At 33.3% G+C, this 115343-nt stretch carries 88 protein-coding genes, 3 tRNA genes and 1 other RNA gene (1 of these 92 running past the window's edge); 41 read left to right on the top strand and 51 right to left on the bottom strand.

Annotated elements, in window-relative coordinates; translation table 11 throughout:
- The first annotated feature begins 100 nt into the window (after positions 1–100).
- From ACNQGG_RS11805 to ACNQGG_RS11820, 4 genes are all read left to right on the top strand, one after another.
- Positions 101–7777: a gliding motility-associated C-terminal domain-containing protein gene (locus tag ACNQGG_RS11805; protein ID WP_417964206.1), complete on the top strand. Its 7677-nt coding sequence runs from the start codon at positions 101–103 to the stop codon at positions 7775–7777.
- Between the two features lie 160 nt (positions 7778–7937).
- Positions 7938–8846 carry a PorP/SprF family type IX secretion system membrane protein gene (locus ACNQGG_RS11810; protein WP_417964208.1) on the top strand — a complete coding sequence of 303 codons (909 nt, stop codon included), beginning with the start codon at positions 7938–7940 and terminating at the stop codon, positions 8844–8846.
- Positions 8847–8856: 10 nt separating this feature from the next.
- The gene (locus ACNQGG_RS11815; protein ID WP_417964210.1) at positions 8857–9261 is read left to right on the top strand and encodes a tetratricopeptide repeat protein; all 405 of its coding nucleotides are present in this window, start codon (positions 8857–8859) and stop codon (positions 9259–9261) included.
- A 36-nt stretch (positions 9262–9297) separates the two neighbouring features.
- The gene (locus tag ACNQGG_RS11820) at positions 9298–11238 is read left to right on the top strand and encodes an OmpA family protein (protein WP_417964212.1); all 1941 of its coding nucleotides are present in this window, start codon (positions 9298–9300) and stop codon (positions 11236–11238) included.
- Positions 11239–11332: 94 nt separating this feature from the next.
- Here ACNQGG_RS11820 and ACNQGG_RS11825 read toward each other — a convergent pair whose 3' ends face one another.
- The 8 genes from ACNQGG_RS11825 to ACNQGG_RS11860 form a co-directional block, all read right to left on the bottom strand.
- Positions 11333–11839, bottom strand: a complete 507-nt coding sequence (locus ACNQGG_RS11825; protein ID WP_417964214.1) for a CAP domain-containing protein — start codon at positions 11837–11839, stop codon at positions 11333–11335.
- A 622-nt stretch (positions 11840–12461) separates the two neighbouring features.
- Positions 12462–12965, bottom strand: coding sequence for a CAP domain-containing protein (locus ACNQGG_RS11830; protein ID WP_417964216.1), 504 nt, complete (start codon positions 12963–12965; stop codon positions 12462–12464).
- Between the two features lie 165 nt (positions 12966–13130).
- Entirely contained in the window at positions 13131–13775 is a 645-nt protein-coding gene (gene pdxH, locus ACNQGG_RS11835) for a pyridoxamine 5'-phosphate oxidase (protein ID WP_417964218.1), read from the bottom strand.
- A 96-nt stretch (positions 13776–13871) separates the two neighbouring features.
- On the bottom strand, positions 13872–14777 hold the full coding sequence (locus ACNQGG_RS11840) for a ribonuclease Z (protein WP_417964220.1): 906 nt from the start codon (positions 14775–14777) through the stop codon (positions 13872–13874).
- A 73-nt stretch (positions 14778–14850) separates the two neighbouring features.
- Positions 14851–15183: a ribonuclease Z gene (locus ACNQGG_RS11845; protein ID WP_417964222.1), complete on the bottom strand. Its 333-nt coding sequence runs from the start codon at positions 15181–15183 to the stop codon at positions 14851–14853.
- A gap of 74 nt (positions 15184–15257) precedes the next feature.
- Entirely contained in the window at positions 15258–16184 is a 927-nt protein-coding gene (locus ACNQGG_RS11850; protein WP_417964224.1) for an aspartate carbamoyltransferase catalytic subunit, read from the bottom strand.
- Positions 16185–16239: 55 nt separating this feature from the next.
- Positions 16240–16779, bottom strand: coding sequence for a bifunctional pyr operon transcriptional regulator/uracil phosphoribosyltransferase PyrR (pyrR, locus tag ACNQGG_RS11855; RefSeq protein WP_416837593.1), 540 nt, complete (start codon positions 16777–16779; stop codon positions 16240–16242).
- Positions 16780–16864: 85 nt separating this feature from the next.
- Complete coding sequence (locus tag ACNQGG_RS11860; protein ID WP_417964226.1) at positions 16865–18049, bottom strand: DUF418 domain-containing protein; 1185 nt, start codon at positions 18047–18049, stop codon at positions 16865–16867.
- Between the two features lie 211 nt (positions 18050–18260).
- Between ACNQGG_RS11860 and ACNQGG_RS11865 the strand changes: the two genes are divergently transcribed.
- Together ACNQGG_RS11865 and ACNQGG_RS11870 are read left to right on the top strand one after the other, a co-directional pair.
- The gene (locus tag ACNQGG_RS11865; RefSeq protein WP_417964228.1) at positions 18261–18434 is read left to right on the top strand and encodes a hypothetical protein; all 174 of its coding nucleotides are present in this window, start codon (positions 18261–18263) and stop codon (positions 18432–18434) included.
- A gap of 403 nt (positions 18435–18837) precedes the next feature.
- A complete protein-coding gene (locus ACNQGG_RS11870) occupies positions 18838–19761 on the top strand; it encodes a hypothetical protein (RefSeq protein ID WP_417964229.1) in 924 nt (307 codons plus the stop codon).
- Positions 19762–19848: 87 nt separating this feature from the next.
- Here the strand turns inward: ACNQGG_RS11870 and ACNQGG_RS11875 are convergent, their stop codons facing one another.
- The 5 genes from ACNQGG_RS11875 to ACNQGG_RS11895 all read right to left on the bottom strand — a co-directional run bounded on the left by ACNQGG_RS11875 (position 19849) and on the right by ACNQGG_RS11895 (position 30408).
- Positions 19849–21465, bottom strand: a complete 1617-nt coding sequence (locus tag ACNQGG_RS11875) for an ABC-F family ATP-binding cassette domain-containing protein (RefSeq protein WP_417964231.1) — start codon at positions 21463–21465, stop codon at positions 19849–19851.
- Between the two features lie 220 nt (positions 21466–21685).
- Positions 21686–23713 carry a beta-N-acetylhexosaminidase gene (locus ACNQGG_RS11880; protein WP_417964233.1) on the bottom strand — a complete coding sequence of 676 codons (2028 nt, stop codon included), beginning with the start codon at positions 23711–23713 and terminating at the stop codon, positions 21686–21688.
- 29 nt (positions 23714–23742) lie between these two features.
- Entirely contained in the window at positions 23743–25680 is a 1938-nt protein-coding gene (gene nagB, locus ACNQGG_RS11885; protein WP_417964235.1) for a glucosamine-6-phosphate deaminase, read from the bottom strand.
- 107 nt (positions 25681–25787) lie between these two features.
- Positions 25788–27368 carry a RagB/SusD family nutrient uptake outer membrane protein gene (locus ACNQGG_RS11890; protein WP_417964237.1) on the bottom strand — a complete coding sequence of 527 codons (1581 nt, stop codon included), beginning with the start codon at positions 27366–27368 and terminating at the stop codon, positions 25788–25790.
- A 10-nt stretch (positions 27369–27378) separates the two neighbouring features.
- Positions 27379–30408: a SusC/RagA family TonB-linked outer membrane protein gene (locus ACNQGG_RS11895; RefSeq protein ID WP_417964239.1), complete on the bottom strand. Its 3030-nt coding sequence runs from the start codon at positions 30406–30408 to the stop codon at positions 27379–27381.
- 414 nt (positions 30409–30822) lie between these two features.
- On the opposite strand from ACNQGG_RS11895, the gene ACNQGG_RS11900 reads away from it, so the two are divergent.
- From ACNQGG_RS11900 to ACNQGG_RS11910, 3 genes are all read left to right on the top strand, one after another.
- Positions 30823–31737, top strand: coding sequence for a sensor histidine kinase (locus ACNQGG_RS11900; RefSeq protein ID WP_417964241.1), 915 nt, complete (start codon positions 30823–30825; stop codon positions 31735–31737).
- Positions 31727–32428 (top strand): LytR/AlgR family response regulator transcription factor, encoded by a 702-nt coding sequence (locus tag ACNQGG_RS11905; protein WP_417964243.1) that lies wholly within the window; start codon positions 31727–31729, stop codon positions 32426–32428. Before ACNQGG_RS11900 ends, ACNQGG_RS11905 begins: the two co-directional genes overlap by 11 nt.
- A gap of 195 nt (positions 32429–32623) precedes the next feature.
- On the top strand, positions 32624–34093 hold the full coding sequence (locus tag ACNQGG_RS11910; RefSeq protein WP_417964245.1) for an MFS transporter: 1470 nt from the start codon (positions 32624–32626) through the stop codon (positions 34091–34093).
- Between the two features lie 113 nt (positions 34094–34206).
- On the opposite strand, the gene fsa is transcribed toward ACNQGG_RS11910, so the two are convergent.
- The 3 genes from fsa to ffs all read right to left on the bottom strand — a co-directional run bounded on the left by fsa (position 34207) and on the right by ffs (position 36072).
- Positions 34207–34863, bottom strand: coding sequence for a fructose-6-phosphate aldolase (fsa, locus tag ACNQGG_RS11915; RefSeq protein ID WP_416847582.1), 657 nt, complete (start codon positions 34861–34863; stop codon positions 34207–34209).
- 181 nt (positions 34864–35044) lie between these two features.
- Positions 35045–35848, bottom strand: coding sequence for an SDR family oxidoreductase (locus ACNQGG_RS11920; RefSeq protein ID WP_417964247.1), 804 nt, complete (start codon positions 35846–35848; stop codon positions 35045–35047).
- Positions 35849–35974: 126 nt separating this feature from the next.
- Positions 35975–36072: signal recognition particle sRNA small type (gene ffs / locus ACNQGG_RS11925), an RNA gene on the bottom strand.
- Positions 36073–36160: 88 nt separating this feature from the next.
- Between ffs and ACNQGG_RS11930 the strand changes: the two genes are divergently transcribed.
- Positions 36161–37210 carry a glutaminyl-peptide cyclotransferase gene (locus ACNQGG_RS11930; protein ID WP_417964249.1) on the top strand — a complete coding sequence of 350 codons (1050 nt, stop codon included), beginning with the start codon at positions 36161–36163 and terminating at the stop codon, positions 37208–37210.
- An 8-nt stretch (positions 37211–37218) separates the two neighbouring features.
- Positions 37219–38457, top strand: coding sequence for an imidazolonepropionase (gene hutI / locus ACNQGG_RS11935; protein ID WP_417964251.1), 1239 nt, complete (start codon positions 37219–37221; stop codon positions 38455–38457).
- A 49-nt stretch (positions 38458–38506) separates the two neighbouring features.
- On the opposite strand, the gene ACNQGG_RS11940 is transcribed toward hutI, so the two are convergent.
- Entirely contained in the window at positions 38507–39391 is an 885-nt protein-coding gene (locus ACNQGG_RS11940) for a hypothetical protein (RefSeq protein ID WP_417964253.1), read from the bottom strand.
- A 105-nt stretch (positions 39392–39496) separates the two neighbouring features.
- Here ACNQGG_RS11940 and ACNQGG_RS11945 point away from each other — a divergent pair, with 105 nt between their 5' ends.
- The 4 genes from ACNQGG_RS11945 to ACNQGG_RS11960 all read left to right on the top strand — a co-directional run bounded on the left by ACNQGG_RS11945 (position 39497) and on the right by ACNQGG_RS11960 (position 42902).
- Complete coding sequence (locus ACNQGG_RS11945; protein WP_417964255.1) at positions 39497–40525, top strand: formimidoylglutamase; 1029 nt, start codon at positions 39497–39499, stop codon at positions 40523–40525.
- A 122-nt stretch (positions 40526–40647) separates the two neighbouring features.
- Entirely contained in the window at positions 40648–41901 is a 1254-nt protein-coding gene (locus ACNQGG_RS11950; protein WP_417964257.1) for a DEAD/DEAH box helicase, read from the top strand.
- Positions 41902–42077: 176 nt separating this feature from the next.
- Positions 42078–42554: an Hsp20/alpha crystallin family protein gene (locus ACNQGG_RS11955; protein WP_417964259.1), complete on the top strand. Its 477-nt coding sequence runs from the start codon at positions 42078–42080 to the stop codon at positions 42552–42554.
- A gap of 156 nt (positions 42555–42710) precedes the next feature.
- Positions 42711–42902 (top strand): hypothetical protein, encoded by a 192-nt coding sequence (locus ACNQGG_RS11960; protein WP_417964261.1) that lies wholly within the window; start codon positions 42711–42713, stop codon positions 42900–42902.
- Positions 42903–42996: 94 nt separating this feature from the next.
- Here the strand turns inward: ACNQGG_RS11960 and ACNQGG_RS11965 are convergent, their stop codons facing one another.
- The 3 genes from ACNQGG_RS11965 to aroC all read right to left on the bottom strand — a co-directional run bounded on the left by ACNQGG_RS11965 (position 42997) and on the right by aroC (position 47841).
- Positions 42997–45219, bottom strand: coding sequence for a response regulator (locus ACNQGG_RS11965; RefSeq protein ID WP_417964263.1), 2223 nt, complete (start codon positions 45217–45219; stop codon positions 42997–42999).
- 208 nt (positions 45220–45427) lie between these two features.
- Positions 45428–46708, bottom strand: a complete 1281-nt coding sequence (locus ACNQGG_RS11970; RefSeq protein WP_417964265.1) for a dicarboxylate/amino acid:cation symporter — start codon at positions 46706–46708, stop codon at positions 45428–45430.
- A gap of 68 nt (positions 46709–46776) precedes the next feature.
- Complete coding sequence (aroC, locus tag ACNQGG_RS11975) at positions 46777–47841, bottom strand: chorismate synthase (RefSeq protein WP_417964267.1); 1065 nt, start codon at positions 47839–47841, stop codon at positions 46777–46779.
- Between the two features lie 323 nt (positions 47842–48164).
- Here aroC and ACNQGG_RS11980 point away from each other — a divergent pair, with 323 nt between their 5' ends.
- Positions 48165–48668, top strand: a complete 504-nt coding sequence (locus ACNQGG_RS11980) for a hypothetical protein (RefSeq protein ID WP_417964269.1) — start codon at positions 48165–48167, stop codon at positions 48666–48668.
- 53 nt (positions 48669–48721) lie between these two features.
- Here ACNQGG_RS11980 and ACNQGG_RS11985 read toward each other — a convergent pair whose 3' ends face one another.
- The 11 genes from ACNQGG_RS11985 to ACNQGG_RS12035 form a co-directional block, all read right to left on the bottom strand.
- A complete protein-coding gene (locus ACNQGG_RS11985) occupies positions 48722–49150 on the bottom strand; it encodes a protease complex subunit PrcB family protein (RefSeq protein ID WP_417964271.1) in 429 nt (142 codons plus the stop codon).
- 49 nt (positions 49151–49199) lie between these two features.
- Positions 49200–50333, bottom strand: coding sequence for an N-acetyl-alpha-D-glucosaminyl L-malate synthase BshA (gene bshA, locus ACNQGG_RS11990; protein WP_417964273.1), 1134 nt, complete (start codon positions 50331–50333; stop codon positions 49200–49202).
- Positions 50334–50408: 75 nt separating this feature from the next.
- Positions 50409–52433: a heavy metal translocating P-type ATPase gene (locus tag ACNQGG_RS11995; RefSeq protein WP_417964275.1), complete on the bottom strand. Its 2025-nt coding sequence runs from the start codon at positions 52431–52433 to the stop codon at positions 50409–50411.
- A gap of 28 nt (positions 52434–52461) precedes the next feature.
- Positions 52462–53082 (bottom strand): phosphatase PAP2 family protein, encoded by a 621-nt coding sequence (locus tag ACNQGG_RS12000; RefSeq protein WP_417964277.1) that lies wholly within the window; start codon positions 53080–53082, stop codon positions 52462–52464.
- Positions 53083–53244: 162 nt separating this feature from the next.
- Positions 53245–56235 carry a glycoside hydrolase family 3 N-terminal domain-containing protein gene (locus ACNQGG_RS12005; RefSeq protein WP_417964279.1) on the bottom strand — a complete coding sequence of 997 codons (2991 nt, stop codon included), beginning with the start codon at positions 56233–56235 and terminating at the stop codon, positions 53245–53247.
- Between the two features lie 11 nt (positions 56236–56246).
- Positions 56247–56729, bottom strand: a complete 483-nt coding sequence (locus ACNQGG_RS12010) for an ABC transporter ATPase (RefSeq protein WP_417964281.1) — start codon at positions 56727–56729, stop codon at positions 56247–56249.
- A 56-nt stretch (positions 56730–56785) separates the two neighbouring features.
- Positions 56786–57577 (bottom strand): (Fe-S)-binding protein, encoded by a 792-nt coding sequence (locus tag ACNQGG_RS12015; protein WP_417964283.1) that lies wholly within the window; start codon positions 57575–57577, stop codon positions 56786–56788.
- A gap of 122 nt (positions 57578–57699) precedes the next feature.
- On the bottom strand, positions 57700–59031 hold the full coding sequence (locus ACNQGG_RS12020; protein ID WP_417964285.1) for a 4Fe-4S dicluster domain-containing protein: 1332 nt from the start codon (positions 59029–59031) through the stop codon (positions 57700–57702).
- Positions 59032–59035: 4 nt separating this feature from the next.
- Positions 59036–60001, bottom strand: coding sequence for an MlaD family protein (locus ACNQGG_RS12025; protein WP_417964287.1), 966 nt, complete (start codon positions 59999–60001; stop codon positions 59036–59038).
- A gap of 52 nt (positions 60002–60053) precedes the next feature.
- Entirely contained in the window at positions 60054–61223 is a 1170-nt protein-coding gene (locus ACNQGG_RS12030) for an N-acetylmuramoyl-L-alanine amidase family protein (protein WP_417964289.1), read from the bottom strand.
- Between the two features lie 48 nt (positions 61224–61271).
- Positions 61272–62438 carry an N-acetylmuramoyl-L-alanine amidase family protein gene (locus ACNQGG_RS12035; protein ID WP_417964291.1) on the bottom strand — a complete coding sequence of 389 codons (1167 nt, stop codon included), beginning with the start codon at positions 62436–62438 and terminating at the stop codon, positions 61272–61274.
- An 83-nt stretch (positions 62439–62521) separates the two neighbouring features.
- Between ACNQGG_RS12035 and ACNQGG_RS12040 the strand changes: the two genes are divergently transcribed.
- Positions 62522–65263: a putative LPS assembly protein LptD gene (locus ACNQGG_RS12040; protein ID WP_417964293.1), complete on the top strand. Its 2742-nt coding sequence runs from the start codon at positions 62522–62524 to the stop codon at positions 65261–65263.
- A gap of 123 nt (positions 65264–65386) precedes the next feature.
- Positions 65387–65767 (top strand): RidA family protein, encoded by a 381-nt coding sequence (locus tag ACNQGG_RS12045; protein ID WP_417964295.1) that lies wholly within the window; start codon positions 65387–65389, stop codon positions 65765–65767.
- On the opposite strand, the gene ACNQGG_RS12050 is transcribed toward ACNQGG_RS12045, so the two are convergent.
- The 5 genes from ACNQGG_RS12050 to ACNQGG_RS12070 all read right to left on the bottom strand — a co-directional run bounded on the left by ACNQGG_RS12050 (position 65748) and on the right by ACNQGG_RS12070 (position 73967).
- Complete coding sequence (locus ACNQGG_RS12050; protein ID WP_417964297.1) at positions 65748–66122, bottom strand: methylglyoxal synthase; 375 nt, start codon at positions 66120–66122, stop codon at positions 65748–65750. The genes ACNQGG_RS12045 and ACNQGG_RS12050 overlap by 20 nt on opposite strands.
- A gap of 3 nt (positions 66123–66125) precedes the next feature.
- Positions 66126–66977 (bottom strand): N-acetylglucosamine kinase, encoded by an 852-nt coding sequence (locus ACNQGG_RS12055; RefSeq protein ID WP_417964299.1) that lies wholly within the window; start codon positions 66975–66977, stop codon positions 66126–66128.
- Positions 66978–67116: 139 nt separating this feature from the next.
- Entirely contained in the window at positions 67117–68121 is a 1005-nt protein-coding gene (gap, locus tag ACNQGG_RS12060; RefSeq protein WP_035672828.1) for a type I glyceraldehyde-3-phosphate dehydrogenase, read from the bottom strand.
- Between the two features lie 74 nt (positions 68122–68195).
- A complete protein-coding gene (gene pfkA / locus ACNQGG_RS12065) occupies positions 68196–69182 on the bottom strand; it encodes a 6-phosphofructokinase (protein ID WP_417964301.1) in 987 nt (328 codons plus the stop codon).
- 354 nt (positions 69183–69536) lie between these two features.
- A complete protein-coding gene (locus ACNQGG_RS12070; RefSeq protein ID WP_417964414.1) occupies positions 69537–73967 on the bottom strand; it encodes a translocation/assembly module TamB domain-containing protein in 4431 nt (1476 codons plus the stop codon).
- 209 nt (positions 73968–74176) lie between these two features.
- Here ACNQGG_RS12070 and tsaD point away from each other — a divergent pair, with 209 nt between their 5' ends.
- From tsaD to ACNQGG_RS12110, 8 genes are all read left to right on the top strand, one after another.
- Positions 74177–75199 carry a tRNA (adenosine(37)-N6)-threonylcarbamoyltransferase complex transferase subunit TsaD gene (gene tsaD, locus ACNQGG_RS12075; protein WP_417964303.1) on the top strand — a complete coding sequence of 341 codons (1023 nt, stop codon included), beginning with the start codon at positions 74177–74179 and terminating at the stop codon, positions 75197–75199.
- Positions 75200–75202: 3 nt separating this feature from the next.
- The gene (locus ACNQGG_RS12080; protein WP_417964305.1) at positions 75203–75910 is read left to right on the top strand and encodes a 16S rRNA (uracil(1498)-N(3))-methyltransferase; all 708 of its coding nucleotides are present in this window, start codon (positions 75203–75205) and stop codon (positions 75908–75910) included.
- A gap of 26 nt (positions 75911–75936) precedes the next feature.
- Positions 75937–76575, top strand: coding sequence for a DUF4159 domain-containing protein (locus tag ACNQGG_RS12085; RefSeq protein ID WP_417964307.1), 639 nt, complete (start codon positions 75937–75939; stop codon positions 76573–76575).
- Between the two features lie 251 nt (positions 76576–76826).
- Positions 76827–77771, top strand: a complete 945-nt coding sequence (locus ACNQGG_RS12090) for a zinc metalloprotease (protein ID WP_417964309.1) — start codon at positions 76827–76829, stop codon at positions 77769–77771.
- A 210-nt stretch (positions 77772–77981) separates the two neighbouring features.
- On the top strand, positions 77982–78932 hold the full coding sequence (locus ACNQGG_RS12095) for a zinc metalloprotease (RefSeq protein WP_417964311.1): 951 nt from the start codon (positions 77982–77984) through the stop codon (positions 78930–78932).
- 72 nt (positions 78933–79004) lie between these two features.
- Entirely contained in the window at positions 79005–80096 is a 1092-nt protein-coding gene (locus ACNQGG_RS12100; RefSeq protein ID WP_417964313.1) for an AI-2E family transporter, read from the top strand.
- Between the two features lie 2 nt (positions 80097–80098).
- Positions 80099–81280, top strand: coding sequence for a class I SAM-dependent methyltransferase (locus ACNQGG_RS12105; RefSeq protein ID WP_417964315.1), 1182 nt, complete (start codon positions 80099–80101; stop codon positions 81278–81280).
- 2 nt (positions 81281–81282) lie between these two features.
- Positions 81283–81849, top strand: coding sequence for a hypothetical protein (locus tag ACNQGG_RS12110; RefSeq protein WP_417964317.1), 567 nt, complete (start codon positions 81283–81285; stop codon positions 81847–81849).
- A 1-nt stretch (position 81850) separates the two neighbouring features.
- Here the strand turns inward: ACNQGG_RS12110 and ACNQGG_RS12115 are convergent, their stop codons facing one another.
- Positions 81851–82510, bottom strand: a complete 660-nt coding sequence (locus ACNQGG_RS12115) for a M15 family metallopeptidase (protein ID WP_417964319.1) — start codon at positions 82508–82510, stop codon at positions 81851–81853.
- 276 nt (positions 82511–82786) lie between these two features.
- Complete coding sequence (locus tag ACNQGG_RS12120) at positions 82787–83554, bottom strand: SDR family oxidoreductase (protein WP_417964321.1); 768 nt, start codon at positions 83552–83554, stop codon at positions 82787–82789.
- A 102-nt stretch (positions 83555–83656) separates the two neighbouring features.
- On the opposite strand from ACNQGG_RS12120, the gene ACNQGG_RS12125 reads away from it, so the two are divergent.
- Entirely contained in the window at positions 83657–84064 is a 408-nt protein-coding gene (locus ACNQGG_RS12125; protein WP_417964323.1) for a winged helix-turn-helix transcriptional regulator, read from the top strand.
- A gap of 758 nt (positions 84065–84822) precedes the next feature.
- Positions 84823–85971 (top strand): cysteine desulfurase family protein, encoded by a 1149-nt coding sequence (locus ACNQGG_RS12130; protein WP_417964325.1) that lies wholly within the window; start codon positions 84823–84825, stop codon positions 85969–85971.
- A gap of 90 nt (positions 85972–86061) precedes the next feature.
- Here ACNQGG_RS12130 and ACNQGG_RS12135 read toward each other — a convergent pair whose 3' ends face one another.
- From ACNQGG_RS12135 to ACNQGG_RS12170, 8 genes are all read right to left on the bottom strand, one after another.
- Positions 86062–86655 carry a nucleotidyltransferase family protein gene (locus ACNQGG_RS12135; RefSeq protein ID WP_417964327.1) on the bottom strand — a complete coding sequence of 198 codons (594 nt, stop codon included), beginning with the start codon at positions 86653–86655 and terminating at the stop codon, positions 86062–86064.
- A gap of 76 nt (positions 86656–86731) precedes the next feature.
- Entirely contained in the window at positions 86732–87853 is a 1122-nt protein-coding gene (locus tag ACNQGG_RS12140) for an XdhC family protein (RefSeq protein ID WP_417964329.1), read from the bottom strand.
- A 76-nt stretch (positions 87854–87929) separates the two neighbouring features.
- Positions 87930–90092, bottom strand: coding sequence for a xanthine dehydrogenase family protein molybdopterin-binding subunit (locus ACNQGG_RS12145; protein WP_417964331.1), 2163 nt, complete (start codon positions 90090–90092; stop codon positions 87930–87932).
- A 33-nt stretch (positions 90093–90125) separates the two neighbouring features.
- Entirely contained in the window at positions 90126–90566 is a 441-nt protein-coding gene (locus tag ACNQGG_RS12150) for a c-type cytochrome (RefSeq protein WP_417964333.1), read from the bottom strand.
- 262 nt (positions 90567–90828) lie between these two features.
- Positions 90829–91302 (bottom strand): (2Fe-2S)-binding protein, encoded by a 474-nt coding sequence (locus ACNQGG_RS12155; RefSeq protein WP_417964334.1) that lies wholly within the window; start codon positions 91300–91302, stop codon positions 90829–90831.
- Between the two features lie 488 nt (positions 91303–91790).
- Positions 91791–91864: transfer RNA gene (locus ACNQGG_RS12160), tRNA-Arg, on the bottom strand.
- Between the two features lie 24 nt (positions 91865–91888).
- Positions 91889–91963 (bottom strand) — tRNA-Pro (locus ACNQGG_RS12165).
- 18 nt (positions 91964–91981) lie between these two features.
- Positions 91982–92065 (bottom strand) — tRNA-Ser (locus ACNQGG_RS12170).
- Between the two features lie 229 nt (positions 92066–92294).
- On the opposite strand from ACNQGG_RS12170, the gene ACNQGG_RS12175 reads away from it, so the two are divergent.
- On the top strand, positions 92295–93473 hold the full coding sequence (locus ACNQGG_RS12175) for an acetyl-CoA C-acyltransferase (protein ID WP_417964336.1): 1179 nt from the start codon (positions 92295–92297) through the stop codon (positions 93471–93473).
- Positions 93474–93545: 72 nt separating this feature from the next.
- Entirely contained in the window at positions 93546–94307 is a 762-nt protein-coding gene (locus ACNQGG_RS12180) for a C40 family peptidase (RefSeq protein WP_417964338.1), read from the top strand.
- Positions 94308–94367: 60 nt separating this feature from the next.
- Here ACNQGG_RS12180 and ACNQGG_RS12185 read toward each other — a convergent pair whose 3' ends face one another.
- Both ACNQGG_RS12185 and gyrA read right to left on the bottom strand, forming a co-directional pair.
- Positions 94368–95636, bottom strand: a complete 1269-nt coding sequence (locus tag ACNQGG_RS12185) for a tetratricopeptide repeat protein (RefSeq protein ID WP_417964340.1) — start codon at positions 95634–95636, stop codon at positions 94368–94370.
- A gap of 48 nt (positions 95637–95684) precedes the next feature.
- A complete protein-coding gene (gene gyrA, locus ACNQGG_RS12190) occupies positions 95685–98309 on the bottom strand; it encodes a DNA gyrase subunit A (RefSeq protein WP_417964342.1) in 2625 nt (874 codons plus the stop codon).
- 256 nt (positions 98310–98565) lie between these two features.
- Between gyrA and ACNQGG_RS12195 the strand changes: the two genes are divergently transcribed.
- The 8 genes from ACNQGG_RS12195 (at position 98566) to ACNQGG_RS12230 (ending at position 106436) form a co-directional block, all read left to right on the top strand.
- Positions 98566–101112, top strand: coding sequence for an ATP-dependent Clp protease ATP-binding subunit (locus tag ACNQGG_RS12195; protein WP_417964344.1), 2547 nt, complete (start codon positions 98566–98568; stop codon positions 101110–101112).
- Positions 101113–101248: 136 nt separating this feature from the next.
- A complete protein-coding gene (gene rimK, locus ACNQGG_RS12200) occupies positions 101249–102619 on the top strand; it encodes a 30S ribosomal protein S6--L-glutamate ligase (protein ID WP_417964346.1) in 1371 nt (456 codons plus the stop codon).
- Positions 102620–102702: 83 nt separating this feature from the next.
- Positions 102703–103218 carry a DUF421 domain-containing protein gene (locus ACNQGG_RS12205; protein WP_417964348.1) on the top strand — a complete coding sequence of 172 codons (516 nt, stop codon included), beginning with the start codon at positions 102703–102705 and terminating at the stop codon, positions 103216–103218.
- 54 nt (positions 103219–103272) lie between these two features.
- A complete protein-coding gene (locus ACNQGG_RS12210; RefSeq protein WP_417964416.1) occupies positions 103273–103869 on the top strand; it encodes a Crp/Fnr family transcriptional regulator in 597 nt (198 codons plus the stop codon).
- Between the two features lie 88 nt (positions 103870–103957).
- Positions 103958–104836: a pirin family protein gene (locus ACNQGG_RS12215; protein ID WP_417964350.1), complete on the top strand. Its 879-nt coding sequence runs from the start codon at positions 103958–103960 to the stop codon at positions 104834–104836.
- 33 nt (positions 104837–104869) lie between these two features.
- Positions 104870–105745: a pirin family protein gene (locus ACNQGG_RS12220; RefSeq protein ID WP_417964352.1), complete on the top strand. Its 876-nt coding sequence runs from the start codon at positions 104870–104872 to the stop codon at positions 105743–105745.
- Positions 105746–105756: 11 nt separating this feature from the next.
- Complete coding sequence (locus ACNQGG_RS12225) at positions 105757–106149, top strand: OsmC family protein (RefSeq protein ID WP_417964354.1); 393 nt, start codon at positions 105757–105759, stop codon at positions 106147–106149.
- 5 nt (positions 106150–106154) lie between these two features.
- Positions 106155–106436, top strand: coding sequence for a GNAT family N-acetyltransferase (locus ACNQGG_RS12230; RefSeq protein WP_416858213.1), 282 nt, complete (start codon positions 106155–106157; stop codon positions 106434–106436).
- Between the two features lie 77 nt (positions 106437–106513).
- Here ACNQGG_RS12230 and ACNQGG_RS12235 read toward each other — a convergent pair whose 3' ends face one another.
- From ACNQGG_RS12235 to hutH, 3 genes are read right to left on the bottom strand one after another with little or no spacing between them, the layout of a single operon-like run.
- Entirely contained in the window at positions 106514–107854 is a 1341-nt protein-coding gene (locus tag ACNQGG_RS12235; RefSeq protein WP_417964356.1) for an inorganic phosphate transporter, read from the bottom strand.
- 31 nt (positions 107855–107885) lie between these two features.
- On the bottom strand, positions 107886–108530 hold the full coding sequence (locus ACNQGG_RS12240) for a DUF47 domain-containing protein (RefSeq protein ID WP_416858215.1): 645 nt from the start codon (positions 108528–108530) through the stop codon (positions 107886–107888).
- Positions 108531–108579: 49 nt separating this feature from the next.
- The gene (gene hutH / locus ACNQGG_RS12245; protein ID WP_417964358.1) at positions 108580–110094 is read right to left on the bottom strand and encodes a histidine ammonia-lyase; all 1515 of its coding nucleotides are present in this window, start codon (positions 110092–110094) and stop codon (positions 108580–108582) included.
- A 653-nt stretch (positions 110095–110747) separates the two neighbouring features.
- Between hutH and thrA the strand changes: the two genes are divergently transcribed.
- The 3 genes from thrA to thrC all read left to right on the top strand — a co-directional run.
- Entirely contained in the window at positions 110748–113195 is a 2448-nt protein-coding gene (gene thrA, locus ACNQGG_RS12250; protein WP_417964360.1) for a bifunctional aspartate kinase/homoserine dehydrogenase I, read from the top strand.
- 86 nt (positions 113196–113281) lie between these two features.
- Entirely contained in the window at positions 113282–114205 is a 924-nt protein-coding gene (locus ACNQGG_RS12255; RefSeq protein ID WP_416858218.1) for a homoserine kinase, read from the top strand.
- Between the two features lie 44 nt (positions 114206–114249).
- On the top strand, positions 114250–115343 hold the 5' portion of the coding sequence (gene thrC, locus ACNQGG_RS12260) for a threonine synthase (RefSeq protein ID WP_417964362.1). It continues 196 nt past the right edge of the window; only the first 1094 of its 1290 coding nucleotides appear in the window; the start codon lies at positions 114250–114252; its stop codon lies off the right edge, out of view.

Here is a 115343-nt window from a genome sequence, read left to right on the forward strand (position 1 = left end):
TCATAACTTACAATGCAACAATACTGCGGGAATAGCATCTGCATTAGCAGAAACACCTTCAGCTACTGATAACTGCACAGTAACTCCAACTAAAAATTTAGTGAGTGATGTAACCACGGTCGATGCGAATTGTGCCAATGCTTATGTGAGAGTACGTACTTGGAACTTTAGCGATGGTTGCGGAAACACCAGTGCCAATTTTGTGCAAACAATTACGGTAATCGATAATACGGTTCCGGTAGTAAGCACTTCTACTGGTTCATTAAATCATAACTTACAATGCAACAATACTGCGGGAATAGCATCTGCATTAGCAGAAACACCTTCAGCTACTGATAACTGCACAGTAACTCCAACTAAAAATTTAGTGAGTGATGTAACCACTGCAGATGCGAATTGTACCAATGCCTATGTGAGAGTGCGTACTTGGAACTTTAGCGATGGTTGTGGAAACACCAGTGCCAATTTTGTGCAAACAATTACGGTTATCGATAATACGGTTCCGGTTGTCAGTACTTCAACTGGTTCACTCAATCATATTCTTCAATGCAACAATACCGCGGGAATAGCCTCTGCATTAGCAGAAACACCTTTAGCTACAGACAACTGTACAGTGAGTCCAACTAAAAATCTAGTGAGTGATGTAACCACTGCCGATGCGAATTGTACCAATGCCTATGTGAGAGTGCGTACTTGGAACTTTAGCGATGGTTGCGGAAACACCAGTGCCAATTTTGTGCAAACAATTACGGTTATCGATAATACGGTTCCGGTAGTAAACACTTCAACTGCTTCATTAAATCATACTCTTCAATGCAACAATACCGCGGGAATAGCCTCTGCATTAGCAGAAACACCTTTAGCTACAGACAACTGTACAGTGAGTCCAACTAAAAATCTAGTGAGTGATGTAACTACCGCCGATACAAATTGTACCAATGCCTATGTGAGAGTACGTACTTGGAACTTTAGCGATGGTTGTGGAAACACCAGTGCCAATTTTGTGCAAACAATTACGGTTATCGATAATACGGTTCCGGTTGTCAGTACTTCAACTGGTTCACTCAATCATACTCTTCAATGCAACAATACCGCGGGAATAGCCTCTGCATTAGCGGAAACACCTTTAGCTACAGACAACTGTACAGTGAGTCCAACTAAAAATCTAGTGAGTGATGTAACCACTGCCGATGCGAATTGTGCCAATGCCTATGTAAGAGTGCGTACTTGGAACTTTAGCGATGGTTGTGGAAACACCAGTGCCAATTTTGTGCAAACAATTACAGTTATCGATAATACGGTTCCGGTAGTAAGCACTTCTACTGGTTCATTAAATCATACCTTACAATGCAACAATACTGCAGGAATAGCCTCTGCATTAGTAGAAACACCTTCAGCTACAGACAACTGTACAGTAAGTCCAACTAAAAATCTAGTGAGTGATGTAACTACTGTCGATCCGAATTGTGCCAATGCCTATGTGAGAGTGCGTATCTGGAACTTTAGCGATGGTTGCGGAAATACCAGTGCAAACTTTGTGCAAACAATTACGGTAATCGATAATACGGCTCCAGCAGTAAGCACTTCTACTGGTTCATTAAATCATACTCTTCAATGCAACAATACTGCAGGAATAGCATCTGCATTAGCAGAAACACCTTCAGCTACAGACAACTGCACAGTAACTCCAACTAAAAATTTAGTGAGTGATGTAACCACTGCCGATGCGAATTGTGCCAATGCTTATGTAAGAGTACGTAATTGGAACTTTAGCGATGGTTGTGGAAACACCAGTGCCAATTTTGTGCAAACAATTACGGTAATAGACAGTACTCCACCAACTTTTAATGAATCATTACCATCTAATATGACGGTAGAATGTAATGCAATTCCTCCAGTTAAAACATTGACTGCTAATGATAATTGCGGTATTGCAACAGTAAGTTTTTCAGAAACAGAAACTCCTGGAAATTGTCCTGGCTCTTCTACTATTTTAAGAACTTGGACTGCTACTGATGCATGTTTAAATAAAACTTCATATACACAAACTATAAAAGTTCAGGATACAACACCTCCAACTTTTACTCCACCAGCTAACATAACACTTACTAGTGATGAGAATTGTTTTGCAGATACTACCACAGCTTTAACTGGAACAGTAACAAACATCCAAGACAACTGTGATTCTAATCCAACAGCTACATTTGTAGATCATGATTGTTTTGGAAACTCAGAAGACACATCCATAAATACTGGAAGTGGCAATTATTTCCCATTCACTGTTTCAGGTTTTGATGATATAACTGCCAGTAATATTGAAAAACTTGCTCTTGCGTTTGAAGCAAATCAAGGAAAAGGTAGAGTCGAATTTACTTTAGTTTCACCAAGTGGACAAGGAATTGTTTTAGTTGCTCCATATTGTGCCGGAGGAAATTGCGATACCGCATCACCAAGTAATCCAGAATTATATTTACCTGTATTTTACCCTAATGGTTCTACTTATCCAAAATGGAATAACAATAACCCGATACAAACTGATGTTATTCAAAACTTCACCCCATATGGAGCCCTTTCTTCTACAAATACCATCATAGGTTTAAGTTCATATGTGTCAAGTTTTGAAGAGCTTACCGGTAGCATGAATGGAAATTGGTTTATTTATGCGAGAAAGGATGGAACTGCAATTGGTACTATTTATTTCAAAAGTGTTTGTTTAACTCCAGTCGGTTTATGTAAAAACAATAAAGTTATTGTAAGACATTGGTCTGTTAGTGACGCTTGTAAAAATACTGTTGGATTTGATCAGGTAATTAAAATAATTGATACTACTGCCCCAACTTGGACCACTCAAGCTACTGCCTTAAACACTACTATTGAATGTAGTAATACCGAAGCTTTGGCAGCAGCCCAATTAGTATTCCCAATAGCCAAAGACAATTGTGATTTGGATGTTTCCAATATTACAAAGGTAAGCGGTCAATTTATGCCTTCTCAAGGATGTGCCAATGCTGGAACTTATACCAACACTTGGACGGTAAAAGATGAGTGTGGAAACACTTCCGAAGTATTTACTCAGGTTATCACTATTGAAGATACCACCGCTCCAACTTGGTCTACTCAAACTACTGCTTTAAACAGAACTGTGGAATGCAGCGATGCAGAAGCTTTGGCAACAGCCCAAGGATTAATTCCAACAGCTACCGACAAATGTGATGCTGATGTAACCAATATTACAAAAGTAAGCGGTCAATTTATGCCTTCTCAAGGATGTGCCAATGCTGGAACTTATACCAACACTTGGACGATAAAAGATGATTGTGGAAACACTTCCGAACTATTTACTCAGGTTATCACTATTGAAGATACCACCGCGCCAACTTGGTCTACTCAAGCTATTACTTTAAACAAAATTGTAGAATGTAGCGATGCAGAAGCTTTAGCAACAGCCCAAGGATTAATTCCAACAGCTACCGACAAATGTGATGCTGATGTAACCAATATTACAAAAGTAAGCGGTCAATTTATGGCTTCTGAAGGATGTGTCAATGCGGGAACTTATACCAACACTTGGACGGTAAAAGATAATTGCGGCAACACTTCCGAAGTATTTACTCAGGTTATCACTATTGAAGATACCACCACGCCAACTTGGTCTACTCAACCTACTACTTTAAACACTACTATTGAATGTAGTAATACCGAAGCTTTGGCAGCAGCCCAAGGATTAATTCCAACAGCTACCGACAAATGTGATGCTGATGTAACCAATATTACAAAAGTAAGCGGTCAATTTATGGCTTCTGAAGGATGTGCCAATGCAGGAACTTATACTAACACTTGGACGGTAAAAGATGAGTGTGGAAACACTTCCGAACTATTTACTCAGGTAATCACTATCGAAGATACCACAGCGCCAATTTGGTCTACTCAAGCCTCAGCTTTGAATAAAACTGTGGAATGTAGCGATGCAGAAGCTTTGGCAACAGCCCAAGGTTTAATTCCAACGGCTACCGATAAATGTGACATGGATGTTTCCAATATAACAAAAGTAAGCGGTCAATTTATGGCTTCTGAAGGATGTGCCAATGCTGGAACTTATACCAACACTTGGACGGTAAAAGATAATTGTGGGAACTCTTCCGAAATGTTTACGCAGGTAATCACCATTGAAGATACCACAGCGCCAACTTGGTCTACTCAAGCCTCTGCTTTAAACAAAACTGTAGAATGTAGCGATGCAGAAGCTTTGGCAATAGCTCAAGGTTTAATTCCAACAGCTACCGACAAATGTGATGCTGACGTAACCAATATTACAAAAGTAAGCGGTCAATTTATGGCTTCTGAAGGATGTGCAAATGCAGGAACTTATACTAATACTTGGACGGTAAAAGATGAGTGTGGAAACACTTCCGAAATGTTTACGCAAGTAATCACCATTGAAGATACTACCGCCCCAACTTGGTCTACTCAAGCCTCTGCTTTAAATAGAACTGTGGAATGTAGCGATGCAGAAGCTTTGGCAACAGCCCAAGGTTTAATTCCAACGGCTACCGATAAATGTGACATGGATGTTTCCAATATAACAAAAGTAAGCGGTCAATTTATCGCATCTGAAGGATGTGCCAATGCTGGAACTTATACCAACACTTGGACAGTAAAAGATGGTTGTGGAAACACTTCCGAAGTATTTACACAGGTAATCACTATTGAAGATACCACAGCGCCAACTTGGTCTACGCAAGCCTCTGTTTTAAACAAAACTGTGGAATGTAGCGATGCAGAAGCTTTGGCAATAGCCCAAGGATTAATTCCAACAGCTACCGACAAATGTGATGCTGATGTAGCCAATATAACAAAAGTAAGCGGTCAATTTATGGCTTCTGAAGGGTGTACCAATGCCGGAACTTATACTAATACTTGGACGGTAAAAGATGAGTGTGGAAACACTTCCGAAATGTTTACGCAAGTAATCACCATTGAAGATACTACCGCCCCAACTTGGTCTACTCAAGCCTCTGCTTTAAATAGAACTGTGGAATGTAGCGATGCAGAAGCTTTGGCAACAGTCCAAGGATTAATTCCAACAGCTACCGACAAATGTGATGCTGATGTAGCCAATATAACAAAAGTAAGCGGTCAATTTATAGCTTCTGAAGGATGTGCCAATGCCGGAACTTATACCAACACGTGGACGGTAAAAGATGGTTGTGGAAACACTTCCGAAGTGTTTACGCAAGTAATCACTATTGAAGATACGACTGCGCCTATTATTAATGTTGCTGCTTCAAACATAACTGTTGAATGTGATGGTCAGGGCAATCAAAATTTCATTGCTGATTGGCTAGCAAAAAATGGTGGAGCAAGTGCTTCTGATAATTGTTCTGATGTAACATGGTCTAATAACTTTAATGCACTTGCCAACGATTGTTCAACAGCAGTAACTGTGAAATTTACCGCAAAAGATGCATGTGGAAATATTTCTTCAACTTCAGCTACATTTAGTGTAAAAGATAGTACTGCCCCTGTAGCTCCCTTAGCTCCTGCAACAATAACTGTTGCTTGTGCTTCTGATGTGCCTGCAATGGCTTCACTTACCGCTACTGATAATTGTAATGGTCAAATCACCACTCAAGGGATTGATACTATTGTTCAAGGTGAATGTATCAACTCGTATGTTATTAATAGAACTTGGACTTTCACTGATGCTTGTAGCAACTCATCTTCTACTTCACAAATTATCAATGTAATTGATAATACTGCACCTATGATTAGAACACTTCCTGAAGTATCAACTATCACTTGTCCTGAAACGCCTAATTTCATAACAGCTACGGCTACTGATAATTGTGGTTCGGATGTTAAATTGACTTTTTCGGACGTGACTACAAATGGTGCTTGTGCAGGATCTTATTCTGTAACCAGAACCTGGACTGCTACCGATGCTTGTGGAAATGCTTCAACTGCTTCACAAACAATCAACGTTCAAGATACAACTGCTCCAGTTATAGCTGCGTTACCTGAAGCTTCAACAATCACTTGTCCTGCAATGCCTGTATTTGCTCAAGCAATTGCAACTGACGGATGTGGCTCTAATGTATCTTTAGCTTTTGAAGATAAAACTACAAATGGTCAATGTGCGGGTTCCTATTCTGTAACCAGAACTTGGAAAGCAACTGATGCTTGTGGAAATGCTGCTACTGCTACTCAAACTATTAACGTTCAAGATATAACTGCCCCGATTATCGCTCCATTACCTGAAGCTTCAACTATATCTTGTCCTGCAGCACCTGCCTTCTCTCAAGCCATTGCAACTGATGGATGTGGCTCTACTGTAACTTTAGCTTTTGAAGATAAAACAACAAACGGTCAATGTGCGGGCTCTTATTCAATAACTAGAACTTGGACGGCTACAGACACTTGTGGAAATGCTGCTATGGCTTCACAAACCATAAACGTTCAAGATACAACTGCTCCGGTTATCGCAGCATTACCTGAAGCTTCAACTATATCTTGTCCTGCAGCACCTGTGTTTGCTACGGCAACAGCTATAGATAATTGTGGTTCGATTGTAACTTTAGCTTTTGAAGATAAAACTACAAATGGCACATGCGTAGGGTCTTATTCTGTAACCAGAACCTGGACCGCTACCGATACTTGTGGAAATGCATCAACAGCTACGCAAACCATCAATATTCAAGATACAACTGCTCCGGTTATCGCAGCATTACCTCCAGCTTCAACTATCTCTTGCCCTACAACACCTGTATTTGCTTCGGCAACAGCTACTGATAATTGTGGTTCGATTGTAACTTTAGCTTTTGAAGATAAAACTACAAATAGCACATGCACTAGCTCTTATTCTGTAACAAGAACTTGGACAGCAACTGATGCTTGTGGAAATGCTGCTACGGCTTCACAAACCATAAACGTACAAGATACAACGGGTCCTACAACTGCTTCCGTATTTAGCCCATCGATAGATGTTAATTGCAATGCGATTCCTGCTAAACCAGAACTTGTATTTGCAGACAATTGTTCCGCAGTATCTCCTGCAGTATTTACGGAGAATATTATTAACAGAACCCAAAATTCTTATTCAATTATTAGGGAATGGAATGTTGCCGATGTTTGTGGAAACACATCAAAATTTGTTCAAATAGTGAATGTAACTGTCGCCAATGGTGGTTTAACAATAGCTAGCTCTGCTTGTAATGCAGACTCATCAACTATTGACCTAAATAGTTTATTGCCTCAGGGTACTTCTACAAACGGAACATGGACTTGGACAAATACAGTTAACGCAAGTGCCTTACAAGGCAGTATATTCTCCCCACTAGATATTCCTGTTGGAGATTATGTTTTTGAATATAAAATCAATGGAGTGGATTGTCCTTTAAGCATGGTTGTAAATATGAATGTAAACTTTGATTGTAAAGTATTGGGATGCGGAACAATATTAGTTCATAATGCCTTTTCACCAAATGGGGATGGAATCAATGAAAATTTCATAATCGATAATATCGATGATAGTATCTGTTACCCAGATAATACAGTTGAAATTTACAATCGATGGGGTGTATTGGTTTTTGAAACTACTGGTTATAATAATACCAGTAAAGTATTTAAAGGTATTTCAGAAGGTAGAACAACTATCAGTCAATCATCTGGTTTACCTACAGGAACTTACTATTACATCTTGAATTATACTTCATTTGATAACTCCGGAAAAACGCTAACCAATAAAAAAGACGGTTTTTTATATCTTACTAAAAATTAAAATTTTATTGCCTAAGGACTTCGTTGTCCTCAGGTTTAATAAAAATATAATGCCAATAGCCCTATTTCCTGAATGATAAACAGTAATCAAAACTATCAAATGACCTGTCGAATTCTTAGAAATGAGTTCGATAGATAATTTAAAATAATAAACAGCTGCTATGAAAACAAAATTATTTTCTTTCGTTTTGATGTTTACAGCCATTGTAAGTTTTGCACAACAAGATGCTCAATTTACTCAATACATGTACAACACAATCAATATTAATCCCGCTTATGCAGGATCTAGAGGCGCTTTAAGTATTTTTGCATTACACCGTACACAATGGGTAGGACTCGATGGGGCACCAGTAACTAACGCTCTGTCTATGCATACACCTCTTAACGCAAGTACCTTAGGATTAGGAGTATCGATTATAAATGATAAAATTGGTCCTACTCATGAAAATACCATCTCGGCTGATTTGTCTTATACCGTTCCAACTTCGGAAATTTTTAAACTTTCATTTGGTATTAAAGCAACAGCTAATCTTTTTGATTTGGATGTAACCAGACTAAATCCTGCGGATGATGACCCAAGCTTGCATGATTATAATAATAAATTCTCCCCAAATATTGGCGCAGGTATCTATTGGCATTCAGATAAAGCTTACGTTGGCCTTTCCGTTCCTAACTTTATAGAAACCAATCGTTATGATGATAATGAAGTGGCTATTTTTAAAGAAAAAATTAATTACTACTTGATTGCCGGTTATGTATTTGATTTGAATAATTATATTAAATTTAAGCCCGCAGTTCTCGCCAAAATGGTTGAGGGTGCTCCGCTTCAAACGGATATATCTGGAAATTTTATGTTCAATGAAAAATTTGTCGTGGGACTTGCCTATAGATGGAGTGCTGCTTTAAGTGCTATGGTTGGATTTCAGGTTTCTGAAGGTTTGTATATAGGATATGGATATGATCATGATACGACTAATTTGGACAACTATAATTCTGGGTCCCATGAAATTTTCCTACGCTATGAATTATTCAAAAACAACAACAAAATCACCACTCCTAGATTCTTCTAAAAATAAGTTTATGAAAAAAAATACGCTCTTTTACATAACAATAGTAACTATTTTTTCTTTTAAAGGGTATACTCAAAATTCAAAATTTTATGTAACAGATAAAATAAATGATAAATATGCCTATGTAGATGTTATAAAAACCTACGAAAGAGTAGCAGAAAAAGGGTATAAATCAGTAGATCTATTTAAAAAACTGGGAGATTTGTACTTCCAGAGCACTGATTTAGAAAAGGCTGCCCAATGGTATTGTGAATTATTTGCCATGAATACTAATGATTTAGAACCTGAATATTATTATCAATATGCTAAATCTTTAAATTTTATTGGTCAAAATGATAAAGCAAATGAGATACTAGAGAAATTAAAACAAAAATCAGAGGTTGTAGTCGAGCTAAAAAATCGAAAACGACGATAAAATCACAAGTTAAAAATTCTTCTAAAAACAATTATTATGAAAAATATTATACTCCTTTACATAACAATAGTAAGTGTTTTTTCATTTAACATTTATTCCCAAAAAGCAAGAGTAACTGCAGCTGATAAAAAGTATGATAACTATGCTTATGTAGACGCTATAAAAACCTACGAAAGGGTTGCTGAAAAAGGGTATAAATCTGCAGACATGTTTAAAAAATTGGGGAATGCCTATTACTTCAACGCTGAGCTGGACAAAGCTGCCAAATGGTATGGTGAATTATTTGCCATGGACACTACCAATTTAGAACTGGAATATTACTATCGTTATACGCAGTCTTTAAGATCCATTGACCAAAATGATAAAGCCAATGAGATGATGGAACTATTCAATCAAAAATCAGCAAACGATATTAGAGGAAAACTTTTCAAAAAAAATACCAATTATTTAGAAGCTATAAAAGCTAATTCAGGTAGATATCAGGTAGAAGATGCAGGTATTAATTCGAAATACTCTGATTACGGAACCGCTTTATATATGAATAAAATCGTATTTGCTTCAGCTAGAGATACAGGAAGTTTAGGACAGAGAAAACACAAATGGACCAATCAATATTTTACAAATTTATACAGTGCAGATTTAGGCGATAAAATGACTACAAGCACAGCTAAAAAATTTGATAAAACTATAAATTCAAAGTTTCATGAATCTACTCCTACTTTTACAAATGATGGAAAAACCATGTATTTTACCCGAAATAACTATCTTGATGGTAAAAAAGGAAAAGATGGAGATAGAATCACTTTAATAAAAATATATAAAGCTAGTTTAGAAAATGACAAATGGGTTAATATAACTGAACTGCCTTTTGACAGTGACAATTACAGTACAGCGCACCCTGCTTTAAGCCCTGATGGGAAGACATTATATTTTGCTTCAGATATGCCGGGAACGATTGGTCAATCTGATTTATTCAAGGTGAAAATAAATGACGATGGCAGTTTTGCTACTCCCGAAAACTTAGGAAATACAATCAATACTGAAGGAAAAGAAACCTTTCCATTTATAAATGATGAAAATGAACTTTATTTTGCCTCAGATGGGCATCCGGGTCTTGGTGGATTAGATGTTTTTATGTCCAAAATAAGTGAAGACGCTACATTCAATGAAGTTCAAAATGTAGGAGCTGATGTTAATTCGCCTAAAGATGATTTTGCTTATTTAATTGACACAAAATCAAGAAGAGGATTTTTTAGTTCCAATAGAGATGGTGGACAAGGTTATGACGATATTTATAAATTTTTGGAAACGAAAAGACTCATTTGTGAACAATTTTTATATGGCGAAATAACAGATATAACTACCAAAGAATTACTACCTAATACTAAAATAACTTTGTACGACAGCCAATTTAATTTAGTGAACACTACTACTTCTGATGATAAAGGTAATTATTCTTTTACTGTCGAATGTGGAAAAACTTATAATGTAAGAGCTGAAAAACCAGAATACACCACCAAAGAACAAAAAATTACCATTGCTTCAACAAATGGAAAAACATACTTACCTATCGGATTGGAAAAATCAAAATGTAAAGTAACCGTTGGTGATGATTTGGGTAAATGTTTTGGAATAAAAATGATTTACTTTGACTTTGATAAATCTAATATTAGAGTAGAAGCTGCAATTGATTTAGAAAAAATATTAGATGTATTAAATCAATATCCTAGCATGAAACTTGATATTCGCTCCCATACAGATAGTCGTGGAACTTTCGAATACAATGAAGCTTTATCAGATAGAAGAGCTAAAGCAACTATAAACTGGCTGATCAAAAATGGAGTCGATCCCAATAGATTAATTGGTAAAGGATACGGAGAGACACAGCTTGTAAACAAATGCGCTGATGATGTAGAATGTACAGAAGACGAACATCAATTCAACAGACGTAGCGAATTTATAATTACGGCCTTATAAAAACGGTTTGAGATTATAATTCCACAATCTAATCAAAGTTATATATTATCATAAAGGCTACCTGAGCGCAGCCTTTATGATAATATATCCTTAATTATATTTTGGCAAAAATATTGGTATAATATTTTTTACCTGTAGATGGATTCACTCTAATTGCAATACCAAAATGAGTAAAACTACCTTCAATATTTTTTTTATGTTCAGGGCTTGCCAACCAAGCATTTAAAACAGACTGTGAAGAATTATAATTATAAGCAATATTCTCACTTACAGATTTAGCACCTAGGACATTCATAATATTTTCAGAACGAGCTAAAAAATCATTATGATCAACCACATTATTGATAATCATGTAATTATTATGCTCTTCTGACTTCAGAGAGATATAATTAATTTTTCCCAAAGAATTTAACCCAATGCTAACTCTATAAGTATTAATTAAATTCAAAGTTTCGATTTCAGAAGTGTTATAATTATAATCGACTATTTTTTGATAAGACGTTGCGGCTAATGTTGGTAATTCAGGATTATCTGAAGAACAAGAAGATATCACAAAAAATAAAAAACTGAGAAATAAAACACGAAATAATACTGATGTCATATTAAATTAAGGGATTAAATTAACAAGTTGTAAACTACACATTTAGAATTATTTCAATCGTTATAGTTTGACCGTTTGTAAATGTATATATAACACTTCAAAAATCAAGTGATTTAAAAAAAGATAACAATATTTTTTAAAAAACACTTTTTTATTACATTTCGATAAAAAAATAAATTTATTGTCAATTTTATTCCCAAAGATTAAATACTCTGTATTATACCACTTCAAAATTAAAATTTTACCATTTCAATAGACTACAGTCAACTATCTAACGTCTAATAAAAACAGAGAAGGTTGCCTTTTAGACAGAATACAACATTTCAACTACAGTAATAAAATAAATAGTAACTTATATTTTCACAAAGATATTGGTAAATCCTTTTTTACAGGCCACAGTATATCTAAGATTGAGATACTAAAATGAGTAAAATTCCCTTTAATATTTTCTGTTAACCAGAACAATAAACCTAATATTTAAAAATAGTCTGTGGATATTGTAATTGCAAACTGAACTTTAATTTAATAAGGTTATCAAAGTCCTAAAAATCTATAAACAGAAAAAGGCTGTCTTTTGGGGGGAAGACAGCCTTTTAATACCAAAAATAAACAAAAAATTAACTTATATTTTCGCGAAGATATTTGTGTAATATTTTTTACCCGTTACTGGATTCTCTCTTATAGAAATTCCAAAATGAGTAAAATTGCCTTCAATATTTTCTTTATGTCCAGGACTAGCTAACCATGCATTTAAAGCCGCTTGAGGTGTATTGTAATTATAAGCGATATTTTCGCTTACAGTTTTAGCACCTAAAACTTTGATTATATTTTCAGAACGAGCAACAAAATCATTATGATTAACTACATTATTAATAATCATATAGTTGTCATGCTCTTCTGACTTATAAGACATATGATTAATTTTTTCTAAAGGATTTAATCCTACACTAACTCTGTAAGTATTTATCAAATCCATAGTTTCTATTTCAGAAGTATTATAGGTATAGTTAACTACCTTTTGGACAGTAGCATTTTCTGTTGTTGCTTCAGAAGCATCTGACGAACATGAATTCATAGTGCATATCACAGCCACGAGCAATAGTGCACGAAGTAATTTTAGCTTCATAATAGAGTAGTTTAAGTTTAAAGTAGATTGTGGGGCAAACTTCTTTAATGTTTTTACAAATATTGTCTTTAATTATATTTTAAAAGTACATATTTTATCGCTAAACTACCAAATAAAATCGACGAACTACATCATAAATATTTTTTTATATGTATTATTCTTACATTATGGAGATAATCGATCAATTTTCCAAGAGAAATCTTCTTGACATATATATCTAATTCTATCATGCAATCTGTTAGGTCTTCCTTGCCAAAATTCAACTTCTAAAGGAGTAACCAAAAATCCTCCCCAATACTCCGGTCTTGGAATAACCATACTTTCAAAATCTTTTTCTAATTGTTTAAGATTATCCTCTAAAAATTCTCGTGAAGGCACAACTTCACTTTGGTTTGATACTATCGCTCCTAACTTACTCCCATCAGGTCTGGATTCAAAATAATTATCTGAAACGTTTTCTGACGTTTTCTGGGCAATCCCTTTTATAATAACCTGACGTTCCATAGTATGCCAAAAGAACGAAAGACATACTTTAGGGTTATTGGCAATAGCCTTCCCTTTTTCTGAATTATAATTGGTGTAAAAAATAAATCCTTCTTCATTGAATTTTTTTAACAAAACAACTCTGGACTTTGGAAAGCCATCTAAACCAATTGTTGAAACGGTCATGGCATTAACTTCTTCATTGACACCAAAATCTTCTGCTTGATGAAACCATCTATTAAATAGGTTTATTGGGTCTTCTGGAATATTGGATTCTAATAATTCACTCTTTTCGTAGGATTTCCGATAATTGCTTAAATCACTCATTTTTTTAAATTTTAAGATTGTTTGATTTTAAGATTATTCGAAATAGAATAATCTTAAAATACAGTATCAATTTTATAGTGCATAAATTGTCTTTATTTAAAACTCAAAACTTTTCCCATCATCGGCTAAAAAAACTTCCGGAAAAATTGTTTCGGCTTCTTCTTTAAATAGTTCGATGCTTTGATATCTTGTAGAATAATGTCCTAAAATTAATTGCTTCGTATTAGATTTCAAAGCAATCATTGCAGCTTCTTTTGCAGTCGAGTGCAATGTTTTTTTTGCCAGATTTTCTTCTGATTGTAAAAAAGTAGATTCGTGGTATAATACATTTACATTTTCAATAATTGGAAGGACAGATTCATTATAAGCAGTATCAGAACAAAAAGCATAACTTTTAGCAGGAATAGGATCGAATGTTAATTTGTCGTTTTCAATGACTCTACCATCTTCCAGAGTGATGTCTTTACCGTTTTTTATTTTCTGATAATAACAAGTATCAATTTCATAATTTTGAACTGCATCTAAATTTAGTTTCCGCTCCCCTATTTTTTCTTGGAATAAAAACCCATTGGTATAAACACGATGCTTTAACGGAATGGTTTTCACCAAAACCTTTTCATCTTCAAATATTACTTCGCTTTCAAGAGATTCCAATTCATGAAAAAACAATCCGTAATTAGTCCAAGAATTGGACAGTCGCAATTGTAGCTTAATGATTTCTTGAATCCCTTTGGGTCCGTAAATATGCAACTCAGTGACTCTGTTAAGTAATGTAAAAGTGGAAACTAAACCCACTAATCCAAAAAAATGATCTCCATGCAAATGTGAAATAAAAATATGATTGATCTTAGAAAACCTGATTTTATTTTTGCGTAATTGCACTTGGGTCCCTTCACCGCAATCAATCAGAAAAAGTCTATTTTTTATTTCTAAAATCTGTGATGTAGGATTGGTAAAAGTTCTAGGTGTTGCGGCATAGCAACCAAGTATTGTTAATTTCAAGTTTTTGTGTATGGGTTATAGCGTATTTGGTTAAATCAATTAAACGGTTAAACAAATAACCGAATACACTAATTTAAAAACCTAAATCTCTTTCAATCTCTTCCATCTCAATTATATCATGAGCTTCTAATAAGGAAGGAACGACAGTTAATTTAGTAGGAACTGCATTATAATCAAAATCAGAAGTAACAATAACAAATGACTTTTTACCTTTCTTATGTTGTTTCGATAAAGGCAAAAATAACTTTATGCTATCAGTAGATAAATCTTTGTAAAGTAAGAGATCAATAATCAAGTTATGCTTTTCAAATGTTTTGTATTGATGCGTTACCTTCATCAAAAAAGAAGTAAAATCACCTTGTGTATCTTTAATTGTAATCGTGTGGCCTTTTTGATCTACTTTCATTTTTTTAAGTTTCAGAAGCTGCACAATGGCAGACAGGTTACCAAGTAGCTAAGTTACTAAGTTTTTATTTTAAATTACTGAATTTTTGATGCCAAAAGATAAATAACTGCCATTCTAATCGCCACACCATTTTCTACTTGATTCAAAATAACTGATTGACTGGAATCAGCCACTTCACTGGTAATTTCGACACCACGATTGATAGGCCCTGGATGCATGATTATGATTTCTTTATTCAGCGAATCCAGTAATGTTTTGTCAACTCCATATTGTTGTGCATATTCTCTTGTTGATGGAAAATAATTCACATCCATTCTCTCGTTTTGTACACGTAACATGTTAGCCACATCACACCATTCAAGCGCTTTTCTCAAATTAGGTTCCACAGTAACTCCAAGGGATTCAATATGTCTTGGGATAAGCGTTTTTGGTCCGCAAACTTTTACCTCTGCCCCTTGCATTTGTAAAGCATATATATTAGATAATGCTACTCTTGAATGTAGTACATCACCTATAATTACAACTTTTTTTCCTGCTACTTCTCCTAATTTTTCTCTAATTGAATAACTGTCTAATAAAGCCTGTGTAGGATGTTCATGCGCTCCATCACCTGCATTTACTATACTGGCTTTTACGTTTTTGGATAAAAAATAAGCTGCACCAGGATTGGCATGTCGCATCACCACCATATCCACTTTCATAGAAAGTATATTATTTACGGTATCGATAAGTGTTTCTCCTTTTTTCACTGAAGATTGTGCCGCTGAAAAACTAATCACATCGGCAGATAAACGTTTTTGAGCTAATTCAAAAGAGAGTTTTGTTCGGGTACTGTTTTCGAAAAAAATATTGGCAATAGTAATATCTCGTAAAGAAGGTACTTTCTTAATTGGTCGGTTGATGACTTCTTTAAAATGATCGGCAGTTTCAAAAATTAAGTCAATATCATTCTTGTTGATGTATTTTATTCCTAATAAATGATTTACGCTTAATTCTTTCATTTCTTTTTTACGATTATTAGTTTTTTTAATAGTTAGATTTCAAATATAATATTGTTTAACTTGTAATTAAATACACGCCATCTTCACCGTCATTTTCTTTCCAACTCACTTTCACTTTTTCGTTATTTATCGCATCTACCTGTCTTCCTCTATAATCCGGCTGAATAGGTAAATTGCGACTAAAACGTCTGTCAATTAAAACTAGTAGCTCAATTTCAGAAGGTCTCCCAAAAGATTGAATAGCAGTCAAGGCAGAACGTATGCTTCTTCCAGTAAATAAAACATCATCAATAAAAATAACTTTCTTATTTTCGACAATAAAATTAATCTTGGTTTTATTTGCTTCTAATGGTTTATCCGTTCTGCGAAAATCATCTCTAAAAAACGTAATATCCAGATAACCAAGCTTTATTTCCGGGGTTTGATATTCTTTTTCTAAAATTTCTTTCAAACGTTCCGCTAAAAAAATGCCTCTTGGTTGAATCCCTACCAAAATAGTGTCTGAAAAATCTAAGTGTTTTTCAATTAACTGACAGGCCAAACGATGTAATATGATAGTAACTTCTTTTGCAGTAAGTAATACTTTTTGACTCATGTTAAAGTGTGTTGTTTGGTTTTGCAAATATACGAATTCCACTTTATGATTTTATAATTATAAAGCGAGAAAATAGTTGCACTCATTATTTACCGAATGAAATCCATGTTGCTTTGTGCCAAATGTATTCTAAGGGCCCTTGCTTATGGGTTTTAAGCCACCAAGTACAAAAAGATAATTGGATACTAAATAATACAATTCCTATCAATAAACAGTATGTTGCTCCTGTATATTCAAAAAGACCAAGGCCATATCTATAATAAATAAAGGAACCGATCATGGATTGCATGATATAATTTGTCAAACTCATTTTCCCAAAAGGAATCAATTTAACAAGGACTTTATTAACAGAATCCTTTTGATACAGTAAAACAAAAGTAGAAACGAGTACTAACATAAATGCAACATTTGACCATGAAGCAAATATTATAGTCAACTTATTGGATAACGTTGCTCTTGTTACTATGTCAATCATATAGGTTTTCAAAAAATACAACGGTATAAAGGAAATGGTTGCATAGCGTAATACTTTGCTCCAAAACTGGGAATTTTCAACAGTTGTTGTAAAAAGTTGTTTTCTCCCTAATAACATTCCAAACATAAATAAAGCTGGAGCCTGGAAAAACCTTCCATTTTCCCATGACCATAATAAAGAGGCCGTTTTTCCTAATGTCAAGTTTCCAATTACATAATCAACGAAAGATCCATTTTTCATATAATACCCAATGCTTTCATAATAAGCATTAGACAAATTAGGAGGAGCTATATAATCTGGATTTAAAATATAATAAATACATCTCGCCCATTCCAAAGGTTGTAAAATTAAAATAACAGCTGTTATAAACACTGCCTTATTGCTCCAATTTACGACCGGTATCAATAAAAGCCCTAGAAAAGCATACAAAGTAAGAATATCACCTTGATAAAATGCCGTATTGATAATTCCGAAAACCAATAATAACATCATTCTCCAAAAAAATCGTCCTCTGAAGTCATTTCCTTTTTTAGCTTGATTATCGTTTTGAACGTAAAAACTAAAACCAAATAACAGTGCAAAAATGGCATACGATTTCCCCCCAAAAAGAAAAAATAAAGAATCCCAAACAATTTTATCTAAAGCCACTAACCAAGCTGGAAAATTTTCGGGCAAATAATAATATTCAAAATGTTCCACATTATGAAGTAACATAATGGACATAATTGCAAAACCACGCAAGGCATCAACAACATCTATTCGAGGAGCTTTTAAATTGAAAGTAATTTTCGTCATTTTATAAATTGGATTTAAATAGAAATAGTAAAACTCAAAAATATATTTTTTTTAATATGAAAATTAGTTAAAAAAAAATAATTATAAATTATAAATTAACATTTTGTTATTTTTTTTCCATATTTGTAAAATTTCACAAGAAACTACAAAAATTATATAACTAATCGTAATTCTATTTTTATACTTTTATAGTAACCTAAAATATAAAATCATGCAAAAAGAAATAACAAGAATATTGGTCCTTTTTATAGTACTAATTTCGTTTACAAGCTGTTCAGTAATAGAAGGTATATTTAAAGCCGGAGTGGGTGTTGGTATTTTTATTGTGATTGTTGCAATTGCTATCGTCATTTTTTTAATTAGCAAAATCGTTGGTAAAAAGTAATCAAAAAATTGACTGTAGTTTGATTCATATTTTTTAGTCAATTAAATAGCTAAAACTAGAGATTAGTTCAATAAAAAAAGCTTTCAAAAGTAATTTTTTGGAAGCTTTTTTTATTTTATCGATTGATTATTTGTATGTTTAAAAGTACTTTTAGTCTCATTCAAATTGTATTTAAAAAGAAAACGAAATAAATCATCATTTTTTGATAATCAAAAAAACATGTACTAAATCTAACTTTCAAGTATCTAAAAAAAAATTAACAACTAAAAAACTACAAATTTTAAATATCAAATGACTTTAATCGTATATACCAATCCGTTCATAGAATAAGTTAATTTATATTTTTTCGTACGATTATTTTTAATAATTTAACATAACATTTAAAAATTTAAAAGTAAAATATATGAAAAAATTTGCCCAAAAATCAAAAGTCTTATTGAATTTTTCCTGCCTACTTGTCTTTTTCAGCATAGTCTATTCTTGTCAAACTGAAGAATTAACGCCAGCACCTTCTGACGCTACAAATAATAAAACCGCAACTACAACATTAAAAACAAGCTTAGTGGCTCCAGTTTCTACTAAAATATCAAGTGGTAATTGTAGTATGGATTGTATTAAAGTTGATGGACCATATTTTAAAACAACAGATCAACAAATAGTTAGTTGGGGAGGCCGTAACAATGATCAAAAGAGCAAAACAGTAGACATTGAATATTATAATACAGCTACTGATTTTATTTTAAAAGTAAAAAGTTCTAATGGATGGAGCGATTTGGTAATCGATGGAGTTTCATCATGGACAACTGGTCCTGTTGCAGCTGGCGCTTGGGGTACTTTAACCATTCCGTTAAGCTCAGGATGGAAAGCTTGTGACGTTAAAATTTTTGCATTACAAGTTACAGGAAATGGACCTCAGGCCGTTTTTGATGTAAATTATAGTCTTTTTGGTGTTTGTAACGATTGTGTTACTTCATTTAAAGGAAAAGCCATTTCATGTGGTCAATCTCGTGAAGCTGTTTATACATTTAAATCAGATACTGATTTATCTTATTTCAAAATCCAAGGTGGATTGACTAACTTTACTGGCGCTAATGCTGTTGTAACTGTTACTGGTGGTACTAATACAACAACTACACAATCTACACCTGGTGGAAGTTCAAACAGAATAATAAAAGTTGAAGGAGGTATTTCTAAATGTTCTGAAATAACAATAAGAGTTACTTGGAATTCAACAAATACTGGTGGTATAATTACTGGAAGTTGGTCTGTATCGACAAATAATCCAAGTGTTGCTCCTGCTCCTATTGCTGGCTTAACTTGTAATTAGAAATAATTGTGGACAGTAGATTGATATAATAAAAAAGGCGAGTGTTTTAAAAAACACTCGCCTTTTTCTATATTAAAAACTCATCTTTTAAGAATACATTTTTGTTCTTAACTCCTGTACTTTTTCATCATCAAGATAATCATCAAAAGTCATGTAACGGTCAATCGCACCATTTGGAGTCAATTCAATAACTCTATTAGCAACCGTTTGAGAAAATTCATGATCATGAGTAGTAAAAATTACTGATCCTTTGAAGTTTTTCAAGGAATTATTAAAAGCTGTAATCGACTCTAAATCCAAGTGATTCGTAGGTTCATCAAGCATTAAGACATTGGCTCTTTCCATCATCATTCGAGACAACATACACCGTACTTTTTCTCCTCCAGATAGTACTCTACAAGTTTTCAAGGCTTCCTCTCCTGAAAAAATCATTTTCCCAAGGAAACTACGAATATTAACCTCATCACGCTCTTCTTCAGTTTTTACCCATTGACGCAACCAATCTACGAGCGAATAATCACTCTCAAAAAAAGAATGGTTTTCTACTGGCAAATACGCTTGATTTGTAGTGACTCCCCAATCGTAAGTTCCTGAATCTGCTTTTTGGTTTCCATTTAAAATTTCATAGAAAGCAGTTGTAGCACGAGAGTCTTTTGAGAAAAGAACGATTTTGTCGCCTTTCGCCATATTCAAATCTACTCCTTTAAACAAAACATCCCCATCTATTGAAGCACTTAGATTTTGTACGTTCAAAATTTGATCTCCTGCTTCACGCTCTTGGTCAAAAATAATCGCGGGATAACGACGACTTGAAGGTTTTATTTCAGAAATATTCAACTTACTAATCATTTTTTTACGAGAAGTAGCTTGTTTTGATTTGGCCACATTCGCAGAAAAACGACGAATAAATTCTTCTAATTCCTGTTTCTTTTCTTCAGCTTTCTTATTTTGTTGTGCGCGTTGTTTTGCAGCTAATTGGCTTGATTCATACCAAAAAGTATAATTCCCTGAATAATGATTTATTTTACTGAAATCAATATCCGAAATATGGGTACAAACTGAATCCAAAAAGTGTCTGTCGTGAGAAACAACAATTACTGTATTTTCATAGTTGGCCAAGAAATTTTCTAACCAAGCGATAGTCTCAAAATCCAAATCATTGGTAGGCTCATCCATGATAAGCAAATCAGGATTTCCAAATAGTGCTTGTGCCAAAAGGACACGAACTTTTATCTTTCCTTCTAAATCTCCCATTAAAGTATAATGATGTTCTTCAGTAATGCCAAGATTTGATAACATTGATGCGGCATCAGAATCAGCATTCCAACCATTCATTTCTTCAAATTGCACTTGCAACTCGCCTATTCTGTCTGCATTTGAATCATTGTAATCTAAATACAAAGCATCCATTTCTTTTTTGATGGCATATAGTGTTTTATTACCCATCATTACGGTCTCAAGAACGGTACTCTCATCAAACATATTATGGTTTTGGTTTAAAACCGACATACGTTTTCCTGGTTCCAAATGAATATGTCCTGATGTAGGATCCATTTCACCGGCAATTATTTTAAGAAAAGTAGATTTTCCAGCGCCGTTGGCTCCAATAACTCCGTATATATTACCGTGTGTGAAGGTAGTATTTACTTCGTCAAACAAAATTCGTTTGCCAAACTGAACTGATAAATTATTTACTGTTAACATGAATATTATTTTTATAAAATTTTTGCAAAAATACGAAAAAAATACTGATTTTTTTTATTCGGAAAATACATTTTTATGAATTGTAATTTGCTTAACATTAAAGTGCTAATCAAAAAAAATCCTGTCAGAATCAGACCTGTCAGGATTGCAATATTAATTTTCTTAAAACAAACCATTAACCAAATAGAAAAGAAACTAATATTTTATATCGATTTAAAACTTAAATTAACTTTTTTAAACTATTGTAAACTGCTAATTCTACATCAGCATTCTTTTTAGAATTACATTGTTCTAATAAATCATTCAAAATAGTTGGGTTTACCATTTGTTTATTCTCTATTATGAGTAACAATTGTTGTGATAAATCATTTAAACTTTTTGACAATGGTAAAAGCGGTTGCACCAGCGGAGCATTAGCACTTAAACTAATTAAGTCAGTATTCATAGCAATCCATTTTCTAAAAAAATTGGTCACCAAAATTTGATTTTCTTGACTTTTATTTTCTAAATAGTTTTTTACTGCAATATCAAAATCAAAAACATCTAATGCATCTGTAGTACATGCATCTGCAAATAAAGTCAACGGAGAATGCATTCGATATTTTTTCCCTCCACCATTACGGGTATAATTTTTCAACGGTTCACAAACATTCGAAAAATCATTCAGTGCTGCAGTTTTTTGATTGTTACTAATATTTCTCAAAATCACTTCTTTATTTCTTAAATGTGTAATTCCAAGTTCTTCTAATCTAAATGAAATTGTTTTCAATCTTTTGCGTAAGCTATTCATGTCGGTAACATTTTCATTAGACCACAATCGCTCCGCAATAGCAGCTGTTCGAGGCCAAATCCTTGAATCTATATTTAAAGGTGTTGCTAGCTCGCTCCACATTGCTGCTTCTCCACCCAATATTCTGGCTTTTTCATCCGGAGTCAAAATACTGTTTTTTGGTATCGGGTCATTCAAATAATGTTTCTCTACACCAAGCATTAAATCAATATAATAGCCATTTGATAAAACTGTTTTAAAGCCACTTTTTGCTGCTTTGATTAATGCCCCGCCAGAAGCAAGACCTTCATTCGTTCCTCTCCAGGCATGAATTATGGCATCTTTAGACATGTTTTCGGTCATTATTTCTTCCCAGCCCATCATTTTTTTGTTGTGCTTTTTCAACATTGGAATCAACTGCATGTTAAAATAGGTTTGCAAATCATGATTATTAGCCAAGTTGTATTTCTTCTTGAATTCCTGTATTTTAGGGTTTGCATTCCACTCTTTACCATTATTTTCATCACCTCCGATATGAAAATATTCTCCCGGAAATAACGGACAAACCTCATCAAAAATTTCACTTAACAATTGATAGGTTTTTGGGTTTGAAGGATCCAATGTTGCATTAAAAATTCCTGAATTTCTTTGCACTTCATAAATAACTTTTCCATCACTCACTTTACTTCCTACTTCTGGATAAGCAGTGAGCAACGCAGATGCATGACCAGGCACATCTATTTCCGGAATAACTAAAATCCCTCTTTCGTCAGCATATTTTACAATGTTTTTAATTTCTTCCTGAGTATAATAATACCCATCTGAAGCTAATTCAATCAATTTAGGATGTTTTTTCATTTCAATTCTCCATCCTTGGTCGTCGGCTAAATGCCAATGAAAAACATTCATTTTCATCGAAGCCATAGCATCAAGATTTCTTTTGATAACATCCACCGGCTGAAAATGTCTTGCTCCATCAATCATCAATCCTCTCCAGGTAAATCTTGGTGAATCTATAATTTCAACAGTAGGAAAATAATACGAGGTACTGTTATTTTGCAGTAATTGTAATAAAGTCTCCAAACCATACAAAGCGCCTAAATCAGATGTGGCATCGATTGATATTTTATTGGAAGCAATAATTAGTTTATAACTTTCATCCTCATTTATTGCTATTTTTCCGTTGCGAACACAATTAATTTGCAGTTCTGCTTCTGGACTTTCATTGACTTTTGTCAAAAAACTTTGCTCCAAGAACAATCCTGTTCTGCCATCCAATCTTCGTAAAAAGCGGGTTGCTCCAATAAAAATTCTAGGATTTGGATTACCGGTAATATTCACTTTAAAATTTTTGCTTAAAGCAAAAGTACCAGCTGTCAAATTTATATTTTGAGGCCACGGCATAAGATTTAATTGTTCTTTTTGTATCTGGGCATTTGACACAAAAGCAGCAAATAGTAATATTAGGATGTATTTCATATTTTTTTGTCCGGTTTTAAAGATAATTTTTAATAACTAAAACGCTTAAAAGCTTCAATAGCTTCATATTCGGCAAGACCTAAATTATCATACAATTTTGCGGTATTCTTATTACGATCTTCAGCTCTTACCCAAAATTCTCTGGAGTCGTTTCCTTGAAACATCACCCTGTCTTTTTGAGATTGATGGTATAAAATAGCATGTCTTTTTAACAAAACTTCGTCAGGACTTAAAGGAACTGCCATATCTATTTCGTGAATATCCCATTCATGCCAAGCACCTCTGTACAGCCACAGCCAACAATCATCCATGTATTTCTCTGTCTTCAATTGCTTCATAGCCGCAAAAATAGCATTCAGACAAACTTCGTGGGTACCATGTGGATCTGCCAAATCTCCTGCTGCAAAAACTTGATGTGGTTTTATTTTGGCAATAATAGCCGCCACTAAAGCTACATCTTTTTCGCCTATTGGATTTTTCTTTATTTGTCCGGTTTCGTAAAAAGGCATATCCAAAAAATGAATGTTTTCATCTTTCAATCCTATGTATCGTGTAGCTGCGTAGGATTCACGGCGTCTAATAAGTCCTTTTAACTTTCTAACTTCAAGAGAATCAATTTGGTTTTCTTTTTTATTATTTAAAAAATCGATAACCTCCTTAAAATTAATTTTAGTTTCATCAATACCTACAAAATCGTTGCAAACTTCAGCAAATTTTAATGCTTCGTCATCAGTAACAGCTATGTTGCCAGAAGTTTGATACACTACATGAACATCATGTCCTTGTTTTATTAATTTTGAAAAAGTTCCTCCCATAGAAATCACATCATCATCTGGATGCGGGCTAAAAAGGATTACTCTCTTTTTAGCTGGAGTAGCCCTTTCCGGTCTATACGTATCATCCGTCTTAGGCTTTCCTCCCGGCCATCCAGTTATCGTATGTTGCAACACATTGAACATATTTATGTTCAAATCGTAAGCTGAACCTTCTTGAGCTAAAAGATCAGACATTCCATTATTGTTGTAATCTCTGTCGGTTAGTTTTAAAATAGATTGGTCTGTTTTTTGGCAAAGCCAAACAATTGCTTTGCTTTTTAATTCTTGAGTCCAAATGCATTCTCCAACCAACCAAGGTGTTTTAAAACGGGTTAATTCTGAAGCTGCCGATTGGTCTAAAACGAAAGTTGCATTAGTATGGTTTTGCAAAAATGTAGCCGGAATTTCAGAGCTGATATCTCCTTGAATGGTTCTCTTTATAATATCGGCTTTATTTTGGCCCCAAGCCATTAACACAATCCTTTTAGATCTTAAAATAGTTGAAACTCCCATGGTAATTGCTCTTTTAGGAACATTGTCAATCCCATTAAAATCTGAGGAAGCATCTACTCTTGTAATATGATCCAAAGTAATTATTCGAGTTCCTGAATTGATGTGTGACCCCGGCTCATTAAAGCCTACGTGACCTGTACGACCAATTCCTAATAATTGAAAATCGAGTCCTCCAGCATTTTTAATATTCATTTCATAATCAATGCAATATTGATTCAGCTCTTCAATGGCTACTGTTCCGTCTGGAATATGAATATTTTCAGGCTTAATATCTATATGATTAAAAAGATGCTGATTCATAAAATAATGGTAGCTCTGATTGTTTTCTTTAGTCATTGGATAATATTCATCCAAGTTAAAAGTAATTACATTACTAAAACTAAGTCCTTCTTCTTTATGCATTCTAACTAGTTCCTCATATACTTTTATAGGTGAAGATCCAGTAGCTAAACCAAGGACACAAGATTTATTTTTCTCTTGTTTGGATTTAATCAATTCGGCAATTTCTTGAGCTACAATTACAGAGGCTTCTGTTGAGTTTTTGAAAATTTCGTTATGAATTTTTTCAAATCTAGTTTCTTCAAATTTACCTGCACTTTTATAGCTAATGTCGGGTTTAATTTCTAAAGCACTTTTCATTTTTTTTGTTTTAATTCTAATTTATAAAGATATGCTTTTTTTAAAATGGTATAAGTAATGGGAATCACTTATACCATTTAAATTCCATTCTTTTTATTTATTTTTTTTTAGAAATTAGGTCCGGTAGTATCCCACCAAAGTCTAGTTCCTCCCGTATCTGCTCCACCCAGTTTAGTCAGTCCAGTGGCTATACCCCCAGCATTTCCATCTTTTTCAGATTGCACAAAGTTTACCCTTCTTACCCCTAAATTAGAATCAATTTTTCCACCGCTGGTATTCTTAAGAACTGGTAATAATTTTGGATATCCCGTTCTTCTGTATTCTGACCAAGCCTCTTGACCTTCTGGGAAACCGGAAATCCATTTTTGAGTAATGATTTTTTGCAACTTCACTTCATTTGTAGCAACAGCGTCCCAAGCAACAGTCACATTATTTAATGCCACACCATTATTAGAAGGAAAATTAGGGTCAACATACGCTTTTGCCGTTTTCACATTATCAGCAATATAAGCTGTTGCTCCTGAAACACCATGTTGATTAAAAGAAGCAGTTATACCCATTTCATATAAACTTTGTGCTGTTCCACCCATATTCCAACCTCTTAAAGCACCTTCAGCTCTTAACAAATAAACTTCTGAAGTGGTCATTAAAACAATTTCTTTTGAATTTACAATTGGTCCGATTGCTGAAAAATCAACATGATCAGCTTTGGCAGCAATTTCTATTCCGGTACGAACTCCTTTGAACTGACCTGGAAATTGAACTGATGTATTAAAGAAAACTGGTAACCTAGGATCAGCATAACCTCCCATTATTGATTCCATATCGGCTGACATACGTATGTCTCCCCAAGCGGCACTAATTGTTGCAATTGGATTATTGAAAGTAGGCGATACTACTTTGAATAAATCATCATTTGATGTCATCACACCAAATTTTTGAGCAATCGCTTTTTCAGCTTCCGTTTTTGCCAAAGCCGGATTCTTTTTAACAATACGCATAGCTAATCTTAGACGCAATGAATTGGCAAATTTCACCCATTTTTTATAATCTCCTTTGTAAGAAGAAAGATCAGTAGTTACAAATGTGGAAGTTTCATTTGCATCTACTCTTTTTGTTAATTCAGCAACTGCAACATCTAATTCTTTAAACATTTGATTGTAAACTTCTTCTTGAGAATCATAAGCGATTACCGGATCAGTAGTTCCAAATTTTGAATATACAATAGGACCATAAGTATCTGTAATTCTATGCATTCCTTCTACTTTCAAAATCAAAGACAGCGCATAAAACTGATCGTATTTTCCTTTTGCTTTTTGTTCTACATTGTAAGCATTAAACATTACATCTCCATATGCGGATCCCCATGCAAAACCATTCCAGCCATCCACCAGATCATAAGTAGTGTTATTTGTTCCTCCTCTAAAAGCAGTTCCCGTAGCCATATAACCCGACCAAATATCTCCTTGCAATCCTTGTTGCACTTGGTATTTCCATTCTGGTGTAAGAACTATTATATTGTTGAACATTGGTCCAAATGAACCTTTAATATGATTAAAATCTTGTTCTAATAATTCCGGGGTAATACCGTTTGGATTAGTATTTATTTCTTCAAAATTATCTGTACAACTCACTGCAGCAAGCAAGGAAATACAAATAGCTGTTCTTTTTATAGTATTTAATTTCATGATTTTTTGATTAGAAAGTTACGTTTAAATTAAGACCGATACTTCTTGTAGATGGCATTCCGTAAACATCAATACCTTGCAAACCTTCCCCTGTGCTTAATGAAATATTAGGATCAAATGGTGCATCTTTGTAAATAAAACCTAAATTTCTGGCAATTAATGACAAACTGGCTGTTTGCAAGAAAGGCAATCTTTTAGTATTAAAAGTATACCCTATTGAAACTTCTCTTAAGTTTACACTGGTAGCATCGTATACATATTCTCCTGTAGCTCCTGCTCTACCGCCTGTTTGCTTGTAATAACTTTCCGCTGGATATTTTCCTGCATAAGCAGAACCATCAGGATAAACTGCATTGATAACAACTCCACCAGCATTTCTGGCATCTCCTGTAGCTTTTGAAACTCCAAATTCGTCATTTCCCGCTTCTGTTAAACTCATTACGTTCCCACCAAATCTTCCATCGATAAGTACATTTGCAAAGAAAGAACCAAATTTAAATGAGTTAGAAAAACCTAACATAAAATCTGGATTAGAATTTCCTACTTCTTCAAAATCTGTTTTTTGAATGGTACCATCAGCATTCAAGAGTACTCTGCCTTGAGCATCTCTTTTGATATTTACACCTTCGATAACACCATAGGGTTTACCTTGTTCTAAAACATAACGGTAGTTATTCACTCCAGCTTCAGTCAAAATTACTTTACCTCCTAATTCAGCTGGAATTTCCTTAACAGTATTTTTATTTTGAGAGTAATTTACAGTTGCATCCCAAGAGAACGTATCAGTTTTAACAATTTTTCCAGTAACTACTGCTTCAAAACCTGCATTTTTAATACTACCTGCATTAATACCATAGTATTTTACACCAAGCGGATTCGTTAATGGAGCAAGAATTTGTAAATATTGATGTTTGGTTTCTGAATTATAATATGACAATTCGAATCCAAGTCTGTTATTAAACATTCTCCATTCTGTACCAATTTCAATTTCCGATTTTAATTCTGGACGCAATGACGTTCCGGGTTTTGGAGCTGCAATAGCAGGCTTATTACCTTCTGAAGTAAAACCATTAGTTGGAGAAGTAACAAAAGGAAAAATATCATTCCCCACTTGCGCATACGTTGCACGAACTTTTCCATAATTAATAAATTCTGGCAAAGTTGTTATTTCGCTAATAATAGCAGTTACACCCACAGATGGATAAAAGAAACCTGAATTATTCGTATTAACTAATGTAGAAGACCAGTCGTTTCTTGCAGCAAGATCTAAAAACAACATGTCTTTGTATCCAAAAGTAGTAGCTGCAAAAACAGATTGTACTTCTTTCGAAGAATCTAACGTTTGTAAATTTCCAGCATTGTTCACAAAATTACCCAATGTAAACCAGTTTGCTATTTGTAAACCTCCACCAATTCCAGAATCCAAAGTTGTTCTTTGATTTCCAATTGTATTGGTAATACTTGTTCCTAGATTAGCATTAATACTAAAATCTTCATTGAATTTAGTATTAATTGTAGCAATCAAATCACCATAACGTTGCGTGCTTAAAGTATTCACGTTTATGTATCTTCCGTTTGTGTGAGATAAAGTACCTTGTGTAGTGGCATATATCTTTTTATCAAAACCACTTTCAACACGATTGTAACTGTATCTTGAAGCAACACTTAACCAGTTATTTACTTTGTAATCTAAAGCAATCGATCCGTTAAAAAATTGATTGGTATCTTCTGACTTATTTCTATTGATTCCCCAATATGGATTTTGAAGAATGTCTCTGTTAGTCATCCAGTTTTGAACCATCATATTTCTTGAAGGATCAAAAACTTCGAAGTTCTGTTTGTAGGCATAAAAATCATTTCCTCTTGGCATCAAATAAACACCGGTCAAGGGATTAAAATACAGCCCGTTTACAGGTCTATTGATGACTTTTTGAGTAGTATAATTTGCATTAGCGGCAACATTCAATTTATCATTGAAAAATTTTGCTGTTTGACGAATTCCAAAATTATTTTTCTTTAAACCGCTTCCTGGAATAATTCCAGATCCACTTGTATTAGCATAAGATAAAGTAGTAGATGATAGTACCGAAGCCGAAGAAAAAGCCAATGAAGTAATTTGTGTGTTTCCAGTATTAAAGAAATCTTTCACATGGTCATTAGAAGCTCCTTTTGCCCCCCAAGTTTCTTCACCTCCTGCTACAGCAACGTATTCATTTTGAAATTTTGGCAAATATGCAGCCGACTCAAAAGTAGTTACTGACGAAGCTTTAAAATTTGATTTTCCTTCTTTTGCTTTTTTGGAAGAAAGCAAAATTACTCCATTTGCACCTTGACTTCCGTACAATACTGATGCAGCAGCTCCTTTAAGAACTGTCATACCTTCGTAATCATCAGGATTAATAAGAGACACAACATCACCTCCATCACGGTTTCCACCGGCAGTATCTCCAAAAGCATTATTAGGTTGTCCTGAAGTTCCATTAAACAAAGGAATACCATCAATTACATAAAGCGGTTGGTTGTTACTCACAGAAGAATTTCCTCTAATAACCACTTTTGTAGAGCCACCCGTACCACCGGCACTTTTTGTTACGGCAACACCAGCAATTTTACCAGCAATTGTATTAATGATATTTGCATCTTTAACACGAGTTAATTCCTCTCCTTTTAATTCTTGAGCAGAATACGTTAATGATTTTCTGGTTTTCTTTATACCAAGAGAGGTTACCACTACTTCAGTGAGTGTTGTAGAAGCTCCTTCTTTTAATTGTACTTTAATAGCACTATCATCACCCACTAGAACTTTTTGAGTTTCTGAGCCAAGGTAAGAAATTACCAAGGTCTGTCCTTTTTGTACTTCAATAGAAAAATTACCGTCAATATCGGTAATGGTTCCTTTTGAATCTCCTTGAACTGTAATAGATGCCCCAGGCAATGGTGAACCGACAGCATCGGTCACTGAACCTTTGACAGTTTTTACTTGTGCAAGCATAACTTGCGAAGTAAAAATAATCATAAAGATTAAGATAATTTGTTTCATTTTGAAAGGTTTTTTGTTAGTTATGGGGTAAATTTATCTTTAAGGAGTTTCTAAAAAAAATAATTTATACCAACTGTCCTTTATTTTAAACCAACGACATAATTCCGTCAACAATGCGTTTTTCAATTACGCTTTTTATGTGTTTTTTTTACCTCTTTTCTGTTTTTTGATATTTTTATTTAAAAAAAGGTGTTTTTCATTATCAAATTGATTAAAGTTGTAAAAAATTAAGAACTACTATTTTAATGCATAAACCATTAATTATTAAGTAAAAAAGTGAATAAAAAAAAAGAAATAAAATTTGATATCAGACTTCAAAACCATTTTTGGTTTTGGGGATTATTTTTTTTAATGAACTTTCTTCGGTGGGGCGCTTATTTTAATGACTATGGATATTCATTAAAATCTAATATTTTGGAATTTTCACTTCACATTCCATTAGTATATTTCAATCTATATTTTCTTATACCTCGCTATGTATTAACTTCAAAATATTTTAAATATAGTTTACGATTACTATTGAGTTTAATGGTAGTTTATTTATTGAAAACTGAATTAACCTATTATATTATTTCCGAAGATATTTGGCCAGAAGCCAATAGAGAATACAAACCTTTTGAATTGAATCATATTGTAGCTGTATGCATTGGTGAAATTTATGTGCTTGCAATAGCTTCTTCGGTATATTTAACTTCAATCTGGCTTAAGGAAAGAGAACGTAATAGAGCCATAAAAGAGAATCAATCTAAAATTGAATTGAAATATTTGAAAAATCAAATTCAGCCTCATTTCTTCTTTAATACTTTAAATAATTTGTATGCTTTATCGCTTGAATCCTCTGCTAAAGTTCCTGATGTGATTATAAAGCTTTCAAAATTGATGGAATATGTTTTATATGATATTGAAGGAACTAAATTTGTTCCTTTGATAAATGAAATTAATTATATTCAAAATTATATTGAAATCGAAAAACTTCGTTTTGAAAACGTAGAAGTAGCCATAAATATAGATTCAAATATTGACGCCGTCAAAGTTCCTCCTTTACTTTTTATATCTCTTGTAGAAAATGCCTTTAAACATGGTGGTATAAATAATGGCAACCTTAAAATAAAGATCAACTGTAAAGTCATTAATGGAACTGTCTTGAGTTTTGAAATTCTGAATAATTTTGTACTTTCACAACATTCAAAAACAAAAAAAGGTATCGGTCTAATAAACACTAAAAAGCGGTTGAAATTAATTTTCAAAAACCAATACACTTTCGAGCATAAAGTAAAGTTCAATTATTATATCATCTCTTTACAAATACCTATTCATAATGAAGATTAAATGTGTTTTAGTAGATGATGAACCATTAGCTATAAAAGTCCTTCAGAATTATTTTACCAATTTTGCGGATTTTGAAATTATTGGGACGTTTAGCAATGCACTGGAAGCACTGGAGTTTATCAATAACAATAGTGTTGATGCCGTATTTCTAGATATCAATATGCCTATGATGACTGGTTTTGAATTGATCCGATTAATAGAGTACAAAACTAAAATTGTAATCACCACTGCCTTTAGGGAATTTGCTGCCGAAAGCTATGAATTAGACGTTTTAGACTATTTAGTAAAGCCAATCCCATTACCCCGATTTATTAAATGCATCAATAGGATTTCAACCGAAATCAATTTAAAGAATAATATTAAAACGGAGATGCATCGAATAGAACCCCATATTTTTATCAAAGTAGATAAAAAAATGGTAAAAATAACGATCGATGAAATTCTGTTTATCGAAGGAATGAAAGAATACATAAAGGTCGTTACAGTTGACAAAACCTATATTACGCATAAATCATTAACTTCTTTATCCGAGGAATTACCTTTAGACCGATTTGTAAGAATTCATAAATCGTATACCATTGCTATAGACAAGGTAAAATCCATAGAAGGGAACCGTATCCAAATACTTTCTTACACTTTACCCATAGGACGAAATTATAGTAAAGATGTAAAAAGTAAAATTTTAGAATAAATTCCATTTCAATATTTTATTTGAAAAAGCATAAATTTCGAAAAAAAAGTATCTTTTTTTAACAAAAAGTGATTATTCTATAATTCTACTAATATTTATTCTAAATTATTTTTTTTTAATTTACTTAACAAATACATTTACCAACTTACTGCAAAAAAATAATAAATTAAACTAAAAACCAAACCATTTACAATCATGAGTTCAGAAAATTTACAAACCAAATGGGGACAATTTATCTCATTAATAATCGTCTTCTTCTTTTGGGGTTTTGTTGGGTCTGCCAACGACATTCTAATCCCAGTATTTAAAAAAGTATTTACTTTATCTCAAGTACAATCTCAATTAGTCGCATGGGCATTTTATGCTGCTTACTTTGTAGGATCTATAATTTTCTTTTTAGTATCCTTAAAACTTGATGTTTTACAAAAATTTGGATACAAAAAAACACTTTCAGTAGGCTTAATTATTTCTGCTATTGGCTCTTTTCTATTTATTCCTGCTGCAACAATGGAAAGTTTTCCATTCTTTTTAACCGCTTTGTTTACTGTAGGTTTAGGTTTTTCAATCCAACAAATTGTAGCTAATCCTTTAGCTATTAAAATGGGAAGTCCCTCAACAGGAGCCCACCGTCTGACTTTGGCTGGAGGTGTAAATTCTTTTGGAACAACTATTGGTGCCATTTTATTAGGAATCGCTTTGTTTGGAATGGGTGACGATAAAAAAACTTCCCTTTCACTGGAAGACATTAAATTGCCTTTCATTATTTTAGGACTTGCTTTTATAATAGTGGCCGTTTTTATGAACTTTTCTAAAATTGAAAACCCTGTAAAACTAGAAGAAGCGGAAATTAAACATGCGCACGAAAAATTCAATATTTTAGATTATCCACAACTATACTTAGGAATGTTAGCTATTTTTATCTATGTGGGAACCGAGGTAACTATAATTAGTAATTTACCTGCTTTATTAAAAACTGCAGAATTTGGCAGTATTTTAGAAGATGCCATTTCGCCATTTATAGCATTATACTGGGGAAGTTTAATGATTGGTCGTTGGAATGGTGGTGTCAATGTTTTTAACACCTCAAAAATAGCTAATATTGCTCTTAAATTTATTGTTCCAGCTTTAGGCTTTGGAGTTATTATTGGAGCTAATATATTTGCTGGTCATGATGTTTCTGCGTTTTATATTTATCCTATTTGGATATTAATATTCATTGCCGTAAGCTTTATAGGCGGTAAAAATGCAGGCAAAACATTAATGCTTTTTGGTCTTTCTGGCTTACTGATGATGTTTATTGGATTAGTTTGTACTGATACCGAAATTGCTAAATTCTTCCTTATTTCTGGTGGATTATTCTTATCTATTATGTGGCCTTCAATTTTTGATTTGGCTATTGCAGGGTTAGGCAAAAACACTGGAAAAGCATCTTCTTTCTTAATTATGATGATCCTTGGAGGAGGAGTAATTCCTTTGATTCAAGGAAGCATTTGCGATATTGACAGTACTAGTCCAAACGGAATATTTGGCATTTCTTGGACACATTTTTCTTATGTTGTTCCGCTTATTGGTTTTGCATATTTAGGGTTCTACGGTTTTTATTGCCCTAAAATATTAAAAAAACAAGGAATTAATCATATCGAAAGCGAAGGAGGAGGACACTAATTTTTAATACAATATAATACCAACCAAAAAAACAAACCAAATAAAAAATCCCATCAATGATGGGATTTTTTCATTTAATTCACTGAGACTAAAAACTGCTCTCTCAAACTTTTTTATTTATTTCCTTTCTCGAAATCAGCAACAAACTGTGCCAATCCAATATCAGTCAATGGGTGTTTCAATAAACCGTGAATAGCCGAAAGCGGTCCAGTTATAACATCGGCACCAATTTTTGCACAGTTTACAATATGCATCGTGTGACGAACTGAAGCAGCAAGAATTTGAGTTTCATAACCATAGTTATCATAAATCAATCTGATTTCTTCAATCAAAGCCAAACCGTCTGTAGAGATATCGTCCAAACGACCAATAAATGGAGAAACATAAGTAGCTCCTGCTTTTGCAGCCAATAAAGCTTGACCGGCAGAGAATACTAAAGTAACATTGGTTTTAATTCCTTTATCCGAAAAATATTTGGCAGCCATAACACCTTCTTTGGTCATTGGCAATTTCACTACAATTTGATCGTGTAAATCAGCTAATTCTTCCCCTTCTTTAACCATTCCGTCAAAATCCAATGCATTTACTTCGGCACTTACATCACCATCAACAAGATTACAAATATCAACGTAATGTTTCAAAATGCTATTTTTCCCTGTGATACCTTCTTTTGCCATCAATGATGGATTGGTTGTAACCCCATCCAAAACGCCTAATGCATGTGCTTCTTTAATTTGAGCTAAATTAGCCGTGTCAATAAAAAATTTCATAATATATAATTTAATTTGTGTGTTATTAAAATTTGGGCGTGACCCTTCGTGAAAAACTTCGGGTCGGGCTTTGCGTTTCAATCTTTCCTAGTCCTGAACTTGTTTCATGATCCTGAAACAAGTTCAGGACTAGAAAGGATTTTCACTGCAATCCCTCACGCTACTAAAATTCGGTGCAAAATTACAACTTATAATGATTCATAAGCATTTTTTCATATACTTTATCCGGTAAAATTCTCTTCAAGACAATAGAGAACTTTTGCATAAAAACACCTACTTTATAATGAATTTTAGGATTCGGAGTTTGAATAATTTTATACACCGCTTCTGCCATTTCATTAGGATTACTGCCGCTATCCACATGTTCATCCATAGTCTTTAATGTATTTCCATAGGGACTTTCATAAGCAGAACCTTTAATAACCGGAGCATGAAAACGTCCCGAAGCAATATTAGTCGCAAAATCTCCCGGAGCAACATTCGTAATATGAACGCCAAACGCCTTCACTTCCATACGCAACCCTTCCGTGATGAGTTCAAGAGCGCCTTTAGACGCTGAATAAACACTTCGGTAAGGCAAACCCATATAAGCGGCAATAGACGTAATATTGATGATTAAACCCGATTGTTGCGAACGCATTTGCGGCAATACCGCTTTCATCACTTCAATTGGTCCGAAGAAATTAGTATCAAAATTATTCTTAATCTCATGCATTGGAATTTCTTCCAGCGGTCCCGTAATCCCAACACCCGCATTATTGATTACAACATCCAGTCTTCCAGAAATAGCAATTACTTTGGCTACAGCCGCATGAATCGAATCCGTATCCCGAACATCTAAAGCGACCAAAGGAAAAACAGAATTCAAAATTCGTTCCGGGTTTCTGCTGGTTCCGTAAACAACAAAACCTTTATGATGCAAAAACTCGCCAATAGATTTTCCTATTCCTGAAGAACCTCCTGTAATTAGAACTATTTTATTCATGTTTATTGATGTTTATGATACGAAAGGTCCAAAAATAAAAAAATCCTCCCGAAGGAAGACTACTTATTTGTGTGTATTTCGAAAAGAATCTGAAATATCCCGACGCTTCGGGACAGATTTAAAAAAAAATGGCAAGCGACCTACATCGCACCGCTCAACCACGTACCCTTGCTATGTTCCCATCCTGGGGGATTCTGCAGGAGCTGGTCGTGTAGGACTTGCCGCTGCAAATATACAAACTTTTTATATTTTTGCAAGTGCTTTGTAGCTATAAAAATAACGTTGTATATTGGTGCATCAAAAAATCAAACTATGAGAAAATATAACTTCCTATCTTTCATTTTATTAGGAATCACTTTAGCAAGTTGCAATGAGACAAAAAAAGGCGAAAATACTTTATTTACCTTCGATATTTCTAAATTCAAGGAACAATATCAACCACAAGAAGTAATAGAATTAGGGATTTCGAACCCAAATTCGAAAGCGGTTGACAGTATTATCTATTACGTAAATGATAAAAAATTAGCTTCAAAAAAAGGACTTGACAAACTAACATTTGAATTGAAAGACCAAAAATTAGGCTACCAAAACCTAAAAGCTCTAGTATATTATGAGGGTGAAAACTCAGAAGCTACTGCAAGAGTAGAATTAGTTTCGAATATTCAGCCAAAATTATTGAAATACACAATCATCAATACATATCCTCACGACAAGGCTTCTTTTACCGAGGGTTTAGAGTTTTACAAAGACACTTTATATGAAAGTACTGGTCAAAATGGGAAATCTTATTTTAGAAAATACGATTACAAAACTGGAAAAGTCTATAAACAAGTTGACCTTGATAAAAAATATTTTGGAGAAGGAATTACTTTTCTAAATGACAAAATGTATCAATTGACTTGGCAGGAAAAAACAGGTTTTATCTATGATGCAAAAACTTTAAAACTAGAAAAAACCTTTGCATATGATAAAGATATTGAAGGTTGGGGAATGACGAATGACGGAAAATATATTTATCAAACGGACAAAACAGAGAAAATCTGGAAAATGGATCCAAATACTCAAAAAATGATTGACTATATCAATGTGTATTCTGGGAATTCTAAAATTAAAGCGATCAACGAATTAGAGTGGATTAATGGAAAAATCTATACTAATGTTTGGCAAAAAGACGCTATCGCTGTAGTGAACCCTGTAAATGGAGCTGTCGAGGGTATTTTGGACATGTCTGGTTTAAGAAAATTAATTAATGCAACTCCGGAAGATGTTTTAAACGGAATCGCCTACAATCCAAAAACTAAAACCATTTTCGTAACTGGTAAAAACTGGGATAAAATGTTTGAAATAAAAGTTTCAGAATAATTTTTCAAATGACAACACTCATCATCAATATAAAGGAATTACTTCAGGTTCGGGAAACTTCAATTTCAAAAGTGTCTGGTGCTGAAATGGCTATTCTTCCAACAATTAAAAATGCTTTTGTAGTAATTAAAGACAACTTAATTGCTGATTTTGGCTCAATGGATAATTTGCCTAAAATAAATGCTGATAAAACTATTGATGCAACAGGAAAAATGGTTTTACCTTCCTGGTGTGACAGTCATACCCATATTGTTTATGCAGGTAATAGAGAACAAGAATTCGTTGATAGAATAAATGGTTTGACTTATGAAGAAATTGCCAATCGTGGCGGTGGAATCTTAAATTCGGCAAAAAAACTCAACGAGTCCACTGAAGAGGAAATCTATGATCAATCAAAAGCTCGACTGGAAGAAATCATGCGTTTAGGAACTGGAGCGGTAGAAATCAAATCAGGATATGGATTGACAGTTGATGGAGAACTAAAAATGCTTCGTGTTATTCAACGCCTTGCTCAAAACTATTCTATTACCATAAAAGCAACTTTTCTTGGTGCTCACGCTTTTCCATTAGAATATAAGGAAAACCATCAAGGATATATTGATGTAATCATCAACCAAATGCTTCCAGAAATTGCCAAAAATAAACTGGCAGATTTTATAGATATATTTTGCGAAACTGGCTATTTTACTGTTCCAGAAACGGAACAAATCATGAAAGCCGGAATTCGCTTTGGCTTAAAGCCAAAAATTCATGTCAACCAGTTTAATTCTATTGGAGGAATTCAGGCTGGAATAAAGTATCACGCGCTTTCAGCAGATCATCTTGAAGTCATGACAACAGCAGATATTAATGCCTTAAAGAATACGGAAACTATGCCGGTTGCTTTACCATCCTGTTCTTATTTTTTGAGTATTCCTTATACACCTGCACGAGAAATGATAACCGCAGGACTTCCATTGGCATTAGCAACGGATTATAATCCTGGTTCTACTCCATCTGGAAATATGAATTTTGTGGTTGCTACTGCTTGTATCAAAATGAAAATGACTCCGGAAGAAGCCATAAATGCTGCTACAATAAATGGAGCGTACGCTATGGGAATTTCAGAAACCCATGGAAGTATAACTATTGGTAAAAAAGCAAACCTTATTATCACAAAACGTATTCCCTCCTTCTATCAATTGCCTTATGCTTTTGGCAGTAATCTTATTGACGCTGTATTAATAGAAGGTGAAATTTTTGAATAAAAAAAGAGGAACATAATGTTCCTCTTTTTTTATTTGATGCTTTAAACGATTATTTCAAAGTAAAACTTGTTTTAGAAACTAATTCACCTTTATCAAAAACATTTACAAAATAATTTCCTTTTTCGAAATTTTTTCCTTTTAAATCCTGTGAAACATTAACCGTTTTATTTTCATATTTAACATTAGTTGCAAAACTGTATGTTAAAGTATTATCTCCAAAAGTCTCTGTTTTTTTATCTCCTACCACATTATTTTTACTATCAATTACTTGAACGTAATACGTTTTATCTCCTGATTGTGCAATTTGATTTTCAGCAATTGTAAAACTAACTCTAAGAGCATCTGCTCTACTTGCTTTATCAGTTTCTATTTGTTTTCCAGAACTTCTTAATTTGAAAGCTGAACCTCTTGTGTTTAAAACAGTTAATTTTGAACCTTTTTCAACAGCTTTAGCCAGTTCTTCATTTTGTCCTGTTAACGCTTCAACATTCTTTTTAGTTTCTCCTAATACTACAACCGTACTATCACGTTGCGTAGTTAAAGTTGTATTTTGTTTTTTCAACCCTTCATTCTCGGCCATTAAAACTTTCATATTTCCTTGCAAAGCAATGAATTGTGTTTTATATTTTGACATAGAAGCTACATCACCTTTAGATTTACTTAAATCAGACATTAAGTTTACCACTTTATCTCTTTCTTGAATTAATTCATCAGACATTGATGTATTTTCCGCAATTGCAGCATCATAAGTAGATTTTAATTCTTGTAAATCTTTCATAACGGATTCTTTTTCGGTCAATGTAGATTTTAATTCTGTTTTAACTACATCAGCATCAGAAGTCATTTTAAAAATATACACTAAACTTCCCACTAACAAAACTGCTAAAACCGCTATAACCGCTTTAAGACTTGAACTGCTTTTTTGATTTTCCATAATTTGATTTTAATTTTTATTTTATACAAATTTAACAATATATAACTAAGTAATAACGTAAGTTAACACAATTATATTATTTTTGAAAAAAAAATATTTTTTTTAATGGAAAAAATTATCCCGTTTACAATCAATGATCTCGCAAAAATAACGAACCATCGAAGTGGTGAAATAAAGTTTGGAGAGAAAATGATAACAGTTCCAAAAGAGGCTGATCCTATTGCGTTTCTTAAAACTTGCGATGCTAAATATGTATTATTAGGAATACCGGAAGATATAGGCATAAGAGCCAATTTTGGCAGACCTGGTGCGGCATCAGCTTGGGATAGTGCAATAAAAAGCATTGCTAATATTCAGCACAATCGTTTTTGCAAAGGAAGTCAACTGGTTGTCTTAGGACAATTGAACGTTGCTGATGAAATGAAAGAAGTGGAATATTTAGATTTTAATGATATTGACGATCGTTCCAAACTAAGTAAACTGGTAGAAAAAATTGATAAGGATGTTTCTCATATAATTTTTAATATTCTAAAATTAGGAAAAACGCCAATAGTTATTGGTGGAGGACATAATAATGCCTATGGAAATATAAAAGGTGCGGCTCTTGCTAAAGGCAAACCTGTCAATGCTATAAATTTTGATGCCCATTCTGATTTCAGAATTTTAGAAGGACGACACAGTGGGAATGGCTTTTCATATGCTTTCGAAGAAGGTTTTCTAAAAAAGTATTTTATTTTTGGTTTGCACGAGAATTATACTTCAAAAAGCGTTTTGGATATAATCAAAAAAATTGAAGACCGTGTTCGCTACAATACTTATGATAGTGTAAACATTCGAAAAGAAAAAGATTTCAATCAGGAAATGGCTCAGGCTTTAGAATTTATCAACGACGATTTTTACGGAATTGAGATCGATCTTGATGCAATCCCCAATATCGCATGTAGTGCAATGACATTGAGTGGTTTCTCTGTAGAACAACTTCGCCAATTTGTTTCTTATTTTGCAAAAAATAAAAATGCTACCTATTTACATATCTGCGAAGGTGCACCTGATTTAGGAGAAGACAAAAACAATCATTTAATAGGTAAACTTATAGGCTATCTTATAACCGATTTTATAAAAGCAAACCAGTAAATTACAGAACTGTTCAATCGGCAAATGGGTTAAACGAATAACTCATTTAACCTAATCGATAAATAACACTATCTTTGCTCCCTTATCTATGTACTTAATACAAGATATTTAATACCAAAAATATGTTATTCGAAGATTTATCACTCTCAAAAAGTATACAAAAAGCCGTATTTGAACAAGGCTATACAAGTCCAACTCCTATTCAGGAACAATCGATTCCTCTAGTATTAGCTGGTAGAGATTTAATAGGATGTGCACAGACAGGAACAGGAAAAACAGCTGCATTTGCAATTCCAATCATACATCAATTACACCGAATTGTGGGTTCGTCTAAAAAAGCCAAACAAATTCGTGCTCTTATCGTTACTCCAACCCGAGAATTAGCCGTTCAAATTGGACAAAGCTTTGATACTTACGGTAAATATACCAACTTGACTCAACTGACCATTTTTGGTGGAGTTTCACAAAATCCTCAGGTTGATACCCTAAGAAATGGTGTCGATATTTTGGTAGCAACACCAGGAAGATTACTTGATTTACACAAACAAGGTTTTATTGATTTAGATCACTTACATACTTTAGTTCTTGACGAAGCAGATCAAATGCTTGATATGGGATTTGTAAATGATGTAAAGAAAATTGTAAAGCTTACGCCAAAAAACAGACAAACATTATTTTTCTCTGCAACAATGCCAATTGCCATTAGAGAATTAGCCGAAATGTTTCTTACTGATCCGGCAACAATTACAGTTTCACCAGTATCATCAACTGCCGAAAATGTGGAGCAACGCGTTTATTTTGTTGAAAAAACGGAAAAAAGGAATTTGCTTTATCATTTAATTAAAAATGAAAATCTATCCGATGTGTTGGTTTTTTCCAGAACAAAACATGGTGCAGATAATGTTGTAAAAGCTTTACGCAAAAATAACATTGCTGCTGAAGCCATACATGGTGACAAATCCCAAAATGCAAGACAACGAGTTTTAGATGCTTTCAAAAATAAAGAAGTAGGCGTTTTAGTCGCCACTGATATTGCGGCAAGAGGAATTGATATTGACCAGTTACCATTTGTTATCAATTTTGATTTACCAAATATTCCTGAAACGTATGTCCATAGAATTGGTAGAACGGGTCGTGCCGGAAATGGAGGAATTGCTATTTCTTTTTGTAGCAAAGACGAACATGCGTATTGGAAAGACATCCAAAAGCTAATAAAAGTGGACGTAAAGACAGTAAATGATCATCCTTATCCATGGCATTCAGGAAGTCCGGAAACTGCTCCAGCTGGTGCACAAAAAAACTCCAATCGAAGTGGTGGAGCCCATAAATCAAGAAAATCAGAAGTTTCAAAACAAAATAAGAAACGCTGGTATTAATACCTTTCTCCGGAACTAAATTTTCCGCTGTAAGAAATGCCTTTTTAACTTCCGTTAAAAAGGCATTTTGTCGTTAATAGACTTACATTCAACGTTTTGAATACAAAATACTCTTTTTTAAGTGATAATTTTATTAAATTTGATTTAACTTATTTAAACATTTAAAATTAAACACTATGGAAAATTTAGTTAAAAGAAACAGCGCTTTCCCTTCGATTAACACTGGCCTATTTCCGTCAGTGAATACATTTTTTGATGATTTTGTATCCCGAGATCTTTTTGATTGGGCTGATAAAAATTTTACAGCCATTGGCAGTAATTTACCTTCTGTAAACTTAAAAGAAACGGAAGATAAATTAGAAGTTGATTTAGCTGCTCCAGGTTTAAAAAAAGAAGATTTCAAAGTTGAAATTGACAACAACATGCTGATGATTTCTTCAGAAAAAGAAGAAGAGAAAGAAGAAACAAGAAAAAAAGATAATTACATTCGAAAAGAATTTAGTTATCAATCCTTTTTCAGATCTTTTAATCTACCCGAATATATAGATGAAAGCAAAATAGAAGCAAGTTACAACGATGGAATTCTCCATATTGTTATTGCTAAAAAAGAAGGCGCTAAGAGAAAAGAACATAAAACTATTGCTATCAAATAAAATTTATTTTTAATATATCCTTAATATTAAACAATAGATTAAAATCGTTAAGCCATTTTAAGCGTTGGTTTAACGATTTTAATTTTGGCTCATTAGTTTCTCTACCAATCCAAATTCATTAGAAAACAATTAAAAATAACATCAAAAAGTGATATTATGAAGCCGTCGAAACATTTTTTCAAAAAAAATCAATCTTTAATAGATAGAAACTTTCAAAATAAAGAGTTCGAATTAACTCATCCAAAACTTGAAATAAAAATCACTCTTGATGCTTCGGGAAATAAAAAAACACCACATCCATTATTGCTGCAAATGTATTCCAAAGAAAACGAGGTGCTTTTTATTTAAAAAATAAGTATTGCAATAAAAAAATGGAGCTTTTATAGACTCCATTTTTTTATGCTTATTATTCGATACTGAAAGGAATTTGATAGAATCAAAACTAAGAAACCGTTGTTAAATCGCTCCTTTTATTTTTTGTTATTAAGACATTGATAATTTTAAATAACTTAACCGAATCAAAAGGTTTTACTATAATATCGTCTATACCGGCTGAAATAGCTTCCTCAGTAATTTCTTCTTTATCAAATGCAGTTAATGCTATAATAGGAGTTTCAATTCCTTTAAAACGAATTCTTCTTGAAGTTTCAAAACCATTGATTAAAGGCATATTGATGTCCATTAAAATAATATCAAAATTCTCTTCTTCAAGAATTTGGATTGCCTTATAGCCATCATCAACAAGTGTACTTGTATAATTATTTTTTTTGAGTATTTTTTCAGTGACAATCTGATTGATTCTATTGTCTTCAACAACTAAAACCTTCAATTGTCTATTAGAACTTAAATCAACCGGGATATTATTTATAATTTCATTGGTTTTCTCAGGGTCAAATTCAAAAGCAATCGTAAATGTAAATACCGTTCCAACTCCAATTGTACTTTCTAGTGTAATATCACTTCCAAATAGGCTTAATAAACGCTTCACAATTGATAAGCCTAACCCCGTACCCTGATAATCTACTTCTTTTCTTCCAACTTGGACAAATTTTTCAAAAATCTTCTCTTGATCCTCAATTGCAATTCCTACACCAGTATCCTTTATCTTAAACTCTATAAAATGAGACTTATTGGTTACTTTCACTAAATTCACATCTATAAACACCTCTCCATTTTTGGTGAATTTCAGTGCATTACTCACTAAATTTATCACTATCTGGGAGAGCCGTAATTTATCTCCAATCAAATATTCCGGAATTGCCGAGTCAATATTGACAATAATAAAATTATTATTATTCTTTGCGATGAATGACAATGAGTTTTTAATCATGTTTATCTCATCCGAAATATTGAAGGTCAGATTTTCAAGAACGATTCTGTTTTCTTCAATTTTATTAATTTGGAGAACATCATTTACCAGTGACAATAAATATCTTGCTGAAAACTTGAGAGAACTCAGGTGTGGACTGTTAGCTAACTCTTTATGTTCATCTAATAACATATTAGTAATTCCAACCACTCCGTATAGAGGTGTTCTTAATTCATGCGTAATAGTAGAAACAAATTGTGATTTCAGTACTGATGCTTCTTCCGCTTTTTCTTTAGCAATAACCAATTTGTCATTGGCAAGAGACAGTTCTTTGTTTGTTTTTTTCTTGAAATTATTATTTTTAAATAAAGTATAAAGCAGGATTAATAAGAAACACAATACAACGATAAATAATATGACAATAATTTTAGATTTCTTCAAACTTTGATATTGTAAATCTTTCTCGGTTTCAATTTTATCAATCTCTCTTTTATATTCGTCTAATTCAAGATTAATGCCGGCCATATGAGCCTTTTTAAGTATCTCTTTATTATTAAGTTCTTCTGTAATTTTATTATAAATTGCTAGATTTTCGTAAGCCTTTTTGTATTCCTTATTATTTAATAAATACTTAGAATATTCCTGATGCGTAAATGACAAATCTGATTTCTCAATTCCTTCATTTCCTAATTTTATAGCATTTAAAAATGATGCCGTCGCTTTTGCATGATTTCCTTTAAAACCGTAGTACATTCCATTGAGCATATTTAAGGCTACAACTGATGACCCATCTCCATATTTTTTATGGTACTTATTGATAAATTTTAAATATGGAAAACCTTCATCAAAAAGATCAATATCAAAATAAGCCCATGTGATATTGAGTTTTGTCAAGACAATTTTACTTGAATCGGCTATTTTGTTACTGTATATTAATGAGTTTTTATAATAATTTATTCCTTTTTTATATTGCTTTTTTTCAAAACAATATATGTTTCCCAAATTATTATTGATCCAGGACTTTATAGTATCATTAGAAGTTTTATTACCATAGATTAAGGCTTTTTTAAAAAAAAAGATGGCTTTATCATATTCTGATAATTTCTCATAATTAGAGGCAATTGTATTATAAGAATTCGCTATAAGATTATCGTCCTTAGCATTTATTGCATGATGCAAAGCGAGTCTTGAAGTTATTAATGACTTTTCAAAATTAGAACTACGCAAGTATTTCGATGCTTCTTTTGTTAGTTTTGAAATCTCTTTTTTTGAGTGAGTTGGAGGTAAAGAATAACAATTAACATTAAAAATATTTAATGCTAATAATAATGATAAAACGATTCTAATTTGATACATATGTTGCTATTCTTAAGCCAAATATACAAATATATTAATAAGAAAAATACGCTCTTTGTTTATAATACCATAAAACCAAAAATTATATTTTTTAAAAATAAAATATTAAGAAAGTTATAGTTGGTTTGAACCTGAGTAGATAATTCAAATCAAAAAACCTATCCGAAAAAATCAAATAGGTTTTTGGTTTTATAAAAATTAAATTTAGTTATTCCTCTGACACAATTTCATTTTCATTTTCATTTTCCCATTGCCCAACAACTGATGTAGCTAGTGCATTCCCTAAAACATTAGTTGCACTACGAAACATGTCACAAAAATGATCTATTGGTAAAATTAAAGCAATTCCTTCAATAGGAATTTTAAACATGCCACACGTTGCCGCCACTACAACTAAACTTGCTCTTGGTACACCTGCAATTCCTTTGCTTGTAAGCATCAATACCAAAAGCATTGTCATTTGTGTTCCTAAATCCAAATCAATTCCATAAGCCTGTGCTATAAAAATACTGGCAAATGTCATGTACATCATACTCCCGTCTAAATTGAAGGAATATCCCAATGGCAACATGAAAGAAACAATTCTATCTTTTACTCCAAAACGCTCTAATTCTTCCGTAAGTTTAGGAAAAACAGCTTCGCTACTTGTTGTACCAAAGGCAATGATTATAGGACCTACAATTCTTTTAAGCAAAACTGTCATTCTTCTTTTAAGAAAAATATAACCTATTAGTATTAATACAATCCAAATTGACGAAATTCCTATTAAGAAAGAACCAAAGAATTTGAAATATGTAATTGCTAATTCCTGAAAATCTCTTACGGCAAATACCCCTGCAATAGCACCAAAAACGCCTATTGGAGCAAACTTCATTACGTAGTTTACCATTTTTAAAACAATATGAGATGTTTTGTCTAATGCATTTATAACTGGTTTTACATAATCTCCTAGAGCTGCTGCCGCTAAGCCGAAGAAAATAGAAAAAATAACAATTTGTAAAATCTCATTAGTCGCCATTGCTTCAAAAATACTTTTAGGAACAATATGCTCGATAAAGTTTTCGAAAGATATATTTTGAGTTTTTGCGGTCACTTCTGAAACAGACGCTAAATCAACATTTGACAAATTAAGTCCAACTCCTGGTTCCAATAAGTTTACAAAAAACATCCCTAATAATAAGGATATAAATGAGGCTGTAAAAAACCAACCTAATGCCTTTCCTCCAATCCTTCCTACCGCTTTAATATCCCCTAATTTAGCAATTCCTACTACAAGAGTTGTAAATACTAATGGCGAAATTATCATTTGAACCAATCGAATAAAAACTGTAGCCAGCATTTTTATTTTATTACTAAATGATTGGGCTGCTTCTGCAGAAATTAAATTATGAATAACAATTCCTAAAATGGCTCCTAATAGCATTGCTATTAGAATTTGGCCTGTTAAGCCTGAAAAAAATGATGGTTTCTTGGTTGTAGTTGTAGTCATTAAATTCGCAAATTGATTTCAAGGTTATGGTTCCGTATTTAGCTCGTCAAAATACAGAGTATGCAATTCTATTTTAAATAGGTTTTATTAATCAAATAAAAATCAGCTAGTACTATAGCCGCCATAGCTTCTACAATAGGAACTGCACGAGGAACTACGCACGGATCATGACGTCCTTTTCCTGTCATTTCAGTAATATTCCCTTTATTGTCTAATGATTCTTGTTTTTGCATAATTGTTGCAACTGGCTTGAAAGCCACACGGAAATAGATATCCATTCCATTGCTTATTCCGCCTTGAATTCCACCTGAAAGATTGGTTTTAGTTGTTCCATCAGGGTTGTATAAATCATTGTGTTCGCTTCCTTTCATTTTGACACCTTCAAATCCACTTCCAAATTCAAAACCTTTTACAGCATTGATGGATAACATTGCTTTACCAAGCTCAGCATGAAGTTTATCAAAAACAGGTTCTCCTAAACCAATAGGCACATTTTGAATCACACAACTTACAGTTCCACCTACAGTATCCCCTTGTTTGCGAATATCTCGTATGTATTCCTCCATGATTATTGCTGATGCCTCATCAGGACAACGAACAGGATTACTTTCTGTTTTTGAAAAATCTAATTCCTGATATGGTTTTTCCAAGAATATAGGACCTACAGAAGAAACGTAAGCATTAATCTTGATTTTGGGTAGCATTTGCTTTGCAATCGCTCCCGCTACTACTCTACTAGCAGTTTCACGGGCAGAACTACGCCCACCTCCACGATAATCACGTACTCCGTATTTTTTTTCATATACATAATCAGCATGACTAGGTCTGTAATTATCTTTTATATGAGAGTAATCGTCTGATTTTTGATTGGTATTGGGAATTATAAAACCAATAGGTGTTCCAGTGGTTTTGCCTTCAAAAATTCCAGATAGAAATTGCACATCATCTGGTTCTTTTCTTTGGGTAACAATAGCCGATTGACCTGGCTTTCTTCTTGACATTTCAAATTGAATTGCTTCAAGATCTATTGCTATTCCGGAAGGACAACCATCGATTATTCCGCCTAAAGCTTCTCCGTGTGATTCTCCAAAAGTTGTAATTCTAAATAGTGTTCCGTAGCTATTTCCTGCCATTATATTAAGTTTTGAACAAAAGTACTATTTTAGTTTAAAGTTTAAAAGCTTATCCAGAGATTTCAGGATAAACTATAAAAAAAACAATGCGTATTTATTGGCTTTAAATTCATATTAAAAACTATTTATTGGAAACATCTTCAAAATTGAGTCCATTTTTAAGTAGGCAAGTAGCTATCTTTTTTAAACAAAATATTTTAAATTTAATTATCGTCATTAAAATAGTACAATCTAAAAGTGTGAATTTTATAACTTTTCATAAAAATTCTATAAATTTATAATACCTTTAAGACTGTAATTTTGCAAAAACAAATACTCAACTTATGAAAAAAATTATTTTATCGGCTATTATGTTAATGGGATTAGCATTTACCACACAGGCACAAGACATTTCAAAAAACGCGCTAGGTTTACGTTTAGGAGGCAATAATGGTTTTGGTGGAGAACTTTCTTACCAAAGAGCATTAGGAAGCAACAATAGACTTGAACTTGATTTAGGTTGGAGAAATAGAAATAATTATAACAACAATGGTTATGATGACAATGCAGTAAAACTAGCAGCTTTATACCAATGGGTATGGAACATTGACGGAGGTTTCAACTGGTATGCAGGTGTTGGTGGAGGATTAGGTAGTTACAGTTATGATAATAACGATACTTCTTATAATGATACGTTTGCATTTGCAGCGGGAGATATTGGAATTGAATATAACTTTGATATCCCTTTGTTAATTTCATTGGATTTCAGACCTGAGTTTGGTGGAAATGGCTATTATGAAAATAATTATGGTTCAGATATCGCTTTAGGTCTTAGATACCAATTCTAATAATTAAGCAACTAAATATATTTAAAAATGCCACTAGAAATAGTGGCATTTTTTTATTTAATAATGATTTCTTTTTTAGAATTTATCTTAACTACACAAAAAGGATTTGTAAAAGCTTGAGTTACCATGCCGCCTGGTTCAGGTATTGTTTCCTTCACAGTTATAATTATGTTTTTATCTGTTTCTACAACAGTATCAATTCCTATTTTGTATCCTCCAGATGTTTTTTCTCCCATATTCAAAATAATAAAATTAGAATTCTGAATATCATTTGGGCTAATTTTATTTTTTAGATTTTCATCATTTTGCAACATTTTAATTTCATTTGGCTCCGAAAGAATTTCAAAAAAGCGAATACTTGCTCCACCATCATTTTGTTGGGTTAAGACTTCAAATAAAGGTTTTTTATCTGAGCTTTTTGTGGAAGAAGCTCCACATGAAAATAATAATATAGCAACAAATAAGGTAGAGATTTTTTTCATTTTTTTATTTTTTAATAATTAGATCCAGAATCTATTTAAAAAAGTAACCTTATAAATATTTATTTATTGCTTTTTTATATAAGTTTTCATATAAAGGTAAAATGTTTTTAATATCAAACTTTTTAGCAATCGAAAGGGCATTCCCTTTAAATTTATTCAGAGTGGCATCATCTTTTAAAATTTTCAGTGCATTAACCGCCATTTCATCAGTGTTACCTACATCACTCAAATATCCAGATATATCATCAAAATTAACTTCTGACAAGCCTCCTGAATTACTAGAAATTACAGGAACTGACCAAGCCATTGCTTCAAGAGCGGCAAGACCAAAACTTTCGGTTTCAGATGGCAGCAAGAATAAATCTGTATAACTTAATATTTTATCGATTTCATTGCTATTCCCAAAAAAGATCACTTTATCCTGAATTCCTAATTCCTGGCATAGATATTCCGCTTTTTCTTTTTCCGGACCATCTCCCACCATCATCAGTTTAGCCGGAATTTCTTTTTGAATATTATAAAATATTTTAATGACATCAGGAATTCGTTTTACTTTTCTAAAATTACTGATATGAGTTATTATACGCTCATTCTCTTTTGCCATTACAGAACGATGACAAGCAATACTGGGATCATTTACGTTTTTATCCAATTCGATAAAGTTGGGAATAACCTCAATTTCATTTTTTATATTAAATAATTTAAGGGTATCATCTTTCAAACTTTGGGAAACTGAAGTAACAAAATCAGATTTATTAATACTAAAGGTTACCGCAGGTTTATAAAACGGATGATTTCCAACTAAAGTAATATCCGTCCCGTGGAGTGTAGTCACCATTGGAATATTAATGCCTTCATCTTTTAGCATTTGTTTGGCCATATAACCCGCATAAGCATGAGGAATGGCATAATGTACATGAAGTAATTCAATTTTATAGAGCTTCACCATATCGACTAATTTGCTCGACAAAGCCAATTCATAAGGCTGATAATGAAACAATGGGTATTCCGGAACATTAACTTCGTGGTAATGCACATTTGGACTCAAAAGGGCCAAACGCACAGGTTGACTGTAGGTTATAAAATGTATTTCGTGACCACGTCGTGCCAATTCAAGACCTAATTCTGTAGCGACAACACCACTACCTCCAAAGGTAGGATAACAAACTATTGCAATTTTCATGTATATATTTTAATGAAACGAAATTAATAAAAATAGGAATGGGTTTATGAAAATTTAAGTTAAATACTTTTAAACTTAAATTTTCATTCGTTGAATTCTTATGGCATTTAAAATTGCCAATAAAGCCACACCAACATCAGCAAAAACGGCTTCCCACATGGTCGCTAATCCCCCTGCGCCCATTATTAGAACGATTAGTTTTACAGAAAAAGCTAAACCAATATTTTGCCAAACAATTTGTTTTGTCTTTTTTCCAATGTGTATTGCTGTAAAAATCTTTGTTGGTTGGTCATTTTGAATAACGACATCTGCAGTTTCAATGGCAGCATCACTTCCTAAACCGCCCATTGCGATTCCTACATCGGCTAAAGCGATTACTGGTGCATCATTCACACCATCACCAACAAACGCTATTTTTAAATACTCTTCTTTTAGTTCTGACACTTTTTGAACCTTGTTTTCTGGCAATAACTCCCCAAAAGCTTGGTCAATATTCAATTCTTTGGCGACAAGCGAAACTATTGCCTGATTATCGCCCGAAAGCATAATGGTTTTGATATTTAATTTGTGTAAGCTCTGAATGGCTTTTTTTGCATCTTCTTTAATTTCGTCGGCAATAATAAAATAGCCAACATATTTTTGATTGAGGGCAACTACAATAATTGTAAATGGAATAGTGTCAATTTCAGTGTCATAACTGATGTTGAATTTTTTCATCAATTTAGCACTTCCTACTAAGATTTCTTTTCCATCGACGAGTCCTTTCATTCCATGACCTGTAATTTCATTTACATAAGTAACTGTGGTGTCTTTCACAATATCCCTAGCATATTCAATTATAGCTGAACCAACAGGATGTGTCGATTTCGTTTCAATTGCGGCAGTATATTTCACCAAATCAGCTTCCGAAATTCCAACGGCTACGACTTTTTGGACTTTAAAAACACCTTTAGTTAATGTTCCTGTTTTATCCATCACCACAACTTGAATAGCGGCCAAAATATCCAAAAAAGTAGAACCTTTGATTAAAATCCCATTTTTACTGGCTGCACCAATTCCTCCAAAATAACCTAATGGAATGGAAATTACCAATGCACAAGGACATGAAATAACCAAGAAAATTAGTGCTCTGTACAACCAATCTTTGAAAACATAATTTTCCACAAATAATAGTGGAAGCAAACAAATTCCGATAGCCAGAAAAACAACTATCGGAGTATAAATTTTAGCAAATTTTCTAATAAACAATTCAGTTGTGGCTTTTTTAGCTGTGGCTTCCTGAATCATTTCAAGAATCCTAGATAATTTACTATCGGTAAAAATAGCCGTAACTTCGACTTGAGCAACAGTATTGAGATTAATCATTCCGGCAAGAACAGTTTCTCCTTTCGTTTTAGTATCCGGTTTGCTTTCCCCTGTTAATGCTGCGGTGTTGAAAGTGGCATGATCGGAAAGTAGTTTTCCATCCAAAGCTAATTTCTCCCCCTGCTTTAATTGAATAATTTCACCAATGGTAATATCCGAAGCTTTTTTAGAAATAGTTTCCAAAGCTTCAATAACATTTGCAGAATCCGGTCTTTGGTCTAATAATGCCTTGATGCTTAATTTAGCTCTTTTTACAGCTAACATTTGGAATAATTCACCAATAGAATAAAATAGCATTACGGCAACACCCTCCGCATATTGGCCAATTCCAAAAGCCCCAAGTGTAGCAATGCACATTAGAAAAAATTCTGAAAAAATAGCACCTTTACGGATACTTTCAAAAGCTTCTTTTAACACTGGTAAACCTACCGGAATGTAAGCGACACAAAACCACGCAATCCTAACCCAACCCACAAACCAGGTTTGAGGAAAATAATTGTCAAATCCAATCGCTGTTATTAGGAGTAGAAAACTTAGTATTGAAGGTAAAAACATCCCAAAAAAACTATCACTTCCATTGGAATGATCGTGGTCGTGATCCTCGTCAGAATGATTTTCAGTCTCGCTATGAGAAGAACAACATCCGGTATCTTCGTTCGTTTTAATACCTTTTTTTTCTTCTGAAGCGCAACACGATTCTTTGTCACTGACTTCCTGTTTATGTTGGTGTCCCATTTTTAATAATTTCATTCGTAAATTGCAATTACATATCCTTTTTAGATCGTTTCTTATTAAGCCACTTATTAGCTTTATACGTAATATAAGCGGAACCACTTCCTACAATTGCTCCTGCAAATACATCCTTGGGATAATGAACACCTAAATGCATTCGAGAATATCCTATGGCACTAGCCCAAACAAAAGATGGTGCAATGACATACCATTTTGGATAAGCCAAACTTAATGATGTTGCTGTTGCAAAAGCTAACGAAGTATGCCCCGAAGGAAAGGAATAGCCTGGTGCGGAAGTCGCTTTAATTATATCTGGATACGTATTAAATGGTCTTTCTCTTTTTATGGTGTGTTTTAAAGCGGTAGTTATAAATGCAGAAACCAGAAACGTTTCACCAATAAAAATTGCCTGTTTCTTGATTGTACTGTCTTTCTTTATCAACCCTACGGAATAAATAATAATAGGAGTTGCAACACTAAAGGGAACAGCAGTATTAGTAACGAACTTAAAAGAGGAATCAAAATTTTCATTTCTATGAACACTGATATGTCGTAAAATATTTATATCAGTATTTTGGGCATTTAAAAATGTTGTGCAAAAAAGAAATACCGTTAAATAGCTAGCTTTAAATACGTTCCTTTTATTTTTCATAGTATTAATTTACATATCAAATATACTATAATACATGGAGTAATTTTTAACTAAATGTTTCAAAATAAAATTCTTAAAAGGCCATTTTAATAAAAATAGGCCAATATAAAATTGCTTAATAATTTCATATTGCCCTAAAGCTAATTATTGTCTTTAATTGCGCTATTTTACAATTGCATCATAAATCACTTCTTGAATATCTTCTCGAATATTTTCTTTTGATAATTTATTTTCAGTAGCCAATGGAAAAGTTCTATTGGACAAAAACACATACACGATTTGTGTTTCAGGATCAGCCCAAGCCATCGTGCCGGTAAAACCAGTATGTCCAAAACTAGTCATTGAAGCACAACCACAGGTAGGACCCGCTGTGCCTAATTGAGGTTTATCAAAACCAATACCTCTCCTATTTCCTGCAGCACAAAAATAACAAGTATTGAAATCATTGAATGTTTTCTCGGAAAAATACTGGTGATTGCCATAATTCCCTTTTTGCAAATACAATTGCATAATTTTAGCCACATCCATTGCATTAGAAAAAACACCGGCATGTCCTGAAACACCGCCTTCTAGAGCAGCCGATAAATCATTGACATATCCCTGCAAAATTTGATGGCGAAAATAAGTGTCCATTTCTGTTGGAGGAATTCTGTTTTTATCAAACTTATTCAATGGATTAAAAGTCGAATTATTCATTCCGAGCGATTGATAGAAATTCTCTTGAATTAAATCCTCTAATTTTTTACCCGTTGCATTTTCTAAATAATCTTTAAGGATCATGAAAGTAAGATCACTGTATTTGTATTCTTTTTTTAATGACAATTTACTTTTAACAATCATTTTCATTATCGTGTCATGAAAATCATTTCTTATAAAAAGACTGTCTCCCATTTTTTTAGAAAATTGCTCCTCAGCAACTTTTCTAAAATAGGTTTCAGAAGGAAATTTCGACTTATCCATGGTAGCTTTATAAAAAGAAAGCCCAGCAACAAGTCCAGCATAATGAGATAATAATTCTTTGAAATGAATGTCTTCTTTATTCGAATTTTTAAAGATTTGAGACATGGTTCCCAATGTCGTTTCCATATTAATTTTTTGCTGATCATATTGTTGCATCACATTAGGCAAAGTAGCCAGAATCTTTGTTAATGATGCAACATCATAAATATCTGAATCCAAAACCTTTAAATCGTTATTGTAGGTGTGATATCCAAATGATTTTTGGTAAATCACTTTCCCATTTCTAGCCACAAGCACCTGAATTCCTGGAGTCATTTTAGCACTAATCGCTTTTTTGGCAATCAAATCAATTTTTGATAAAATGCTAGAATTCATTCCTACATTTTCTGGAGTCGTAAATCCCAATCGGTTCAATTTTTCAGTTGTTAAACCATCATTAACTTTGAAATTTGTATTGATGGATACCGGCAATTTACCTTTAGCCTCAATGGCTCCAAAAATCAATTCAGCGGAAACAACTTGTGCAATATCGCTATTTTGATAGGAAACAACTAATCCTTCGATATCTTCAAAATTTGCAATAGGTAATAAGGAATAGGGTTTAGTAAAAATATCCAAAACAACATTATTATTACGGGCTAAATAATTGATTTTAAACAATTCATCAGAATTTAAATCTCCATTTTTAAAAGCGACATCTGACTTATGATACCCTATTATTACCGTTGTGAATGGTTTCAATTTTACTTGTAAACTATCCAGATTAGTATCTGAAATGACCGTTACATCTGCATACTTTTTTAGAGTGGAAATAAAAGAATTGTTGTTATCATCTCCTATTTTCACATAAGCGATCTTTTGTTTATCCAAATTTTTAATAGGCAAAACCGAAGCTGTATTTTTCAAAACAGTAATTGCATTTTCATACAATTCATACTGCAAAGCTTCGTTTTCCGCTGAATTTAAATCGGTAAACAAAGTAGCTGTTTCAATAGGTTTATAAGAATTCAATCCCGCTTTATATTTGAATTTCAATATTTTCTTTACGGAAGAAGCCAATCTTTCTTCACTAATTAAATTAGCAGAATACCCAATTTTAAATTTTTCAATAGCTGACGGAACATCTTCAGGAAATAATAAGATATCATTTCCAGCCATAAATGCTTCAAAATTTATTTCGCTGGGCATACTAGTATTACTGACAGCTTTCATATTCAAAGCATCAGTAAAAATAAGTCCTTTGAATCCCAATTCTTTTTGAAGAATATTCGTTACCACATTATAGGAAATCGATGAAGGATAATTCGATCTTGGTTCTAAACTAGGAATATTTAAATGTGCCACCATGACAGAAGAAAGTCCTTCGTGAAACATTTTTTTGTAAGGGTAAAATGCTACTTGTTGTAAATTTTCTTTGGAAGCATTAACTGTGGGTAATCCTTTATGCGAATCTATTTCCGTATCGCCATGACCAGGAAAATGCTTGCCGGTAGAATAGACACCTTGACTTTGAACCCCCTTCATTAATGCAATTGCTCGTTCAGTAACCTTATATTTATCCTCCCCAAAAGAGCGAAAACCAATAATTGGATTTCTTGGATTAGTATTAATATCAAGTACCGGTGCAAAGTTAAATTGCAAACCTAATCGTTTACTTTGTGCTCCCATTTGCACTCCAACTTTCTCAATCAATTTCATGTCTTGGATGGCTCCAAGAGTCATATTCCAAGGGTATCGAGAGGTCGAATCCAAACGCATGCTCAAACCCCATTCGGCATCATTACCAATAAATAATGGAATTTTTGACTTAGTTTGAAAACGATTACTAAGTTTTGCTTGACGAACCGGACCACCTTGAAAGAAGATTAATCCTCCAATTTTATTTTCCAGTATGAGTTTGTCAATTGCGTTGAAGTGCACAGTATCTTTATTGGAATAAGCAGCAACCATAAATAATTGCCCTATTCTTTCCTCCAGATTCATTGCATGATAAACACTATCGACCCATTTATTACCTTCCGGAGCTATTTCAAAAAGCGTCGGAATATCTGGACTTTTGCTGTCAAGCTTTTCTGCCGACGGGATGGTGGTTAGAATTACTTTAGGCTTATTAATTTTTGTACCAACACAACTAGTGGCAACAAAGAAAAATAAGACATAAAAAAGAACCATTTTGATGCCTATTTTTTTCATTGAACTATTTTTTAAAAAAAGCGACTATGCCAGCTATCCATGGCTGGAACTTCCCAAGATTCATTGTATTCTTCTATATTGTTAACCAAATTATTGAAAACGATTGTGTTTTCAGTAACGGCTTTATCTTTTACCATTTTCTTAAAATCAATCAGAGGCTTGTGAGCAATATGTTCCCCTAATTTGAAAGTCACATTCATTTTATCCAACAAATCGACATTGTATTTTTGTTCTAAACTTTGGATAAATTCTACAGAAGAATCTATAGAACAACCTGTTGCAGCCTGAACATCTTGATTTACGGCAATAATAATAAACCGGTTGTATTTTAATTGGTAAGATGATTCTAAACTGGTACCATGTGCAGCCCAACTTTCAAGAAAAAATTGCAAAGCAGTTTCGATTTCAGAAAACTCTTCATCCGAAAATTTTCTGTTCGATTGATAAATCCATATCTTGGATTCTTCTGGTAAATTTTCAAATGGGATATACATTATATTTATTTTAAATTTTGAATAAAAACAGAACCAAAATCTGATTTAATACTTCATTACAAATCTTGGGCGTTAGCAATTAACTCGGCAATGTCCATAACTTTTACATCTCCTTCTCTTTCCTTATTTTTAATACCATCAGTCATCATCGTATTACAAAAAGGACAACCCGCAGCAAGAATTTCTGGTTTTGTTTCTAATGCTTCTTCAGTTCTCTCAACGTTGATTTCCTTGTTTCCAGGTTCAGCATCTTTAAACATTTGCGCACCACCAGCGCCACAGCATAATCCGTTGGCTTTAGAACGTTTCATTTCTAATAATTCGGCATCTAATTTAAGAATCAAATCTCTAGGTGCTTCATATACATTATTGGCCCTTCCTAAATAACAAGGGTCATGAAAAGTAATCCGTTTTCCTTTGAATTGTCCTCCTTCAATAGTTAATCTTCCATCGTCTAATAGCGATTTTAAAAACTCTGTATGATGAATCACCTCATATTTTCCACCTAATTCTGGGTACTCATTTTTTAACGTATTAAAACAATGCGGACAAGCAGTAACAATTTTCTTTGCTTCATACCCATTGAGAACTTGAATATTCATCATCGCCTGCATTTGAAACAAAAACTCATTACCAGCCCTTTTAGCCGGATCTCCGGTGCAACTTTCTTCTGTACCAAGAACTGCGAAAGATACATTGGAACGATTTAAAATTCGTACAAATGCCTTCGTTATTTTTTTTGCTCTATCGTCAAAACTTCCTGCACAACCTACCCAAAATAAAACTTCAGGTTGTTTTCCTTGAGCTAGCATTTCGGCCATGGTTGGCACTATTAAACTTTCTGACATAATATTTTGTTGATTCGATTATTCGCTTAAACGTTTATTCGGTTATTCGTTGATTTGATTATTCGCGTAAGCGGTAATTTGTTGATTCGGTTTATCAGTTAAACAAATAACCAATTAAACAACTATTCATTTTTCCAATTCAAACGGTCTTGCTGATTGTATTGCCATGGTGCTCCATTATTTTCTATATTGGTCATCATTGCATTTATTGGCATTGGTGCTGCACTTTTTTCCATTACTAAATAGCGTCTCATATCCATAATAATAGAAAGAGGGCTTATACTTACCGGACATTCCTCAACACATGCATTACATGAAGTACATGCCCAAAGTTCTTCAGGCATAATATAATCATTCAATAATGATTTATTATCCGGAACAAAAACACCCTTATTAGCATCTATATTTCTTCCTACTTCTTCCAGTCTATCTCTTGTATCCATCATGATTTTACGAGGAGACAATTTTTTCCCTGTTATATTGGCAGGACATGCAGCCGTACATCGACCACATTCAGTACACGTATAAGCGTTCAATAATTGTACCCAATTTAAATCCTGAACATCACAGGCTCCAAACTTAGCAGGCAATTCGTTATCGGTAACTGGCGCAGCCGCAAACGGATCAGCGCTAGGATCCATCATCATCTTCACTTCTTTAGTAACTGATTCTAAATTATCAAATTGACCTTGTGGGTTTAAATTTGCAAAATAGGTGTTTGGAAAAGCCAATAGTATATGTAAGTGTTTTGAAAAATACAGATAGTTCATAAAAATTAAAATACCGGTAATATGCAGCCACCAAAATATTTCGGTAAGAAGCATCACTAACTCATTTGACATTCCATTAAACAATGGCGCAATAAATTGACTCACAGGAAATGAACCTGCTTTGATAAAATGAGAAAAGCCACCAGGTATATTTTGTAAGTGTAAATCTGAAGCATTCATTAATAAAAACAATATCATCAAAACAACTTCAAAATAAAGAATATAATTAGCATCCTTTTTAGGTGAACCTTCTAAATCAGAACTAGAAAATCGTTTCAATTTGATAATATTCCTTCTAATCCAAAAACTAAAAACAGCAACTAAAACTAAAAGAGCCAATATTTCAAATGAAGCAATCAATACATTATAAGCAGTACCTAAAAAAGCAAAAACTCTGTGAGTACCTAAAAGTCCATCAATAATTATTTCCAATAACTCTATATTGATGATTATAAATCCCACGTAAACAATAATATGAAGGACTCCTGCAACAGGTCTTTTTATCATTTTTGATTGTCCAAGAGCAATCATAGCCATATTTCCCCAACGCACTTTTGCGTTGTCTTTACGGTTTACTGCTACACCAAGATTTATATTTCGAATGATTTTTTTTATATTCATATAAAAATAACCAAAACCGATAACTAATAATATGGCAAATAATATATTATCTAAATAGCTCATATTGCTAATTTTTTTCTTTTATAATCGTATCATTTTTTGGAGCAACATAAGGCTTATTTTTCTTTCCAAATAAAGAAACATTCACATATCTTGTAGGAGCGAGTCTTATATCTTGCAATAACAATTCTAATTCTTTTGTTGTAGCTCTAATATTTTCGTAAAAAGCCTCATCATTTAATAATTTTCCCATAGAGCCTTTTCCTGATTCTAAACCACTCATAATACCGTCAACTCTTGCCAAGGTTTTATTTAGATTTTTGACAGTTTTACCCAAATCTGCTTTATTCAGTGAATCAGATATTTTAGAAAAATCACCTGTAATTTTATTAAAATTCTTAACAGCTCCTTGTATTTGAACTTTATTATCATCTAACAAAGTATTAACACTTACTGTAGCTATATGAAATTGCTCTATAGTCCTACTTAACTCTGCTAAACTAATTTTCAAATTTTCTTGACCATTTTTATCCAAAACATTGTTAATTCCTGATATTAATTTATCAGTGTTAGTCATTATTTTTTCTAATTTTTCCTGAAGAGGAGCTAATTGATCCCCTACTTTATCAGTAAGTCCTAATTTTGTATCTCCTTGAAGTTTCTGGCCATCAACGGCTAACGTTTTATCATTAAAATTCGGATTGATTGCAATTTGTTTTCCACCAATGAATCCAGGCTCATAAATAGAAGCAGTACTGGATTTTGAAATAGGAAAGTCTGTTTTCAATTGCAATTCAACTAGTAAATTACCTGTATTTTCATTAATTGTAATACTGCTTACTTTACCTATTATTAAACCGTTTAAAGTTACAGGAGCCGATGCTGCTAAACCTTCTACACTTTTATATTCAACATAAAACGTTTTGTAATTTGTAAAAAGGTCCCTACCTTTTAAAAAACTATAGCCCCAAATGAATAATAAAATAGATGCAATGACTAATATAGCAGTTTTAATTTCTCTCGTTATTTTCAAAATGTAATTTTTTTTGGCAAAATTAATGTAAAATATTTTAACTTGTACTTATTTATTTTAATGCTTCTTGAATACTAATTTTTTCTCCGTTTTTGAATGCAATCAGATACGCTGAAGTATATCCTTTTGATTTTGCAACTTCTAAATTCTGTTTTGCAATTTTATAATCAGAAGTTGTCCCATAGACATATTTATAAAAAGTTCCGTTATATGATGTTACCGAAACATTATATAATCCTTTAAAATTAACTGGATTCAATTTAATATTCTTGTTTCCGGCAGCAATTTGAACTTTAAAAACAACTCTTGAGGGCTCAGCAGTAGCATTGAATTCTGTAACCATTTTTTTTTCTTGAATCCTTTCAAATTTAGTGTTTTTTGAAGTATCTTTTATTCGATTTTTAGCTGTTTTTTCTGACGGATATTCTTTGTTATTTTGATCTTTTTCAATTCCAAAATACTCTTTTTTATACGTAATAATAGCATCTGCAATTGCTTCAGCCATATTATTTTGACCAATTTCTGAATTTAAGTAAAGGCCTTCTTCATTATTGGATAAAAATCCCAATTCAATCAACACACTCGGCATATAAGCTGCATCTAAAACCCATAACGGTGTTTGCTTGATGCCTCTTGATTTTCGATTCACTTTATTTCTAAAATTATTTTCAATTTTTGATGCCAAATTTATGCTCCTATTCAAATATTCTTCCTGTAAAATTTTTAGTCCAATCAGCGTTTCAGGATTTTTAGGATCAAACCCTTTATAAGTTTCTTTATAATCTTTTTCTAATAATATGACAGAATTTTCATTTTTAGCTATTTCCAAATTAGTGTTACTTCGAGCTAAACCCATTACAAATGTTTCTGACCCATAGGGAATTGGGTTTTTAACAGAATTGCAATGTATAGAAACAAATAAATTAGCATGAATACTATTCGCTATTTTTGGTCTATCAATTAATTCTATAAAAACATCCTTTTTTCTTGTATAAATAATGTGTATATCTTTATCTTTTTGAAGGTATTTTTCTAATTTTAAGGTAGTTTTAAGTGCTATTTCTTTTTCAACAAAACCATGATAAGAATTCCCTGGATCTTTACCACCATGACCCGCATCTAAAATAATTATAAATTTATGGTTGGATTGACAAAAAATATTTAGAGAAAAAAAAAGAAGAGAGGTAACTATTGCGGTTTTAATTTTTATAATTATTTCCAAAATTTAAGTATTTTGACAAATTTAATATAAATATTTTAACTCTTATTACTATTTAAGCGCTTCTTCAATGCTAATTTTCTCTCCATTTTTAAAAGCAATTAAAAAAGCAGAATTATATCCTTTATCTTTTGCTTCTTGTAATTGTTTTTTCGCCTCGTCATAATCAGCGGTTTCACCATACATATACTTATAAACCCTGTCATCATATTCTACAGAGATATTTTTTAGTCCTTTAAAATTTTTAGGTGCCAATTCTACTTTTCTTACACTAGCAGAAAGCTGTACCTTGAATAAAGCTGCAGAATTATCACTGTTTTTCAATGTTTTTTTAAGTTCGCCAGAATTGAAATTCCCTTTTGGTTTTGATTGAGAAGAGGTGTCTCTTATTGGTTTCTCAATAATTTTCTGAGAGGGCCTAACATCAATAACTTCAGTCTCCTCATTTCCATAATAATCTCTTTTATAACTTATGATTGCATCAGCAATTGCTCTGGCTATGTCATTTTGACCTTCTTCTGAATCTAGGATATTTCCTTCTGTGAAATTAGAAATAAACCCCATTTCAATTAATACTCTTGGCATATATGCTTTGTGCAACACCATATAAGGCGCTTGTTTAACCCCTCCACCTCTTATTTTTTTTCCTAACCTCTCAAATGCATCTTCCACTTTACTTGCCAATGAAATACTGTTATCTAAATATTCCTCTTGCATCAAAGTCATTCCTATCATCGTTTCTGGAGAATTTGGATCAAAACCTTCATATTTTTGTTTGTAATCTTTTTCTAAAGTAATAACGGAATTCTCTTTTTTAGCAGCCTCTAAATTTGAAGCTACTTTTGTCATACCCATTACGTAGGTTTCTGTACCATATCCCTCCGTATTTCTGTTTGCATTGCAATGTATAGAAACAAAAATATTAGCATCAGCACGGTTTGCAATATTGGCTCTTTCCACTAAATCAATAAAAACATCCGTTTTTCGGGTATAAATCACATCCATTTTAGGGGTAGCTTCTAAAATCCTTCCAACTTTCAACACCACAGCCAAAGCTATGTTTTTCTCGACATGTCCGTTATAAACTGCACCAAAATCATGAGCACCATGACCCGCATCTAATGTTACCTTAAATATATTGGATTGACTATAGGTCGAAAAAGAAACTATTGTAAAAAGAAGCGTAAATGTTATTTTTATTTTATATGAAATATGCATAAATACAAAAGTTAATTTTAATTAAAACACTACGGTTATAAATTCTTTATTTGATTATTTTTGACAAAAAATAATATGTAAGTTTGACATGTCAAAAAACAGGCCATAATTTTACAAAAATAGCATTTAAACCTTTGCATACAAACTTATTTAATATCGTTTTATTATCAATTTTCCTAACATTAGGGTCTGGTAAATTATATTCCCAAGATATAACAAAAAAAACAACAGCTATACCTACTAAAAAACAAACAGACAGCCCCATAACCATTGTTAACAATACTGGAAAGTTGACTGAAATTGTAAAAAAAGAGACCGATTCTATAAAAAAAGACAGCATAAAACCAAAAAAAGCATTTCTTGATGGAAAAGTAAAATACAGGGCTGAAAAATATGTAAAATTAGATCAAAAGAAAAAACTTATTACTTTATACGATAAAGCGGAGCTGTATTATCAAGATATAGAATTGACATCAGGGATTATCGTCATGGATTATGAAAAAAATGAAGTCTACGCTGGTCGAATAAAAGATTCTACAGGAGCATATACACAATATCCGAATTTTAAGCAAGGTGCAAATGTGGTGGAGCCTGACTCGATTCGTTTTAATTTTAAAACAAAAAAAGCTTTAATTTGGAATTCCAGATCTGATCAGGGAGAGTTTAAAGTAAAAGCAGCTATTACTAAAAAAGAAAACGATTCGGTTTATTTCCTAAAAGGCGCCCGCTTTACAACATCTACAGATGTAGATAATCCGGAATATTATTTCCAAACCAACAAAGTAAAATTTATTCCCGGCAAAAAAGTTATTACAGGTTTAACCAATATGGTTATTGCCAATGTTCCAACACCAATAGCTTTGCCTTTTGCTTTTTTCCCAATGAGTAAAGAAACCAGCATATCTGGATTGATTTTACCTAGTTATAATGATTCTAATACGAGAGGTTTTTCTTTACAAAATGGAGGTTATTATTTTGCACTCAGTGATAATTATGATTTAACCGTTTTAGGAGATTATTACACTAACGGTAGTTACGGGCTGCGCTTTGAATCAAGTTATGCTAAACGGTATAAATATCGTGGTAATGTAAATGTACGGTTTGAAAATTTAATCTCGAGCGAAAGAGGATATCCAGATTACTCCAAACAGAAAATCTACAACATCCAATGGTCTCATTCTAAAGATTCTAAATCAACTCCAAACTCGAGTTTTTCTGCTTCGGTAAATCTTGGAAGCAGTAAGTATTTTAGGCAATCTATAAATCAAGCCAATATTGGTTCTAACCTTAATAATACCTTAAGCTCATCGATTTCTTATAGTAAAACATTCAATTCAGTACCGCAAGTTAGAATGTCATTGACAGCAACACATTCTCAAAATACCCAAACTGAAGAAATCAATATGACTTTACCAACACTGCAATTAAGTGTGGATCGTATATACCCTTTTGTTGGAAAAGACGGTGTCAAAAAAGGATTTTTTAAAAATATCAATCTACAATATAATTTAAACGGTAGAAACAGCATAGTTACCAATGACTCTTTATTCTTTAAACCTCAAATGTTTAGAGATGCAAAAACGGGTATCGAACACACTATTCCATTGAGTACCAATTTTAAATTATTTAAATATTTCAGCGCTTCTACATCTCTTAATTATAGAGAAGTTTGGTATGCAAAAACTATTAAAAGAAGCTATGATGAAGACCAAAGCAAAGTAGTTGATAATATACAAAATGGTTTTGACGCCTTTAGAACATACTCGTTTTCATCAAGTTTAGGAACTACTATATACGGGACATTCAATTTTGGAGCCGATAAAAAAATAAAATCTATTCGACACGTGATGCGTCCATCTGTTTCGTATGGCTATACCCCTAGTTTTGAAAAATATTATGACACCTATGCCTCTGATGCAACCGGAACTATGACAAAACAATATTCTCGATTTGAATCTGGGATTTTTGGAGCCCCAGGCATCTCAAATTCAAACACTTTAGGTTTAGATTTAAGCAATACATTTGAAGCTAAAGTTATCGACAAGGACAGTACTAAGGTTGAACCAAAAAAGATAATGCTACTAAACAATCTAAATCTTTCAACCAGTTATAATCTTAATGCTGATGGTAAAACGTCCCTTGCTTGGTCACCAGTAAGAGTAAGTGGAGGTACACAACTTTTTGAAAACAAAATGAATGTGAATTTTGGAGCTACTTTAGACCCTTATGCAATTGATAATTCAGGTGCCCGAATTAATATCTATAATATTGATAATGGAGGAAGCTTATTTAGAATGACAAGTGCAAATATGACTTTAAATTATTCGCTTTCAAGCAAAGAAAAAGATAAAACTAAAGACAAAAACGTTCAAAGCGAAAGAAACGGTGGTCGAGAAGATGATCTATTTGGAAAAAATACTGATTTAAACGATACTCGAAAAAGTCAATTTGATGAAACTGAAAAAGGTGAAGATAAAATTACTGAATTTTTCAGCTCTAAACTGCCTTGGGATATGACATTTGCCTATTCACTCACTTACGGAAATAACAATCGAGAAAAGAAGATTATTGGTAATTCCATAATGGTCTCTGCAAATGCAGATATAACTCCTAAATGGAAAGCAGGTGTGTCAACAGGCTATGATTTTGTACAAAATGGAGTTACATTCACCCAACTTCGTTTTGAAAGAGATTTATTAAGCTGGAGAATGGACTTTAACTGGACACCTTTTGGAACAAATGCAAATTGGAGTTTCTTCATTGGGATAAAATCAGGCGTATTAAGTGATATAAAATGGGATAAACGAAGCAATACAAACAGATAATTACTTAGCCCCATTCTTGAATAAAATAAATATTGAAAATTTTCATTCTATACAACAGACTATTTTAAGAAAATTAAAATAACGTTATATTGCCTTTCAAACATAAATTAATTCATCTATTTTATGAAAAAAATAATTTTTACCGAAAATGCTCCTGCACCAATTGGCCCATACAATCAAGCTGTTCTTAAAGGAAATACGCTGTACACATCTGGACAAATTGCAATAAATCCAGCTACAGGAGAATTAGTTACAACTACTATTGAAGCTGAAACCGAACAAGTGATGGAAAACATGAAAGCAGTTTTAGAAGCTGCTGGAATGACATTTGAAAATGTATTAAAAACTACAATATTCATAATGGACATGAATGATTTTGGAAAAATAAATACCATTTACGGGTCTTATTTTAACGAAAAAACCGCTCCAGCTCGTGAAACGGTTCAAGTGGCTTGTTTGCCTAAAAATGTAAATGTAGAAATTTCTATGATTGCAATGCTATAGCATTTAGCAGTAATTGTGCCGTTGCCTCATTTGTAGCTAATGGCACATTATGCACATCACAAACACGAATTAGCATATTGATATCAGCTTCATGAGCATGGCTCGACAATGGATCTTTAAAAAAGAAAACCATTTGAGTTTTACCTTCAGCAACTCTGGCTGCAATTTGTGCATCACCTCCAAGAGGACCTGAAAGCATTTTTATTACTTTGAAACCTGAATTTTCGGCTTTACCACCAGTCGTTCCAGTTGCAATTAATCTTATTTTTTCTTCTTGTAAAACAGTTTTGTTCTTTTCTAAAAACTGAACCAAGTCAGCTTTTTTACCATCATGTGCAATAATTGCAATTTCCATAAATTATTTATTTGCTATATGATACGCAATAAGTCCATCAATTGGTCTTCTTAGTACGTTACCTAATTTCAATTCATATTTGTCGAAAGTCTCTTGCAGCTCATCTTTTAAATAAAATGCAATTGAACCTACGAAGTGAACAGGTACTTCTTTGCAATTATCATATTGTTTAATATAATTTTTTACAAAAGATTTCATTCCTTTGAAAATTATTTTTCTACAAAACTCACTCTCTTTATGCTGAATTAAGAACTTTGCAAATGTTGCTAAATAAGCATTTGGATTTGGTTCTTTATATAATTTGCTTTTAACGGAGTCAGGATCTAAATCGTATTCTTTTTCAAATTCTACTGCCAATTCTTTTGGCATTTTATTGAAATAATATTTTCTTATTAATTCTTTTCCAAAAACATTACCACTACAATCATCCATTACTATATAACCCAATGATTGCACTTTTTGATGTAATTCTTTTCCATCAAAATAGCTACAGTTAGATCCCGTGCCTAAAATACTAACAATCGCTTTTTCACCTTTAGGTGTCGTAGCATAAACTGCAGCATACGTATCCTCTTCAACTACAATAATTGCGTTAGGAAAATAGTTTTGAAAAATTTGTGAAAGTGAAACTTTCATTCTTTCGGTTCCACAACCTGCACCATAAAAAAATAAATGTGTGGCTTCTTTTTTATTTTGCAAAATATCAAAACGATCATTTAATCGTTCAATAATTTCATCTCCTTCTAGAATTTCCGGATTTAATCCCAGTGTTTGTGTTGTGAACAATACTTTTCCGGCATCGTCTATCGCAATCCAATCGGCTTTGGTAGAACCACTATCAACTAATAATCTCATTTTCTTGGTTTTTTTGGTTTTTTTGTATTTTGATTTACTTCTTTAAAATGCGTGCAGTATAAAATTTACATTAAAAAAAGTAAACAAAAAATAAAATCCCGTTAAATATAAATATAACGGGATTTGTAAATATAAAGAATTATTTTAAACCTGCAATGTGTACAGATAAATCAATTAATTTGCTAGAATAACCATATTCATTATCATACCAAGAGATGATTTTGAAAAAAGTAGAGTTCAATCCAATTCCTGCATTAGCATCAATGATAGATGTTCTTGAATCAGAAACGAAATCTTGAGAAACAACTAAATCTTCAGTATATCCTAAGATACCTTTCATTGTAGTTTCAGATGCATTTTTCAATACAGCCATAATTTCTTCGTAAGTAGTTTCTTTTTCAACTTTTACAGTTAAATCAACTACAGAAACATCCGTTGTAGGAACACGCATTGACATACCAGTTAATTTTCCGTTCAATGAAGGAATAACTTTCCCTACCGCTTTAGCAGCACCTGTAGAAGATGGGATGATGTTACATGAAGCAGCACGTCCACCTCTCCAGTCTTTTCTAGAAGGACCATCCGTAGTCATTTGAGTTGAAGTTGTTGCGTGAACAGTAGTCATCAACGCTTCAACAATTCCAAAGTTATCATTAATAACTTTAGCTAATGGAGCCAAGCAGTTAGTAGTACAAGATGCATTAGAAACAACCATATCAGTTGCTAAAGCTTCCTCATGGTTTACTCCCATTACAAACATTGGAGCATCAGCAGAAGGAGCAGAAATAATTACTTTCTTAGCACCACCTTTGATGTGCTCGTTTGCAGTTTCAATAGTTGTAAAGAAACCTGTACATTCAGCAACTACATCAACATCAACTTCATTCCATTTTAAATCTGCAGGATTTCTTTCAGCAGTAATACGGATGTTTTTTCCGTTTACAAAAAGTTTTCCATCTATAACTTCAACAGTTCCATTGAAACGACCGTGAACTGAATCATATTTTAATAAGTAAGCTAAGTGATCTACATCTAATAAATCATTGATTGCTACAACTTCTACATTATCTCTGTTGAAAGACTCTCTGAATACAATTCTTCCAATTCTTCCAAAACCGTTTATTCCTAATTTTACTTTTGACATTTTAATTTAATTTTTATTTGTATTTATTTAACTTATATAAAGTCTAATTTGCTCACAATAAACGTTAACCTATCCTAGGTTGACATTATATCTGAAACTCTTAATAACTCTCTATCAATTTCTGTTTTACCTTTAATGGCTTGTTCTAATGGTGTTAAGGTAACTTTATCGCTTTGTAAACCAACCATATAACTTGACTTCCCTTCTAATAATGATTCAACAGCTTTTACTCCTAATCTACTGGCTAAAACCCTATCGAAACATGATGGTGAACCACCACGCTGCATATGACCCAGAACAGAAACTCTCACATCATACTCCGGTAAATTAGCTTCAACATAATCTTTTAATTCGAATACGTTTTTACCTATTTTATCGCCTTCTGCAATCACAACGATACTGGATGACTTTCCTGAAGCTTTACTTTTTTGTAATGATTCTAATAATCTTTCCAATCCTAAATCTTCTTCCGGTATTAGAATTTCTTCAGCTCCAGCTCCAATTCCTGCATTTAAAGCAATATGACCTGCGTCTCTTCCCATTACCTCTACAAAGAATAAACGGTTATGGGAACTTGCAGTATCTCTAATTTTATCAATTACATCTACTACCGTATTTAATGCGGTGTCATATCCTAAAGTATGGCTTGTACCAAAAATATCATTATCAATAGTACCTGGAATTCCCATAACTGGAAAGTCAAATTCACTATTAAATAATAGACCTCCGGTAAAAGTTCCATCTCCTCCTATTACAACTAAAGCATCAATTCCAGCTTTTACTAGATGTTCATGGGCTTTCTTTCTACCTTCAGGAGTTCTGAATTCTGATGAACGAGCCGATTTTAAAATCGTACCTCCTTTATTTACAATGTTGTTTACGCTACGAGGTCCCATTTCTTTGAAGTCACCTTCAATCATTCCTTGATATCCTCTGTATATTCCTATGCATTCTATGTTATGATAAGCACATGTTCGAACAACTGATCGTATTGCTGCATTCATTCCTGGTGAATCTCCACCTGAGGTTAGAACACCAACCTTTTTTATTGTTTTTGGCATTATTTAAGTATTAAAGTGTAAAATTAGCAAACATTCAGCACTTTTAAAGCTGCATTTTTTATAAATTAGCAAAGGGCTCTAAATTCAAACGTTTTCGTTAATAAGTTTTTAAAAAACCAAATTAAAACCTATTTTTTTTAACAAAATTAAAAAAAAATCAACAATTATTTGATAATTAACAATTAATAAGATTTTTATTCTTTTTTACAATTAGTAATAACTTGTGAGTAATCCAAATTTTAGTTAAAAGTAATATCGTGATTGATCCCCGAAAATCACGAGATAATTATAAAGTTAAAACACATATTACATCTTTACAATCTAGTCTTTCAAAATATCAAATAACCACAAGTATTAATCCTCTTTAGGAATTATAGCTTCCTGATTTGTTTTTTGCTTTTCTGTAGAAGGTTTTTTAGGGTTCGAAAAATTAATATAATCAGGCGATAAATTAGAATCTTGATCCTCCCCTGCACTTGTTTTAACCTCTCTTTCCAATTGATGTTTCTTAAATATTTTATTTACCAGTTCTTTAAAAGTATCAAAATCTACTTCATAAGAAACCCCTAAACCTTGCGTATATCCTATCCCCTGACCTATATAATTAATATCATTTTCTTTATTGAAAAGACGTAAATTCATAGTTCCGTCTTCATTAACTCTATAAAGGACTTCTAAATCCCCAACAATTGCTGATTCATTTATTCCTCCAAAAGGAACACCCACTTTACCATTAATCGTAATTCTTTCATTAATTTTTGATGAAATCGTCGCTACAAATCTTCCGTCGGTTTCTCTTCCTATTCTTTTATCTGCACCTATAAAATTAATTCCAACTTTGAATTTTTCATTGTCCGTTTGAATTATTCCTCCTAATAAGCTTGTTGCGGTTTCAAAGAGACTTCCAGAAAAGTCAGATTGGTTTACTCCTTCCGGACTTAAAAAACCACCTGACGATAATAAATACAAAGCTTGGGTTTGTCTCACATCTTTATCATTCAACTTGTATTGAATTTCTGATTTTAAAACATTACTAACCGTTGGGAATTCTATATTAAAATCGGGTTCAGGACTCGTTAAATCGCCGCGGAGACCTATAACAACTTCCACAGGAACTTTAGTGTTAAACGAAGAATTTTCTAATAATACAGCAGGATTTGCAGTAGTTTTATACACAGCCTCCAAATTTAATTGTGCTTTCATAGGATTGCCTTCCCAAGAAATTGAGCCGCCTTTTTTGACAGCAAACTTTTTATCGATTAATCCACCATATTTAAAGTTATAGGTTCCTTCATAAGCCTGGAAATCTCCCCACATATTAAATTTACCTAATGTGTTTATCTTAAATAACAAGGATCCAAAACCTTTTCCTTTCATTCCGTGTCCGGTATTTCTATCTAAAATAACTTCCACTTCTGCATTTGGAGTAATATCAAAATCAAACTCTAATTCAAGTCCTTTATAATTTCTGCTATTCTCAAAAATTCCTTTTTCGATATTATACTTTTCTTTTGGAGTCACAAAATGAATGAATTTATTATCACTTACACTCTCAGCATTATTAATAGGTATTTTTATTGCGGTTCCTTTTTCTGATTTTGCATCCACTTTTATAAATAAAGAATTCGTAGGTCCCTTTATCGTTGCGGTACCGTCTATAAACGCAGTACCATAATAAGCAGCATCATCACTGTCTTTTGTATCTAAAGCTAGAAGTCTTTTGGAATTAATGCTCAAATCTAATTTCCAATCGGCAAAATTTTTATGTTCGATACTTCCATTCAAAGTTCCCTTTGTGCCGTATTTTGTATCCGTTAATGTATTATTTCTAAACAAAAACTTTTCATCAACCAAGTCAATGATGGTTTTATCTTTTAATTCATAATCCACATTCAAATACGGAACAGTCAATCCAGCATTGTCAACAAAGAGACGCCCATTGATCTCAGGCTTTTTTAGATTTCCTTGAATCGTTGAATTCCCAGATACAAATCCTCTGATATTCGATAAAACTTCACCACCCAATGAACTCAATGTTCCCAAATTGAATTTCTCGAATTTTAGTTTTAAATCTAAAATTGTTTCCTTATTTACGATTTCAAAATTTCCGTCAGCATTAAATGATTCTAAATTTTCATTTTCGATATTGGAATTTATTGTAAACTTTTTGAAGTTTTCATCACCTTCAATACTAAAATTCAAAACACCTAAATCCGTTTTATTCAAATTCAAATGATCAATTACTATTGAGGCTGTTGGCTGATAAACATTTATATTTTGCTTATAATTTACTTCCCCATTTATATTTCCATTAAAAACAAACTTCTCGTTATCTGGTGTAATTTTGTTTAAATCAACATCTTTAAAAGTCAGCTTTAAATCTTTGTAGGAAGTATCTTTTAAATCTCCCATTAGCGAAATCTCTTGATCTTCGTGCGACAATATTATATTATCAATATTGAAGTTTTTAAACGCCTTGTCAAAAACAATTTGGTTATCAGGTGTGTCTTTTGCATTCAAAAACCACAGATAATCCTTAAATTTAATCTCTGATTTACTGATTCCTACAACATTTTTATTGGCTGCATTTATGGTATGATATAAATTTAAATTATAATAATCCTCTCCTTTTACTCCTCCTTTAAATTCAGAACGAAAGTATAATGTATCTTTCATGGTTATATTTATCAAACTAAAATCTCGAATTTTATAATATTTAGTTTTCAGGCTATCTAATTCAATATAAGCATTATACAATGGATTTTTATTATCAACCGAAATTCTGATATTGTCAAAAGTATTATCCGAAGCAATTATTTTAGGCGAATTAAAATTGAGTTTGAATTCTTGATTATCCGAGTTAATATTTCCTTTAACGATGGTATTTGATCCAATAGAAATTTCGGGATAAAATATTTCAATAATTTTATTATAGATCGTAAAATCAAATTTAAGAAACTGTCCTTTTTTTACCTTAGCTGGTTTGTAATTCGTATAAAGGCTTCCCAAAGAATTGGTAATCATGTTTTTCAACTGATTGAATTCATATTTACCTACAATCTCGCCTTGAACAATATCCGGAGAATTTACGGTTATGGTTCGTACTCTATTCCGGTCAAAAGTTGAACTTATAGCAAAATCATCAAAATTATAAGTACCCTTCGCATTTTGATAAGATGTTTTATTAATATAAACATTTCCCTGAAAATTTTCGATATTATTTCCGGAAGCCTGAACTACAACATCACCTTTAAAAACAGAAACGGAATCTTTTACTAACTTTAATTTAGATAAATCTGCATTTTCAACATTAATATGAAAATCATATCGGCTGTCTTTTTTACTTAAATCCAATAAACCGTCAAAAGTCATACTCAAATTAGGATCATTTACAGAGACTTGTCCTTTGTAATTTGGCATTTTAAAAGTACCATTTACAACAACATTTGTGTACGTATAATTATTATACTCTATTTTGCTGATGTCCCCTTTAATAGCGGTATCTAAATATTTTTGCTTAAACCCTTTTCCATCCACATCAATATTCATGCTTACTCTCCCAACATCTTTTCTTTCGAATAAAGCACCGACATCAAAATTTTCTAAAATAACATTACCCACATAAGAAGCTTTGTCAATTACATCAATATTTTGTATTTCTAAGTTAGAAGTTACTTTTCCTAATGCGGTAATCATAGAGAAATCAGCTTCAACTACAGTGGTTGAAACGCTTGAGGTTCCTGAAGCTGAAAATCTACCTAATTTTTTCAAAGAAGTAGGTAATTTATTTCCTAAAATATTGGGTAATATGACTACCAAATTCTCGTAGGTAGAGGTTAACTTATCAAACTTTGCATACATGGAGAATTTTTGACCTTTTTTAGCAAACAGATTTTTAAAATTGATATCACCATTGATTTGTGTCTTTCTATCATCAACCAATTCTAAATTTTTAAATCTCAAATCATTAAGAGTCCCTTTAACACTTGTCTTAGTGTAAAAATGCTGGTTTTTACCTAATTCTTTATAAAAATAACGAATATCATTTGAAGCTATGGAAGCCGAATTCAATTTGATATCAAACTGAACTTTATCCGTAAAATTAGAGAAATCTTCAATTTTATAATTTAATACAACAGTCCCATTCAATATTGATTCCCTTGTTAGCAAATCAAGTTTTTCCAGTTTTAGGTACTTTTTTGAATAACTGAATTTTGAGCTTAAATTTTTTACATACAAACCACGAGAGTCTAAAAATGACATTTTATTAATCATAGTAGTCACATCCGGACCGTATATTTGAAAATCACTTACTGAAGCGTTAAGCTTAGTAAAATCGAGATCTTTTGGGTTTTCCCGATTATCATCTGTCAAAATAAAATGGCCATTAGTAATATAAACCTCTTCAGCAGATAACAAAAAATGCTTCCCTGATGGCTTCCCTTTACCAAAAGCAGCAATAAACTTATCTAGATTGGTTTCTTTTTCATTTTTATACGTTTTCATATTAAACAACAATCCGTCTAAACGCAATTCGCCAAAAATCAAATCGCCATCTAATAATTTTTTCCCTTCTAGAACATTCGTTTTTATGCGATTCGCATAAATTAAAGTATCCTTATGATGATCCAGAATTAATACTTTTTTGAATTTTACACCTCCAAAAACCGAGATGGCAACTTCATCTATAGAAATATTAATTCCAAAGTCTTTATTAATGCTTCGAACAAAATATTGGGCAATTTTTGTTTGAACATAAGGTGTAGAAAGGGCTATTCCAAGCACCAATAAAAGTAGGATAAGTCCAAGTAGAGAACGAAATACTATTTTTTTTAACTTTTTGATACTTATATAGTGTTTTAATTTTTTATAAAATTTTATTTTGCTTTTGGAAACAACAGTAGCTTTAATAAAAATTCTTTAATTTTGCCTTTTTATGTAAAAAAAGTTTTTACATAGGATTGTCAAATATAATTCAAAATTTGTGCCTTTTTATGCAAAATCCCGAGGTTTTTATTCTTGCAATCGAAAGTTCTTGCGACGATACGGCAGCAGCCGTTTTACAAAAGGACAAAGTACTTTCAAACATAGTGGCTAATCAATTGATTCACAATCAATATGGCGGTGTAGTTCCTGAACTTGCTTCTCGTGCACACCAACAAAATATAGTTCCCGTCATTGATGCTGCACTTCAAAAAGCAAATATACAAAAAGAACAGTTGTCAGCAATTGCTTTTACCCAAGGTCCTGGATTGATGGGTTCGCTTCTGGTAGGAAGTTCATTTGCAAAATCATTGGCATTAGCGTTAAAAATTCCTTTGATTGCAGTAAATCACATGCAGGCCCATATTTTAGCGCATTTTATTCATGAAGAAGGATTTGAAAAGCCTACCTTTCCTTTTTTGGCCCTGACCATAAGTGGCGGACATACCCAAATTGTGAAAGTGAACGATTTTTTTGACATGACAATTATTGGTGAAACTACTGATGATGCTGTAGGAGAAGCTTTTGATAAAAGTGCCAAAATACTGGGGCTTCCTTATCCAGGTGGACCTTTAATAGATAAATATGCTCAATTAGGGAATCCAAAAGCTTTTGCTTTTACAAAACCAAAAGTTCCCGGATTAGATTTTAGTTTTTCCGGTTTAAAAACCGCTATTTTATATTTTATTCAAAAGAAAAAACTAGAGAATCCAAATTTTATAGAAGAAAACCGAAATGACATTTGTGCCTCCATCCAATACACAATTATTGAAATTCTGATGGATAAATTAGAACTAGCCGTAAAGGAAACGGGAATAAAACAAATAGCAATTGGCGGAGGAGTTTCGGCTAATTCAGGAATAAGAAATGCTTTGGCGGAAGCCGAAAATAAATATGGATGGAAAACATTTGTTCCTAAATTTGAGTACACCACGGATAATGCTGCAATGATTGGAATTGTAGGTTACCAAAAATTTTTAACTGGAAATTTTGAGACTTCATCTGTTGTTTCTAAAGCAAGAATACAATTCTAAATTATGCAATTATTTTATAACCCAACGATCAACGAGACCACTAAAAACTTTTCTTTTGACAAAGAAGAAAGCAAACATATTATTAAAGTATTACGTAAAAAAGATAGCGATATTTTATATGTAACCAATGGTTTAGGACATTTATTTAAAACTGAAATCACTTTAGCTTCCGACAATAAATGCACAGTGAAAATCATTTCTTTTGAAAAGTCGGCACCTTCAAAATTTCATTTGCATTTAGCAGTTGCCCCAACTAAAATGAATGATCGCTTCGAATGGTTTTTAGAGAAGGCAACTGAAATTGGTATCCAAGAAATAACCCCTATTATTTGTGATCGTTCTGAACGAAAAGTAATCAATACCGAAAGATTTGATAAAATTATATTGACTGCCATGAAGCAATCTAATGTATTATTTCTACCAAAATTGAATGAGGCGATATCTTTCAAAGAGTTTATTAAACAAAAACAGGAAGGTCTAAATTTTATAGCGCATTGTGAGGAAACCAATAAAAAAACATTGAAATCTGCGTTAGAAGCAAATCAAAATGTTACTCTATTAATAGGACCAGAAGGCGATTTTACAGAAAAAGAAATCGAATCAGCACTTGAAGCCAATTACATTCCGGTTTCTTTAGGTAATACAAGATTACGCACAGAAACTGCCGCCATTGTTGCGTGTCATAGCGTTGTTTTTGTTAATGAAGAATAAGAATTAATGATTCTGAATTTATAGTTATGAAAAAAATATATTATTTATTACTATTAATTTCTGTCACCTCATTTTCGCAGGAAATCGCATTATTAAAATATAGTGGTGGCGGAGATTGGTACGCTAATCCCACTTCATTGCCTAATTTAATCAAATATTGTAATGCAAATATCAATACAAAAATAAAACTTAAACCCGGAACTGTAGAGCCAGGAAGTCCGGATTTACTTTCCTATCCATTCGTTCATATGACTGGTCATGGAAATGTAGTTTTCAGTGATACTGATGTAATTAATCTCAGAAATTATTTGTTAGCTGGTGGTTTTCTCCATATTGATGATAATTACGGTATGGATCAATACATTAGAAAAGAAATAAAGAAACTATTTCCAAATACTGATTTGGTCGAAATTCCTGCAAATCATGCTATTTTTCAAAAACCCTATGTTTTTGCCAATGGATTACCAAAAATACACGAGCATGATGGAAAACGACCACAAGCTTTTGGAATATTTATAGAAAATAAATTAGTCCTTCTTTATACTTTCGAATGTGACTTAGGTGATGGCTGGGAAGATCCTGAAGTGCATAACGATCCTGCAGATGTTCGCGAAAAAGCACTAAAAATGGGTGCTAATATTATGAATTATATCTTTAATAATTAATATAAATCATGCAGGCTACAACATGCATGAGAAAACAGCAGCAGGAATGTCTTACAAGCTATAAATATTGCCTTGTACGAGCTCGTTAAATAACAAAAAATCATTATATATTCTAATAAATACAGTAACTATATCGTTATAGTTATTTCTTGGATTTTATTTAAAAAAATTTTTTTTATTGAATAATTTGTTATAAAATTGCATTATTATTAACCCAAATCAATTTTTTATAACAAAAACCTATTATTATTATGAAAAAAATTCTTTTAACTGCAACAACATTCTTGATGTTATTCTCATGTCAAAATGACCAAACAGAATCAATAGAAACGAATGCTACTGCACGCCGTTCTTGCGCTTCCCAGGATGTATTAGCGGAACAATTAGCAGCTGATCCTACATTAGCTTTAAGAATGAATCAGATTGAAGCTTTTACACAAAAATCAATGCTAACTAATAAATTAGTAAATGGCAAAGTTGTAATTCCAGTAGTTGTTAATGTATTGTATAAAACTGCAGCAGAAAATATCTCTGACGCTCAAATACAATCTCAAATTGACGTATTAAATAAAGATTTCACTGCTACAAACCCTGACTTCAGTAGTACTCCTGCTGAGTTTGCTGGTGTCGCCGCAAATGTTGGTATTACTTTTGAATTAGTAAAAATCAATAGAAAATCAACTACTAAAACTTCATGGGGAACCAGAGATGCCATGAAAAAAACAAAACAAGGAGGATTAGACCCAACTTCACCTACAACAACTCTTAACTTATGGGCTTGCACAATAGGCGGAGGAATATTAGGTTATGCACAATTCCCTGGTGGTTCATTAGCAACTGATGGAGTTGTCATTGATTCTAATTATTTTGGATTATCTAGTGCTGCAAGCTACCCTTACAATTTAGGTAGAACTGCAAGTCATGAAGTAGGTCATTGGATGAACCTTAGACACATTTGGGGTGATGCATCTTGTGGAGACGATTTAGTTTCTGACACTCCTGTTCACAAAACTTCAAACTTTGGTGTACCAACTTATCCATATGTAAGTACCTGTTTACCAGCTCATAATGAAATGACTATGAACTATATGGATTACACTGACGATAGAGGAATGTTCATGTTCACTAATGGTCAAAAAGCAAGAATGAGTGCTTTATTCGTTTCTGGCGGAGCTAGAGCAGGTTTCGGTATATAATTTTTTTAGATTTTTATAATTTAAGACTCGCTACTTGTTAGCGGGTTTTTTTTTAATATTAAATCAATCCTAACTTTAAAACTATCCTATCATCTGTAACATTTTAGTATTAAAAATTATTATAAATCATTAATACATGCCAAATATTAATCGTAAATTGCTTGTTATTTAAGTGACAAACAATGATTTATAACACAAAAAACTACTATTATGAAAAAAATTATTCTATCCGCAATTGCATTTACAATGCTTTTTTCATGTCAAAATGATCAAACAGAATTAACTTCGGCTACAACAAATGCTATTGTCCAACGAACATGTGCTTCCCAAGATGTATTAGCGGAGCAATTGAAAGCCGATCCAACATTAGTGTTGAGAATGAACCAAATTGAAGATTTTACAAAAAAAGCAATATTAACAAACCGTTTAGTAAATGACAAAGTAGTAATTCCAGTTGTGGTAAATGTATTATACAGAACTGGTGCTGAAAATATACCTGATGCTCAGATACAATCCCAAATTGATGTATTAAATAAAGATTTCACTGCTTCAAACTCTGATTTCAGGGACATTCCGACTGAGTTTTCTGGTGTAGCAGCTAATATAGGTATTACTTTCGAGTTGATAAAAATCAATAGAAAATCAACAACTAAAACATCTTGGGGAACTAAAGATGCCATGAAAAATTCAAAAAGAGGAGGATTAGACCCTACTTCGCCAATTACAACTTTAAATATTTGGGCTTGTAAAATAGGCGGAGGAATCTTAGGATACGCTCAATTCCCTGGTGGCTCATTAGCAACTGACGGAGTTGTAATTGATTCTTTCTATTTTGGTTTATCAAGTGGTGCTAGTTCCCCCTATAATTTAGGAAGAACTGCATCTCACGAAGTTGGCCATTGGATGAATCTACGTCACATTTGGGGAGACGCTTCATGTGGAAACGATTTAGTTGCTGACACCCCTGTTCATAAAACCGCCAACTTTGGTGTCCCAGCATACCCATTTGTAAGCTCTTGTTTACCAGCTCATAATGAAATGACTATGAATTATATGGATTATACTGACGATCGAGGAATGTATATGTTCACTAATGGCCAAAAAGCAAGAATGGCTGCTTTATTTGTTTCTGGTGGAGCAAGAGCCGGTTTCGGTATATAATTTTTAGATTTAGAATATAAAACTCGCTACTTGTTGGCGAGTTTTTTTATCTTTATATCCTAAAAAATATAAATGATTACATCAAGAATTATAGCTAATGGAATTTTAAGAGCAATAAGTACTATCGTTTTAGTCGCTGTAGCACTTTATCTCCTATATCAAATTCAATCTGTGCTGATTTATCTAATAGTTGCATTAATTCTAACATTGATAGGAAATCCTATTTTAGATTTTTTTAAAAGAAGATTAAAATTCAAACATGTATTTGCAACAATTGCGACATTACTGATTTTTGTTCTTATTATAGCTGGATTTATAATGATGTTTATTCCTTTGATTTCATCACAAGGTCAAAATTTATCACTTTTGAACACTGCCGAAATTGAAAAAAACATACTTCAATTGATTAATCAGATATCAACATTTCTCGAAAGTCACCATATTGATTCCGCCAAAATACTTAAGGACAATAATTATGCTTCAAAATTAAATTTCAATTTTATTCCAAATTTTCTAAATGCAATTTTGGGTACAATCAGTAGTTTTGGAGTGGGATTGGCTTCTGTACTTTTTATTACTTTTTTCTTCTTAAAAGACCGGTTGTTATTTAAAAATGGAGCTAAAAAATTAATTCCTGATAGCCACGAAGATCAAATTTTAAATTCTTTAGACAAAATAAATTACTTATTGTCTCGCTATTTTATTGGATTACTACTCCAATTATTTATAGTTTTTATTTTATACTTAATTGTATTACTCATTTTTGGTGCTCCTAATGCAATTATCATCGCCTTTTTATGCGCAGTTTTAAATATCATTCCTTACATCGGTCCATTAATAGCCTCAATATTAGCTGCGGTTTTAACAATGATGAGTAATTTAGGAAATGATTTTCAATCCGAAATTTTACCAACTACAATTTATGTTTTAATTGGTTTCTGGGTTGTTCAAGTCATTGATAATAATTTATCACAGCCCATCATTTTTTCAAAAAGCGTAAGCTCGCATCCATTAGAAATATTTCTTGTGATATTAATTGCTGGTTTCCTTTTTGGAATACTAGGAATGATAGTAGCAGTTCCTTTATATACGATAATAAAAGTAATTGGTAAAGAATTCTTTCCGGAGAACAAAATTATCCAACTATTAACTAAAGACATTTAATTTTGGATTTAATGATTCTAAATCTTGAAATTCAAGAATTTATAGCAAAAAATATTGGCATTCCCATTTCGAAATTAGCGCTTCAAAAAAATCCATTTCCAAATGTGGATTGGATTTCTATTTTGAACCAAATTGAGGCCAAAACAAGAGCAAAGGACAAATTGCCTAATTGGTTTAACACCAAAGATATTATTTATCCAAATAAAATCTCAATAGAGCAAACTTCATCCGAAAAAACAGCTTCCTACAAAGCCTCCATTATTTCAGGTGAAAATTTAATTGATTTGACAGGAGGTTTTGGAGTTGATGATTATTATTTTGCAAAAAAAATAAAAAATGTTGTCCATTGCGAAATCAATCCAGAACTATCTAATCTTGTCAAACACAATTTTGAGCTATTAAACGCTCCTAATATCAGTTGCTATGTGGGAGATAGCTTGGCTACTTTAAAAACTTTAAATACTAAATGGGACTGGATTTATATTGATCCTTCCAGAAGAAATGACGCCAAAGGGAAAGTATTCATGCTCAAAGATTGCTTGCCTAATGTTCCTGAAAATCTGGACTTTTATTTCAATAATTCGAATGCTATTTTGATAAAAACGGCTCCTCTACTTGATATTTCAGCAGGATTATTGGAATTACAAAATGTCAAAACGATTCATATAGTAGCGCTCGAAAATGAAGTAAAAGAACTATTATGGGAAGTACACAAAGGCTATTCTGGAACTGTAAACATAAAAACAATTAATCTTTTAAAAGATAAAAACGAAACATTCGACTTTATTTTGGATGACCAAACTAAATTTCCGGTCTTTAGTTTACCACAAAAGTATTTGTATGAGCCCAATAGTGCTATAATGAAATCAGGTGGGTTTGATGAAGTGAGTTCATTTTACAACCTAAACAAACTACATAAACATTCCCATTTATACACCTCTTCTAATTTAATTTCCTTTCCGGGAAGAGTTTTTGAAATTCAAAATGCAGTTCCTTACAGCAAAACGGAAATGAAAATGTATTTAGAAAATACCAAAGCCAATATTACAACCCGAAATTTTCCCGACAGTGTAGAAAGCATTCGAAAAAAATGGAAAATAAAAGACGGTGGAAATGTATATTGTTTTTTTACGACAGATGAAAATAATCATAAAATAGTTTTAATTTGCACCAAAATAAAATAAAAATGAAATCTATAATTACTAGCCTACTATTCTTATTCAGCCTCAGCTTATTTGCTCAAAAAACATGTGATTATAGCGTAAACGTAACCGATTCTATAGGAACATACAAAGCAACAAAGGAATACATGATTAACGAGAAAAATTTTGCCGGAAATTCCAGTTATATTTTCTATTCATTAGCCTTAACAGATGGCTTGCCAACACTAAATGTGCAGTTGATTCAAAAAAGCAAGGAATTCATTAAAGCAAATTGCTTTGATAAAAACTCAAAATTATTTTTACAATTAAATAATGGAAAAATAATAACATTGCTACATATCGATCAAGAGAATTGTGGAACGATGCTTCGTGATGATAAAAGCTTTGACAATAGAATCATTTCAGGTCAATTTATGTTTATGAAAGATAGTTTTGCAGAATTAAAAAGCTCTCCAGTTTCGATGATGAGAATCAAATATTTAACGGATACTGAAGATTATGTTCTTAAAAAAGAATTTAAATCAGAGTTAAACGATGAGATTTACCAACCTGAAACCTATTTCATGAATACGATACGTTGTATAGAATAAATTAGTTGCAATCCCACTTGGCATTAGAAATACTATCTTTCAAAGCGGATTTTAAATTGTAATGCCACCATTCTGAATCAAAGGAATTAAACCCTTTTTGGATCATTATTTTTTTTAGCAATCCCCTATTTTGTTTAATTTCTTGAGATACGTTTAAATAATTGTGACTGGCTTCGATTCCAAAATAATCAAAAGAAGTTCCCATATCTAGTTCTTTTCCATTTTTATCAACTAGCGTAATATCTACTGCTCCTCCTCTATTGTGAATGGAACCTTTAGCAGGATTGGCTACATATTCCGGATTCGGAACAATTTTCCACATTCTTTTTTGAATATCTAAAGGACGGTAGCAATCAAAAATTTTGATTTTATACCCTTTCTTCATAAATTTTTTATTCGCTTCAACCAGTGCATTAACGGTTTTTAACCGTAAAAAGCATGCTGCACAATCATACACTTTTTCTTTTAGGAAATTATCAGGAGTTGCATACTTCATATCATAGACAAAATTCTGACTATAGTCTTTTAAATTTACAAATGTAGTATCATTAATAATTGGACCCTTTTTATCTTCAGTAGCAGAGATAGCTGATTGCGATTTACAGGAAACAATCCAGAAAAGAGAACAAAAGATTAGAAATGGTTTAAAACAAAAAGTCATAAATGCTATTTTTTTATAAAAATATAATAATTAAAGGAATTTTCAGTACATCTAAAAACAAAAAACCGATATTAATTAAAGTATCTGTTTAAGTACAAGATTCGAATCTTTTAATCGAATATTTAAAACTATTAGCTGATTATTTTAAAGAATAAAGATAAGATTTAATACACACTTAATTATTTGAATCATAGCATAACTTGTCCTGCTTTTTTGTTTGTATATCCAGTGTTCATTTTTTATTTAGTACATCTGATTTAGATATAATTATAACTATTAAGCTTGCAGTTTTTCACCAATTGTCTTTGGATTCAACAACTTGTAAGCTATTTTTGGTAAAAAACGATTCAATAAATAAATGGCTTTTGTATCACCAACACGAATGGTGTATTTATCATTTTTTAATCCTTTTATCAAAGCATTTATAAGCACATCTGGTGTAATAGATTTACGATCCATTCCTTCTGCCATTTTGGTTGACACAAGCGGAGGTAATAATTCAAATACCTTTACGCTGCTTCGAATAATTTGCAAATGATCTCTTAGTGCTACAGTATAAAAGCGCACCGCAGCCTTAGAAGCGGAATAAGTTGGCACTAGGTTAGCCGGCATATAACTTAAGATAGAACTTGTATTGATAATGGCTGTTTCTTTTCTGGATTTCAGCATATCTATAAAGTGATCATTCAAAAGAATAACACCTAAATAGTTAGTATTCATTTCAGCAGCAGCTTTTTCAAAATGTTTTGCATTGCTGATACCTAAATTATCCAAACCATTCATAACTCCGGCATTATTATATAAGATGTCAATACCTCCTAGCTGGTTTATCTGGTTGTATAAAGCAACAGCAGCATCTTGATTTGACGCATCGCTTTTAATAGTGATAATAGACGGATAATTTTTTTTTGCTAAATCCAATTTTGCTTGATCTCTTCCTGTTATAATTACCTTACAACCCTCCTCTAGAAATCGTTTGGCTGCCTCTAATCCGATACCCGCAGATCCGCCGGTAATCAAAATTGTTTTTCCTTTTAATTCCATAATTTTTTTATTTATAATTTTATATTTATATTTGCTTGCGAAATGCAAGTACAAATATATAAATATTTACTTTTAAAATGCAAGTGATTTAAATTATATTTTATGAAAAATCAAAAAAAGAGATCAGACTGTCCTGTAAGTTATTCTCTTGAAGCCTTTGGTGATAAGTGGTCACTGCTGATTGTAAGGGATTTATTAATGAAAAAAGAATGTACTTATGGAGATTTTGCTAAGGCTGAAGAGAAAATAGCGACCAATATTTTAGCCGCAAGACTTCTTTCGTTAGAAGAAAATGGCATTATTCAAAAATTAGAACATCCTGACAGCAAAGCAAAAGTCTTATACCGCTTAACTCAAAAGGGAATTGATTTAGTTCCGATACTAGTTGAAATTAACTTATGGGCAGAAAAGTATACTGAAATACCAGATTGCAGAAAAGAAATACTGTCAAAAAGGCATACTAACAAGGCAGAATTTATTAAAAATACAATTAAAGATCTTAAAAAATAATTTTAACACTTATGGTTTATCAAGCCAGTTATACTAGATACTAGATCTTAGATAATAGTAAAAAATATTAAAGGATTCGAATCCGTAATCTCAATAAAGGTTTATCAATCAATGGCTTGATCCAATAAAAATGCATTATTTTTTCGAACAAAAAAAACCTCATAATCAATAGTTTATAAGTTTTTTTTTTGTGAACTTAATGGTACAAAATTCCAACCTTCTACTCGAAGATTTAAAGCTTTTGAGTGATTTATTTCAAACATTATAATATTTAAAAAATATTAAATTTCACTCTTAACTTTCTCTTTAAATTTATGATAGTATATCTATTTCCATATTAATAAAATTATCAACTCTAGTCTCTCTTTTTTCAAGACGGATAATTATATTTGATTAACTTTGATATATGAGTGTTAGTACACCGATATCTTTCACAACAAAGAAAAAACGGAAATCGATTTCAAAATTTTTCAAGTAACGAACAATTAGTACAATAGGTATTATTATTTCAAAAACACTTAATGCGTATATTTGTGTAAACCACAGGAACCCTTCCATAAAGGAAGGGTACTGGCAATCGACAACCACAAATATTTAAAACGTATTGTTACGAAAGCCTTCCTACATAATAGTGAATGGAGTATCGCTGATATTGCGTATATACTTGGCTTTGAATACACAACATATTTTAACAGTTTTTTCAAAAAAATGACTGGACCAAATACAAAATCATTAGATAAATCCTTTACCTGTCACTGATGCTGAAAGAGCCTATAGTTTATCTTGATAACAATGCCACTACACAACTTGACAAACGTGTATTGCTGGCTATGCTTCCTTATTTCACAGAATATTATGCTAACGTTACCAGTAGTCACCTTTTCGGCTTATCCGTAGGTGAAGTAGTTGATTTTGCCAGACAGCAGGTTGCTGATTTAATAGGTGCAAAGCCTAGAGAAATTACATTTACTTCGGGCGCTAGTGAAGCAATTAATTTAGCCATTAAAGGATTAATACATCATAACAACAAGCATATTATTACCGCCTTAACCGAGCATAAAGCGGTATTAGACACCTGCGCATATATGGAACTTTGCGGTTTTGAAGTTACATATATGCCTGTAAATAAAGATGGCTTCATAAATTTAGAAGCGCTAGAAGCCGCTATCAGGATTGACACATTACTGGTTTGCATTATGCTAGCCAACAACGAAACTGGTCTCTTACAACCAATCAAGCAAATAAGTAGTCTTGCCCATACAAAAGGAGCGCTTTTTATGACCGATGCTACGCAGGCAGTTGGGAAACTACCTATTGATGTTTCAGAATTAGGCATTGATATGATGCCGCTTTCCGCGCATAAATTTTACGGACCAAAAGGAATTGGGGCATTATATGTTTCTTCAACAGCCAAAATAAAATTAGACTCGCAAATACATGGAGGTGGACAAGAACGTAAAATGCGTAGCGGTACGCTTAATGTTCCTGGAATCATAGGATTGGGAAAGGCCTGCGAAATAGCATCATTAGAAATGCAAGGAGATAACGTACGAATTACTGCTTTAAGAAACCATATTGAATATGAACTTTTAAAAATTGAAGATGCTTTTGTAAATGGAAATAGTGAAGATAGAAGATTATACAACACCACCAACATTTGTTTCCCTGAGGCAAATTCTGAAAAATTGATATTAGGTTTGCAAAACATTGCCGTTTCCAGCGGTTCGGCTTGTTCTGCTATTACAACTGAACCGTCATACGTTTTAAAAGAACTGGGGTTAACTGATGCAGATGCGCTGAGCTCCATACGTTTTAGCCTGGGCAAGTTTACCACAGAAGAAGAAATCAATATTGTCATTAAAAAAGTAACTGAACTTGTTGCAACATTAAGACAGAATAATCATTAAGAGGGTCGCTAATGGCAGCTATTCGTTTTTGGGTTTACTATCGGCTACAGTCTCTTGAATGATTTGTTTTTGCTTATTTTAAAACTATCGTTATTGGTTAATAAGATTATTGTAATCGTCTATAGTATCAATATCTACAGCACCTTTTTCGAAAGGGATAGATACAACATCTTCTTTATAACGTTGAAGCAGTTTTTTAGCACCTTCATTCCCTTTAAGATTTACAAGTTCAACGAAATAACTACTACTGAACAATACAGGTGTACCTAAAGTATCGGAATAGGCTGAGGCCACGATACCCTTTCCGGTTTTATTGTGTTTCTCAATCAAATCTTTAAATAGGGCTACCATAATATAGGGCTGATCGCATACAGTAAAAATACAAAATTCTATATTTGGTTTAAGTATACGCAATCTATCTAATCCAATAGCGATTGATGATGCCATACCCGCTTCCCAATTCGAATTATGAACAGCTTTAACCAAAAGAGAATCAAACTCTTTATATACAAGATCTTTATACGCACCTGTTACAACTAATACAAAGCTATTTGGTAATAAATTTGCCTGTATTATTGTATTCCGCAATAAGGTGTTACCATTATATTGCAGTAATTGCTTGGGTTTTCCTAATCGTGAAGAATTACCTGCTGCCAGAAGTATAATGCCAAAAGCCTGTTCCATATTATTCTCTAATAGTTATCATGCTTCGGTTTTTTAAAGTGGTAATCGTAAACTCAATGGTATCATATTTCCTTTGTTAAGCTACCGTTGTAGCTGTGTGTATTTTTCCTTCTTTATATTTTAATGATATACCCTGCTTACCGCTCATAACTGATTTAATTTCAGACACTAAAGCTACCGCAATTTCTTCTGATGTTTCTGCGCCAATATCCAATCCAACAGGTCCATAAATACTACTAAGCAGCTTTTTCGTAAGTAGGATACCACCGTCATTTAAATCGGCTAACATACGGTTAAGCTTTGTTTTAGGACCAAGAATACCTATATACTTACAATCTGTTTGCACTAATAATTTGAGCATAGTCAGATCATATTTGTAGTTATGGGTCATCATAACAAAAAAAGTTCTGTCATCCATTACTATATTGCCCATCACTTCCTCTGGTTTGGCAATATAAACAGCATTTGCCTTTGGAAATCTTTTGGCGATAGCATGGGTAGCACGGCCATCGACAACAATAGTTTCCCATCCTAGAATTGATGCCATTTCCACAATTGGCTTTACATCATTACCAGCACCACATAGTACTAACAATACTGGTGGAGCAATGTATTCTATCAATGCTTCATAAGAAGCATTTTTAACCTCAACTTTTTTTATTATTGAAGTCTTATCATGTAACACTTTTTTACTCTCGGCGGCTAATATAGCATAAGGATAATCAACCTTAATTTTTGTATTAACTCTGTCAAACAAAACAGTACCGGGTTGTACAGATTGCCTGTTTTGAGAAAAAAGTGTAATTATAACAGCATCTTTTCGTTCTTTTTCTAACTGTTGTAAAAAATATATGGGATTATTGTCTTTAGCAGAATCTACATATTCAAAAAGAATATGTACTATACCGTTACAACCAAGCTGAACACCAAAGTCAACATCATCCTCATTACTTGTATCATAGGTAATAAGCTTATTTTGTTGCTGATTGATTGCAATTAATGCTTTGCGCAGTGCATCGCCTTCAAGGCAGCCACCACTAATAGCACCAGTTAATTCGCCGTCTTCAGTTACAAGCATCCGTGCTCCAGGCTGCCTGTATGAGGAGCCCTCAACTTTTACCACTGTTGCAAGAGCAGTTTTTTTACCTGCTTCAGCAGCTAAATAATAGGCTCTTAGTATATCTTTGATTTCTTTCATATTAAACTGCTGGCTCTAAAACAAAATACAACTAAGCAGGAAGCCTTTATTTTATAAAAATATCACGATAATTGAACTATACCTCATCTAAATTAAAAGGAAGTTTTCTAATTCTTTTTCCTGTCAAATCAAAAATTGCATTGGTCAGTGCTGGTGCAAAAGGAGGCAAAGCAGGCTCTCCTACACCTCCGGCATCTGCATCATTTTCAATTATATGTACTTCCATTTCAGGCATATCATATATACGTGGCATGTTGTATTCGTAAAAATTCTTTTTATCTGCTACCCCATCGGTAAAGGTCATCTCATGAAATACTGATGCTCCGAGTCCCATTATGATGGAACCTTCTATTTGAGCTTGAATAATATCAGGGTTTACGTACCAACCACAATCCATTACTGCCCATACCTTATCTATTTTTACACCGCCGCCTTGCTTTGCAGAAACTTTTACAATCTGCCCAACAGTGCTGTCAAAACACTCTGTTATGGCTACTCCAAAACCTTCATTTTTCTTTCTGGATTTCCATCCTGAAACTTCTTCTAACTTATCAATAAGTTTTTGAAGTCGCTCTTCTTTTAAATATTTTCTTCTAAAATCTAACGGATCTTTTCCTGCTTCATGCGCCATTTCATCCATAAAACTCTCATAAGCAAAACCATTAGTAGATGCGTAAACAGACCTCCACCAAAGTACTGGTATAGGTGTTTCAAACGGAATATCAGAAAAACTTATATTTTTAATCGATTCAAAATAAGGAGCTAAAAAACCTTCTGTAGTACTTCCGTTAGGTTTTCCTCTTTTTTCAGACATCCAGTGATCGATGTTTTGCCCTGCCATTCGGAATTTAATTGCAGCAATTTCACCATTTTCTATCACCCCTTCTCCTCTATAAGAAATTCCTGGTCTAAAAGGTCCCTGCGTTGCATCATCCTCTCTTGACCAAACTACCTGCACTGGCCCATTTATCTCTTTTGAGATTACAACGGCTTCATGACAAAAGTCAGTAAATGCTTTTCTTCCAAATCCACCACCTAAAAAGGTCATATTCACTATTACTGACTCTAAAGGCAATCCGAAACTTTTGCTTACACTTTCTTGCATCCAATCTGGTGCCTGTAAAGGACCCCAGATTTCAATTTTATTTCCTTGATAATGCGCTATGCAATTTACCGGTTCCATTGCATAATGCGATTGGTAAGGCGTCTCATAAACTACATCTATTTTTTTCACAGCCGAACCAATAATTTTATCGGGATCTCCTTCTTTTTTAAAAATCAATCCTTCTTCTTTTTGCAGTAATTCTAACTTTCGTTTAGCTATTTCTGGAGAACTTAAATGTTCAAATCCGCTATCATCCCAAACAACTCTAAGTGCTTTTTTACCTTGTAAAGCAGCCCAGCTGTTATCTGCTACAACAGCAATCCCATCTCTTAAAGTGTTATGAACTTGCATTTGTATCCTAAATACTTTTTTAACGCCCGCAATCTTTAAAGTTTGTGTATCATCATAACTGACTAACTTTCCTCTTAGTCTTGGATTACGTTCTACTGCAGCAAAAAGCATTCCTTCAATCCTTTTATCAAGTCCGAATATAGCAGCTCCATTGGTCTTTAAATGCGTATCTATGCGACGAAGTCCTTTACCGATTAGTTTATAATCTGAACGCTTTTTTAGTTTTACATCCTTTGGAGTAGGCAGTTTAGATGCTTTCTCAGCCAATTCACCATAATGTAAACTCTTTCCTGATTGTTTATGAATGATGTGACCTGATTGCGCGAAACACTCCGTCGCCGAAACAGACCAAACATCAGCTGCTGCAGTTATTAGCATTTCTCTGGCAGTGGCACTAAGCTTCAAAAGATTTTTATAAGAACCTCGTATTGTAGAGCTACCACCGGTTATCTGACCACCATATTTTTTACTTCCCTGAGCAAATATTACATTAATATCTTTTAAATCAACTTCAAGTTCTTCTGCAATAATCTGAGGTACTGAGTGATAGGAACCTTGTCCCATCTCTGCACGATGATCTACCAAAGTTACTTTTCCACTTTCCTCAATAATGATCCAAGCATTCAACTCTACTTTATTGAGTGCAGCAAATTCTGGATTTACTATACTTGCTGAAGCACCTTCACTACTAAAAATACCTAGATAGAAGGCGGTTCCTCCTATACCAGCTAATTTAAGAAAACCTCTGCGTGACACATTTGGAAGTATATTTGATTCTGACATGATTTTTTCAGTATTTGAGTGTAACTTTCATTGTTATTTAGCTGGTGCATAGGCACCGTTTTTAATCCAGATAATCCAAGCTTTCTTAAATTCGCTGTGACTCAGTGGAGGCTCTGAATGTCCTTCTGCTGGTTTCCATCCCGAGAGTACTAGTCCATCATCAGCGTGAGCTAGAAGTTGCTTCATACTTTTATTCCCATTTTGTTTTCGATCTACAAGCTGCTTGGCAAGAGCATGAGCAGATCTTCCCTCAAAAATCATTTTCATATTAGCTGGAGGCAAATGCCAGTCTGGGTTTCCTGGAGGCGCATGTGGTCCAGATGTATTCTCTAGCTGATGACAATTAGCACACTTCATGGCATAAAGCCCCTTACCGTCTACTCCTCTTTTAGGAAACATCTTATGAATATGACTGTCATCACCCTGAAGCGGAATATCTCCTATCGGATGGCAATTGACACACCTTGGACTCATAAGCACAGAATAAACTTTCTCAAAAGCTTTTACAGAGACTAAACTATCCTTCTTTACAATTGATTTTGCAATAGTTGTGTATGCATCATTCGAATAGTATCTTTTACTAAAACTAAATGCGACTATTGAAATCAGCATTAAGAACAAAGCAGCAATTTTTACAGCTCTATTTCTAACAATATTTGTCATCTTTTGTGAATACCAATTTTTCATCATAGTGAATTATTCAAAAGTTGTATGAATTTATAATCTTTATTATCTACTAGGATTTGTTTTCAGAATTGCGTTGTATTTCGGCCGCTATGTGTATCGCTTTTCGAATTCTTGGATACGTCCCGCAACGACATATATTACCAGCCATTGCGTTATCTATATCTTCATCTGTAGGGTTCATGTTTTCTCGAAGCAGCACTGCTGCCGACATTATTTGTCCAGAGTGACAATAACCACACTGCGGGACATCAATATTCTGCCATGCCTGTTGTAGAGGATGATCGTTATTTACTGACAAGCCTTCGATTGTAGTAATCTTTTTACCCTCGGCGCGACTTACTTTTGTAACACAAGAACGCACAGCTTCTCCATCAAGATGCACAACACAAGCACCGCATTGAGCAACACCACAACCATACTTTGTTCCCGTTAATTGAAGAATATCACGTAACGCCCAAAGTAGTGGCATATCTCCGCTAATATCACAATCATGGGATTTATTATTTACATTTAATTTAATCATTTTTAAATTAATTTATTTGTTTATTTAAAATTAAGCATAAATCCTTTAGGATAAAATTTATGAGATAAAATTAACATAACTGGCTCAAATAAAATTACTGAATTCAAACTATTATTAAGATAATCAAACATAAACAATTAAAACAACTGCGTTGGGTGTATTCCCTTTGGTTCTTTTATATTATTATTATTATTATTATTATTATTATTATCGTATTAGCATGGGATTTAAGTTGTCAAATAAAAAATGAGAGCTGTAAAAGCAGTGATATACCATGACAGGTATACCCCCGTCAACTTATAGGTAAAAATGAAAATTGTAGCGAAATTTCTAAGTTTAGGATACTTGTTTGAAATTATTTTGATGGAGAGAGTCTTCTAAAAAAAGATAAATAATTAAGATCTTAAATATTATGCAAATGATATTTTCACAAACAAACAAAATGGCTTAAAACAAAAAAAACCCACTAAAAACAGTGGGTTTTGTTGTGAAGGCAGAAGGATTCGAACCTTCGACCGCCTGCTTAGAAGGCAGGTGCTCTATCCAGCTGAGCTATGCCTCCATTGCTCGTGTAAAAAAAATCTAGTCGGGGTGGCAGGATTCGAACCTGCGGCCTCCTGCTCCCAAAGCAGGCGCGATAACCGAGCTACGCTACACCCCGAAGCACAAAAATATTAAGCGGAGGGACAGGGACTCGAACCCTGGCACCGATTACTCGATGACAGTTTAGCAAACTGCTCCATTACCACTCTGGCACCCCTCCAAGCTCAAAGAAACGTGTCCTGTTTTGCGGTTGCAAATTTAAGACATCTTTAGACTTCTCACAACTATTTCAGGTCTTTTTTTTAATATTTTTTGTCATTTTCACAAAAACACTTCACAATCAAACATATAGAATAAAAATAAATTTAAAAAAAGATAATGACTTAATCTAAATTTGAAATTGTTCAAAAAAGGTTAAATTTGCTTCATAAACCAACATTTTATAAGTTATGAACAAAAGAGTTGTTATCGTTTCTGCCGTTAGGACACCTATCGGAAGTTTTATGGGGGGATTATCTACAGTTACTGCTCCAAGATTAGGTGCAGTAGCGATTAAAGGCGCATTGGAAAAAATAAATTTAGATCCAAATTTAATTGACGAAGTATTTATGGGCAATGTAGTTCAAGCTGGCACAGGACAAGCTCCTGCTCGTCAAGCAGCGCTATTTGCTGGTTTACCAAATACCGTTGCCTGTACCACAATAAATAAAGTTTGTGCTTCTGGAATGAAAGCTGTAATGTTGGGAGCGCAAGCAATCCAATGCGGTGATGCCGAAATTGTAGTAGCCGGAGGAATGGAGAACATGAGTTTAATTCCACATTATATGCATTTGAGAAACGGAACTAAATTTGGTCCCGCAACCATGATTGACGGAATGCAGAAAGATGGACTGACTGACGCATACGATAACAGCGCTATGGGAGTGTGTGCTGACTTATGTGCCGCAGAATATAAATTTACCCGTGAAGATCAAGATAACTTCGCAATTCAATCGTATGAGCGTAGTGCAAAAGCATGGGATTCTGGGAAATTTGACAATGAAGTTGTTCCCGTTTCCGTTCCACAAAGAAAAGGAGAGCCTATCATAGTCTCTAAAGACGAAGAATACACTAATGTAAAATTAGATAAAATACCATCATTAAGTCCTGTTTTTACCAAAGACGGAACCGTAACCGCAGCCAATGCATCTACTATAAATGATGGCGCAGCAGCAGTAATATTAATGAGTGAAGAAAAAGCGATCGCTTTAGGTCTAAAACCGCTAGCTTACATTAATGGCTACGCTGATGCAGCACAGGAACCAAAATGGTTCACCACTACTCCATCTAAAGCAATTCCTAAAGCTCTAGAAAAAGCAGGAATAGCAATTGGCGATGTTGATTATTTTGAATTTAATGAAGCTTTTGCCGTTGTGGGTTTAGCAAATTCAAAAATTCTTGGACTAGATGACAGCAAAGTAAATATAAACGGTGGTGCTGTATCTCTAGGACATCCATTAGGTTGTTCCGGAGCAAGAATCATTGTTACTTTAATAAATGTTTTAGAACAAAATAACGGTAAATTTGGAGCTGCTGCAATTTGTAATGGCGGTGGCGGTGCTTCGGCAATTGTTATTGAAAGAGCCTAAAATAATTACAAGTTATGGGTTATGAGTTTTGAAACTTATAACCCATAATTATTAACTCATAAATTGACTTAAATGTTCGGAATCTGTAATCTAGCCATAATCCCACTTCGCTTTGAACCCAGTGACAGAAGCGAAATTGTTTCTCAAGTTTTATTTGGCGAACATTTTGAAATTTTGGAACAATTGAAACAATGGTCCCGAATCAAAATGCAATATGATGATTACGAAGGCTGGGTAGATTCTAAACAATACCAATTGATTTCCGAAACTAGTTTTAATCAACTGTCTGAAGACGCAATCATTTTGAATGCTGATTTAATAGAATACATTACGGCGCCAAATAATATATTAATCCCAATTCCATTAGGTTCATCAGTATCATTTTTAAATTACAATGAAATCAACACTTCAAATTTTGATTTTGAAGGAACTAAAATTAGTGGTATAAAGCCTAAAGAAGGTTTGATCAATACTGCCTTTTTGTATCTAAATGCTCCTTATCTGTGGGGAGGAAAAACACCATTTGGTATTGATTGTTCCGGTTTTACACAAATGGTTTATAAACTCAACGGATACAAATTATTACGCGATGCGTCACAACAAGCAACTCAAGGTGAGCCTTTGAGTTTTATTGAAGAAAGTGAGCCTGGGGATTTAGCTTTCTTTGACAACGACGAAGGCAAAATTATTCATGTTGGAATCATCATGGAAGACAACTATATCATTCACGCCAGTGGAAAAATACGGATTGACAGATTAGATCATCTTGGTATTTACAATCCCGAAACAAACAAGCATACACACAAACTTCGGGTCATTAAAAAAATTATATAAAAAAACCTATCTCGAAATTAATTCTTGATAGGTTTTTTTTAATCTTCTTAAAAAGAATTATTACATTTTAGCTTTCAATGCTTTTTTCTTCTCAGTCATTTCTAATGCACCATAAACATTCAACAAAGTAGCTTTAACTTCTTTATTTGATGGATCTAATTCACTTGCTTTTTCCAAAAATGGTAAAGCATCCACAAATACTGCTTCTCTTTGTTTTTTAAGAACCAAATAACGCTTATTATCTTTTTCTGAGTTTCCTAATTTATTCATTTCCTCAAAAAGTTTTTTGTCAGCATCCAGTTTTAAAATTGCTAAATTAAGATAAGCATTTACATAATCTGGTTTTATTTCAATAGCTCTCTTATAATATTTCTCAGCTTCAACGTTATTATTGGCAGTTGTACTTATCACTCCTAGATTAAAAATTAAATCTGCATCATTAGGATTTTTTTCTAATACTTCAGAAATTAATTTTTTATAAGTAACATAATCTTTAGTCTCTAAATATAAATTAGCTTCTGTCAAAATCAATGAAGTATCATCCGGATTTGCAACTCTGGCCTCAGCCATAGCTTTTTTAGCTTCTTCAGTTTTTCCATTTTGAACTAAAATTAAAGCCATATTTTTATATATTTCTCCTCTTTTTGATGGGATAGCCTCAGTTCTTGGTTTTTCATGAGTTCCAAGTTTCACCATTCTGTCTCTTTCTTGAGCTGTAGCATAAACATCCTCTTCACCAGACAATTTATTCACTGCAAAATAACTCGTTCCTTTTCCAGAATAGTTTAAGTTTTTCAACTCATCGTATAATTTAAGCGCTGTTTCATATTCTTTAGCATTAACATAGGTAGAAGCCGCATAATATAAATTAATAGTATCCTTTTTATCTAACAAATAAGCATCATATAATTTTTTAGCACTATCTGCGTGTTTATCAATTTTAGAATCTGCAATCGCATTATTGATCAATTTAAATTTTATCTGCGTAATTGACGTAGCTGCTTGCGAAGAAAATTTAACTTTTCCTGAAGCTTGTTCAACAGCAATTAAATCTTGGTACGCTTTTGCAGCAAGTGAAAGATTCGTATTGATGTCAACATTCTTATTTGCTAAGTCTAGCAAAGCATTTCCTTTAATAAAGAAAAATTGTGCTTTCTCTACATCAGTGGCATTAGTAATCAAAGATTCAGCACCTTGCAGAATTGTTGCAGCTTCTTGAGAGTTTCCACCTTTCATTGCTTTTTCTGCAGCTTTAATTTGATCTTTTTGAGCAAAAGTAGCTACTGATATCAATAATGCTGATGCAAGTATTACATATTTACTTTTCATAATATTCTTGGTTTTTATTTAATAATTGTTCTTTTTTATATTCTTATTTTAAGCTTCATCATCAGAATCTTCGTCTTCAGAATCATCTTCAGACTCTTCGTCCTCTTCAGACTCATCATCATCATCATCTTCCTCTGTCCCTTCGTCTTCAAGTACTTCTAAAACTGGCTTAACTCTTTCAATTGTTTCAGTTTCAATAATATTGCCTTCTTCATCAACAACAACTTCAGCCACATCGTCTTTCATTACTTTTGTAACTGCTGCAATAGAATCGTTTCCTTTAATGTTAATCAACTTCACTCCTTGCGTAGCACGTCCCATAACCCTTAAATCTTCGACAGCCATTCTGATAGTCAATCCCGATTTATTGATAATCATTAAATCATCAGCATCAGTAACCGCATTTATCGAAATCAGCTTACCTGTTTTTTCGGTAATATTTAAGGTTTTAACTCCCTTACCACCACGATTTGTAATTCTGTATTCGTCAAGACTAGAACGTTTTCCGTATCCGTTTTCAGCAACAACTAGAATTTCGCTGCTCATATCATTTACAGTAACCATGCCAATAACTTCATCAGTATCATCTTTAAGGGTAATCCCACGAACTCCCGAAGCTGTTCTTCCCATTGGACGGGTTTTAGTTTCTTCAAAACGAACTAATTTACCAGATTTCACAGCCAAAATAATTTGACTTTCTCCATTGGTTAATTTTGCTTCCAATAATTCATCCCCTTCTTTAATTGTAATTGCAGCAACTCCATTAACTCTAGGCTTAGAATATTTCTCTAAAGATGTTTTCTTAACCTGACCTTTTTTAGTCACCATAATCAAATTATGGCTTTTGATGTATTCCTGGTCTTTTAAATCTTGGGTGCAGATAAATGCTTTTACTTTATCATCGCTTTCAATATTCACCAAGTTTTGGATTGCTCTACCTTTAGCAGTTTTACTTCCTTCCGGTATTTCATAAACACGCATCCAGAAACATTTTCCTTTTTGGGTAAAGAACATCATATATTGGTGATTCGTTGCAACAAACATGTGTTCTAAGAAATCTTGGTCTCTTGTTCCGGCACTTTTTTGACCAACTCCTCCTCTATTTTGAGTTTTGTATTCTGTAAGATTGGTACGTTTAATATAACCTGCATGAGAAATTGTAATTACCACATTTTCATCCGCAATTAAATCCTCAATACTTACATCTCCACCAGAATATTCAATTATAGAACGACGCTCATCTCCATATTTATCACGAATCTCAGTCAATTCTTCTTTAATCAAAGCAATTCTCAAGTTTACATCTGCTAATAAAGCTTTCAAATGCTCTATTAACTTCATGATTTCATCGTATTCTGTTCTTAGCTTATCTTGTTCCAGACCTGTTAATTGTCGCAAACGCATTTCAACAATAGCACGAGATTGAATATCTGATAAATTGAATCTTTCGATTAATTTTTCTCTTGCTTCTTCGGTACTTTTTGAAGCTTTGATTAAAGCAATTACTTCATCAATATTATCCGAAGCGATAATCAAACCTTCTAATATATGTGCTCTTGCTTCCGCTTTTTTCAATTCAAATTGCGTTCTGCGAGTTACCACATCATGACGGTGTTCGATAAAATAATGAATCAAATCTTTCAGATTCAACATTTGCGGACGCCCTTTTACAATGGCAATATTGTTTACACTAAACGAAGATTGTAATTGTGTAAACTTATAAAGTGTATTCAAAACCACGTTTGGTGTCGCATCACGTTTTAAAATATAAACGATACGCATCCCGTTTCTATCCGATTCATCTCGGATATTTGCAATTCCATCAATTTTTTTGTCATTGACCAAATCAGCAGTACGCTTGATCATATCAGCTTTATTGACTTGATAAGGAATTTCGGTAACGATAATACATTCTCTTCCGTCTACTTCTTCAAAACCTACTTTAGCACGCATTACAATACGCCCTCTACCGGTTTTGAATGCTTCACGAACGCCTTCATACCCATATATTATACCACCAGTAGGAAAATCTGGTGCTTTGATATGTGTCATCAACTCGTCAACTTCAATATCGTTATTATCCATATAAGCCAATGTGCCATTAATCACCTCCGTTAAGTTGTGAGGCGGCATATTGGTAGCCATACCTACTGCGATCCCCGTAGCCCCATTTATCAATAAGGTAGGAACACGAGTTGGCATAACTGTTGGCTCTTGTAATGTATCATCAAAATTTAATTTAAAATCAACCGTTTCTTTATCAATATCCGCCAAGATTTCTTCCGAAATCCTACGCATTCTAGCCTCTGTATAACGCATCGCTGCAGGACTATCGCCATCTACAGACCCAAAATTACCCTGACCATCAATCAATAAATAACGCATACTCCACTCTTGTGCCATACGAACCATAGCATCATAAACAGAGGTATCACCGTGCGGGTGATACTTTCCAAGAACTTCCCCGACAATTCTTGCAGACTTTTTATGGGCAGATCTGGAGTTAACCCCTAAATCATGCATTCCAAATAATACTCTTCGATGTACTGGTTTCAAGCCATCTCTAACATCTGGAAGTGCTCTGGATACAATTACGGACATCGAATAATCGATGTAAGCAGTTTTCATTTCATCTTCAATGTTAATAGGAATTAACTTTTCTCCTTCAGACATAAGTTGTTATATTAAAAAATTATATTAGTTTCAAAACGTGCCAATATACACCTTTTTGAAATTTTTGAACCTATTTTAACGGACTTATTTCAATGATTTATTAACAAATTAATCTTCAATTTTAGTTAATAAATTAAGGGAAATTTAACTTCAATATTATTATTATTTTTGTCTATTAGCTGACAGTAGTAGTTAAGGGAATGATTTTTGTTTTTCAATTACTAATTCACTAAATTTACGATATCAATTATATATTATGGATGATAATTTTTCACCAAGAGTAAAAGATGTTATTACCTACAGCAAAGAAGAAGCTTTGCGACTAGGTCATGACTTCATAGGAACTGAACACTTGATGCTGGGTATTTTAAGAGATGGAAATGGAAAAGCAATTCAAATACTGAATAACCTATCTGTCGACTTAGACCACTTACGACGGAAAGTAGAAATCCTAAGCCCCGCAAGTCCAAGTGTAGACGTTAATGTTGAAAAGAAAAACTTACACTTGACACGCCAGGCAGAACGAGCGTTGAAAACCACTTTTCTTGAAGCAAAAGTATTTCATAGTTCGTCAATCAGTACAGCGCATTTACTGTTATGTATTTTAAGAAATGAAAACGATCCCACAACCAAGCTACTCAATAAACTTAAAATTGATTATGACGTAGCTAAAGAACAATATTTAAATATGACTCCAAGCGAAGAAGAATTTTTAGAAAACTTGCCAAGAAACGAATCGTATAATGATGATTCAGGACAAGATGACAGTCTTAAAGAAGGCACTTTTAATAATCCTGCCAATAAATCAAATAAGAAATCCAAAACACCTGTTTTAGATAATTTTGGAAGGGATTTAACTGAAATGGCCGAAGAAGGAAAGTTAGATCCTGTTGTAGGACGCGAAAAAGAAATCGAACGTGTTTCTCAAATTTTGAGCCGTCGTAAAAAGAACAATCCACTACTTATAGGGGAACCTGGAGTGGGAAAATCAGCTATTGCTGAAGGATTAGCTTTGCGAATTATTCAAAAGAAAGTGTCACGAATCCTTTTCAACAAACGCGTTGTAACATTAGATTTAGCGAGCCTTGTCGCTGGAACAAAATACCGTGGACAGTTTGAAGAGCGTATGAAAGCAGTGATGAACGAATTAGAAAAGAATGATGATATTATTCTTTTTATAGATGAAATTCATACCATTGTTGGAGCTGGTGGCGCAACAGGTTCACTAGATGCATCTAACATGTTCAAACCTGCATTAGCAAGAGGCGAAATTCAATGTATTGGTGCTACAACACTAGATGAATACCGTCAATATATTGAGAAAGATGGTGCATTAGAAAGACGTTTTCAAAAAATAATTGTAGAACCAACATCTGTTGCTGAAACCATTACAATTTTGAATAATATCAAAAACAAATACGAAGACCATCATAACGTTACCTATTCTCAAGAAGCGATTGAAGCTTGTGTCAAATTAACGGACAGATACATGTCGGAACGTTTCTTACCAGACAAAGCTATTGATGCATTAGATGAAGCAGGTTCAAGAGTTCACATTACCAACATTGAAGTTCCAAAAGAGATTTTAGATTTGGAACGTCAATTAGAAGATGTTCGAGAATTGAAAAATGTTGTTGTTAAAAAACAAAAATACGAAGAGGCCGCCAAGCTTCGTGATGACGAAAAAAAGATTGAAAAAGATTTAGCAATAGCGCAGGAACAATGGGAAGAAGATGCTAAAAACAATCGAATTGAAGTTACCGAAGATAATGTAGCCGATGTAGTTTCTATGATGACTGGAATTCCGGTAAATCGTATTGCTCAAACAGAAAGTAATAAATTAGCCAAATTACCAGAATTAATCGAAGGAAAGGTTATTGGACAAAGAGAAGCAGTAATGAAAATTTCTCGTTCTATCCAAAGAAATCGTGCCGGATTAAAAGATCCAAACCGACCAATTGGTTCTTTTATCTTCTTAGGACAAACTGGAGTTGGTAAAACCCAATTAGCAAAAGTTTTGGCAAAAGAATTATTCGATTCTGAAGATGCATTGATCCGTATCGACATGAGTGAATACATGGAGAAATTTGCAATCTCTCGTTTAGTTGGAGCGCCTCCGGGATATGTAGGATATGAAGAAGGTGGACAATTAACAGAAAAAGTACGAAGAAAACCATATTGTGTTGTACTATTGGATGAGATCGAAAAAGCGCATCCTGATGTTTTCAATATGTTATTACAAGTGCTGGACGATGGTTATTTAACGGATAGTTTAGGTCGAAAAATTGACTTCAAAAACACTATAATTATTATGACTTCAAATGTAGGAGCCAGACAATTAAAAGATTTTGGTCAAGGTGTTGGTTTTGGTACAGCCGCTAAAGTAGCTCAAGCCGATGATAATTCGAAAAGTATCATTGAAAATGCATTGAAAAAAACTTTTGCACCTGAATTTCTTAATAGGATTGACGATGTAATTGTGTTCAATGCTTTAGAAAAACATGATATTGATTTGATTATCGAAATCGAATTGAAAAAATTATATGCTCGTGTTGCTGAATTAGGGTATCAATTAAATCTTTCTGATAAAGCCAAAGCTTTTATCGCTGATAAAGGATTTGACAGACAATTTGGCGCAAGACCATTGAAAAGAGCTATTCAGAAATATGTTGAAGATGCACTTGCTGAAGAAATTATCACTTCAAAAATTGCTTCTGGAGACGAAATTTTCATGGATATTGAAGACGGAGCCCAAGAACTAACTGTACAAGTTCATAAAGCTGGAGAACCAACGAATCCATAAATTCTTCTAAAATTACACGAAATAGACCCGTTACGTTTTTATAACATAACGGGTTTATTCTTTATACAAATTCAACATTTTTTAAAAACAAATATTTACATTTGGTTTTTAAAAAAAGGTCAAATAAAATCAATTTATGTCTCAAAATAAAGTTATACTGGGTAGTGAAGAATGGTGTTCTTTTCCTGAATTAGGAATTCCTACAATCAAAGCAAGAGTTGATTCAGGGGCAAAAACATCCGCTTTACACGCTATAAACATTGCCCCTTTTATCAAGAATGAAGCAAACTGGGTAAAGTTTGATATCAATCCGATTCAAAATAATCTAAAAACGGTAATCCATTGCGAGGCACCTTTAGTGGATAAACGTTTTGTAAAAAGTTCCAGCGGATTTAGAGAACAACGGTATGTTATCCAAACCAACTTGAAAATTGGCGATTCGATGTGGCCTATTGAAATGACATTGACCAATCGAGATTCTATGGGTTTCAGAATGCTTTTAGGTCGGGAGGCTATGAGCGGAAGGGTTCTTGTAGACCCTGAACAAAAATATCTTTTGGGGCAACCTACCTCAGATAGCTTGAAAGAACTATATAAGAATTCCGAAAAAGCCAGCTCAGGCCTTCGCATTGGCCTTCTGGCCAGCAACCCCGAATTATACAGCAACAAGCGTATTATGGAAGCGGGTGAAATGCGGGGTCACGAAATGCATTTTTTGAACATTAAAGAATGTTACATGAAGCTGGATGCAAAAACACCTGAAATTCATTACCGTGGAGGGAAAATATTAAATCAATTTGATGCTATTATCCCTAGAATTAGGCCTAGCATTACCTTTTATGGCTGTGCATTAACGAGACAATTTGAAGCCTTAAATGTGTTTTGCTTAAATTCTTCTAATGCAATTACCCAATCACGAGATAAATTATATTCCTTACAATTACTCTTACATAGTGGAATTGACATACCTACAACAGGATTTGCAAATTCACCTTTGGATACGGATGATTTAATAAAAATGGTAGGAGGCTCTCCCTTAATTGTTAAATTACTCGAAGGGACACAAGGGAAAGGTGTTGTATTGGCCGAAACTAAAAAAGCAGCTGAAAGTGTTATTAACGCTTTCAAAAGCTTAAATGCCAATATATTAGTTCAGGAATTTATCAAAGAAGCGAACGGTAAAGACATTCGTTGTTTTGTAATTGACGGAAAAGTAGTCGCTGCTATTCAACGGGAAGCAATGCCAGGTGAATTCAGAGCTAACATCCATCTTGGAGGAACAGCTTCAGTCATAAAAGTGACAGCTGAAGAAAAACGTATTGCGATAAAAGCTGCCAAAGCAATGGATTTGAAAGTAGCCGGCGTTGATATTATTCGTTCATCAAAAGGCCCCTTATTATTAGAAGTAAATTCATCTCCAGGATTAGAAGGAATCGAAGGTGCAACCAATAAAGATATTGCAGGGGAAATGATAAAAGCAATTGAGAAAAATTTTAAACTGAAATAGTTTTAAGAGGTTCAGTTGCATTCGCAGTTTACAGTCTGCTATATAACTGAAAACTGAGAACAAAAAACCGAAAACTAAAAACAATGAATCCATATCTCGATATTATCATTCGCAGTGCCGCCGTTTATTTTTTCATGGTTATTGCTTTGAGGTTTTTTGGAAAAAAAGAATTATCCCAACTAAATACTGCCGATGTCATTTTAATATTATTGATAAGCAACTCTGTTCAAAACGCAATGGTTGGGAATAACACGTCACTTTATGGTGGTATGGCTGCGGCAACAGTACTTTTTACTATTAATTTTATCTTGAAGAAATTGATGTTCAGGTACCCCAAGTTTAGTGATTTTATGCAGGAAAAACCGGAAATTTTAATTCACGATGGAAATCTGGACTTTAAAGCATTAAGTAAATTAAACATTTCTTCTGACGAATTAAAAGAAGCGATGCGCGAGCATGGAATTGAATTTTTTAAAGATGTAAAGTTAGCTATGCTTGAGATTGATGGCAACATAAGCATTATATCCGGTAATGAAAATTTAAAACAAACCCATTACAAACGAAAACGTATTCATAAAAACTTAGCTGGCATAAACTAGATACAAACCAACTCAAAAATATTTTTACACGAATATCTCTGCAATCCTGAAATAATTATGCTTGATTCATTCAAAACATATTTTCAATCCAAAACCAATCTGACGGACGAACAATTTCTTTCGATTACGGGTACATTACAATCCAAAAAAGTAGAAAAAGGAACTGTCCTACTACATCAGGGAGCTATTTGTCATCATTCCTTTTTTGTTTCTAAAGGTTTATTGCGTTCTTATACTATTGACGAAACAGGAAAAGAACACATCATTCAATTTGCACCGGAGAATTGGATTATTTCGGACAGAAGCAGTTCTTATTTCAACGAACCTTCTGAATTGTTTATTGATGCCATTGAAGATACGGAAATTGTTTTAATTGATAAAAATTTCATCGATGCCGCAGCCGAAATTAGTATTTCTTTTCGACAACAGGACAATATTGCTTTACACAATCACATTCGCCAACTTCAAAAACGTATAAATCTCTTACTGGGAGCTACAGCAGAACAACGTTATTTGGATTTCATAACTATTTATCCGAGCCTTACTTTACGTATTCCACAATGGATGATTGCATCTTATTTAGGTATTACACCAGAAACATTAAGCAGGGTTCGCAAGGAATTAGCCAAAAGAAATTTCAAACCGTATTAATTCATACAAATTCATTTCTTATCCTATATCAATGCATCTGGTTTTAATCTATAGTAAATTTGTACTATAATTTAAATCAGACATAGAAATGAAAACTAAAAATATTGAATTAGTATTGGCTCCACCTCCACCACATATGGTTGGCGACGGATTTAGAGTACACAATTTTATTCCGAGTGGTCATAATTTAGACATGAAAAGAATGAGTCCGTTTATTATGATGGATTATAATTCTAAATTTTATTTCCCGCCCACAGATCAACCCAGAGGCGTAAGTGTCCATCCGCATAGAGGTTTTGAAACCGTTACGATTGCCTATAAAGGAAAAGTAGCACATCACGACAGCTCAGGAAATAGCGGCATCATTGGCGAAGGTGATGTACAATGGATGACTGCAGCTTCGGGAATTTTGCACAAGGAATACCACGAAGAAGAGTTTAGTAAAAAAGGTGGTGATTTTCAAATGGTACAACTTTGGGTCAACCTTCCTGCAAAGGATAAAATGTCAACACCAAAATACCAAGGAATTACCAACGACCAAATCAACAAATTTGAACTTCCTGATAATGGCGGGGTAATTGAAGTTATAGCGGGACAATACGAAAATGTAAAAGGTACCGCTTCGACTTTCACTCCTGTTAATTTACTAAATGCCAAATTGAATAATGGAGCAAAAGCATCCTTCAATTTTCCTGCAAATTACAATACTGGTTTATTAGTAATTGAAGGAAGTATAAAAGTGAATGATACCGAAAATGTCCCAGCCAACCATTTTACATTGTTTAAAAACGAAGGTGAAGAATTTACCATTCAAGCTACTGAAAACGCAATAGTTTTGATTTTAAGTGGTGAACCAATCAATGAACCGATTGCAGCGCACGGTCCATTTGTAATGAACACTCAAGCCGAAATCATGCAAGCATTCGATGATGTGAATATGGGAAAATTTGGTTATTTGGAAGAATAATTTCTTTATTTTTATATTTTAAAACAGCTAAATATGTCAAATATAAAACTGATAATTGAAGAACGCCCGAGCAATATTGGTGAATTTATGGTTGGGCGATTGCTTCCCTTTCGAGAAAAAAGAATGGTTGGACCATTTGCATTCATCGATCATATGGGACCAACCTGCATGAGCGATTACGAAAATTTAGATGTTCCGCCACATCCACATATTGGGCTTTCTACTTTGACCTATTTGTTTGAAGGGAGCATTATGCACAAAGACAGCTTGGGAACTGAAATGGAAATCAAGCCCGGACAAATCAATTGGATGACTGCAGGAAAAGGGATTGTCCATTCAGAGCGAACACCTCAGTATTTGCGTAGTTCAAATAAAATGCTACATGGCCTTCAAATTTGGGTGGCTTTACCCAAAGAATTGGAAGAAATGAAACCTTCTTTTTTTCATGTACCTGAAAATGAAATTCCAGAATGGAAAGCTGATACTATTGCTTTCAAACTTATAGCTGGAGAAATACTCGGTAAAAAATCACCTGTTCCCGTTTATAGTCCGCTTTATCTTTTGGAACTAAAAAGTACCACGCGTCAAACGGTGACTATTGGTGACCATTTATTTGGCGAAAGCGCTTTATACATTTTAGAAGGCAGTATCGAAAGCGAAGGTAATACTTTCGGACCAAAGCAAATTTTGATTGCCAAAGACAGTAAACTTTGCGCCTTTGACATGGCAGCAAACACAACTATTTATATTTTTGGAGGAGAACCTTTTCCCGAAGAACGCATTATTTATTGGAATTTTGTCGCTTCAACCAAAGAACTGATTGAAAAGGCAAAAGAAAAATGGTTGGCACAAACTTTTGATAAAGTTCCAGGCGAAAGCGAATTTGTTCCACTTCCAGAACAAAAATAAAAATAGCAAGTATGATTAAAATAGCAGCGCACATTGGTAAAGAACTTTATAAAACAGAAATTGAATCCGCTAATCATAAAATCATTTCAGATGAGCCTGAAAGTGCAGGAGGAAAAGATTTAGGCTTTGCGCCAAAAGAATTACTGGCTTCGGCATTGGCAGCTTGCACCTGCATCACTTTACGCATGTATGCGAACCGAAAAGGATGGGATTTAGCAGATATAAAAGTTGAAGTGACTTTTGAAAAAGATACAACGGAAAATAAATCGAAAATGATGCGCAACATTCAATTATTTGGAAATATTGACGAAGCACAAAAAGCACGATTATTAAACATTGCCGATAGATGTCCGATACACCAAATAGTAACGAATCCTATCGAAATCACAACTGAATTAAATTAAAAATTATGATAATTGAACAAATAAACGAAATTAAAAAAGGCTATTTTAGAGCTTCTGATAATGAAATAGAAGCAGGAAGAATGACCTATACTTGGGCTGGAACTGATAAATTTATTATAAATCATACCGAAGTAAATTCTGGATTTGCAGGGCAAAGCGTGGGCAAAAAACTGGTAATGGAAGCGGTAAAGTACGCAAGGGCAAATAATCTTAAAATCTTGCCTTTATGTCCTTTCGCAAAAAGCGTATTTGACAAAACGGAAGAAATACAGGATCTTTTATATTAAAAAATTGAAAATTGAAAAGGCATAAAAAAACCATTCGTAACCCGAATGGTTTTTTTATATACCTTAAAATTAATGAATTATAAAAACAAACTTAGGAAATAATAAACCAATGCCGCTAAAAAAGCCGAAATAGGAATGGTCAATACCCAAGCCCATAACAAGCTTACCGTTACCCCCCAACGAACCGCAGAAACACGTTTCGTTAAACCAACTCCAATTATAGATCCTGTAATAGTATGTGTAGTACTTACCGGCACTTTAAAATGCTCCGTAAAATATAAAGTCAATGCACCTGCTGTTTCGGCAGCAACACCTTCAAAAGAGGTTACTTTGGTAATTTTTGACCCCATTGTTTTCACAATTTTCCAACCGCCACTTAAAGTACCTAAGGCAATAGCAGTATAGCATGCCAAAGGAATCCAACCCGGCATTGCCCCTTTTATATTTTTATCTTCGTTTGGAAGTATTACTTGCAACCAATCTGGAAGACTTACAATGTCAACTCCACTTGCATGAATATAAACGGCAACAGCAGCTGCAATAATACCCATCACTTTTTGCGAATCGTTTCCACCATGGCCCAAACTAAAGGCTGCAGAGGATAATAATTGCATCTTTTTTAACCAAGCTGTAGCTTGATGTAAATTCAGGCTGCTAAATATTAAGCAAAACAAACTCACTGTAAGGATAATAAAGGCAACCAAAAACCATTTTATATTGTGAGATTCAAAAACGACACTCCAAAAATGAGAATCGAAACGCGGTTTTTCAATATCAGCAAAATTCACCATTTGGCCTTGAACAAACCAAATTGTTAAAATCATTAATGACACTGTAAAAAGTTTTGGATATATACTTTTTCTTGAAGCATTAAGAAGCCAAATCGAAATCAGATAAGAAATCAAAGCGCCTAATAAAGGGGCTAATACTATAAAAGCAATGATAACAACAACTCCAGATGGCATTCCGCCGTCTTTCCCAGCTTTGTACCAACTTACTATATTATACCAATGATGTGTTATACCATCAACTGTATAGTCAGAAAAACCATGTACGGCAATGGCATGAGCAAGCGCTGCGCCTGCGAAACCACCTATTAATGTATGCGAAGAACTCGAAGGAATACCTTGCCACCATGTGATTAAATTCCAAACAATAGCTGCAACAACCCCTGCAAGAATTACCACTAAGTTTATTTCACTGGTTTCGGCTGTTTTGGCAACTGTATTTGCCACACCTAATCCAAAAACCCAATAAGCCAAAAAATTAAAGAAGGCAGCCCAAACTACCGCTTGGAAAGGTGATAAAACTTTTGTTGCCACAACTGTAGCAATAGCGTTGGCGGCATCGTGAAAACCATTAATATAATCAAAAATTAAAGCTAGAACTATAATAACTATTAGTAAAGTAAATTCCATAAAATATTATTTCAGAATAAAACTGATTGAATTAAGAATGTTTTACAGCGATTGATTCTAAAACACTTGCCACGCTCTTGCATTTATCCGTTGCTGATTCTAAAACAGATAAGACCTCTTTGTATTTGATAATGTTTTTTACGTCGGTTTCATTTTCAAATATTTCGAAAACTGCTTTATTATAAACAGTATCCGATTTATTTTCCAACTTGCTGATTCGTGCACAAGCATCAGTAATATTCTTGATTTTTTTGAAACTTCTCAATTCTTTTACCGCTACATCAATATTCTGACATGCTTCAAGATTTATTTCTGTCAATTTTCTGATCGATTTTGTAATCTTATCAACCTGATATAATCTCATTCTGCTGGCAGCACCATGAAGATTATCAGCAACATTATCTATTGAAGTAATCAAGGAGTGAATATCTTCTCTATCAAAAGGAGTAATAAAGTTTCTGCTCAATTCCAAATTTGTTTGACGTGTGATGTCTTCTCCTTTTTGTTCCAATGTATCTATTTTTTGAAAAAGAACTTCTCTTTCTTTCAATGGAAGATTTACCGCTTCATGTAAATTTGAAGCCAATTCAATTAAATTACTGGATGCTTCTTCAAAAAGAGGAAAGAATTTTTTGTCTTTTGGAACTAAAAATTGGAAAATACTATTTATTGACATTTTATTAGGTTTTAGAATTGCAAAAATAATTTATTATTCTCTGTAAATGTTAATTTGTTAATAACAAATCGTCTTCTATTTGAAAACTATTCAGAAAAGAAACTGTTTTTTCAATGTCGTAATGCAAAATTCGGTCTTCTTTTACCAAAGGAACTTCCTCGCGATACGCATTTAAAAACATTTCGATAAAATCACTGGATTGCAATGGTCTTCTATATTCTATGGCTTGTGAGGCATTCATCAATTCTATTGCTAAAATTCGCTCCAGATTATCCATAACACGTAACGCTTTTGTAGCACAGTTTGCCCCCATACTTACATGATCTTCCTGTCCGTTGCTGGACACGATACTATCGATACTGGAGGGAGTTGCCAGTTGTTTATTCTGGCTTGCAATACTTGCAGCCGTATATTGTGGAATCATTAAACCGGAGTTCAAACCTGGATTATCCACTAGAAATGCAGGAAGATTTCGCAAACCTGAAATCAATTGATAGGTTCTGCGCTCCGAAATACTTCCTAATTCTGCCAAAGCAATTGCCATGAAATCCAATGCTAACGCTAATGGTTGTCCATGAAAATTACCTCCGGAAATAATTTGGTCACTTTCAATAAATATATTAGGATTATCCGTCACCGAATTGATTTCTGTTTTAAACACTTTTTTTACATAATCAAAAGCATCTTTTGAAGCACCGTGAACTTGTGGCATGCATCTAAAAGAATACGGATCTTGAACATGTGTTTTTTCTTGCTCAATAATTTCACTTCCTTCCAGAAAACCTTTTATACGATTCGCCGTTACAATTTGACCTTTGTGAGGACGAATAAAATGAATCAATTCATTAAAAGGTTCGATTCTGCCATCAAATCCTTCAAGAGAAATAGTTCCTATCAAATCCGCTAAATAAGAAAACTTATTCGCTTTCATCAAGATATGTGCGCCATAAGCACTCATGAATTGAGTACCATTTAATAAAGCCAAACCTTCTTTGGATTGCAAAATAATTGGTTCCCAATTAAAACGCTTCAAAACTTCACTGGAATGTACTTTTTTACCTTCAAAATATACATCACCTTCTCCTAATAATGGTAAAGATAAATGCGCCAATGGAGCTAAATCACCCGAAGCACCAAGTGAACCTTGTGTATAAATTACTGGTAAAATATCATTATTGTAAAATGCCATCAATCGGTCTACAGTCTGCAATTGAATTCCGGAATGACCATAGCTCAACGATTGAATTTTGAGTAACAACATCAATTTGACAACTTCATTCGGAACTTCCTCACCTGTTCCGCAAGAATGTGATTTCACTAGATTTTCTTGCAATTTTGATAAGTTTTCATTCGAAATTTTCACATTACAAAGCGAACCAAAACCAGTATTAATTCCATAAATAGGTGCTGAATGCGTAGCCATTTTTTTATTCAAATAATCCCTGCATTTTTGGATATTTATTTTTGCTTCGTCGGATAATGCTATCGTTTTATGATGCGCGATAATCTCGTTTAAAACCTCTAATGAAAGTACTTCAGTGCTTATATAATGTGTGTTTTCCATTCCAATTGTATTTAAGTGCCCAAAATTGAATAAATCAATATTAAAAAGCAACATTTTTTAATAATAATTTAAAATTCATATCCAAAAAAAACCAAATAATAGATTTCATGCAAATTACCCTGTATTTAAGGTTATTAAAATTCTTAGTTTAGAATACCGACTGGATTTATACTGTGAACTAATTTATTGTCCTAAAATTAAAGAAATTCAGAGTGTATTTAATACAAATAGGAATGAAATTTAGAATTTAAGTTTAATCAAAAGTAAGACACAACAAATCAACAGCGTTATAAAATCTCTACAATTATAAGAATCGCATCAACGAAAAGGATATTTATTGAAAAATATTTATTTTTAATCCAAATGTGATTGAATTTTTAAAATATTCGCAAAAACTAAATTTAATGTTTTGGTTTTTATAAAAAACTGTACTTTTGGGGAATCAAAATGGTAAACAACAGATCAACATATCAATCTTCGATAACAACTCAAAACTGGGTTGCAATTTCTGTTACATTTACTGCTACAACAACTACAACTACCCCTTAGGGGTATTCATTTTACATATAATCCTATTTATTATACTTTTTCCTGAAAGGAGAAAGATTTTGGATGTATAAAAAACATTGCATTTTTAAAATAAAACATATACAATGAAAGTATTAAAATTTGGCGGAACTTCGGTTGCCAATGCACAAAATATAAAACTGGTTCTGGATATCGTCATCAATAAAGCAAAAGAAGAAAAATTAGTAGTAGTAGTTTCTGCTTTTAGCCAAGTTACTGACCTGCTTCAGCTTGCTTCCCAAAAAGCAGCTGCCGGAGATGAAAGCTTCAAAGATATTCTTGCCGAAATAGAGAAAAAACATTTAGATGCCTTAAAAGAATTTATTCCTGTAAGCGAACAAAGCAGTCTGTTAAGTCATATAAAAAGAATTATAAATCATCTTGAAACGTTACTGGACGGTTGTTTTCTTTTGGGGGAATTATCCGCCAGAACTTCCGATACAATTTTAAGTTTTGGTGAATTATTGTCTTCTTACATCATTTCTGAAGCATTAAAACAAAATCTAAAAAATAGCGGTTATAAAGACAGCCGCGAATTAATAAAAACCGATAATCATTTCGGAAAAGCTATCGTAAATTTTGAAGTTTCAAATCAACTAATTGCTGATTTCTTTGCCTCGAATGAGAATCAAGTGGTTGTAATGCCCGGATTTATTGCCGCATCACTTGATGGCATCAACACTACTTTAGGTCGTGGTGGTTCCGATTATACTGCTGCAATCATCGCTGGAGCAGTGAATGCATCCGACTTGGAAATTTGGACTGATGTAAACGGAATGTTTACTGCCAATCCGAAAATTGTAAAACAAGCACAACCTATCGCCTTTATTTCTTATCAGGAAGCGATGGAGTTATCGCATTTTGGTGCCAAAGTTTTATATCCGCCAACAATTCAACCAGTATTGAGAAAGAATATTCCAATTCATATCAAAAATACTTTTGAACCAGAAGCCGAAGGAACTTATATTTCAAATCAAGAAATGGTTCACACTAATCCTGTAAAAGGAATTAGCCACATCGATAATATTACTTTGATTACACTTGAAGGACCCGGAATGATTGGTGTTACAGGTTCGTCTAAAAGACTTTTTGAAGTATTATCACAGGAAAGCATCAATGTAATTTTTATTACTCAAGCGTCATCGGAGCATTCAATCTGTATTGGAATTCTAAATTCGGATGCTGATATTGCTGAAGAAGCCATCAATAAAGCTTTTCAAATTGAGATTTTACAAAACAAAATTGATCCCTGTATCGTTGAAAAAAACCTTTGCATCATTGCTTTGGTTGGCGAAAATATGAAAAATCATCAAGGTTTAAGCGGAAGAATGTTTAGCACTTTGGGTAAAAATAACGTAAACATCAGAGCGATTGCTCAAGGTGCTTCCGAAAGAAATATCTCGGCGGTTATCAACGAAAGAGATGTAAAGAAAGCATTGAACACGTTGCACGAAACCTTTTTTGAAGAAAACACCAAACAATTAAACCTGTTTGTAATGGGTGTTGGAAATGTAGGTGAGAAATTCATCGAACAAATTCACCAGCAAAAGAAATTCTTAAAAGACAATCTGAAAATAAACTTACGTGTTATCGCTTTGTCAAATTCAAGAAAAATGTATTTTGATGAAGACGGAATCTCTTTAAAAGAATGGCAATTTCTACTAGAAACTGGAGAACCTGCTGACAAAGAGAAGTTCATTTCGAATGTAAAAGAACTCAATTTACGCAACAGTATTTTTGTTGACATTACTGCAAATGAAAGCGTATCTAAGACATACGAACAATATTTAAAACGCAATATTGCCGTAGTGACTTGTAATAAAATTGCCTGTGCTTCTGAGTATGACAATTATAAAAAACTAAAAAAACTATCCAGACAATTCAACGCTCCTTTTCTATTTGAAACTAACGTTGGAGCTGGATTACCAATTATTGATACCGTAAAAAACTTGATTGCCTCAGGTGATAAAGTGAATAAAATCCAAGCTGTTTTATCCGGAAGTTTGAACTTTATCTTTAATAATTTTGATGAAAATAATACTTTTCATGATGTCGTTAAAGAAGCTGGCGTACAAGGATTTACAGAACCAGATCCTAAGATTGATTTAAGCGGAATTGACGTTGCCAGAAAGATATTAATCTTGATTAGAGAAAGTGGTTATAAAATGGAAATTGACGAGATTGCTAACGAATCTTTTATGCCTGCTGAATGTCTCGAAACAACTTCAAATGAAGCGTTTTTTGAATCTTTACTGAAACACGCTTCTCATTTTGAAACTATTTATAAGGAAGCGTTGAGCAAAGAATCTCGTTTAAAATATGTAGCACAATTCGAAAACGGAAAAGCCAATGTTGGGTTGCGATTCATTCCTAAAGACCATCCTTTTTATAATCTTGAAGGAAAAGACAATATTGTATTGTTTTTCACGGACCGTTACGTAGACCAACCTTTATTGATAAAAGGTGCTGGTGCCGGAGCTGCAGTTACTGCTTCAGGAATATTTGCTGATGTAATCAGAATTGGAAACGTATAGTCGGTAGAGATGCGATTTATTGCGTCTAATTTATGTAGAAAGAGACGCGATAAATCGCTTCTGTACCACAATAAAAATAAAAAGATATGAATGAAATAAAAATATTTTGCCCCGCCACAATTGCCAATCTATCCTGCGGATTTGATGTCCTTGGTCTTTGTTTAGAAACTGCGGGTGACGAAATGATTATTCGAAAATCAGACATAAAAGGGATTCGTATCACTAAAATTGTAGGTGCCGACTTGCCTTTGGAAACCGAAAAAAATGTTGCTGGAGTATCTGCTTTGGCGATGTTGGAAGCCATTGAAACGGAATTTGGATTTGAAATAGAAATCTACAAACACATCAAAGCCGGAAGCGGAATTGGGAGCAGTGCCGCCAGTTCAGCTGGTGCAGTTTTTGGAATCAATGAATTACTGGGACGTCCATTTACCCGAAAAGAATTGGTTTTATTCGCTATGCAAGGCGAAAAATTAGCCAGCGGAAACGCTCATGCCGATAACGTTGCTCCTGCCCTTTTGGGTGGCTTTACGTTGGTGAGAAGTTCGAATCCTCTGGACATTATCAAAATAGAAAGCCCTTCCGAATTGTACGCCACTGTGGTTCATCCTCAAATTGAGTTAAAAACATCGGATGCGCGTTCGGTATTGAAACAAACTGTTTCCTTGAAAAGTGCTATTACACAATGGGGAAATGTGGGCGGATTAGTAGCTGGATTGTACACTAAAGATTACGATTTAATCGGACGTTCATTACATGATGAAATCGTGGAACCATTGCGAAGTGTCTTGATTCCGGGATTTGATTTAATCAAAAAAACAGCATACGAAAACGGAGCTTTAGGTTCAGGAATATCAGGTTCAGGTCCTTCTATTTTTGCTTTAAGCAAAGGAAAGGAAACCGCTGATAAAATCGCCAAAGCCATGAGTGCCGTTTACGACGCCATGAATTTACCGTATGAAATTCACGTTTCTAAAGTAAATGATGAAGGAATGAAAATAATAAGTTAATACAATAATAAGGAGATTGCTTCGTGCCTCGCAATGACAAAAAAATGAAATATTACAGTTTAAACCATAACGCACCTAAAGTTTCTTTTCAAGAAGCCGTAATACAAGGATTAGCAACAGATAAAGGATTGTATTTTCCGGAAACAATTACCCCTTTAACTCCTGCTTTTTTTGATACTATCGAAAATTTAAGCAACGAGGAAATTGCTTTTGAAGCGATTCAACAATTTGTAGGTGACGAAATCCCGGAAGCCACTTTAAAACAAATCATTGCCGAAACCTTATGTTTTGATTTCCCTGTGGTCGAAGTCGAAAAAGGCATTTATTCCCTTGAATTGTTTCATGGTCCAACGATGGCTTTCAAGGACGTTGGCGCGCGATTCATGTCACGTTGTTTGGGTTACTTCAATAAAGATAACAAAGACAGTAAAAACACGGTTCTTGTAGCTACATCCGGTGATACTGGCGGTGCTGTAGCGAGTGGTTTCCTTGGTGTAACAGGCGTTGAAGTAATTATCCTGTATCCATCCGGAAAAGTGAGCGATATTCAGGAACGACAATTGACCACTTTAGGACAGAATATTAAAGCGCTTGAAGTAGACGGCGTTTTTGATGATTGTCAGGATATGGTCAAAAAAGCTTTTCTTGACGAAAGTTTAAAACATAAAAATCTGACTTCGGCGAATTCGATAAATATTGCGCGCTGGTTGCCACAAATGTTTTATTTCTTCTTTGCCTATAAAGCCTTAAAAAAAGAGAACAAACCGTTAGTTTTCTCTTGTCCAAGCGGGAATTTTGGAAATATTTGCGCAGGTATCATTGCTAAAAAAATGGGATTGCCTGTTGAACATTTTGTAGCGGCTACGAATGTGAATGATACGGTGCCAAGATTTCTAGAAAACGGTATTTACGATCCAAAACCTTCTATCGCGACGATTTCGAACGCAATGGATGTGGGGAATCCTAGTAATTTTATCCGTATTCAGGAAATGTACCACAATGATTTGGAACAATTCAAAAAAGATTTTTCTTCATTTACTTTCAATGATGAGGAAACGATTGAAGCGATGAAAACCATTTACAAAACAGACGGTTACATTGCTGAACCTCACGGAGCTGTTGGATATCTTGGATTGAA

The organism is Flavobacterium esculini (assembly GCF_048284325.1).
Classification (GTDB): domain Bacteria; phylum Bacteroidota; class Bacteroidia; order Flavobacteriales; family Flavobacteriaceae; genus Flavobacterium.

Coding starts and splice junctions, on each gene's coding strand:
- ACNQGG_RS11810 (WP_417964208.1), top strand. CDS start 7,938: ATGAAAACAAAATTATTTTCTTTCGTTTTGATGTTTACAGCCATTGTA.
- ACNQGG_RS11815 (WP_417964210.1), top strand. CDS start 8,857: ATGAAAAAAAATACGCTCTTTTACATAACAATAGTAACTATTTTTTCT.
- ACNQGG_RS11820 (WP_417964212.1), top strand. CDS start 9,298: ATGAAAAATATTATACTCCTTTACATAACAATAGTAAGTGTTTTTTCA.
- ACNQGG_RS11825 (WP_417964214.1), bottom strand. CDS start 11,839: ATGACATCAGTATTATTTCGTGTTTTATTTCTCAGTTTTTTATTTTTT.
- ACNQGG_RS11830 (WP_417964216.1), bottom strand. CDS start 12,965: ATGAAGCTAAAATTACTTCGTGCACTATTGCTCGTGGCTGTGATATGC.
- pdxH (WP_417964218.1), bottom strand. CDS start 13,775: ATGAGTGATTTAAGCAATTATCGGAAATCCTACGAAAAGAGTGAATTA.
- ACNQGG_RS11845 (WP_417964222.1), bottom strand. CDS start 15,183: ATGAAAGTAGATCAAAAAGGCCACACGATTACAATTAAAGATACACAA.
- ACNQGG_RS11850 (WP_417964224.1), bottom strand. CDS start 16,184: ATGAAAGAATTAAGCGTAAATCATTTATTAGGAATAAAATACATCAAC.
- pyrR (WP_416837593.1), bottom strand. CDS start 16,779: ATGAGTCAAAAAGTATTACTTACTGCAAAAGAAGTTACTATCATATTA.
- ACNQGG_RS11860 (WP_417964226.1), bottom strand. CDS start 18,049: ATGACGAAAATTACTTTCAATTTAAAAGCTCCTCGAATAGATGTTGTT.
- ACNQGG_RS11865 (WP_417964228.1), top strand. CDS start 18,261: ATGCAAAAAGAAATAACAAGAATATTGGTCCTTTTTATAGTACTAATT.
- ACNQGG_RS11870 (WP_417964229.1), top strand. CDS start 18,838: ATGAAAAAATTTGCCCAAAAATCAAAAGTCTTATTGAATTTTTCCTGC.
- ACNQGG_RS11875 (WP_417964231.1), bottom strand. CDS start 21,465: ATGTTAACAGTAAATAATTTATCAGTTCAGTTTGGCAAACGAATTTTG.
- ACNQGG_RS11880 (WP_417964233.1), bottom strand. CDS start 23,713: ATGAAATACATCCTAATATTACTATTTGCTGCTTTTGTGTCAAATGCC.
- nagB (WP_417964235.1), bottom strand. CDS start 25,680: ATGAAAAGTGCTTTAGAAATTAAACCCGACATTAGCTATAAAAGTGCA.
- ACNQGG_RS11890 (WP_417964237.1), bottom strand. CDS start 27,368: ATGAAATTAAATACTATAAAAAGAACAGCTATTTGTATTTCCTTGCTT.
- ACNQGG_RS11895 (WP_417964239.1), bottom strand. CDS start 30,408: ATGAAACAAATTATCTTAATCTTTATGATTATTTTTACTTCGCAAGTT.
- ACNQGG_RS11905 (WP_417964243.1), top strand. CDS start 31,727: ATGAAGATTAAATGTGTTTTAGTAGATGATGAACCATTAGCTATAAAA.
- ACNQGG_RS11910 (WP_417964245.1), top strand. CDS start 32,624: ATGAGTTCAGAAAATTTACAAACCAAATGGGGACAATTTATCTCATTA.
- fsa (WP_416847582.1), bottom strand. CDS start 34,863: ATGAAATTTTTTATTGACACGGCTAATTTAGCTCAAATTAAAGAAGCA.
- ACNQGG_RS11920 (WP_417964247.1), bottom strand. CDS start 35,848: ATGAATAAAATAGTTCTAATTACAGGAGGTTCTTCAGGAATAGGAAAA.
- ACNQGG_RS11930 (WP_417964249.1), top strand. CDS start 36,161: ATGAGAAAATATAACTTCCTATCTTTCATTTTATTAGGAATCACTTTA.
- hutI (WP_417964251.1), top strand. CDS start 37,219: ATGACAACACTCATCATCAATATAAAGGAATTACTTCAGGTTCGGGAA.
- ACNQGG_RS11940 (WP_417964253.1), bottom strand. CDS start 39,391: ATGGAAAATCAAAAAAGCAGTTCAAGTCTTAAAGCGGTTATAGCGGTT.
- ACNQGG_RS11945 (WP_417964255.1), top strand. CDS start 39,497: ATGGAAAAAATTATCCCGTTTACAATCAATGATCTCGCAAAAATAACG.
- ACNQGG_RS11950 (WP_417964257.1), top strand. CDS start 40,648: ATGTTATTCGAAGATTTATCACTCTCAAAAAGTATACAAAAAGCCGTA.
- ACNQGG_RS11955 (WP_417964259.1), top strand. CDS start 42,078: ATGGAAAATTTAGTTAAAAGAAACAGCGCTTTCCCTTCGATTAACACT.
- ACNQGG_RS11960 (WP_417964261.1), top strand. CDS start 42,711: ATGAAGCCGTCGAAACATTTTTTCAAAAAAAATCAATCTTTAATAGAT.
- ACNQGG_RS11965 (WP_417964263.1), bottom strand. CDS start 45,219: ATGTATCAAATTAGAATCGTTTTATCATTATTATTAGCATTAAATATT.
- ACNQGG_RS11970 (WP_417964265.1), bottom strand. CDS start 46,708: ATGACTACAACTACAACCAAGAAACCATCATTTTTTTCAGGCTTAACA.
- aroC (WP_417964267.1), bottom strand. CDS start 47,841: ATGGCAGGAAATAGCTACGGAACACTATTTAGAATTACAACTTTTGGA.
- ACNQGG_RS11980 (WP_417964269.1), top strand. CDS start 48,165: ATGAAAAAAATTATTTTATCGGCTATTATGTTAATGGGATTAGCATTT.
- ACNQGG_RS11985 (WP_417964271.1), bottom strand. CDS start 49,150: ATGAAAAAAATCTCTACCTTATTTGTTGCTATATTATTATTTTCATGT.
- bshA (WP_417964273.1), bottom strand. CDS start 50,333: ATGAAAATTGCAATAGTTTGTTATCCTACCTTTGGAGGTAGTGGTGTT.
- ACNQGG_RS11995 (WP_417964275.1), bottom strand. CDS start 52,433: ATGGGACACCAACATAAACAGGAAGTCAGTGACAAAGAATCGTGTTGC.
- ACNQGG_RS12000 (WP_417964277.1), bottom strand. CDS start 53,082: ATGAAAAATAAAAGGAACGTATTTAAAGCTAGCTATTTAACGGTATTT.
- ACNQGG_RS12005 (WP_417964279.1), bottom strand. CDS start 56,235: ATGAAAAAAATAGGCATCAAAATGGTTCTTTTTTATGTCTTATTTTTC.
- ACNQGG_RS12010 (WP_417964281.1), bottom strand. CDS start 56,729: ATGTATATCCCATTTGAAAATTTACCAGAAGAATCCAAGATATGGATT.
- ACNQGG_RS12015 (WP_417964283.1), bottom strand. CDS start 57,577: ATGTCAGAAAGTTTAATAGTGCCAACCATGGCCGAAATGCTAGCTCAA.
- ACNQGG_RS12020 (WP_417964285.1), bottom strand. CDS start 59,031: ATGAGCTATTTAGATAATATATTATTTGCCATATTATTAGTTATCGGT.
- ACNQGG_RS12035 (WP_417964291.1), bottom strand. CDS start 62,438: ATGCATATTTCATATAAAATAAAAATAACATTTACGCTTCTTTTTACA.
- ACNQGG_RS12045 (WP_417964295.1), top strand. CDS start 65,387: ATGAAAAAAATAATTTTTACCGAAAATGCTCCTGCACCAATTGGCCCA.
- ACNQGG_RS12050 (WP_417964297.1), bottom strand. CDS start 66,122: ATGGAAATTGCAATTATTGCACATGATGGTAAAAAAGCTGACTTGGTT.
- ACNQGG_RS12055 (WP_417964299.1), bottom strand. CDS start 66,977: ATGAGATTATTAGTTGATAGTGGTTCTACCAAAGCCGATTGGATTGCG.
- gap (WP_035672828.1), bottom strand. CDS start 68,121: ATGTCAAAAGTAAAATTAGGAATAAACGGTTTTGGAAGAATTGGAAGA.
- pfkA (WP_417964301.1), bottom strand. CDS start 69,182: ATGCCAAAAACAATAAAAAAGGTTGGTGTTCTAACCTCAGGTGGAGAT.
- tsaD (WP_417964303.1), top strand. CDS start 74,177: ATGCAAAATCCCGAGGTTTTTATTCTTGCAATCGAAAGTTCTTGCGAC.
- ACNQGG_RS12080 (WP_417964305.1), top strand. CDS start 75,203: ATGCAATTATTTTATAACCCAACGATCAACGAGACCACTAAAAACTTT.
- ACNQGG_RS12085 (WP_417964307.1), top strand. CDS start 75,937: ATGAAAAAAATATATTATTTATTACTATTAATTTCTGTCACCTCATTT.
- ACNQGG_RS12090 (WP_417964309.1), top strand. CDS start 76,827: ATGAAAAAAATTCTTTTAACTGCAACAACATTCTTGATGTTATTCTCA.
- ACNQGG_RS12095 (WP_417964311.1), top strand. CDS start 77,982: ATGAAAAAAATTATTCTATCCGCAATTGCATTTACAATGCTTTTTTCA.
- ACNQGG_RS12100 (WP_417964313.1), top strand. CDS start 79,005: ATGATTACATCAAGAATTATAGCTAATGGAATTTTAAGAGCAATAAGT.
- ACNQGG_RS12110 (WP_417964317.1), top strand. CDS start 81,283: ATGAAATCTATAATTACTAGCCTACTATTCTTATTCAGCCTCAGCTTA.
- ACNQGG_RS12115 (WP_417964319.1), bottom strand. CDS start 82,510: ATGACTTTTTGTTTTAAACCATTTCTAATCTTTTGTTCTCTTTTCTGG.
- ACNQGG_RS12120 (WP_417964321.1), bottom strand. CDS start 83,554: ATGGAATTAAAAGGAAAAACAATTTTGATTACCGGCGGATCTGCGGGT.
- ACNQGG_RS12125 (WP_417964323.1), top strand. CDS start 83,657: ATGAAAAATCAAAAAAAGAGATCAGACTGTCCTGTAAGTTATTCTCTT.
- ACNQGG_RS12130 (WP_417964325.1), top strand. CDS start 84,823: ATGCTGAAAGAGCCTATAGTTTATCTTGATAACAATGCCACTACACAA.
- ACNQGG_RS12135 (WP_417964327.1), bottom strand. CDS start 86,655: ATGGAACAGGCTTTTGGCATTATACTTCTGGCAGCAGGTAATTCTTCA.
- ACNQGG_RS12140 (WP_417964329.1), bottom strand. CDS start 87,853: ATGAAAGAAATCAAAGATATACTAAGAGCCTATTATTTAGCTGCTGAA.
- ACNQGG_RS12145 (WP_417964331.1), bottom strand. CDS start 90,092: ATGTCAGAATCAAATATACTTCCAAATGTGTCACGCAGAGGTTTTCTT.
- ACNQGG_RS12150 (WP_417964333.1), bottom strand. CDS start 90,566: ATGAGTCCAAGGTGTGTCAATTGCCATCCGATAGGAGATATTCCGCTT.
- ACNQGG_RS12155 (WP_417964334.1), bottom strand. CDS start 91,302: ATGATTAAATTAAATGTAAATAATAAATCCCATGATTGTGATATTAGC.
- ACNQGG_RS12175 (WP_417964336.1), top strand. CDS start 92,295: ATGAACAAAAGAGTTGTTATCGTTTCTGCCGTTAGGACACCTATCGGA.
- ACNQGG_RS12180 (WP_417964338.1), top strand. CDS start 93,546: ATGTTCGGAATCTGTAATCTAGCCATAATCCCACTTCGCTTTGAACCC.
- ACNQGG_RS12185 (WP_417964340.1), bottom strand. CDS start 95,636: ATGAAAAGTAAATATGTAATACTTGCATCAGCATTATTGATATCAGTA.
- gyrA (WP_417964342.1), bottom strand. CDS start 98,309: ATGTCTGAAGGAGAAAAGTTAATTCCTATTAACATTGAAGATGAAATG.
- ACNQGG_RS12195 (WP_417964344.1), top strand. CDS start 98,566: ATGGATGATAATTTTTCACCAAGAGTAAAAGATGTTATTACCTACAGC.
- rimK (WP_417964346.1), top strand. CDS start 101,249: ATGTCTCAAAATAAAGTTATACTGGGTAGTGAAGAATGGTGTTCTTTT.
- ACNQGG_RS12205 (WP_417964348.1), top strand. CDS start 102,703: ATGAATCCATATCTCGATATTATCATTCGCAGTGCCGCCGTTTATTTT.
- ACNQGG_RS12215 (WP_417964350.1), top strand. CDS start 103,958: ATGAAAACTAAAAATATTGAATTAGTATTGGCTCCACCTCCACCACAT.
- ACNQGG_RS12220 (WP_417964352.1), top strand. CDS start 104,870: ATGTCAAATATAAAACTGATAATTGAAGAACGCCCGAGCAATATTGGT.
- ACNQGG_RS12225 (WP_417964354.1), top strand. CDS start 105,757: ATGATTAAAATAGCAGCGCACATTGGTAAAGAACTTTATAAAACAGAA.
- ACNQGG_RS12230 (WP_416858213.1), top strand. CDS start 106,155: ATGATAATTGAACAAATAAACGAAATTAAAAAAGGCTATTTTAGAGCT.
- ACNQGG_RS12235 (WP_417964356.1), bottom strand. CDS start 107,854: ATGGAATTTACTTTACTAATAGTTATTATAGTTCTAGCTTTAATTTTT.
- ACNQGG_RS12240 (WP_416858215.1), bottom strand. CDS start 108,530: ATGTCAATAAATAGTATTTTCCAATTTTTAGTTCCAAAAGACAAAAAA.
- hutH (WP_417964358.1), bottom strand. CDS start 110,094: ATGGAAAACACACATTATATAAGCACTGAAGTACTTTCATTAGAGGTT.
- thrA (WP_417964360.1), top strand. CDS start 110,748: ATGAAAGTATTAAAATTTGGCGGAACTTCGGTTGCCAATGCACAAAAT.
- ACNQGG_RS12255 (WP_416858218.1), top strand. CDS start 113,282: ATGAATGAAATAAAAATATTTTGCCCCGCCACAATTGCCAATCTATCC.